The organism is Yoonia sp. D2-7 (assembly GCF_055809435.1).
Genome location: NZ_JBVVTX010000005.1, coordinates 1 through 99,271, shown reverse-complemented (window position 1 = coordinate 99,271; position 99,271 = coordinate 1). Strand labels below are relative to the sequence as shown.

General features: G+C 56.4%; 73 protein-coding genes. 30 read left to right on the top strand and 43 right to left on the bottom strand.

Going from position 1 to position 99,271, the window contains the following annotated elements:
* The first annotated feature begins 40 nt into the window (after positions 1-40).
* Positions 41-16,738 (top strand): DUF7507 domain-containing protein, encoded by a 16,698-nt coding sequence (locus AC0L7R_RS19310; RefSeq protein ID WP_473661007.1) that lies wholly within the window; start codon positions 41-43, stop codon positions 16,736-16,738.
* A gap of 1 nt (position 16,739) precedes the next feature.
* Positions 16,740-20,108: a hypothetical protein gene (locus tag AC0L7R_RS19305; RefSeq protein ID WP_473661005.1), complete on the top strand. Its 3,369-nt coding sequence runs from the start codon at positions 16,740-16,742 to the stop codon at positions 20,106-20,108.
* Positions 20,109-20,148: 40 nt separating this feature from the next.
* Here the strand turns inward: AC0L7R_RS19305 and AC0L7R_RS19300 are convergent, their stop codons facing one another.
* Positions 20,149-21,357, bottom strand: a complete 1,209-nt coding sequence (locus AC0L7R_RS19300; RefSeq protein ID WP_473661003.1) for an acyl-CoA dehydrogenase family protein — start codon at positions 21,355-21,357, stop codon at positions 20,149-20,151.
* 91 nt (positions 21,358-21,448) lie between these two features.
* On the opposite strand from AC0L7R_RS19300, the gene AC0L7R_RS19295 reads away from it, so the two are divergent.
* On the top strand, positions 21,449-22,357 hold the full coding sequence (locus AC0L7R_RS19295) for a LysR substrate-binding domain-containing protein (RefSeq protein WP_473661001.1): 909 nt from the start codon (positions 21,449-21,451) through the stop codon (positions 22,355-22,357).
* Here AC0L7R_RS19295 and AC0L7R_RS19290 read toward each other — a convergent pair.
* Positions 22,349-22,990, bottom strand: coding sequence for a response regulator (locus AC0L7R_RS19290; RefSeq protein ID WP_473660999.1), 642 nt, complete (start codon positions 22,988-22,990; stop codon positions 22,349-22,351). The two genes, AC0L7R_RS19295 and AC0L7R_RS19290, sit on opposite strands and share 9 nt — an antisense overlap.
* Positions 22,991-23,025: 35 nt before the next feature.
* The gene (locus AC0L7R_RS19285; protein ID WP_473660997.1) at positions 23,026-24,966 is read right to left on the bottom strand and encodes a cache domain-containing protein; all 1,941 of its coding nucleotides are present in this window, start codon (positions 24,964-24,966) and stop codon (positions 23,026-23,028) included.
* A gap of 343 nt (positions 24,967-25,309) precedes the next feature.
* On the opposite strand from AC0L7R_RS19285, the gene AC0L7R_RS19280 reads away from it, so the two are divergent.
* The 3 genes from AC0L7R_RS19280 (at position 25,310) to AC0L7R_RS19270 (ending at position 29,416) form a co-directional block, all read left to right on the top strand.
* Complete coding sequence (locus tag AC0L7R_RS19280) at positions 25,310-26,281, top strand: TAXI family TRAP transporter solute-binding subunit (RefSeq protein ID WP_348109500.1); 972 nt, start codon at positions 25,310-25,312, stop codon at positions 26,279-26,281.
* A 91-nt stretch (positions 26,282-26,372) separates the two neighbouring features.
* On the top strand, positions 26,373-28,988 hold the full coding sequence (locus AC0L7R_RS19275; RefSeq protein ID WP_473660995.1) for a TRAP transporter fused permease subunit: 2,616 nt from the start codon (positions 26,373-26,375) through the stop codon (positions 28,986-28,988).
* Entirely contained in the window at positions 28,985-29,416 is a 432-nt protein-coding gene (locus AC0L7R_RS19270; RefSeq protein WP_348109498.1) for a universal stress protein, read from the top strand. The genes AC0L7R_RS19275 and AC0L7R_RS19270 overlap by 4 nt, the downstream gene beginning before the upstream one ends.
* Before the next feature lie 80 nt (positions 29,417-29,496).
* Here AC0L7R_RS19270 and AC0L7R_RS19265 read toward each other — a convergent pair whose 3' ends face one another.
* The 7 genes from AC0L7R_RS19265 to AC0L7R_RS19235 all read right to left on the bottom strand — a co-directional run bounded on the left by AC0L7R_RS19265 (position 29,497) and on the right by AC0L7R_RS19235 (position 37,603).
* Positions 29,497-31,617, bottom strand: coding sequence for an esterase-like activity of phytase family protein (locus tag AC0L7R_RS19265; protein ID WP_473660993.1), 2,121 nt, complete (start codon positions 31,615-31,617; stop codon positions 29,497-29,499).
* Between the two features lie 158 nt (positions 31,618-31,775).
* Positions 31,776-32,528, bottom strand: coding sequence for a helix-turn-helix domain-containing protein (locus AC0L7R_RS19260; RefSeq protein WP_473660991.1), 753 nt, complete (start codon positions 32,526-32,528; stop codon positions 31,776-31,778).
* 3 nt (positions 32,529-32,531) lie between these two features.
* Positions 32,532-32,834 carry an antibiotic biosynthesis monooxygenase gene (locus tag AC0L7R_RS19255; RefSeq protein WP_473660989.1) on the bottom strand — a complete coding sequence of 101 codons (303 nt, stop codon included), beginning with the start codon at positions 32,832-32,834 and terminating at the stop codon, positions 32,532-32,534.
* Position 32,835: 1 nt separating this feature from the next.
* Positions 32,836-33,447 (bottom strand): methyltransferase domain-containing protein, encoded by a 612-nt coding sequence (locus AC0L7R_RS19250; protein WP_473660987.1) that lies wholly within the window; start codon positions 33,445-33,447, stop codon positions 32,836-32,838.
* A gap of 87 nt (positions 33,448-33,534) precedes the next feature.
* Positions 33,535-34,947 carry a mannose-1-phosphate guanylyltransferase/mannose-6-phosphate isomerase gene (locus AC0L7R_RS19245; protein ID WP_473660985.1) on the bottom strand — a complete coding sequence of 471 codons (1,413 nt, stop codon included), beginning with the start codon at positions 34,945-34,947 and terminating at the stop codon, positions 33,535-33,537.
* 110 nt (positions 34,948-35,057) lie between these two features.
* Positions 35,058-35,966: a type IV pili methyl-accepting chemotaxis transducer N-terminal domain-containing protein gene (locus AC0L7R_RS19240; protein WP_348109492.1), complete on the bottom strand. Its 909-nt coding sequence runs from the start codon at positions 35,964-35,966 to the stop codon at positions 35,058-35,060.
* 56 nt (positions 35,967-36,022) lie between these two features.
* Positions 36,023-37,603 carry a substrate-binding domain-containing protein gene (locus AC0L7R_RS19235; RefSeq protein WP_473660983.1) on the bottom strand — a complete coding sequence of 527 codons (1,581 nt, stop codon included), beginning with the start codon at positions 37,601-37,603 and terminating at the stop codon, positions 36,023-36,025.
* A 619-nt stretch (positions 37,604-38,222) separates the two neighbouring features.
* On the opposite strand from AC0L7R_RS19235, the gene AC0L7R_RS19230 reads away from it, so the two are divergent.
* From AC0L7R_RS19230 to AC0L7R_RS19210, 5 genes are read left to right on the top strand one after another with little or no spacing between them, the layout of a single operon-like run.
* On the top strand, positions 38,223-40,277 hold the full coding sequence (locus tag AC0L7R_RS19230) for a type VI secretion system tip protein TssI/VgrG (protein WP_473660981.1): 2,055 nt from the start codon (positions 38,223-38,225) through the stop codon (positions 40,275-40,277).
* On the top strand, positions 40,277-40,534 hold the full coding sequence (locus AC0L7R_RS19225; RefSeq protein WP_247129925.1) for a PAAR domain-containing protein: 258 nt from the start codon (positions 40,277-40,279) through the stop codon (positions 40,532-40,534). Before AC0L7R_RS19230 ends, AC0L7R_RS19225 begins: the two co-directional genes overlap by 1 nt.
* A 12-nt stretch (positions 40,535-40,546) precedes the next feature.
* Entirely contained in the window at positions 40,547-41,851 is a 1,305-nt protein-coding gene (locus AC0L7R_RS19220; RefSeq protein WP_473660979.1) for a DUF4123 domain-containing protein, read from the top strand.
* On the top strand, positions 41,844-43,106 hold the full coding sequence (locus AC0L7R_RS19215; RefSeq protein ID WP_473660978.1) for a hypothetical protein: 1,263 nt from the start codon (positions 41,844-41,846) through the stop codon (positions 43,104-43,106). Before AC0L7R_RS19220 ends, AC0L7R_RS19215 begins: the two co-directional genes overlap by 8 nt.
* A 12-nt stretch (positions 43,107-43,118) precedes the next feature.
* Positions 43,119-43,868, top strand: a complete 750-nt coding sequence (locus AC0L7R_RS19210; protein WP_473660976.1) for a hypothetical protein — start codon at positions 43,119-43,121, stop codon at positions 43,866-43,868.
* Between the two features lie 22 nt (positions 43,869-43,890).
* On the opposite strand, the gene AC0L7R_RS19205 is transcribed toward AC0L7R_RS19210, so the two are convergent.
* The 10 genes from AC0L7R_RS19205 to AC0L7R_RS19160 all read right to left on the bottom strand — a co-directional run bounded on the left by AC0L7R_RS19205 (position 43,891) and on the right by AC0L7R_RS19160 (position 54,017).
* A complete protein-coding gene (locus AC0L7R_RS19205; protein WP_473660975.1) occupies positions 43,891-44,805 on the bottom strand; it encodes an SUMF1/EgtB/PvdO family nonheme iron enzyme in 915 nt (304 codons plus the stop codon).
* Entirely contained in the window at positions 44,802-46,670 is a 1,869-nt protein-coding gene (locus tag AC0L7R_RS19200) for a hypothetical protein (protein ID WP_473660973.1), read from the bottom strand. Before AC0L7R_RS19200 ends, AC0L7R_RS19205 begins: the two co-directional genes overlap by 4 nt.
* Positions 46,667-47,635: a DUF4123 domain-containing protein gene (locus AC0L7R_RS19195; protein WP_473660971.1), complete on the bottom strand. Its 969-nt coding sequence runs from the start codon at positions 47,633-47,635 to the stop codon at positions 46,667-46,669. Before AC0L7R_RS19195 ends, AC0L7R_RS19200 begins: the two co-directional genes overlap by 4 nt.
* 27 nt (positions 47,636-47,662) lie before the next feature.
* On the bottom strand, positions 47,663-47,857 hold the full coding sequence (locus AC0L7R_RS19190) for a hypothetical protein (protein WP_247129932.1): 195 nt from the start codon (positions 47,855-47,857) through the stop codon (positions 47,663-47,665).
* A gap of 122 nt (positions 47,858-47,979) precedes the next feature.
* On the bottom strand, positions 47,980-49,212 hold the full coding sequence (locus tag AC0L7R_RS19185; RefSeq protein WP_473660969.1) for a TIGR02270 family protein: 1,233 nt from the start codon (positions 49,210-49,212) through the stop codon (positions 47,980-47,982).
* Position 49,213: 1 nt separating this feature from the next.
* A complete protein-coding gene (locus AC0L7R_RS19180) occupies positions 49,214-49,705 on the bottom strand; it encodes a DUF6484 domain-containing protein (RefSeq protein WP_473660967.1) in 492 nt (163 codons plus the stop codon).
* A 15-nt stretch (positions 49,706-49,720) separates the two neighbouring features.
* Positions 49,721-50,638, bottom strand: coding sequence for a WD40/YVTN/BNR-like repeat-containing protein (locus tag AC0L7R_RS19175; RefSeq protein ID WP_473660965.1), 918 nt, complete (start codon positions 50,636-50,638; stop codon positions 49,721-49,723).
* On the bottom strand, positions 50,635-51,900 hold the full coding sequence (locus AC0L7R_RS19170; RefSeq protein ID WP_473660963.1) for a PAAR-like domain-containing protein: 1,266 nt from the start codon (positions 51,898-51,900) through the stop codon (positions 50,635-50,637). Before AC0L7R_RS19170 ends, AC0L7R_RS19175 begins: the two co-directional genes overlap by 4 nt.
* Before the next feature lie 3 nt (positions 51,901-51,903).
* Complete coding sequence (locus AC0L7R_RS19165; protein ID WP_247129812.1) at positions 51,904-52,908, bottom strand: 3-oxoacyl-ACP synthase; 1,005 nt, start codon at positions 52,906-52,908, stop codon at positions 51,904-51,906.
* Positions 52,905-54,017: a DUF2169 domain-containing protein gene (locus AC0L7R_RS19160; protein WP_473660961.1), complete on the bottom strand. Its 1,113-nt coding sequence runs from the start codon at positions 54,015-54,017 to the stop codon at positions 52,905-52,907. The genes AC0L7R_RS19165 and AC0L7R_RS19160 overlap by 4 nt, the downstream gene beginning before the upstream one ends.
* A 224-nt stretch (positions 54,018-54,241) precedes the next feature.
* On the opposite strand from AC0L7R_RS19160, the gene gcvH reads away from it, so the two are divergent.
* Together gcvH and AC0L7R_RS19150 are read left to right on the top strand one after the other, a co-directional pair.
* The gene (gcvH, locus tag AC0L7R_RS19155) at positions 54,242-54,601 is read left to right on the top strand and encodes a glycine cleavage system protein GcvH (RefSeq protein ID WP_247129810.1); all 360 of its coding nucleotides are present in this window, start codon (positions 54,242-54,244) and stop codon (positions 54,599-54,601) included.
* Between the two features lie 170 nt (positions 54,602-54,771).
* Positions 54,772-56,997, top strand: a complete 2,226-nt coding sequence (locus AC0L7R_RS19150; protein ID WP_473660959.1) for a type VI secretion system tip protein TssI/VgrG — start codon at positions 54,772-54,774, stop codon at positions 56,995-56,997.
* Here the strand turns inward: AC0L7R_RS19150 and AC0L7R_RS19145 are convergent.
* Genes AC0L7R_RS19145 through uxaC form a run of 7 tightly spaced genes read right to left on the bottom strand, consistent with a single transcriptional unit; the run spans position 56,994 to position 63,467 of the window.
* Positions 56,994-57,293, bottom strand: coding sequence for a type II toxin-antitoxin system RelE/ParE family toxin (locus AC0L7R_RS19145; RefSeq protein WP_473660957.1), 300 nt, complete (start codon positions 57,291-57,293; stop codon positions 56,994-56,996). The two genes, AC0L7R_RS19150 and AC0L7R_RS19145, sit on opposite strands and share 4 nt — an antisense overlap.
* Positions 57,290-57,523: a type II toxin-antitoxin system ParD family antitoxin gene (locus AC0L7R_RS19140; protein ID WP_247129807.1), complete on the bottom strand. Its 234-nt coding sequence runs from the start codon at positions 57,521-57,523 to the stop codon at positions 57,290-57,292. The genes AC0L7R_RS19145 and AC0L7R_RS19140 overlap by 4 nt, the downstream gene beginning before the upstream one ends.
* Before the next feature lie 44 nt (positions 57,524-57,567).
* Entirely contained in the window at positions 57,568-59,088 is a 1,521-nt protein-coding gene (locus tag AC0L7R_RS19135; RefSeq protein WP_473660954.1) for a UxaA family hydrolase, read from the bottom strand.
* Positions 59,085-60,512, bottom strand: coding sequence for a mannitol dehydrogenase family protein (locus AC0L7R_RS19130; protein WP_473660953.1), 1,428 nt, complete (start codon positions 60,510-60,512; stop codon positions 59,085-59,087). Before AC0L7R_RS19130 ends, AC0L7R_RS19135 begins: the two co-directional genes overlap by 4 nt.
* A complete protein-coding gene (kduD, locus tag AC0L7R_RS19125; protein ID WP_473660951.1) occupies positions 60,490-61,227 on the bottom strand; it encodes a 2-dehydro-3-deoxy-D-gluconate 5-dehydrogenase KduD in 738 nt (245 codons plus the stop codon). The genes AC0L7R_RS19130 and kduD overlap by 23 nt, the downstream gene beginning before the upstream one ends.
* Positions 61,224-62,045: a 5-dehydro-4-deoxy-D-glucuronate isomerase gene (gene kduI, locus AC0L7R_RS19120; protein WP_473660949.1), complete on the bottom strand. Its 822-nt coding sequence runs from the start codon at positions 62,043-62,045 to the stop codon at positions 61,224-61,226. Before kduI ends, kduD begins: the two co-directional genes overlap by 4 nt.
* A gap of 15 nt (positions 62,046-62,060) precedes the next feature.
* Positions 62,061-63,467, bottom strand: a complete 1,407-nt coding sequence (gene uxaC, locus AC0L7R_RS19115; RefSeq protein ID WP_473660947.1) for a glucuronate isomerase — start codon at positions 63,465-63,467, stop codon at positions 62,061-62,063.
* 106 nt (positions 63,468-63,573) lie between these two features.
* Here uxaC and AC0L7R_RS19110 point away from each other — a divergent pair, with 106 nt between their 5' ends.
* The gene (locus AC0L7R_RS19110; protein WP_473660945.1) at positions 63,574-64,281 is read left to right on the top strand and encodes an FCD domain-containing protein; all 708 of its coding nucleotides are present in this window, start codon (positions 63,574-63,576) and stop codon (positions 64,279-64,281) included.
* Here AC0L7R_RS19110 and AC0L7R_RS19105 read toward each other — a convergent pair.
* The 9 genes from AC0L7R_RS19105 to AC0L7R_RS19065 all read right to left on the bottom strand — a co-directional run bounded on the left by AC0L7R_RS19105 (position 64,278) and on the right by AC0L7R_RS19065 (position 72,730).
* Positions 64,278-64,856 carry a DUF3726 domain-containing protein gene (locus AC0L7R_RS19105; protein ID WP_473660943.1) on the bottom strand — a complete coding sequence of 193 codons (579 nt, stop codon included), beginning with the start codon at positions 64,854-64,856 and terminating at the stop codon, positions 64,278-64,280. The two genes, AC0L7R_RS19110 and AC0L7R_RS19105, sit on opposite strands and share 4 nt — an antisense overlap.
* A complete protein-coding gene (locus tag AC0L7R_RS19100) occupies positions 64,856-66,535 on the bottom strand; it encodes a hypothetical protein (protein ID WP_473661008.1) in 1,680 nt (559 codons plus the stop codon). The genes AC0L7R_RS19105 and AC0L7R_RS19100 overlap by 1 nt, the downstream gene beginning before the upstream one ends.
* The gene (locus tag AC0L7R_RS19095) at positions 66,535-67,509 is read right to left on the bottom strand and encodes a membrane dipeptidase (RefSeq protein ID WP_473660941.1); all 975 of its coding nucleotides are present in this window, start codon (positions 67,507-67,509) and stop codon (positions 66,535-66,537) included. The genes AC0L7R_RS19100 and AC0L7R_RS19095 overlap by 1 nt, the downstream gene beginning before the upstream one ends.
* Positions 67,509-68,960, bottom strand: a complete 1,452-nt coding sequence (locus tag AC0L7R_RS19090; protein WP_473660939.1) for an aldehyde dehydrogenase family protein — start codon at positions 68,958-68,960, stop codon at positions 67,509-67,511. Before AC0L7R_RS19090 ends, AC0L7R_RS19095 begins: the two co-directional genes overlap by 1 nt.
* 111 nt (positions 68,961-69,071) lie before the next feature.
* Positions 69,072-69,164: a DUF2474 family protein gene (locus tag AC0L7R_RS19085; protein WP_247129797.1), complete on the bottom strand. Its 93-nt coding sequence runs from the start codon at positions 69,162-69,164 to the stop codon at positions 69,072-69,074.
* The gene (gene cydB / locus AC0L7R_RS19080) at positions 69,164-70,165 is read right to left on the bottom strand and encodes a cytochrome d ubiquinol oxidase subunit II (protein WP_473660937.1); all 1,002 of its coding nucleotides are present in this window, start codon (positions 70,163-70,165) and stop codon (positions 69,164-69,166) included. The genes AC0L7R_RS19085 and cydB overlap by 1 nt, the downstream gene beginning before the upstream one ends.
* The gene (locus tag AC0L7R_RS19075) at positions 70,165-71,574 is read right to left on the bottom strand and encodes a cytochrome ubiquinol oxidase subunit I (RefSeq protein ID WP_473660935.1); all 1,410 of its coding nucleotides are present in this window, start codon (positions 71,572-71,574) and stop codon (positions 70,165-70,167) included. Before AC0L7R_RS19075 ends, cydB begins: the two co-directional genes overlap by 1 nt.
* A 61-nt stretch (positions 71,575-71,635) precedes the next feature.
* Complete coding sequence (locus AC0L7R_RS19070) at positions 71,636-72,073, bottom strand: EF-hand domain-containing protein (protein WP_348106750.1); 438 nt, start codon at positions 72,071-72,073, stop codon at positions 71,636-71,638.
* 30 nt (positions 72,074-72,103) lie between these two features.
* Complete coding sequence (locus tag AC0L7R_RS19065) at positions 72,104-72,730, bottom strand: peroxiredoxin (RefSeq protein WP_473660933.1); 627 nt, start codon at positions 72,728-72,730, stop codon at positions 72,104-72,106.
* Positions 72,731-72,838: 108 nt separating this feature from the next.
* Here AC0L7R_RS19065 and AC0L7R_RS19060 point away from each other — a divergent pair, with 108 nt between their 5' ends.
* From AC0L7R_RS19060 to AC0L7R_RS19000, 13 genes are all read left to right on the top strand, one after another.
* Positions 72,839-73,300, top strand: coding sequence for an RrF2 family transcriptional regulator (locus AC0L7R_RS19060; protein WP_247129793.1), 462 nt, complete (start codon positions 72,839-72,841; stop codon positions 73,298-73,300).
* On the top strand, positions 73,297-73,971 hold the full coding sequence (locus tag AC0L7R_RS19055; protein ID WP_473660931.1) for a helix-turn-helix domain-containing protein: 675 nt from the start codon (positions 73,297-73,299) through the stop codon (positions 73,969-73,971). Before AC0L7R_RS19060 ends, AC0L7R_RS19055 begins: the two co-directional genes overlap by 4 nt.
* A 124-nt stretch (positions 73,972-74,095) precedes the next feature.
* A complete protein-coding gene (locus AC0L7R_RS19050) occupies positions 74,096-74,977 on the top strand; it encodes an MBL fold metallo-hydrolase (RefSeq protein WP_247129791.1) in 882 nt (293 codons plus the stop codon).
* Positions 74,978-74,991: 14 nt separating this feature from the next.
* A complete protein-coding gene (locus AC0L7R_RS19045) occupies positions 74,992-76,665 on the top strand; it encodes a TIGR01244 family sulfur transferase (protein ID WP_473660929.1) in 1,674 nt (557 codons plus the stop codon).
* Between the two features lie 61 nt (positions 76,666-76,726).
* A complete protein-coding gene (locus AC0L7R_RS19040) occupies positions 76,727-78,436 on the top strand; it encodes a sulfate permease (RefSeq protein ID WP_473660928.1) in 1,710 nt (569 codons plus the stop codon).
* Between the two features lie 490 nt (positions 78,437-78,926).
* Positions 78,927-79,850, top strand: coding sequence for a helix-turn-helix domain-containing protein (locus tag AC0L7R_RS19035; RefSeq protein WP_473660926.1), 924 nt, complete (start codon positions 78,927-78,929; stop codon positions 79,848-79,850).
* Positions 79,851-79,874: 24 nt separating this feature from the next.
* Positions 79,875-81,206 carry an AAA family ATPase gene (locus tag AC0L7R_RS19030; protein ID WP_473660924.1) on the top strand — a complete coding sequence of 444 codons (1,332 nt, stop codon included), beginning with the start codon at positions 79,875-79,877 and terminating at the stop codon, positions 81,204-81,206.
* Complete coding sequence (locus AC0L7R_RS19025; protein WP_473660922.1) at positions 81,206-82,156, top strand: ParB N-terminal domain-containing protein; 951 nt, start codon at positions 81,206-81,208, stop codon at positions 82,154-82,156. Before AC0L7R_RS19030 ends, AC0L7R_RS19025 begins: the two co-directional genes overlap by 1 nt.
* A gap of 96 nt (positions 82,157-82,252) precedes the next feature.
* The gene (locus tag AC0L7R_RS19020; protein ID WP_473660920.1) at positions 82,253-83,293 is read left to right on the top strand and encodes a TRAP transporter substrate-binding protein DctP; all 1,041 of its coding nucleotides are present in this window, start codon (positions 82,253-82,255) and stop codon (positions 83,291-83,293) included.
* A gap of 56 nt (positions 83,294-83,349) precedes the next feature.
* Entirely contained in the window at positions 83,350-83,877 is a 528-nt protein-coding gene (locus AC0L7R_RS19015; RefSeq protein WP_473660918.1) for a TRAP transporter small permease subunit, read from the top strand.
* Positions 83,874-85,361: a TRAP transporter large permease subunit gene (locus tag AC0L7R_RS19010; RefSeq protein ID WP_473660916.1), complete on the top strand. Its 1,488-nt coding sequence runs from the start codon at positions 83,874-83,876 to the stop codon at positions 85,359-85,361. The genes AC0L7R_RS19015 and AC0L7R_RS19010 overlap by 4 nt, the downstream gene beginning before the upstream one ends.
* A 12-nt stretch (positions 85,362-85,373) precedes the next feature.
* Positions 85,374-86,138 carry an SDR family NAD(P)-dependent oxidoreductase gene (locus AC0L7R_RS19005; protein ID WP_473660914.1) on the top strand — a complete coding sequence of 255 codons (765 nt, stop codon included), beginning with the start codon at positions 85,374-85,376 and terminating at the stop codon, positions 86,136-86,138.
* The gene (locus AC0L7R_RS19000) at positions 86,135-87,541 is read left to right on the top strand and encodes a pyridoxal-dependent decarboxylase (protein ID WP_473660912.1); all 1,407 of its coding nucleotides are present in this window, start codon (positions 86,135-86,137) and stop codon (positions 87,539-87,541) included. The genes AC0L7R_RS19005 and AC0L7R_RS19000 overlap by 4 nt, the downstream gene beginning before the upstream one ends.
* On the opposite strand, the gene AC0L7R_RS18995 is transcribed toward AC0L7R_RS19000, so the two are convergent.
* The 7 genes from AC0L7R_RS18995 to AC0L7R_RS18965 all read right to left on the bottom strand — a co-directional run bounded on the left by AC0L7R_RS18995 (position 87,538) and on the right by AC0L7R_RS18965 (position 95,492).
* Positions 87,538-88,098 carry a sarcosine oxidase subunit gamma gene (locus tag AC0L7R_RS18995; protein ID WP_473660910.1) on the bottom strand — a complete coding sequence of 187 codons (561 nt, stop codon included), beginning with the start codon at positions 88,096-88,098 and terminating at the stop codon, positions 87,538-87,540. The genes AC0L7R_RS19000 and AC0L7R_RS18995 overlap by 4 nt on opposite strands.
* The gene (locus AC0L7R_RS18990; protein ID WP_473660908.1) at positions 88,091-91,009 is read right to left on the bottom strand and encodes a sarcosine oxidase subunit alpha family protein; all 2,919 of its coding nucleotides are present in this window, start codon (positions 91,007-91,009) and stop codon (positions 88,091-88,093) included. Before AC0L7R_RS18990 ends, AC0L7R_RS18995 begins: the two co-directional genes overlap by 8 nt.
* Entirely contained in the window at positions 91,006-91,293 is a 288-nt protein-coding gene (locus AC0L7R_RS18985) for a sarcosine oxidase subunit delta (protein WP_247129778.1), read from the bottom strand. Before AC0L7R_RS18985 ends, AC0L7R_RS18990 begins: the two co-directional genes overlap by 4 nt.
* 61 nt (positions 91,294-91,354) lie before the next feature.
* Positions 91,355-92,605, bottom strand: coding sequence for a sarcosine oxidase subunit beta family protein (locus AC0L7R_RS18980; RefSeq protein ID WP_473660906.1), 1,251 nt, complete (start codon positions 92,603-92,605; stop codon positions 91,355-91,357).
* Between the two features lie 100 nt (positions 92,606-92,705).
* Positions 92,706-92,954 (bottom strand): hypothetical protein, encoded by a 249-nt coding sequence (locus tag AC0L7R_RS18975; protein WP_348107954.1) that lies wholly within the window; start codon positions 92,952-92,954, stop codon positions 92,706-92,708.
* A gap of 36 nt (positions 92,955-92,990) precedes the next feature.
* The gene (locus tag AC0L7R_RS18970) at positions 92,991-94,271 is read right to left on the bottom strand and encodes an OmpA family protein (RefSeq protein WP_473660903.1); all 1,281 of its coding nucleotides are present in this window, start codon (positions 94,269-94,271) and stop codon (positions 92,991-92,993) included.
* Between the two features lie 144 nt (positions 94,272-94,415).
* Positions 94,416-95,492 carry an OmpA family protein gene (locus AC0L7R_RS18965; RefSeq protein WP_348107956.1) on the bottom strand — a complete coding sequence of 359 codons (1,077 nt, stop codon included), beginning with the start codon at positions 95,490-95,492 and terminating at the stop codon, positions 94,416-94,418.
* 268 nt (positions 95,493-95,760) lie between these two features.
* On the opposite strand from AC0L7R_RS18965, the gene AC0L7R_RS18960 reads away from it, so the two are divergent.
* The 3 genes from AC0L7R_RS18960 to AC0L7R_RS18950 all read left to right on the top strand — a co-directional run.
* The gene (locus AC0L7R_RS18960; RefSeq protein ID WP_473660901.1) at positions 95,761-96,324 is read left to right on the top strand and encodes a hypothetical protein; all 564 of its coding nucleotides are present in this window, start codon (positions 95,761-95,763) and stop codon (positions 96,322-96,324) included.
* 170 nt (positions 96,325-96,494) lie between these two features.
* A complete protein-coding gene (locus AC0L7R_RS18955) occupies positions 96,495-96,938 on the top strand; it encodes a lysozyme family protein (protein ID WP_473660899.1) in 444 nt (147 codons plus the stop codon).
* Positions 96,939-97,189: 251 nt separating this feature from the next.
* The coding region (locus AC0L7R_RS18950; protein WP_473660898.1) for a DUF7507 domain-containing protein at positions 97,190-99,271 on the top strand (2,082 nt) is incomplete at its 3' end.

Genomic DNA, 99,271 nt, shown 5'->3' with positions numbered 1-99,271 from the left:
CGCGCCAGTTATTGATCCTGTTGATTTTGTTGAGGGTTTGTTGGTTGAATATACGTATGTTGTTGAGAACGTTGGTAATGTTACGATTGTTGATGATCTGACGGTTATTGATGACAAGTTTGTTGATCCGATTGCGTGTGGGACGGGTGCTCTGACGGTTGCGGCACCTGGGAATACGCGGACGTGTACGGCGACTTACGAGGTGACGGCTGCGGATGTTCTGAATGGTTTTGTGACGAACCAGGCCTATGCGACGGACGGGACGACTGATTCCAACGTGGCCTCTGCGACGGTTCCGCAGGCGGGTAACCCTGCGATTACGCTTGAGAAGGTGGCGGATACGACTGATTTTACGGCTGCTGCTGACCGGATTGATTATACGTTTACGGTGCGCAACACGGGCACTGTGAATATTGTGCGTGAAAACGGCGGCACAGCGGTGAGCCCGATCACGATCAATGATGACCAGATTGCTGCGGGTAATCTGACGTGTAACCAGCCTGTTGTTTTGTTCCCTGAAGGGTCCACGGACACGCCGACGTCTTATACATGTACGGGTTTTGTTGATCCTGTTGGTCAGGCGGCGGTTGATGCGGGTGAATATACGAACACGGCGACGGCGTCGTTCTCGTATAGCGATCCTGCGGATCCGGCTGATCCGGTGCGCACGGTTGAATCGGCTCCAGCGAGCGACACGGTGACCTCATCAGTTGTGCCTGACTTTAGCCTGAGCAAGGTGACGACGGATACGTATGGTCTTGTTGGCGATGAAATCAATTATACGCTGACGGTCACGAACCTGACGAACCAGACGCTGACAAGCGTGACGGTGACGGATCCGTTGGTGCCTGCATATAGTTGTACGCTGAGCAATGTGGGTCCGATGGCTGTGGTGGCCTGTCCGAACCCTGTTGTTTACGCGGTTGATCAGGATGATCTTGATCTGGGGCAGGTGGATAACACGGCTGAGGCTTTGGCGACGTCGCCTGACGGAACTGAAGTGACGCGCACGGATGACGAGACTGTGGTGTTCACGCCTGCGACGGATCCGACGATCCTGAGTTTTGAAAAAACGGCGTCTCCTGCCAGCTTTACGGCGGCGGGGATTGATATCGATTATACGCTTGCGGTGACCAACGATGGTTTGGTGACGCTGGAGAACATCGTGATTGATGACCCTGATTTGGGTCTGACCTGTACGATTGCGAGCCTCGCGCCGGGTCTGACGGACACAAGTTGTCAGGGCACGCGGGCCACGACGCAGGATGATGTTGATCAGGGGTCTTACACGAATACGGCGACGGCGGATGCGGATCTGGTTGATCCGGTCATGGATGGCGCGACGATCAGCGGGCCTGCGCGGGTTGCGGATTATGTGTTCACAAAAACGGCGAGCAATGATTACACGGCTGTTGGGGATCGTGTGACGTTTACGCTTTCTTTGGAAAACACAGGTAACGTGACGCTGAGCAATGTGAATTTGCTTGATGAATTCTTTGATCCTGATCTGACGTGTACGGTTGCCAGCATCGCACCGGGTGATACGGACACGAGTTGTTCGCGCGAATATGTGGTCACACAGGCCGACATTGATGCGGGCGAAATTGTGAACATGGGCAGCTTCACCAGTGATGGTGTAATTGGCGGTGCGTCTTTGTCGGATACGGCGACAGCCACATCCACGGGTCCAACGCGCGCGCCATCTCTTGCGGTGGACAAGGTTGAACGCGACGGGTCTGGGACGTTTGTACTGAATGTCGTGGAAAACTACGACTTCACGGTGACGAACACGGGTAACGTGACCCTGCGCAATGTTGTGTTGAATGACGCGCTGACGGGATATTCCTGTGCGATTGGTGAAATGGCACCGGGTGCTGTGCTGACGTCCTGTCCTGCGGGTGGATTGCTGGAAACCAGCGTTCTGCCGGATCAGGACGATGTGGATGCGGCGGCGATTGAAAACACGGTCACGGTGACGGGCGATCCGGATGGATTGCCGCAGGTCAGCGGCGACGACACGGTCACCCTTGCGGGTCCGGATCAGTTGCCGGCACTGACGACTGTGAAGACAGTGAACACGGGCGATAACTTTGCGGCTGTGGGCGATGTGATCACGTATTTTTACGACGTGACGAACAGCGGCAATATTACCCTGACCGCGCCGATTAGCGTGGCGGATGACAAGACGACGGTGAACTGTCCATCGCTGCCGCTGGGTGGTTTGGCTGTGGGTGCGACGCTGCGCTGTGAAGCGAGCTATGCGGTGACGCAAATTGATCTGGATGCGGACGAAGTGGTGAACACGGCCAGTGCGAGCATTGATCAGCCGGTTGTGCCGAATGCGACTTATCCGACGGGCACGGCCTCTGTGACATCGCCGGATGCGATGGCCACGGCGGATGCGGACCAGATGCCTGAGCTGAGCATTGTAAAACGGATCAAGCCGGGCACGCCGACGACATATCAGAACCCGAATGATCCGATTATCTTTGAATTTTTGGTGACAAACAGCGGCAACGTGACGATCACGGAAGACATCGTGGTGACGGATACGTTGATCTCGACGCCAGACCTTGAACTTGTGTGTTCCACAGCGGATGTGGCGCCGGGTGATACGGTGACCTGTGAGGCGACATGGCCTGCGGATCAGATCAACATTGACGATGGTGAATTTACGAACAGTGCGACGGCTGCGACAGAGTTTGATGATGGGACTGGTCTTGCGCCGGTTGTGACGGCTGTGCCGGGCGAGGCGACTGCGTTTGCCACGCAATTGCCAGCGCTGGAAACGGTGAAGGCGTTCACGAATATCCGTGACGGTGACACGGATGTGGTGAACGACGTCTTTGCGCCGAACAATATCGTGACCTACACGTTCACGGTGACCAACACAGGTAACACGACGATCGAGGACGATCTGTTCGTGAATGATAACCTGATCGGGCAGATTGCCTGTGGCACGGCTGATCTGGCCGTGGGGGCGAGCCGCGATTGTACCGGTGAATATACGATCACGCAGGCGGATTTTGATCTGGGTGTTGTGACGAATATTGCGTCCGCGACCGATGGGACGACAACGTCGCCGACGGTGACGGAATCCATTCCGGGTGGTGTTGATCCGGCGATTGATCTTGTGAAATCTGTGGTGACGGTGAACAGTGCTGCGGCCCCGAATATCGACAGCACAACGGATACAATTGTCTATCGGTATACGATCACGAACACGTCGCCTGCGACGGGGATCCGGCCTGCGTTGGGTCCTGTGTTTGAAGTGACGGATGACAAGTTCCCGGGTGGGACTTTGACGTGTAACAGCGGGACTGCGTTGCAGCCTGATGCGTCGTTCTCTTGTGAGCAGACCTATACGGTGACCCAGGACGATCTGGATGCGGTGTCGTCTGATCCGGCTGTGACGGGTGGTTTTGTGACCAACACGGCCAGCGCGCAGACAACGTTTGGCGGCCAGCCGGTGACGTCGAATGTGGATGATGTGACGGTATTTGCGGATGATAACGCGGCGCTGAGCGTTGCAAAAGTGGCGGAAAACCAAACGACACCGGGCGATCGTGCGGATATTGAAAACGGTGTGGGCGACACATTGTTGTTCACGATTACGGTCAGCAACACGGGCAACCAGACGATGTCGAACATCATGGTGGATGACCCGATGTTGACGGGTCTAAGCTGTACGGTGAACGGGGCCAGCCCTGCGAACCTGGTGATTGCACCGGGCGAAGATGCGATTTGTACGGGCACCTATGTTGTGACCCAGCAGGATATTGACGACGGGATCGTTGATAACGTGGCGGATGCCAGCGGTGCGAACCCGCAAGGTGTTCTGACCGAAGCCAGCGGGACGACGACGTATCCTGTTGTGGGGCCATTGCCGGAACTGAGTGTTGAGAAGGATCTGGAAGGTCTTGCGCCAAGCTTTACGGATGTGGGTCAGACGCTGGACTTCCGGATTACGGTTGAAAATACCGGTAACGTCACGATGGAGAACATCTTTGTGACGGATGATCTGGTGGCGGGGACCTGTACGATCGGGACGTTGGCACCGGGTGCTGTGGATGACAGCTGTTTGTTCACCTATGCGGTGACGCAGGACGATATTGACGCGGGCTTTGTGAACAACACGGCGACGGCGACGGGCACACCGGCCATTCCGGGCGGGACACCGCAAACGGCTGATGGCAGCGAAACGGTTGATGGTCCGCTGCGCGAGCCGTCGATTGCGGTGGCCAAAGTGGGTACGGGTCCATTGACGGGTGGGACGTTTGACACTGAAGGTCAGGTGGTCAGCTACATCTTTACGATTGCGAACACGGGCAATGTGACGTTGACCGAAGCGCCTGCGGTATCTGATGACAAGATTGGTGCGGTGACGGATTGTGATCCGATCAGTGATGCGCAGCCGTTGCTGCCGACCGAGACTGTGGAATGTCGTGCGACTTATACGGTGACGCAAGATGACGTTGATGCGGGTCTTGTGACCAACATCGTGAACGTGACGATGCCCAATGAATACGATTCCGATCCGAATGCGCCACCACTGGCTGCGACTGCGACGGAAATGGTCACCGGCGAACGCACCCCGTCGATGGTTGTCACGAAACTGGCCTCTGATGATGTGGACGTCGTTGAAGGTGCTGTAATTACATACACTTACACGGTCGAAAACACCGGCAATGTGCGCCTGCGTGATGTGACCTTGAACGACGAACACCGGTCTTCTGCGGGTCTGAGCGCGCTTGCGATCACCCCGAATAACGTGATTGCAGTGCTGGAACCGGGTGCATCTGAAACCCGCACGGCGACCTATACGGTCACACAGGCAGACGTGGATGCGGGCGATGATCTGACCAACACCGTGACCGTGGATGCCACGCCACCTGCAGGTCTTGATCCGCTGGAAGAAACGGCGGACGAAGTGGTCAGCCTTGACGTCAAAGATGCTGAGATGACGGTCCTGAAGACCGTGCCGAATGTGCCTGCGGTGCTGGAAGCGGGCGTTGATGTGACCTTCCAGATCACAGTTGAAAACACCGGTAACGTGACGCTGTCGCTGCCTGTTCTGGCCGATACGCTGAGCACGGTGAACGATCTGGGTGCGGCTGATCAGACGCTGTCACCTGTGTTCCAATCTGGCAATGATGACCTGCCGATGAGCTTTGATGTGGACGAAGTGTTTGTCTACGCAGTGACCTACACGCTGACGCAAGACGACGTGGATGCAGGCGGGATCAGCAACACTGTGACGGCGACGGCGACCGATCCGCAGGGGACATCCGTGTCGGATACCTCTGACAACGGGGCAGGCGACGGCGATGATCCGACCGTTGTGCCTGTGTCGCCAACGGGCAGCCTTGAGACCACAAAATCTGTGCGGACAGGTGCGCCTGATCCGGCCAAACCGACCGACGAAGTTGTGTTTGAAATCCGCGTGGCCAACACCGGCAACGTGACGCTGACAGCGCCTGCGCTGACCGAAAACCTGACCCGTGCGGATAATGTGGCGATCACACCTGCGCCAACCCCTGTGCTGGAAGCGGCCAACGGGACCGACGGCGATCTGGACGGCGACAGCGCGCTCAGCGTTGGCGAAACCTGGGTCTACACGGTGACGCATGCGCTGACGCAAGAAGACATCGACGCAGGCGGTTTGATCAACACGGTCACAGCTGACGCAAATGATCCAAACGGGACGCCCGTTACACCGGATACATCCGATCCGACACCCGCGCCCGTGAACCCTGATCCGTCCATCGCGGTGGTCAAAACGGTGACAAGCGCGCTGCCCGCAGTGCCACAGCCCAACGACAACATCAGCTTCCTGATCACGGTTGAAAACACCGGCAACGTCACGCTCGACGCGCCCGTGCTGACCGACACGCTGACACCGATCGGCGGCACAGCCGTGACACCCAACCCCGTGCCACAGCTCGTCCCCGCCAGCGACACAAACACCAACGGCAAAATCGACGTCGACGAAACATGGGAATACACACTCACATACACAATCACACAAACAGACATCGATGCAGGCGGGGTGGTGAACCTTGCTTCGGTCGTGACCCAAGATCCGTCTGGTGACGATGTTCTGGGCAGCGATGATGTGCAGGCTGACCTGACCCAAGATCCAGCGATGGGTATCACGAAATCCGCGCCAGTTATTGATCCTGTTGATTTTGTTGAGGGTTTGTTGGTTGAATATACGTATGTTGTTGAGAACGTTGGTAATGTTACGATTGTTGATGATCTGACGGTTATTGATGACAAGTTTGTTGATCCGATTGCGTGTGGGACGGGTGCTCTGACGGTTGCGGCACCTGGGAATACGCGGACGTGTACGGCGACTTACGAGGTGACGGCTGCGGATGTTCTGAATGGTTTTGTGACGAACCAGGCCTATGCGACGGACGGGACGACTGATTCCAACGTGGCCTCTGCGACGGTTCCGCAGGCGGGTAACCCTGCGATTACGCTTGAGAAGGTGGCGGATACGACTGATTTTACGGCTGCTGCTGACCGGATTGATTATACGTTTACGGTGCGCAACACGGGCACTGTGAATATTGTGCGTGAAAACGGCGGCACAGCGGTGAGCCCGATCACGATCAATGATGACCAGATTGCTGCGGGTAATCTGACGTGTAACCAGCCTGTTGTTTTGTTCCCTGAAGGGTCCACGGACACGCCGACGTCTTATACATGTACGGGTTTTGTTGATCCTGTTGGTCAGGCGGCGGTTGATGCGGGTGAATATACGAACACGGCGACGGCGTCGTTCTCGTATAGCGATCCTGCGGATCCGGCTGATCCGGTGCGCACGGTTGAATCGGCTCCAGCGAGCGACACGGTGACCTCATCAGTTGTGCCTGACTTTAGCCTGAGCAAGGTGACGACGGATACGTATGGTCTTGTTGGCGATGAAATCAATTATACGCTGACGGTCACGAACCTGACGAACCAGACGCTGACAAGCGTGACGGTGACGGATCCGTTGGTGCCTGCATATAGTTGTACGCTGAGCAATGTGGGTCCGATGGCTGTGGTGGCCTGTCCGAACCCTGTTGTTTACGCGGTTGATCAGGATGATCTTGATCTGGGGCAGGTGGATAACACGGCTGAGGCTTTGGCGACGTCGCCTGACGGAACTGAAGTGACGCGCACGGATGACGAGACTGTGGTGTTCACGCCTGCGACGGATCCGACGATCCTGAGTTTTGAAAAAACGGCGTCTCCTGCCAGCTTTACGGCGGCGGGGATTGATATCGATTATACGCTTGCGGTGACCAACGATGGTTTGGTGACGCTGGAGAACATCGTGATTGATGACCCTGATTTGGGTCTGACCTGTACGATTGCGAGCCTCGCGCCGGGTCTGACGGACACAAGTTGTCAGGGCACGCGGGCCACGACGCAGGATGATGTTGATCAGGGGTCTTACACGAATACGGCGACGGCGGATGCGGATCTGGTTGATCCGGTCATGGATGGCGCGACGATCAGCGGGCCTGCGCGGGTTGCGGATTATGTGTTCACAAAAACGGCGAGCAATGATTACACGGCTGTTGGGGATCGTGTGACGTTTACGCTTTCTTTGGAAAACACAGGTAACGTGACGCTGAGCAATGTGAATTTGCTTGATGAATTCTTTGATCCTGATCTGACGTGTACGGTTGCCAGCATCGCACCGGGTGATACGGACACGAGTTGTTCGCGCGAATATGTGGTCACACAGGCCGACATTGATGCGGGCGAAATTGTGAACATGGGCAGCTTCACCAGTGATGGTGTAATTGGCGGTGCGTCTTTGTCGGATACGGCGACAGCCACATCCACGGGTCCAACGCGCGCGCCATCTCTTGCGGTGGACAAGGTTGAACGCGACGGGTCTGGGACGTTTGTACTGAATGTCGTGGAAAACTACGACTTCACGGTGACGAACACGGGTAACGTGACCCTGCGCAATGTTGTGTTGAATGACGCGCTGACGGGATATTCCTGTGCGATTGGTGAAATGGCACCGGGTGCTGTGCTGACGTCCTGTCCTGCGGGTGGATTGCTGGAAACCAGCGTTCTGCCGGATCAGGACGATGTGGATGCGGCGGCGATTGAAAACACGGTCACGGTGACGGGCGATCCGGATGGATTGCCGCAGGTCAGCGGCGACGACACGGTCACCCTTGCGGGTCCGGATCAGTTGCCGGCACTGACGACTGTGAAGACAGTGAACACGGGCGATAACTTTGCGGCTGTGGGCGATGTGATCACGTATTTTTACGACGTGACGAACAGCGGCAATATTACCCTGACCGCGCCGATTAGCGTGGCGGATGACAAGACGACGGTGAACTGTCCATCGCTGCCGCTGGGTGGTTTGGCTGTGGGTGCGACGCTGCGCTGTGAAGCGAGCTATGCGGTGACGCAAATTGATCTGGATGCGGACGAAGTGGTGAACACGGCCAGTGCGAGCATTGATCAGCCGGTTGTGCCGAATGCGACTTATCCGACGGGCACGGCCTCTGTGACATCGCCGGATGCGATGGCCACGGCGGATGCGGACCAGATGCCTGAGCTGAGCATTGTAAAACGGATCAAGCCGGGCACGCCGACGACATATCAGAACCCGAATGATCCGATTATCTTTGAATTTTTGGTGACAAACAGCGGCAACGTGACGATCACGGAAGACATCGTGGTGACGGATACGTTGATCTCGACGCCAGACCTTGAACTTGTGTGTTCCACAGCGGATGTGGCGCCGGGTGATACGGTGACCTGTGAGGCGACATGGCCTGCGGATCAGATCAACATTGACGATGGTGAATTTACGAACAGTGCGACGGCTGCGACAGAGTTTGATGATGGGACTGGTCTTGCGCCGGTTGTGACGGCTGTGCCGGGCGAGGCGACTGCGTTTGCCACGCAATTGCCAGCGCTGGAAACGGTGAAGGCGTTCACGAATATCCGTGACGGTGACACGGATGTGGTGAACGACGTCTTTGCGCCGAACAATATCGTGACCTACACGTTCACGGTGACCAACACAGGTAACACGACGATCGAGGACGATCTGTTCGTGAATGATAACCTGATCGGGCAGATTGCCTGTGGCACGGCTGATCTGGCCGTGGGGGCGAGCCGCGATTGTACCGGTGAATATACGATCACGCAGGCGGATTTTGATCTGGGTGTTGTGACGAATATTGCGTCCGCGACCGATGGGACGACAACGTCGCCGACGGTGACGGAATCCATTCCGGGTGGTGTTGATCCGGCGATTGATCTTGTGAAATCTGTGGTGACGGTGAACAGTGCTGCGGCCCCGAATATCGACAGCACAACGGATACAATTGTCTATCGGTATACGATCACGAACACGTCGCCTGCGACGGGGATCCGGCCTGCGTTGGGTCCTGTGTTTGAAGTGACGGATGACAAGTTCCCGGGTGGGACTTTGACGTGTAACAGCGGGACTGCGTTGCAGCCTGATGCGTCGTTCTCTTGTGAGCAGACCTATACGGTGACCCAGGACGATCTGGATGCGGTGTCGTCTGATCCGGCTGTGACGGGTGGTTTTGTGACCAACACGGCCAGCGCGCAGACAACGTTTGGCGGCCAGCCGGTGACGTCGAATGTGGATGATGTGACGGTATTTGCGGATGATAACGCGGCGCTGAGCGTTGCAAAAGTGGCGGAAAACCAAACGACACCGGGCGATCGTGCGGATATTGAAAACGGTGTGGGCGACACATTGTTGTTCACGATTACGGTCAGCAACACGGGCAACCAGACGATGTCGAACATCATGGTGGATGACCCGATGTTGACGGGTCTAAGCTGTACGGTGAACGGGGCCAGCCCTGCGAACCTGGTGATTGCACCGGGCGAAGATGCGATTTGTACGGGCACCTATGTTGTGACCCAGCAGGATATTGACGACGGGATCGTTGATAACGTGGCGGATGCCAGCGGTGCGAACCCGCAAGGTGTTCTGACCGAAGCCAGCGGGACGACGACGTATCCTGTTGTGGGGCCATTGCCGGAACTGAGTGTTGAGAAGGATCTGGAAGGTCTTGCGCCAAGCTTTACGGATGTGGGTCAGACGCTGGACTTCCGGATTACGGTTGAAAATACCGGTAACGTCACGATGGAGAACATCTTTGTGACGGATGATCTGGTGGCGGGGACCTGTACGATCGGGACGTTGGCACCGGGTGCTGTGGATGACAGCTGTTTGTTCACCTATGCGGTGACGCAGGACGATATTGACGCGGGCTTTGTGAACAACACGGCGACGGCGACGGGCACACCGGCCATTCCGGGCGGGACACCGCAAACGGCTGATGGCAGCGAAACGGTTGATGGTCCGCTGCGCGAGCCGTCGATTGCGGTGGCCAAAGTGGGTACGGGTCCATTGACGGGTGGGACGTTTGACACTGAAGGTCAGGTGGTCAGCTACATCTTTACGATTGCGAACACGGGCAATGTGACGTTGACCGAAGCGCCTGCGGTATCTGATGACAAGATTGGTGCGGTGACGGATTGTGATCCGATCAGTGATGCGCAGCCGTTGCTGCCGACCGAGACTGTGGAATGTCGTGCGACTTATACGGTGACGCAAGATGACGTTGATGCGGGTCTTGTGACCAACATCGTGAACGTGACGATGCCCAATGAATACGATTCCGATCCGAATGCGCCACCACTGGCTGCGACTGCGACGGAAATGGTCACCGGCGAACGCACCCCGTCGATGGTTGTCACGAAACTGGCCTCTGATGATGTGGACGTCGTTGAAGGTGCTGTAATTACATACACTTACACGGTCGAAAACACCGGCAATGTGCGCCTGCGTGATGTGACCTTGAACGACGAACACCGGTCTTCTGCGGGTCTGAGCGCGCTTGCGATCACCCCGAATAACGTGATTGCAGTGCTGGAACCGGGTGCATCTGAAACCCGCACGGCGACCTATACGGTCACACAGGCAGACGTGGATGCGGGCGATGATCTGACCAACACCGTGACCGTGGATGCCACGCCACCTGCAGGTCTTGATCCGCTGGAAGAAACGGCGGACGAAGTGGTCAGCCTTGACGTCAAAGATGCTGAGATGACGGTCCTGAAGACCGTGCCGAATGTGCCTGCGGTGCTGGAAGCGGGCGTTGATGTGACCTTCCAGATCACAGTTGAAAACACCGGTAACGTGACGCTGTCGCTGCCTGTTCTGGCCGATACGCTGAGCACGGTGAACGATCTGGGTGCGGCTGATCAGACGCTGTCACCTGTGTTCCAATCTGGCAATGATGACCTGCCGATGAGCTTTGATGTGGACGAAGTGTTTGTCTACGCAGTGACCTACACGCTGACGCAAGACGACGTGGATGCAGGCGGGATCAGCAACACTGTGACGGCGACGGCGACCGATCCGCAGGGGACATCCGTGTCGGATACCTCTGACAACGGGGCAGGCGACGGCGATGATCCGACCGTTGTGCCTGTGTCGCCAACGGGCAGCCTTGAGACCACAAAATCTGTGCGGACAGGTGCGCCTGATCCGGCCAAACCGACCGACGAAGTTGTGTTTGAAATCCGCGTGGCCAACACCGGCAACGTGACGCTGACAGCGCCTGCGCTGACCGAAAACCTGACCCGTGCGGATAATGTGGCGATCACACCTGCGCCAACCCCTGTGCTGGAAGCGGCCAACGGGACCGACGGCGATCTGGACGGCGACAGCGCGCTCAGCGTTGGCGAAACCTGGGTCTACACGGTGACGCATGCGCTGACGCAAGAAGACATCGACGCAGGCGGTTTGATCAACACGGTCACAGCTGACGCAAATGATCCAAACGGGACGCCCGTTACACCGGATACATCCGATCCGACACCCGCGCCCGTGAACCCTGATCCGTCCATCGCGGTGGTCAAAACGGTGACAAGCGCGCTGCCCGCAGTGCCACAGCCCAACGACAACATCAGCTTCCTGATCACGGTTGAAAACACCGGCAACGTCACGCTCGACGCGCCCGTGCTGACCGACACGCTGACACCGATCGGCGGCACAGCCGTGACACCCAACCCCGTGCCACAGCTCGTCCCCGCCAGCGACACAAACACCAACGGCAAAATCGACGTCGACGAAACATGGGAATACACACTCACATACACAATCACACAAACAGACATCGATGCAGGTGGGGTGGAAAATTCGGTTGTTGTCACGACTGATGATCCGTTTGGCACCGAAGTTACGGATACGTCGAACAATGCCGACGCCCCGGGTGATACGCCAACAACTGCGCCGCTGAACCAAGTGCCGGGTCTGGAAACGACAAAGGTCATTTTGAATGATCCAGAGGTCGCGGATGATCTGGTTCTGTTCGAAATTACCGTTAAAAACACAGGCAACGTGACACTGTCGTCAGTTGATATTGCATCCGATACGCTGACCCGGCTGGGCACGCCGACGGTGCCGCTGACACTTGCATCCGGGCCTGATTTCCTTGCCGCTGATCTTGGGTCTGCAGAGGGTGCGCTGAAAGCCGGTGAAACCGCCACATACCGTGCCAGCTATGTCTTGCAGCAAGAAGATATTGACGCGGGCGGGATTGCGAATACTGCGACTGCCACAGGCACACCGCCGGGTGGTGGTCTGCCGATCACGGATGTGTCAGATAATGGTGCTGGTGACGGCGATGATCCGACGTTGTTGGAAATTACGCCTGCGCCAGCGTTGGAGATGACCAAGCGTTTGATTGCGGGTGGTCCGACCTATGACAGCACCGATGATATTCTGACCTTTGCGTTTGATGTGACCAACACAGGTAACGTGACTATTCCTGCGACTGTGACGATTGATGATCCGTTGCTGGCGTCGTTGGGGGGCACTGTGTCCTGTCCTGCGACGGATATCCTGCCTGACGGGATGATCACCTGCGAAGGCAGTTTCCAAGTGACCCAAGGTTTGATTGATGCGGGCAGCGTCACAAACACTGCGACCGCCGTGAGCGATCTTGCAACGTCGCCTTCGTCGTCTGTGACCGTTCTGGCGCAACAATTGCCCGCGATGGAAACAGATAAGGAAGCTGTGTCTGTTGAAGTCGAGGGTGTTGTTTATCCAGGCGTGCCGGATGCGCAATTCCGCGTGGGCGCGGTTGTGACCTATAACTACACCGTCACAAACACCGGTAATACGACGATCACAGCGCCGATCATGGTGACGGACAACTTGATTGATCCGGTTTCATGTCCGGCCTTGCCTGCGGGTGGTCTGATCCCTGATGCGGAACTTGTTTGCGAGGCCACATTCACCGTGACGCGCGACGATGTTTCAATCGGGTCTGTAACCAACTTGGCCAGCGCGTCTGACGGGATGACAACATCTGATACCGTCAGCGAAACTGTCCCTGCGGGTGGTGTACCAGCGTTGACCACAACGAAGGATTTGATCAGCGCGGCGACTGCTGATGACGTCGATATCCCGAGCCTTGAATACAGCGCCGTGGGTGACAAACTGACTTACCTCTACACTGTGACAAACACGGGTCAGGTGTCGTTTGTGGGTGATGTGGTTGTGAATGACGACCGGATTGATGATCCGATTGTTTGCTTCACATCGACGGCTGATGACCCTGACCTGTTCCAAAATGAAACGATCACTTGCGAAGCAGTCTATACCGTTGATCAAGACGATATCGACGCGGGCTTTGTGACGAACACAGCCACAGCCGAGACGATCTTTGGCGCGAGCAACCGCGAAGTTGTTTCTGCCCCTGTGATGGAAACCGCAACTGCGGTGGAAGAACCGGGTCTGGTGCTGACGAAAACGGCGGCGACCTTGCCTGTGACGGGTGTGGATCAGGTGCTGACCTATACGCTGACGGCAGAAAACACCGGTAACCAGACATTGCGTCAGGTGTCTGTGTCTGATCCGTTGCTACCGGGCTTCACCTGTGAAGCGGCCACATTGGCACCTGCTGCGACCCTGACCTGTACTGGCGACTATACCGTTGATCAGGACGACGTGGATCGTGGGTTCTTGTTGAACACCGCAAATGCGTCGGCTGTTGATCCGCGCGGCGGGGCCATCACGGATGCGACCCAATTGCGTCTGGATATGCCACCGTCCGCACCTGCGCTGTCCATCGTGAAATCAGCGAGTATCGAACCGTTTGGTCCGGCTGATAGCACAATCCAATACCGTTTCGCGGTGACCAATGACGGGAACACGACCCTGACGAATGTTGTTGTGACGGATGATATCGTCACGCCGCCGTTCACTTGCGAAATTGCGCGTCTTGATGTGGGTGAAACCAACGACACCTGTCTGCTGGGGTACACGGTCACGCAGGCTGATGTGGATCGTGGTGACATCACTAATACGGCTGGTGTGACGGCGGATGATCCGTTCGGCACGGCGATTGACGCAAGCGATACGATCAACACGGTTGGTCAAGTTGCTGCACCATCCCTGATTGCTACGAAAACGGCGTCGGTTGCGGGTGATGGTTCGGCTGGGTCTGTTGTGAACTTCACCGTCACTGTGATCAACAACGGTAACGTGACGCTGGCAGGGCTGGAGCTCGAGGATACGATGACCGCCCTTGATGGTCGCACGATTTTCCTTGATGCACCGTTTGCCTTTGTTGGTGGCGATGGGAATAACGACGACCGTTTGAACCTGTCCGAAACGTGGACCTATCAAGCGACCTATACGATGACCCAAGCGGATGTTGACGCGGGCGGTATTTCCAACGTGGTGATTGGCCGTGCCGATGATCCGACGGGTGCTGGCGTGCTGGATACGTCCGACAACGGGAACGACGGCGACGGTAATACGTCCGATGATCCAACGCAGGTCTTGGTTGCGTCTGAACCGTCCATGGTTGTCACCAAAGCGGTTGGCGTTTCCGGAACGGTTGCGGGTGATCAGGTTACGTTTGAAATCACTGTCCAGAACACGGGTAACACGACGCTAGATGATATCGTTCTGACCGACACAATGACCAACGCGGATGGCACAGATGTCAGCGCTGGCGTCCAAGGTCCGACACGGATTGCCGACACGGGTCCGATCCCGCCGCTGGGAATTGCGACCTATCAGGTCAGCTATCGTTTGACCCAAGCGGATGTGGATTCTGGTGGGTTGTCGAACAGCGTGCTGGGTACTGCGGTTGACCCTGAAGGCACCCAAATCAGTGACACATCCGATAGTGCCGATCCGGCTGATGGTGCTGGTGATGCCGATCCGACGGTGCTTGCCATTGCCCCTGATCCGTCCGCAACAGTGACCAAAGCGGCAGGTGCGCCTGTGCGGCTTGGTGCGGGTATCTTTGAAATCCCGTTCACAGTGACGGCGACAAATACGGGTAATGTCACGCTAAGTGATCTTTCGTTGCGCGATGATCTGGCCGCGTTCGCAGCCCCTGCTGAAGTGGTATCAGTCACGACGCCAGTGGTGTCGGGTCTGACAACGGGTGCCGCGAACGCCGGTTATAACGGGATCAGCGATACGGATCTGGTGGACGGTGATGCAACGCTTGCCCCGTCAGAGGTCGTGACGATCACCTTTACCGTCCGTCTGGACATCGCAAATGGTGCGCCGGAACAACCGAACACGGTCACGTTGAATTCGGATCGTTTGGAAGGTGAAGTCGCTGCCGTGGTTGCGATTGCGCCGCTGGTTGAACCTGATCTGGTGGTCACAAAATCCGTGACGCCGGGCCGTGCTTTGGTCGGTGCGACGGTGACCTACACGATTTTGGTCGAAAACGAAGGTGTGTTTGACGAAACCGGTCTGACGGTCGTCGATGAAATGCCGGCTGGTCTGCGCTTTGTGCCCGGATCGGCAGAGGTAAACGGCAGTGCGACGCCGGAACCTGTGGCATCGGGTCGTCGTCTCAGCTGGGCTGATGTGGATGTGGCGTCAGGTGAAAGCCTTGTCGTGACGTTGCAGGCGCGTGTGGTTGAAGGACCGGGTCGGTTCGAAAACATCGCATTCGTCCAAGGCCGCGATGGTGAAACGATTTCCAACATCGCAAGCGCCGTGCTTGAGGTGCCGCCAGAGGCCGTATTTGATTGTAGCGAAGTCATTGGCCGCGTGTTCGATGACCGCAACCTGAACGGCTACCAAGACGGTATTCCTGAAGTTGATCGCCGCCTGATCACAGATCAGACCTACGACGGCGGTAAATTCACGGCGCCACCGGTTGAACCGCCAAGTGCCGAAAAAGGTCTGCCGGGTGCGCGTCTTGCCACTGTTGATGGCACGATCATCACAACGGACGAATATGGGCGCTATAGCGTGCCATGTGCGGCCTTGCCTGCTGATATCGGATCGAACTTCACGCTGAAGCTTGACCCGACAAGCCTGCCGACTGGTTATGCCGTGACGTCTGAAAACCCACGCACGATGCGTCTGACACCGGGGACGGTGACGCGCATGAACTTTGGCGCGGGGCTGGCGGATGTGATTGATGTATCGCTGACAAATGCGGCGTTCCCGAACGGGCGACCATCTGCGGCACTGGCACAAGGTGTGCAGCAGTTGGTGACCCAGCTGAGCGGTGCGCCATCGGTGCTGAAACTGCGCTACTATACAAACGGTGAAAGCCGTGATGTGGCGCGGGCGCGATTGGATGCGGTCGAGGCGTTGTTGCGCGATGCGTGGCCGCGTGGTGGACGCTATGACCTTGTTATTGAACGTACGATTGCGGAGGTGCAGTAAGATGCAGATGTTAACTGGAAAGACCTTCGCGCGTTTGATGGGGGCGACAGCGATTGTGCTTTTGGCGCAAAATACGACTGCGCAAGACGGGTTTTCGATTGCGATTAACGGTAACCAGATTGCTGGTGATACCCGTGTGGTGCAACAAACCCGCGTCGTTGATCTGGCGATCCAGCAGGCCGATGTGCAGGTTAGTTTCGACGGGCTGGGGGCGACCCCGCGGCTTGATTTGGAAATCGGCACGGCGGCAAATGGGCAGGTGACGGTGCAATCTGCGCTGAACTATCCGGCCTATGTGACGCGCGGTGAACTGCGTTTGATCGACACAAGCGCCGTTGGCGGACCACGTACCGTTGCCGTTGTTCCGGTGACGCCGAACGGGGCTGCGACGATTGCGGTGCCTGACGGTGATATCGCTGTAATCCACCGTGTGTATGATGCCCAAGGTCGGTTTGACGAAACAAAACCGCAGCTGATCAGCGCACCCGAGGCGCGGACACGCGGCGTTGAAGATGGCATCGATAGCACCGCCCAACGCGGGATACCGGTTTACGGCGGCGCGATTACTGTGTCGGGCGAAAACGTAACGCGGGGGGCGGTTGTGACCGCGCTTGGTGAACGTGTGCCGACGGATCGTGCCGGTGGGTTTGTGCTGCAACGGATTTTGCCGGCTGGTGAGTACGGCGTCGATGTCCGTGTCCAAGGGGCAGGGCAGAACGTGGCGCTGGAACGTGATTTGACCGTGCCGGGGTCCGAGTTTTTCTATGTCGCGACCGTCGATCTGACCTATGGCATTAACGATAATGACGTCGATGGACGTGATACCTATGACAGCGGGCGCGTCGCGTTCTTTGTGGATGGGATCACCGATACAGGGATCAAAATCACCGCCTCTGCCGATAGTGGTGAAGGCGATGTGCGTGACATTTTCCGTCGGTTTGACGACAAAGACCCGCGCGAATTGCTGCTGCGGATCGACCCGCGTGATCTGTATCCGACGTATGGCGACGATTCCACGTTAGAGGATCGCACGCCAACATCCGGCAATGTGTTCCTGCGGATCGAACGGGATCGGAATTTCGCCCAATGGGGTGATTTTTCAGCGAATTTGGGCGGCAACAGCTATGTTCGCAATGACCGGACATTGTACGGTTTGTCCGCAGGGGCGGCGTCGCAAGGCGTGACACCACACGGTACGCCACGGTCGCAGGCCTATCTTTACGCAGCCCAGCCCGACCAATTGCCACAACGCGATGTGTTGCAGGGCACGGGCGGCTCTGTCTATTTCCTTGATCGCCAAGACATTGCGCGTGCGTCTGAAACCTTGTCGGTTCAGGTCCGTGATGGTGTGACAGGTCGCGTGATCTCGACTGAAACGCTCGTCTTCGGTGACGACTACGACATTAACTATATCCAAGGTGTTGTGACCCTGCGCCGTCCGCTGCAATCGGGTATCGACGAAAGCCTGATCGCGGGGTCTGCGGGGACCGACAACGACGTGCTGCTGGTCGCGCAATACGAATACACGCCGACGATTGGTGACGTGGACGGCTTTGCTTACGGCGGTCGTGCGGAAGGTTGGGTGACCGATCAGTTGCGTGTTGGTGCGTCGGGCATGATTGACCAGACGGGGATCGAAGATCAGACGCTTGTTGGTGCTGACGTGATGTTCCGCGTGTCTGAACGGACCTTTGTCCAGCTCGACTACGCTGAATCCGAAGGACCGGGTTTTGGGTCGCTGCTGTCGGTTGACGGTGGTTTGATCTTTGACAGCACAGACGTGGCCGACGGTACGGGTGATGCGCTAAAAGTCACAGGACAAGCAGCACTTGTTGATCTGGGGCTTGGTGGCGAAGGAACTGTTGCGGCCTATTATGAAGACCGCAGCGAAGGGTTTTCCAGCCTCGATAGCCAAGTCACGGCGACCACGGGCGACGAAACATTCTGGGGCCTTAGCGCTGATGTTGCCCCGCGTGACGGGCTGCGGATCAGCGGCCAATACGACGATTACGAAAACGCTGTTGGCAATTTCGAACGCGAAGCGCGGCTTGAGATCGAAGCAGATGTGACCCCGCAAATCGCCATCGCAGCGGGTCTTGAATACCTTGATCGCCAAAGTGCGACGGAAACCGGTACGCGTAGCACAGCGGCAGCTAAACTGACCTATAGCCTGTCCGACACGGCAAAGGTTTTCGCCTTTGGACGCACGACATTGGACGTCGACGGGTTGGATGACGACGATCGTTACGGCATCGGCGGGGCGGTGACGCTTGGCCAATGGGAACTGACGACAGAGGTATCCGACGGCAGCGAAGGCAAAGGTGCGCGCATTCTGGCAAGCTATAGCGACGGGCAGGGTGGCACGCGCTATGCGGGTTATCAGTTGGAACCGGGTCGGACGTTGTCTGGCATTGATGCGGACGGCGACGATGGTGGGCAATTCGTGGCTGGTGGTCGGTCGCGCGTGAATGACGCGATCACTGTGTTTGGCGAAAACACCTATGACATCTTTGGCAACGCCTACAGCCTGACGTCGGCCTATGGCTTGACCTACGCACCAACAGACGCGCTATCGACAACGGTCGCTTTCGAGGTGGGCCGCGTTGATGACGAAGACCAGAACAATTTCGAACGCAACGCGATTTCGGTAGGTCTGCAATACGCGGACGACAAAGTCGAAGCGCAAGGCCGGTTCGAATTCCGCACCGAAGACGGGTTGCGGTCCGGCGATGATTTGCGGTCAGACACGTTGCTGTTTGCCACTGATATTGCTTACAAAATTGACGAAGATCAGCGGTTTGTCGTCTCTGCCGATCTGGCGCAATCTGACACCGATGAAGCGGATTTGCTGAACGGGGATTACGCGGATGTGGTGCTGGGCTATGCGTACCGCCCAGCCGTTGATGACCGTCTGAATCTGTTGGCGCGCTACCGTTATCTGATGGATGAATTCGGGCAGCGGGTTGACGGGGTCGACGAACAAGGTCCGCGCCAGCGCAGCCACGTGACCAGCATCGACGCGACATACGCAGTAAGCCAGAACTGGACGTTGGGCGGCAAGCTTGGCTACCGGATGTCCGAGACGGCGTTGACGGCCAGTTCCGCATTTGAACAGAACGATGCATGGTTGGCCGTGGCGTCCGCGCGGTATCATTTGGTCAACGACTGGGATGCGCTTGTCGAATTCCGTAACTTTGGTTTGGTGCAAGCAGAAACCAATGATTTCAGCGTGTTGGCCGCAGGTTACAAGCAGATCAATCGCAACGTCAGCATCGGCGTTGGCTACAACTTTGGTCGTTTTTCAGATGATTTGACCGATCTGGTCGAAGACGATCAAGGCGCATTCATCAATCTGGTGGCAAGTTTCTAAGACGAAACCTGCCCCCGGATTGCATGTCTTGGGCTGTGATTTAGTAGAACGCCTGCAGCCCAGTGATCGCACGGCCAATGATCAACGCATGTATATCGTGAGTGCCTTCGTAGGTGTTCACGGTTTCTAGGTTCATCATATGGCGCATGATCTGGAATTCTTCGGAAATCCCGTTGCCGCCGTGCATGTCCCGCGACACGCGTGCGATATCAAGCGCCTTGCCGCAGTTGTTGCGTTTTATGACTGATATCATCTCTGGCGCTGCTTGTGCATCATCCATCAGACGTCCCACCCGCAGGCTGGCCTGCAAGCCAAGGCTGATCTCGGTCAGCATGTTTGCCAGCTTGACCTGTTGCAGTTGAGTTTGCGCAAGCGGCTTGCCAAATTGTTTGCGGTCCAACCCGTATTGACGCGCGGCGTTCATGCAGAACTCTGCGGCCCCCAAGACCCCCCAACTGATCCCGTAACGCGCACGGTTCAAACAGCCAAACGGGCCTTTCAGCCCTTCTACGTTCGGCAGCAAGGCGTCGTCGCCAACTTCCACGCCGTCCATCACGACTTCACCCGTGATGCTGGCCCGCAAAGATAGTTTGCCGCCCACTTTTGGTGCCGAAAGTCCGGGCATTCCTTTGTCCAATACAAACCCGCGGATTTTACCGCCGTGCGCGTCCGATTTTGCCCAAATGACAAAAACGTCGGCGATCGGGCTGTTCGAAATCCACATCTTCGATCCCGAGATGATATACCCGCTATCCGTCTTCTTCGCCGTTGTTTTCATGCCTGATGGGTCGCTGCCCGCGTCAGGTTCAGTCAAGCCAAAACAGCCGATCCATGCGCCCGAGGCGAGTTTTGGCAGGTATTTGCGGCGTTGGTCTTCGGACCCGTAGGCGTAGATCGGATACATCACGAGCGAGCTTTGCACTGACATCATCGACCGGTAGCCGCTGTCGACTCGTTCGACTTCACGCGCGACTAATCCGTAGGACACATATGACGCGCCTAATCCGCCGTATTCTTCGGGAATCGTGACGCCAAGCAGGCCCATGTCGCCCATTTCGCGAAAGATGCCTGCGTCGGTGTTTTCGTCGCGATAGGCGTCGATCACGCGTGGCTGCAATTTGTCTTGCGCATAGGCCTTTGCCGCGTCGCGCAACATGCGTTCGTCTTCGGTCAATTGGGTTTCGATGGAAAACGGGTCTTCCCAGTTAAAGCGGTTCAGATCGGGGGCGTCTTTGGCTTTCAGCGACATATCGGGTTCCTCTTGCTGGTCGTTTTCTACCAACTGGAACCTCGATTAGGTAATGATTGAAACTGCTCAGTTTATGAGTTCTATGAATGTTATGGTACATCGCCCAAACTACACACCCAGCGTTCAAGAACTGCGTGCATTGGTCAAATGCAGCGAATTCGGGTCTGTTTCGCTTGCCGCAGATGCCCTGAACCTGACGCAAAGTGCTGTTAGTCGGTCGATCCGGTCGTTGGAAGAACGGCTTGGCGTGCAGCTGTTTCACCGCGTGCGGAAACGTCTGGTTTTGTCGGACGCGGGGCGCGCGATGGTGCATGATGCGCGTGAGATCCTGATTGCGCTGGACCGATCCGCGAAGATGGCGATGGCATTCGGGAAGGGCGGTGATGTGTTGCGGTTGGCGGTGCTGCCGACATTTGCTGCAACGTGGCTGATCCCGCGCTTGCCCGCGTTTCTGGACCTGCATCCTGAAGTGTCCATCGATCTCGCGTCGGCGCTGTATCCCGTGGATTTTGACGACAGTCCGTTTGATGCGGCGATCCAACGGGCCAACATGGCGCGCAAAGACACGGATGTTGTGCATCTGCTGGAAGAACGGCTTATCCTTGTCGCGGCCCCCAGCCTGATTACACCTAAGAAGACGCTGACGACGGCTGATCTTGCGGATTATCCGCTGATCCAGTTGGCCACGCGGCCCGAGCTTTGGAATGACTGGTTCGACAACGCGGACGGCGTGCATACAGACCGGATGCAGGGGCCGCGCGTCCAGCATTTTGATATGGTGATTTCAGCAGCTCAAGCGGGGCTTGGGGTCGCTGTTCTGCCAGAGATTTTCGCGCAGCAGGCGATTGCGTCAGGTGCGTTGCAGCAGGTCCACCCCCGGACGCTGCACAGCACTACGTCCTATGCACTGATCCGGCCCAAAGCCCGCCCTGTCAGCGCAACGATTGATGCGTTTGAAACATGGCTGAAATCATATGCGGATCAGCCGATGTTAGGTTAGCCGATCCGCGTCGGGAATGGACAGGTCGATCAGTTCGGCGACTGATCCGATCGCCATTTTTTCCAGAATACGCGCGCGATGATGGTCCACGGTGCGCGGGCTGATGTCCAATTCCCTGCCGATTTCTTTACTGGCTGTGCTGGACGGGTTCGCGATCATGAAATTGGCGACTTCTTTCTCGCGCAGCGTCAGTTTGGCAAAGCGTTTCAGGGCAGAAATGCGGTCGACATCTGCGGCTCTGCGTTCTTGGTCCGCAAGAAAAGCGGCGGTGATGCAATCGACTAAGGCCTTTTGTCGAAACGGTTTTTCCAGAAAATCAATCGCGCCCGCCTTAATGGCTTGGACCGTTTCAGGAACGCCCCCGTGTCCGGATATAAAGATGATCGGGATGTTGATCTTCTTGTCCGCCAGCACCTTTTGCAGTTTCAGGCCGTCCATTTGGGGTAACCCGTAATCCAGCACCAGACACCCGCGTTGGGATGGGTCATATGCATCCAGAAACGCGCGCGCGCTTTCAAATGCCCGCACCGTAAAGCCGCGCTTGTTCAACGCCCGCGACAGACTGGTCCGCACGTCAGCGTCATCATCAATCAGAAAGACGGTGGATGTGTGAGGCGGCGGTGTTTCGACCATAGAAGGGCTATCCAGTTGCGATGCGTTGCCGGATATTAAAGCGTTTCGCATGGCACTGTAAAACGGAACTGCTGCGACGGGTCATCGTACCAAAGATCACCGCCGCCTGCTTCGACAATGGTGCGCGAAATCGAAAGGCCCAGTCCAAGACCGTCGGGTTTGCTGGTTTGGAATTCTTTGAACAGGGTCATGGCAGGATCAACGCCAGGGCCTGTGTCTGCAACCCTGACTTCGATTGCATCCGGCAATTGCACAGCGGTGACCGTGATTTTGCGGTCAGCAGCGTCAGCCATCAGGATCGCGTCAGCCGCGTTCCGCAATAGATTGATCAGAACTTGGGCAATCTGCACGCGGTTACCTAATGCGTTTCGTAACTGTGGGATTTGGGTATCCATCGTAATGTTCCCCGCCTCGAATTCCTGCCGCAACAGGCGTTGAGTTTGTTCGACTAGTTCTTGCAGATCAAATGGCCGGATGGTCCCTTTGTCTTTGCGGACAAAACTGCGCAAGGCGCGGATGATGTCGCCGCCTTGGTGTGCCTGTTCATCCAGTTCTGTCAGGATCGAAATCAGTTCTTCATTCGGCGCAGGATCCATTTTCGCGACCGATAGCGCGGTGTCCAGATTTTGCGTAATCGTCGTCAATGGTTGGCTAAGTTCGTGGGCAAGTCCCGTCGCCATCTGCCCCATCATGTTGACCCGCGTCACATGTGACAGTTCGCGGTTCAAGTCCTGCAGTTTGCCGTCCAGTTTGCGTCTTTGTGCGATTTCGTTGATCAGCGTTTCGTTGGCCGCACGTAGTTCGTTGTAGGTGCGGGGCAGGGGATCGCGGGTGGATACTTCGCCTTGGGACACAAGCGACGTACGCACAGCGAAGGCCCGCACAGGTTTCAGGATCAGTTCCGCGAGGATCAAACCGGCGATGGCCGTTACAATCGAAATGATCGCGGCAATCCAGATGTTGCGCGACAGGTTGTCCCGAATGCCTTGGATGAAATCGTTCTCTGGGGCGAAGACCGCGATGTTCCATGGCAGGTCGATGTCGGGAATTGGCAGCAATAGCGTCATGTATTGATCGCCAGAGAACGTGAATTCGGATTGGACGGATTGGTTCGCTGACAAATCGCTTTTGTCAAAATCCGCAAAGGCCGCCCGCACAATCGGATCGCTGAAATCATTGATACCGATGAACCCGAGTGTACCGTCTTCGTTGCGCGTGCTGATCCGCGCGGGATCAGGGTGCGCGATCACGCGGCCATCATCGCTAAGGATAAAGGCAGCCCCTGAATCGCCAATGGTGAGGTCGGACAGGAACAGGGAAATATCCGCGATATCCAGATCGATCCCCACGACACCGTGCAACTGGTCCTGATCCCCTTGGATCGGTGCGGCGACCGTGATCCCGGGCTGTTGTGATGAAAAGAAGATATACGGGTCGGTCCACACGCGTGACCCCAACTGACGTGCTTCCAGATACCACGGGCGTCCCCGCGCATCGAAGATATCGTTGTCGTCAAAGCTGCGGTCGACCACTTCAAATTCGTTATCGCGCCATATGTATTCCGTCGTCCGCTGTTCGCCGTCGGTTGAGATAAGTTTCGTACGGTAGGGGCCCGGCCCGTCGCTGTTCATGACGTAGACGAAATTGCCGCTTTCGTCCCCGTAGTAGATGCCTGATAGCTGGGTTTCGGCCCGCAACAGCTGGAAGAAATAGCGTTCCATTTCGGCGGGCGCTGTTGTCGACACCAGACCGTTGTCCAACATGCGGCGGGCCTGTTCAGTGATTTCTGTGGCCGGTTCGAGGAAACGCTTGGTATGTTCGGCGGCATTCGCGCCCGCTTCGTCCATCAGGCCACGTGCATGTTCCAGCATGGCACGTTCAGAGGACACGTAAGACGTGGATACAACGAAGATGATGGCGATGAATTGCAGCCCCGCAAGGCTAAGCGCCAGAACAAATCCTAATGAATACCTCATGTCGGAAGTGTGTGCGGTTCGTGTAAGCAGATCAAGTCATTGTCCCGGATCAGCGTCCCCCGATGGGCAACCCAACTGACACCCAATAGCTGCATTCTTAAGCTTGGCGCCAAATTTCAGTGCAGGACCGCTGTCCCAATTTCCGGCAAAGTCTCTCATGAGTTTGGAATGCTGGATATAGGTAATTACGCGCATAGACAGGTTTCGCCGCCACTGAGACAGTCACGGGACAAGCAGGAATCCCCTGCATTGCTGCATTGGGGCGGATCAACGAGACGGACAAAGGCACATCGCCTACGTCCGCATTTCCCGTCCCAAACTATTATTCCTTGGGAGAACAACAATGTTCGATAAAAAAATCTCAACCTTCGCCGCTGTTGCTGTGGCGGCTACTTTGTCAGCGCCTGCGGCTATGGCAGAAGAGTTTATCACAATCGGTACCGGTGGCGTCACCGGCGTTTATTACCCAACAGGCGGCGCGATCTGTCGTCTGGTGAACCAAGGTCGTCGTGACCACGGTGTGCGCTGCTCTGTGGAATCCACAGGCGGGTCTGTCTACAACATCAACACAATCCGCGAAGGCGAATTGGAATTTGGCGTTGCACAGTCCGACTGGCAGTACCACGCATACAACGGCACATCACGCTTTGAAGAAGACGGTGCATTTGAAGGCCTGCGCGCTGTATTCTCGGTACACCCTGAACCGTTCACAGTTGTAGCACGTGCCGACAGCGGCATCGCAACATTCGCTGACCTGCAAGGTAAGCGCGTGAACATCGGTAACCCGGGTTCTGGCCAACGCGGCACCATGGAAGTGCTGATGGAAGCATTGGGTTGGACAACTGACGATTTCGCACTGGCAACAGAGCTGAAAGCGTCTGAGCAGTCCGCAGCGCTTTGCGACAACCAGATCGATGCGATGGTTTACACTGTTGGTCACCCGTCCGGTTCTATCTCTGAAGCAACAACAGCATGTGATTCCGTGCTTGTTGAAGTGTCCGGCGATGTTGTGGCCCAGCTGATCGAAGACAATTCGTTCTACCGTTCCGCAACTATTCCGGGCGGCATGTACCGCGGCAACGACGAAGACGTGACAACATTTGGTGTTGGCGCAACATTCGTCAGCTCCGCTGATGTGTCCGAAGACGTGGTTTACACATTGGTGAAGTCTGTATTCGACAACATCGATGATTTCCGCGGCCTGCACCCAGCGTTTGCGAACCTCGAACCAGCAGACATGGCATCTGCCGGTCTGTCCGCTCCGCTGCACGACGGCGCTGCGAAATACTACACAGAAGCTGGTCTGATCGAATAACGATCCACTCACGTGAAAACCCCAAGGGCAGGTCAGCTTGCCCTTGGGACGCCAAAACACGATCAGCCGGAAACCGGCGACAGGGGGACATATGACGACCGGAGAAAATCGCGCGCTCAGTGAAGCGGAACTTCAGGAACTTGTCGCTGCCAGCGACAGTGGTGCCCGAAGCCCCACCGGCGCAATCGGCAAAATGATCGCAATCACCGCGTTGCTGTGGTCGACCTTTCAGGTCCTGCTGGCATCGCCCATCGGTCCTTACGTTCTTCCCGGTGATTTGATCAATAACTCGCGTCAAATTCACCTCGCCTTTGCTATTTTCCTGTCTGCGATGGCCTACCCGCTGTTCAAAAACAGCCCCCGCGACAGCATTCCTTGGTACGACTGGGTCTTGGGGCTAGGCGGGGCGTTTCTCGCGCTTTACGGCTATTTCTTCTACGACAAAATTGTCGGCAACGGCGGCCTTGCGGATCATTCGGATTCCTACTTCGCGCTTGCTGGTCTGATTTTCCTTTTCATCGCGGCCTACCGCACTCTTGGTCCCGTCATGGTTCTGTTGGCGGTTGTTTTCTTGGGCTACGTTTTCTTCGGATCGTCCGAAGTTGTGCCTGACCAAATCCGTTGGGCTGGCGCATCATTGCGTAAAGCGATGAGCCACATGTGGATCACATCCGAAGGGGTGTTCGGTATCGCCTTGGGCGTATCCACACGTTTCGTTTTCCTGTTCGTGCTGTTTGGTGCGTTGCTAGATAAAGCGGGCGCTGGGAACTATTTCATCAAGATGGCATTTGGTGCCTTGGGCCACCTGCGTGGCGGCCCTGCGAAAGCGGCTGTTGTTGGTTCTGCTGCAACCGGTCTGATTTCGGGGTCATCCATCGCGAACGTTGTGACGACCGGTACATTCACCATTCCATTGATGAAACGCGTTGGTTTCAGCGCTGAAAAAGCGGGTTCTGTCGAAGTTGCGTCATCCGTCAACGGGCAAATCATGCCGCCGGTTATGGGCGCTGCTGCGTTCTTGATGGTGGAATACGTTGGCATTTCCTATGTCGAAGTCATCACCCACGCGTTCTTGCCTGCGATCATCAGCTACATCGCGTTGGTCTACATCGTTCACCTTGAAGCGGTGAAAAACAACATGCCGACAATCGGCAACAAAGCCGTCAACATGGTCAACACCGTGCTGGGGATGTTCGGGTTTTTCGCGGGTTTTGCGCTGCTTTGCTATGCCACGCAGTATCCGGTCGCAGCGATTGTATCATTGTTCCCAGAAGGGTCCGGCCTGATTTTGACCGCATTGCTTGGCTTGGTTTACGTTGCGTTGATCTATCTTGCATCGCAAGTGGAAGACCTTGAACCGGATGATCCCAACGCCGAAGTTGTCGAACTTCCGGACCTCGCGAAGATCTACAAATCCGGCCTGTACTACCTGCTGCCGATCATCGTGTTGGTCTACTTCTTGATGATTGAACGCAAATCGCCGGGTCTGTCTGCTTTCTGGGCGACGTTCATGCTGTTCGGTATTTTGCTGACGCAAAAGACGCTGAAGGCGTTCTTCCGTGGCCAGCCGAACCCGATCAGCCGCCTGAAAGAGGGTCTGACGGATTTGATCGAAGGGATGATCGACGGAGCGCGGAACATGATCGGTATCGGTCTTGCGACTGCAACGGCTGGTATCATCGTGGGCACCGTATCTTTGACCGGCATCGGTCAGGTGATGGCGGATTTCGTCGAATTCCTGTCTGGTGGTAACCTGATCCTGATGCTGATCTTCGTGGCGATCTTGTCGCTGATCCTTGGCATGGGGCTGCCGACAACCGCGAACTACATCGTTGTGTCATCGCTGATGGTGGCTGTTGTGGTTGAATTGGGCGCGCAGTCCGGTTTGGTCGTGCCGCTGATCGCTGTGCACTTGTTTGTGTTCTACTTCGGGATCATGGCGGACGTGACGCCGCCCGTTGGTCTGGCCAGTTTCGCGGCTGCTGCCGTTTCTGGCGGCGATGCGATCCGGACCGGTTTCACCGCGTTCTTCTACAGCTTGCGGACAGTGGCCCTGCCATTTGTGTTCATCTTTAACACTGATCTTCTGTTGATTGATGTGACGGTGACACAAGGGATCATCGTTTTCATTACCGCCACCATCGGGATCTTGGTCTTTACGGCGGCGACAATGGGCTGGTTCATGACAAAGAACCGCATCTGGGAAACCGTCGCGATGTTGGTGATTGCATTCGCATTGTTCCGCCCAGGGTTCTTTATGAACCAGATCCAGCCACCGTTTGAGGAAATCGCACCCGCCGCATTCACGCAAGCCTTGGCAGATGCTGAACCGGGTAGCACGTTGCGCACCGTCATCACGGGACCGGATTTCGACACCTTCGATATGAAAGATATCACCGTGCCGCTGACCGTACCGGATGTGGAAGGGGCCGATGCGCGCCTTGACGCACTGGGCATTATCCTTGTGCCAGTTGGGGATGCGCAGAACATGGACGAACCGGGGTTCGGGACGGACTTGTCTGACGCGCTTTCATCGTTTGATTTCTACGGCGACGAACCAGTGGCTATCAGTTCTGTTCAAGTGGCCGCAAACCAGTTGCCAAAGGAACTGATCTGGATCCCTGCACTTCTGCTGCTTGCTTTGATTGCCTTCCTGCAGAACAATCGGGCGGCCCCACACACGCACCGTGAAGGAGAAACGGCATGAGTAAGACAGTACTTTGCGCGGTCGATATCAACCGGCCTTCTGATGAAGCCAATGTCGTCAAACAAGCCAAGAAATTGGCGGATATGGATGGCGCGCAGTTGGATGTCATCACCGTTGTTCCGGATTTCGGGGCTAACGTGGTCAGCGCATATTTCAAAGATCACGATGTGAAACCGGCGAAAGACGGGGCGGCGAAACTGCTGAACGAGATGATCGAAGGCATCGTTGGTGCCGAGGCGAATAAAGACATTCGTCACATCGTCGCAATCGGCACTGTTTACGAAGAGGTTTTGAAGGCCGCCAAGCTGTCGAAAACCGACCTCATCGTGATTGGTGCGCACCGGCTGGATTTCAAAGACTATCTGCTCGGGCCAAATGCGGCCCGCGTTGTGCGCCATTCCGATTGCTCGGTCTATGTCGTGAGATAACACAGCGCAGGTCTACGCGTACTTACCAATCCAAAACGCCGGGGACATGCCCCGGCGTTTTCGTGTTTAAAGGTCAGGTTTTAGAATTTGCCGGGTGACCAGAAGTATGTCTCACCGGAACTGTCATCCACACCATCGTTGTCGGTGCTGATCCACGCTGTGCCGTCTTCCATGATGGCCAGCCCTTCGACTTTGTCGACCACATAGCCGTTTAGGGACGTCAGATCAGGGATCAGGTCGCGTACCTCTTCTTTGCTGACGACAGGCAGGTCACCACCAAGGGGTGCGGCCACCATGTCAGCCGCAGCGATGCGGTAGATCTTCTTGGTCACGGCAGCCCCGCCGATCTGGTTGTCGCGTTCGATAACGTAGACGTAATCGCCATGTGCCACGATTTCTGACAAACCTACCCAACCGGTGTCAGGGTCGGCTTTCGGATAATGCACGGCCCCCCATTCTTCGGTCTCAAGGTTATAGGCCACCAATTTGACGTGGTTTTCCGGATCATCCGCCCATTCGCGCTGAACCGCCATCCAAAGCGTGTCGCCCACGCGTGTGATGCCTTCGAACCCGAAACGACGTTCAACAGCCAGCAATTCGGCAGGCAACGGGATTTCCGCGTCGATGTTGCCGTCCATGTCAACGTGGTAAAGCCCGTGCGGGATCATCCGGTCGGTGCGCCCTTCAGATGCGATCCAGAACCCTTCGCCGTCAAAATACACGCCTTCCATGTCCAGTTTCTGCGCCGGATGACCACCGCGTGTCACGACAGTTACATCCGTGATTGTGGCGGGCGTCGTCGCAGTGTCGATGGTGAAGATTGTCGGCTGATACCCGTAGAAACTGTCGTTTACCGCGTAAACTGTTGATCCTGCGCCTGCGGACATGCCGGAAATCGCACCCCAACCGATCAATTCATCCGCGCCTGCAGATGTCAGCTGTGGGTAAGATGCGGCCGCGTCAGTCAGTTCGTAGATCATCACATGGGACCGGACACCGCCGTCTTCGATCAGGTCGACTTCGTTTGCGGTGACAAACAGGTTCCGACCGGGGATCGCAACAGCACCTTCAGGACCGACACCGGATGGCAAAAGCTGCGCCAGTACAGGGGCTGAAGGGTCGGTCAGGTCGTAGACCCCAACGATGGACGACCGTTCGGCAAGGATAAAGGCCATTGGCGTGTCGTTGAAAACGCCGAATTCCATGCCTTCTGGTTCGACGCCTTTGCTGTCGGACCGCTTGTCGGGGTAATGACCTGCCGCAATGATCGCCTGTTCGAAACCGGTGCCGTTTTCGTAAACTTCGGTCCCGTCTTTGTTAAAGATCGTCCAACCCCGCGATCCGCCGTCCATGTCGCCTTCGTTGGCGATGGCAAAATGATTGTCGTCGATCCACTGAACCGCGTCAGGTTCACGCAGACGGTTCGGCTGGCTTTCGGTGAAAACCAACGCGCCGCGTTCGTCTGTCGCGTCGATGTTTTCAAGATCAACCTGACCTGCGGAGAAGTGGTTGATCACACCGTCTTTGGTGGCCACGACCATGTGGTTGTTTTCTTGCATCGTCAGGACGATTTCGCCAGCGGCGTTGATGTCGACGAATTCCGGCTCTGGATCCTCAGGCGAGATTTCAGCGATCCCTGTCACGTCGATCACGTTGACTGTGTCACAATCCAAAGACCCGTCAACCACATCGACAGTCACCAGAAAACCACCCGGCAACTGGCCTGTGCGGCCATCGCCAAGGTCTTCGTCGCGTTCGTTTTCAATCGCAACCGCGATGAACGACCCGTCGGGCGCTGCAGCTGTGGAATCCGGCTGACCACCCAGATCGCAGACGGCGGTTTCGGTCATCGTGGCCAGGTCAAACGCTTTGATCATGCCGGATGGCGCTGTGTAGCTTTCGGATGTGTTCACGCCGACAAAGGCGGTGTTGCCGATGATAGAAACGGCTGTCGGTTCACCGCCAACTGCGATGTTCCCTTTTGGTGTCGGATTTGCGGGGTCGGTGATGTCGATCAGGCCGATAACCTCGAGCGGGCTGTCAGAATAGACCAGCGTCATACCGTCGGCTGTGGCGCTGATAATCTCGGCAGAGCTTTCCGCGTTAGCTTCGGCGTTGTTCAGATGCGTCGGAAAGCTGGCGATCCGGTTAAATGCGTCGGCCTGTGCGGTGGCGGCGGTCAGTGCCAAGACAGAGGTCATGGCGGTCAATCTTAAATACACGTGCGTGTTCCCCATAGATTTCAATCGCTCACCGCATGCACGTGCCCCGTAAAAACTGTGTAACGCTTCGAATACAGATTTATGACAGTTGCACGGACCGCCCGACGCTACTGTTTTTTGACATGCTGCGGTCGCGATCAGGCGGTGAAGCTTGCCCGATATTCCGTCGGTGACATCTGCATCTGACGGCGAAATGCGGCGTTGAACCCTGACAAGGACCCGTACCCTACAGCAAACGCGATTTCGGTGATCTGTGCGTCTGTCGTAGCCAACGCCTCTACCGCCCGCATGATACGAATGTGGCGCAGCACCTCGCGCCACGTCATGCCCATTTCGTCGGCAAAGCGACGTGCCAAAGCCCGAGGTGACTGGTTGGACTGCGTCGCGATATCCTCAAATGTCGGATCTGCATGGGCCAGTTGTTCGGTCAATTGCACCGCATTTTTTAATTGGTCTGACTTGGGTGACGGCAAAACGCATTGGCTTGGCACCAATGATAACTGGTGCACGACATCGGCCAAGGTTTCGAAAATGCGTTTGGCGAACGGCGATAGCGGCCCGTTTTCGGGGCCCCAGTCCCGGCATGTGCGGACCAATTCACGCGCAAGAGGCGACATGTCGAACACCGTCAGCACGTGGTCCGGTGCTTTGGTAAATTCGGTGGCGAACAAGACCGATGCAGAGGTCAGTTTTGACAAAACAGTGATTGTGATCGGGTGTCCCGCGCTGATCAGTGCTGCGCGCGCAGGCGGTAATGTCCAGCGTTTCCCGTCGGCTTCCAGACGAATGGTGCCTTCCAACGCATAGAGCAAATAATGGCGATCCACCTCGAATTGAGATGGATCAGCTGGTTCAAAACTCCGGTGGACACAATAAGCTTCTGGCTGCATTCGTTAATTTACGTTTTCGATCAGTGTCGCGTCAAACCTTTTGCTGACAGGTGGGGACGTCATGATAGGCCGTAATACCTGCCCGACTGTCGCAAAGCTATCTGACGCGATGTAGGCGTCAAAATCGCCTACCGTTTCCCATTCATGGACCACCCCAACATCGGTGTCATTGGTCGGGTTCAGGTAGGGCACAAATGACATGCATCCGGTCATCGCGCGAACAGTTTCGACCTCTTGTTTTAAGGTGTCTAGGGCAAGGCTGCGGTGCGCGGATGCGACCGGAAACGATACATGAACAATCAACATTTTATGTCTCTTTCGGTTGGGTTTTCTGGAATATGTAGCCAAGGCTGGTACGGCTTGGCGGCCCGGTTCGAAACCTGCGCACGGCCACTTTGGTCAGTCCGGCGGCATGGGCCATTGCGGTAATATCTGTTCGTTTGAACCAGCGATGCCGGAACCGAAGCCAAATCACCCAATTGCACCAATGCGGTTTTGAAACAGCCAGATAGAGACGGCCATTGGGGGTCAACATCTGCGCAAAGTGATGCATTGCAACTGCGGGGTCGTCGAAATGTTCAAGGACATGCGCGGCCAAGACTGCTTCGAATTGGGTGTCTGGCCGAAAATCATCAAATGCGCAGTGTGCAACCGTCGGGCGCAGTCCGCGTGTCGCAAATTGTGCCTGCGCTTGTTCAAGCATCGCCATCGACGGGTCAAGAAGCGTCACGTCAGAACTGCCGCCCACGTCCACCCAAGCCTGTGCAAAAGCGCCCGTGCCAGTCCCGACGTCCAAAACATGACCTGATCGCAGGACGTCATTCGCGAAGAAATCAGAATACGCTTTGGTGTAGCCAAGGCGCGCAATCTTCGTGTTCCAAGTCAGGGCAGCGTTTTCATATCGCAGAGAAATATCCATGCGACCGACATACCGCCCGCAAAACCGCCGCGCTTACGTCAGATTGCCAAGATTGACCGTGAAGCTGCCAAGTTGCGTGTTTACGGATCAGGTCCTGTCGTAGGCGTCTTCGTAGCGTGTGATGTCATCTTCGCCCAGATAGCCGCCTGTTTGGACTTCGATCAGGTACATCGGCAGTTTGCCGGGGTTGGATAGCCGATGCACGGTGCCGAGCGGGATGTAGACGCCTTCGTTTTCCGTCACCAGTTTTGTGTCTTCGCCGATTGTCACCTCTGCCGTGCCTGCCACGACGATCCAGTGCTCGGACCGGTGGTGATGGCTTTGCAGGCTCAACACGCCGCCCGGTTTCACCATGATCCGTTTGACTTGGAACCGCACATCGAGGCAAAGCGTTTCATACCAACCCCATGGCCGATAGAAGCGCGGGTAATCGTCCGCCTGCGCGACTTTCTGGGTGCGCAACGCGCCGACGATGGCTTTGACGTCTTGTGACCGCGATTTGTCGGCCACGAGAACTGCGTCCCGCATCGCAACCGCCACGATGTTATCGAGCCCAAGACCGACAAGCTGCAATGTGTCTTCTTCGGATCGCAGGTAGCTGTTGGTGCAATCCAGCGCCGTCACCGCACCGATTGCGACCATGCCGTCCGCGTCTGGTGATTGCGTTTGCCACAGCGCGTCCCATGATCCCAGATCGGACCACGCGCAGGACAGGGGCACAGCCATGACGGTTTGCGCCTTTTCCATGATTGCGTAGTCGAACGAAATCGCCGCGGCCTGCGCATATTCATTTGCGCCGAGCCGGAAGAAGTCGAGGTCGTCGGACCCCGCATCAATCGCGGCTTGGCAAGGCGTGACCAGATCAGGTGCGTGCTGGTTGAAGGCCGCGATAATATCTTTGACGCGAAACAGGAATATCCCCGCGTTCCAAAGGTAATTGCCCGCTTCTAACATTTGTTGGGCGGTCGCCGCGTCCGGTTTTTCGCGGAAACTGTTCAGCTTGATCGCGGCACCGCTGTCAGGTGTCTGCGGCAGTTCAAGATAACCGTAACCGGTTTCCGGTCTGTCGGGCGTGATACCGAAGGTCACCAATGCACCGGTTTGCGCGGCTTCAGCGGCGGCTTTGATCGCGGTCAGAAACGCAGGAAGATCGCCGATGACATGGTCTGACGGGGCCACAAGCATCACCGCGTCGGGCGTATCGGCAAGCGATAGGGCAGCGGTCAGGATCGCGGGGGCGGTATCGCGGCCCATCGGTTCCACGATGACGCGGGCGTCGGATAGGCCAAGATCCTGGGCCTGCTCTGTCGCCATAAAGCGGAAGTCGTTGCCGGTCATGATCAAGGGAGCTGCAAAATCGGGGCCCGTAAGCCGCTGTAGCGCCATCTGATACAGGCTTTGTTCGCCGATCAGAGGCGCAAATTGCTTGGGGTAGGCCTTGCGCGATGCGGGCCAAAGCCGTGTGCCGGAACCGCCGCAAAGGATGACAGGATGGATCATAGCAGGGTTTTCCGGGAAATCATTACAAGGACTGTCATGATTTTGCGGGGTGGCGTGTCGTAATGCAAGAGGGTGCGGCCGCCCGGTTGGGACGAGCGACCGCGCAGGGCTTAGAGCCCCGATTTGCTTTCCGCGATATACAGCGGCACGATGGTGTCGAATTGGGCCAGCAGTGCGTCAAGGTCGTCGTAAACCTCTGACACGGTGTCCAAATCTGTTGTCCCGTCGATGCTGTTCAACTGATCGCGTAATGCGGACCAATCGGCGGTCATCGCTGCCAGACCATCGCGGATTTCGGGTGTGGCTGGCGCAGAAACACCGGCCCCTTCAAACCCGTTGACCAGCGCGTTGAGCGATGCGTCAAACCGGCGGGTCGATTTGGCAAGCCGCACTTCGCTGCCCATCACCGCGTTGCCTGTCACGATCCCGCAGGTTTCCTTGGCGATCTGTTGCGACAAGGTCCGCTGACGTGTCGCGATTTGCAACGTGAACGCGTCGTTCTGCAACAGGGCAGGGGGGATGGCGTAATGGCTGATCGTTTCGCTGATCAGGTTTTTGGACGCATGCATCAGGTTCAGATTCTGCCGCGATATGTAATCGGGACCTACTTCGGTCGCGCCAACATCAAAGCGTAGTGTCATCGCCTGTTTGAACGTGTCCCATTGCAAGGCAACACCGCGGATCGCGGACAGCATGCGCCGGTCGTCTTCGGCCAATGCAACGTTCAGCGCGGTATCACCGTCTTTCATGGCGTCCAGCAGGCCGTCGACTTCGGCAATTGCCTCCATAATCGCGGCTTGGTTTTCAGCCGCATTGATCCCTGCTTCGGCCATACAGGCCATTGCTGTGATCCGCTGGCTGTACATCCGGACACGGTCGCCGATTTCGATCCGTTCCGCACCAGCGCGGTAATGATCGTCAGCGGTTTGGGCCATAACAGCGGGTGCTGCTGTCAGCGTCGCGGCAAGACATGCGCCTTGTACGATGCGTTTCATAAAGCCTTTGTCGGTGTTTGACATTGAACAGGCCTCCTGTTGGGTGACGGGGCGGGTCGTTATGTGTGTGCTGCGCTGTTTCATGATTTGCTGATCCATGTTTCAACGCGGCGGTTGATCAACCGACCGGATTCGTTGGTGTTACATGCCGCCGGAGAGATTTCGCCAAAACCTTGGATGTTCAGCGTGATACCGTCCAAACGGTCACCTGCGATGTCCATCAAAGCGTCACGGACTTGTTCAGCGCGGCCTTCGGACAGCGTCAGGTTTGGTTCAAAGGCACCCACGTTGTCGGCAAAACCCACGAAAGTGACCTCTGTGCCTGCTGGCTGATCGGCGAGGTAATTCGCAAGGCGTTCAAGGTCCAGTTTGCCGCGTGGATCAAGGTTGGTTGACCCCGTACGGAAACGGAATGTGGACGACAGACGGTCGTGTGTGTCCAGCATTTCGACCATGTCGGTCGACAGGGCGACTTCGAATGAATCGGTGCCTGCGGATTGCACGCGCTGGCCACGATCGCTGTTGGCGGCTTGCACCACACGTTCGATCCCCAGATCGATAAAGCCGGACTGCAGGATCACGTTGGACGCGGCATCTGATGTCGCGAAATCCACGAAATCAGCGCTAAGCGCATTGTCGATGTCTGCACGGTTGTACATGTAAAGACGACGGAACAGGGCGTATTCCTCTGTCTTCACAGAGAACGCATCGGGTGTCGTGCCGATCCCGCATTCGCTAACCAAAGACAACGGTTTTTGACCGCGCTTGAACGCAAAACCCACGTAGGCAATCGCACCCGGATTGTCGTCGACATAAAGGGCTGCGTTGACGTTGTCGGTTGCTTCGTATGCACCGTTCAGTGCTGCATCTTCGGCCCCGAAGACGCCCGTGCTAAACACCGCGTTTGTGCCTGCGTCGGTTTGCACAACTGGTTCAATCGCCAGATCAGGACCACCCAATTCGGACCAGTTGGTGATGTCACCGGCGTAGATCCGCGCAAGGTTTTCCATCGACACGTCTTGGATCGGGTTCGACGGGTTCACGACCACAACAAGGCTATCAACAGCCACGATGTGTTCTTGGCTTGGGTCGATCATGTTGCCGGCACCTGCGGCTTTCAGCGCGCGGGCTTCATCTGGGCGGATACGGCGGGATGACATGCCAACCTGGATCGAATTATCGAGCAAGCTGGTGAACGCATCATCAGACGTGCCGGACCGTACAAGATACGTGCCGATCTGGTCGCCAAAGCCATCTTCGCCGACCAATGTGGTCGCGAATTCGCCTTGGGTCTGCGTTTTTTCGGTCTGCGCTTCAGCGCTTGTGTCGGTTGCAAAACCGGCCAACAACAGCGGCATCAGGCCTTCGGTGATGGCGTCGGACCCGCCAATAGACACGTCCGGCAAGATTTCCGCGAAGACCGGACAACCGGCACCGTCACAGCGGACGCGTTCGGCGGAAACGCGCAAATCGCCAAGGTCAGTTTGCAAGAAGTAATGTTCGCTATCGAAACTAATTAGATCGCCGACAAGATTAATCGTGCCATCGGTAGATCGCAGCGTAACTTCGTCAGCCGCAGCGGCGCCTGCCAATGCGGTTGCACCAAGCAAGGCACAGATACGGCCAAGTGATGCAGGGGTCTTTAGAAATTCATAGGTCAATAGTCTGCTCCATATGTTATGCCGACTTGGCACAACCCGTCGTGAGGAAACCGGGTCGCCAATCGTCGAACAATCAACTGCAAACTTGATGATTAGGAATGAGGGCGGGATAATGTTTCGGCGGGACCGTAACTTGGCGTAACTTTGCGTAACTGTCCGAAACTAAGGCGGCGGGCCTGATACAATTTCGACGCCCGACTGTATCAATCCCCTAGTTTTGCTGATAATTTGGGCACATCTAAAACTTTAGGACTTTGGCCACATTTAGGCAATTTCTTCACCGTAAGTTACGTAATCGTTTTCATTAAAGGGTAATTATGCCGGAAATTGGCAAAATCTAAACTTTAGATCGAACTCATCTAAAATGTTACGACGCAAACTTGCCTTGGTTGAGAGCATCAATTCGGGACCTGATACAAATTCTCTGTGTCACCCTCATCCGCTGGATCAGACAAGCACCATGGGCACTTGATTAACCCGCATTACGCAACAATCGGCGCATTTGCGCGATTTTGACGGTCCAGTCACCGCACATTTGACGCCAAGTGCCGTTTTCAACTTTGAATTGCGTTGTTGCGCTGGTAGCGTCTGGTGTGACGTTGAGAGTTAGGAAAAGTTGATGAACGCGCGATTTAAGCAAGATGAACGTATGGGGCAGCTTCATACGGCGTTGGGTGCGAATACGCTGGTGCTTCTTCGTATGACGACTGAAGAACACGTCAACGATTTGTTCACCATTCGCGTCGATGCTTTGGCTGAACGCAACGATCTGGACTTTGACGCGCTGATCGGCACCCATGCGACGGTTGAGCTGACGACGTATGACAACCCTGACGTCCCGTTTGACGGCATCATTTCCGAAGTGAACTTTGACGGCCTGCATGAAAACGGCTGGCGCTATACCCTGACGCTAAAGCCGTGGATGTGGCTGGCGGGTCTGCGCCGCAATCAACGGATTTATCACGAGAAAACTGTCGTCGAAATTCTCGACGAACTGCTCGCCCCCTATTCCGGCCTTGGCGAACCTGCGATGGAAAAGCGGCTGTCGGGCAGCTATCCGACGCTGGAATACACCGTGCAATACCGCGAAAGCGATCTGGATTTTGCGACCCGTTTGATGGAACGGTTCGGGATTTCCTACCATTTTACCCATGACCGCGGGTCGCACACTTTGGTGCTGACCGACGCGATGACCGCACATGAACCGCTGCACGGCAGTAGTCGCGCGTTCAAAATGGTGTCCGACGGGAACCGCACCACCGATGAGGAACATTTTACCGATATGCGCCCCGGCAGACGGTTAACGACCGGCGGGATCAGGTTAACGGACTACAACTTCAAGAAGCCAAGCGCGTCGATGGAAACCGACCGGATGGGCGACGCGGCCTACAGTCAGGGCCAGATCGAAAGCTACGATTATCCGGGCGATTATCTGGATCAGGGCACCGGCAAACTGGTCGCCCGCCTGCGCACGCTGCAAGAACGCGGGCAAGATCACCGCCATCAAGCCAGCGGTGATGTGGCGTCTTTGCGGGCAGGCCTCACCGTCAAGGTGAAGGGCGACAAGGTCACGGGCGTTGACGATCCGTGTCTGTGCCTGTCGGCCAGCCACAGCTTTGCGACTGCATCTTTTGCATCAGGTCAGGGCAATTCGGAGCCTGTTTACGACGGATCCTACGTGCTGCTACCGATCTCTGCGCCGCTGGCCCCGGAACGCAAAACCCGCATCCCCGTTGTGCACGGCCCCCAAACGGCAGTCGTGGTCGGCGAGGGCGAGATTGATTGCGACGAATACGGCCGCATTCTGGTGCATTTCCACTGGGACCTCGACAACCGGTTCTCGATGCGGTGCCGCGTGTCACAAAACTGGGCCGGTAAGGGCTGGGGTGGTATGGTGATCCCGCGGATCGGCATGGAAGTTGTGGTCGAATTTCTTGAAGGCAATCCTGACAAACCGCTGGTCACGGGCTGTGTGTACAACGGCAAGAACGACGTGCCCTATCCGCTGCCTGCGAACAAAACCAAGTCCACGTTCAAAACCGACACCCACAAGGGCGGCGGCTTTAACGAGCTCATGTTCGAAGACGAAAAAGACGAAGAACTGATCTATATGCATGGTCAAAAAGACCAGCAGATCGACATTCTGAATGACCGGACCAAGACAATTGGGCAGGACCAATCGGAAACGGTTGGGCGCGATAAAGCGATCTCTGTCGGGCAAGATCATACCGAAGTTGTAGGCCGCGATGAAACGATTAACATTGGCCGCGACGTGCAATATACCGTCGGCCAGAACCAGATCGAAAACTATGGCAAGGACCATGTGCACAACGTGGCCAACATCCACAAACAGGACATCTTTGCCGATCACCTGACCCAAGTTGGCCGCAACGCCGAACATACGGTTCTTGGGAAATCGACGCTGAACGTGAACCAGTCGATCACGAACAACACGAAGGTCCACACGCTGATGGCGTTCCAGAAGTTCGTGATCAAGGGTCCGGGCGGGAAAATCACGCTTGATAGTTCTGGCGTCACGATTGAAGGCGCACAGATCAAACTCAAGGGCAATGTGTCGATGGGCGGCTCTGGCAGTTCACAAGTCCCGACCCTGCAGGGGGCTGCGAACGCGGGCCTGCCACTGGTCGAGGAATGCCCGAAGGAGGGTGAATAATGATCCCGATTGCACGCCTTGGCGATAAACACGTCTGCCCGATCCACGGCCCCAACACGATTGTGTCTGGCGGCAAAGCGATGATCGACGGCAAGCCGGTCGCGCGCATGGGCGACAAAACCGCCTGCGGGGCCACCATCATCATGGGATCATCCATGTCCACCGACGACGGTAAACCCGTCGCCTACCTCGGCTGCGCAACATCCCACGGCGGCGCAATCGTCGCAGGTTCACCAAACCACAAGATCTTGCCGTAAAGACCGACGACAATGGCTCAAGCGCAATTGCACGTCGAACGTATCGTGCTGGCACCCGACTGGGTGGATGACACATCAATCGAATATCCTCGGGAATTATCTGCCCTGATAGAGGCGGATGAAGATCTGCAGATTTACGGTGTCTTCGACGGGACGCGCCGCGCGGCTGTCTTGGGGTTGAACGATCTGGATACGCTGACACCTGAAGTCAGGGCAGCCCCCTTATTTCAACATGACGCCGACGAAGGCGAAGCTGGCCCCTGGTTGTTATCATTCGGGCGCGGGACAGGTGCCCAAGCGGCCGTGCTGCGCGATCATTTTTGCAAATTCCACGGTCAGGGCGTCGGCATCTTGCTGCTGACCGATGCGGATGAACTCGAACTTCGGTCGCACCTGCGCGGTTTGGTCAAAGTTGCCCGCGCGCCCGACAGCACATCAATGGTTTTCCTACGTTACTGGGACCCCGTCGTCGCAAACGAATTCCTACCCAGTCTGGCAACACAACCCACAAGGTTCGAACGGTTTCATTTCACCCAACAAGGCACGCCTGTTCATGTCGTGGCAGAACACAACGCGGATGAATTGACCCTGATCCACGTTTCTGGCCATGCCAGCCGGACGGGCGTGCGGAAGTACTTCACGCTCGAAGCGCCGGATGGTCCCGTGATGGACCGCATTGCAAGAATTGGTCTCGAGAAAAACCTGACCCGCTGGTTAGTCCGCGATTATCCCGATGAATTGTTTGTGGGGGCGGCCCGCGACGCGCTTGGCCCGCATATTTTGCGCGAAGGCACACGGTTCGGTTTCACACGACAGGACGAATTTGCCTATCTCGGTCACCTGATGGTGCATTTTGGCGGCTGGTTTCATCAAAGCGGACAGGTCACGGTTTTGACCGACATTCTGCAAAGCGACAGACGCGCAAAGCAGGTCCCGCTGCGGGCTGCGTTTTCCGACGCATGGGCGGGGTCGTACCGCGCGGTGTTGCGCGATTTCAAAGCACCGTTGTTGTCGGATGCACGTCTGATCGTGGACGATACCCTGACCAAGGACCGAGAGGTGCTTGCGGCCTGCCTGCATGCACATGTTCCGGTTGATCGTCAGGACCCGTTCCGGCACCTTTGGAAAAAATCGCAAGGCCCGCTGGCATCGGCGGGTGCACCTGACACGCACTGGGCCTGCCTTGCGTTTCTTAGTCTGTTTTGGGGCTATAAATTTTATGAAGACCCATTTTTGGGGCGTGTTCATCCTCCGCAATCGGCGCAGGAATGGGACGATGTGTGTAACGATTTTTGGAAAGCATTGATTGATGGCTGATCCTTCACCCGATCCGAATGGAACCCCGCCGTCCGGCGGGCTATCGCCCGTGGCGACCTGTTGTCCGCAGGTCAGCACATTTGACGGATCGCGTAACGCGGCAAAGGTCAGAGGCTTTGACGCCCGCACGAACCTCGCGCAGACACGCGATGCGGATGAATACTGGATCCCGCCGGATGCGGCTAAATCTGTGCCATCAGACCGGATGACCCGAGACGGTGCTGCGTGGGTGTCCGTGATGGTGGGCGACGAAACTGAAGTCGAGGCCAGTTTCGAAGGCCATACCAGCGGGGCCTGCATCGCCAACAGCACGTTCGAAGTAACCCCAGCTGGCATCGCAGAGGTATCCCCCACACGCGGGTCAGCGTCCGGCATGCCGCTGACGCTGCGCGGGATCAGCGCAGGCGAAGCGACGGTACGTGTGTCCTGCGACGGCGAAGACATCGGGTGGTTTCATGTGGTGTGTTATCAACCGATTGTGTTGGAAACGACAATCGGATGCATCAATACCCCGCTTTCAAAGTCGGTCAGCTATTCAACAAACGCACTCTCTAACATGTTGAACGGGACGTTTAATGCGGCGGGTATTCGGATCATTCTGACTGACGTAGGCGACGTCGACCTGAAGGGCGTTCCAGGCATTGCGGCTGCTGAACTGGGCATGCGCGCCACTGTCGCAGAACCGTATTACAGTGAAGGTTTCGGAGAGCTACAGGGACAAAATGCGTTTTTGGGCGCACCAGCCGCCGACGACCAAAGTACACTGGACTGGTTCGGGAGAACCGCAAAATGGCAATCTGGCGCAGCAGCGAAGCGATACTTGTGGTTTTACGTCCCAGATGATGTCCCGTCCCGCTTTAACGGCGTAGTCCCCGAGATTCCGGCAGATCACGCTTTCGTCTTCAAAGATTTCGTAGGAGCGATCGGTGGTCAGACGCTCACTGATAGTTACGCGGTTCTCACCCATGAACTCGGTCATGCTTTGGGTCTGTATCACCCGGACGATGGCAGAATTGGAAACCAATTGCCCAGCCATCTGAAAATGTCTTTGGGACAACCGGTAGCCGCAGAAACCAGTACAAATACAGAGCCTGCGATCAACCCGACATCTCGGGCGCTCGATCCCAAAAACATTGGAAAAATTATGCAACGCGATCCTTTGAACCTGATGGGCTATTGGCCCAATTTTTCGGAACAATCGTTCTTGCGCAAAAACCAATGGGACGCGGTACGCGCTGTCGCCGCAGCATTGTAGTGAGGAAGAACCATGGATTATATTGACCTTTTAAGAGACCAGTGCCCACCTGCGATTGTGGAATACGTGACCGGCACAAATATGACCACGTTCGGAACGGAACCATGGCCCAACAAGGACTATGTCGGCAGCGCCATCTCTGATTCATGCCACATTGCTGCATTATTGTACCGCAGCAGTATTTTACCCAATAACGTCTACTTTAGTTTCGCTAATTATTTTGTGCGCGATACGGGTGTCTATTTTAATGAAATCGAAGACAAAGATCGTCCCGTCATCGTTGCCACGATGCGTCAAATGGCGGCACGTGACCCATTCCCTCAGAGCTTTTTCCCAACAATCACACGGCATCAAATTGACGTCAATGACGTCTTGGCGCAACGGTTTACGGGGCTACCAACCCCCGAGAACGCGACCCCAGAGGCCAATTTTGAGGCGTTCGCCTACTTGCGCTACAAGACCGCAATGGGTGACGCAGAAGCGCAATTTCGGTTGATCGAAGCGCTACGTTTAGAACCATCGCCGAGCTTCGTCTCGATGCACATTGGCCAGATAAACGATCTGAACCTACCGCAAAAAGACGCCATATTTCGGGCGTTTATCAACGATACACGGCAAAGCCTGTCACCGAACCGGATGCCTGGGATAGTTATCGCAAATACTGTCCGGCACTATCTAGGCCTGCCTCAGCATGAAGGGCCGTATCAGCCGCTTGAAAATACCGGCCAACCATATCAACCGCCCGAGAACACATTCAGATGAACCTTCTGACCGCTATTCGCGGTCAGTAACTAACCGCCTGCGCCCCAATAACTGGCACCATTGCTGGTGCTTCGAAATCGACCGTTCCCGACCCTTGACCCGCTTCGTCGGACGCGCAGCGGGCTGTCGCGTAGGCGGCGTGGTAGGGGTAGCCTTGTTGCGCGAGCCGGTCTGGTTCGCCAGGCCAGCTGCTGGTCACAGCATCCACAATCGTGCGGCCCGGGATCGTTTCAAATGCCGCATCTGATCGGCTGCTACCGCCCTTTGCGATCCGCGCGTCGGATGACGTATCGCTGACCCATTCTTTCGCGCCGGACGCAAAGTCATAGAACCCCATCGGTGACGGCGGCCATTGGTTCGCAGCGTCTTTGACGGCATCTGGGGCATCCGCGGGCGGGACATTTTCGCCCGGCATCCAGACGCCACCAGCCGTGCCCCACGGGACCAGCGCACCGCGACTGCGGGCCACGAATTCCCATTCGGCTTCGGTTGGCAGGCGCAAAGATAGACCAGCGATATCGCCCAGCCACGCACAATAAGCGGTCGCTTCTTGCCACGTCATATTCGCGGGGTGATCAGGAATACCGAGCCCGAATGCGGCGTTATGAACCTGCGACGGGCGGCCTGTTGCTTGGGTGAACAGATCGAAAGAGCTATTCAATGCCTCGCCCGCGAGCATACTGAAATCGTCCAAGGTTACGGTATAGGCGGGCAGGGCAGTCGTGGATACGAGCCGCACTTCGCGGTCGCCATTTTCCAACTGCACCGTGATCTCAAAATTGCCTGCGTCAAAAGTGCCGCCTTTGACGGCGATCAGGTTCGCGCGGGTGTCTGCGGCAAGCGCGTCGATTGCGCGTGATGTCTGCAGCGTAGTCAATGCAAACCAGCCGCCGATCCCGACGATTGCAACTACGATAAGGCCAAGGATAATCTTCATGCGTAGCTCGAGAATGTGACAGGGGCGCCTGCGAAACGAGTATCACCGGGGGCCACGTAATCATAGATGTCGTTCATCGCCAAAATCTCGGCGAGTCGTGTGTTGAATTGGGTCTGTGCCCCGAAATCGAGCACGGCGTTCAGGCGGGCAAGCCCTGCGGTCGCGCTGCTTTTCTGGCCGTTTGGCGTGATCCGTTCGACGATCTTTTCCCATTCGCGGCGCGACGAGATGCAATGCATGATCGCGATAATCGCCCCTTCTTGGTGTTCTTCGCGGCTGAACGTAAACCGTTCCGACAATCGATATAGCACAGCACCCTTGACCTCTGGCGGGCCGAAGAACAGCGCACGGGGCTGCTGTTTCACCTTGATTGCAAAGGCTTCGGCGGCGTCGGCATCTTCGAACGGTTGCATGACCCAACTGGCGAGTTGAGACACACCGTTGCCAAGCGCAATCATCGCGTCTTCGCCAAATTGCACAGCATAGATCAACATCTGGACCATCGCGTCGAAAGCCTCTTTGTGGATGAAAACCAGATAGCTAAAGCCGTTCGCGCGGAGCTGGTGGTAGGTGTACATCACAAATTCGATGATCGCCTCGAACCCAATACTGCCGGAAACACCGCCCTTTGCGCCAACGCCCCAAACGACCTGTGCTTTGGCGCGAAACATGAATTTACCGTTCTCAAACGTGATCATCAGATCAAATTCCGCGCCAACACCCGCATTCACGGCAGCCGTACCACCGATGCTGACCATCGTTTTCCATCCCGCATCGCGCAACCGCTGACCTTCGTCTTCGCGCCAACCGGGGTTCAACCATTGCACGCCGCCCGTCAGGCTCCCGCCTGCTTCGACACCGGCAAAAGCGCCTGCGGAAATCTGGCCTTTGGCGCCTGCGGCTGCGGGCTGGACTTGGGTCGATCCGTCCGGCTGCGGCACATATTCGATGCCAGCGGTACCCATAATACTGGCCCCCAACATCGCATGCAGTTTCAGTTCAATCGTGCCACGGAAATAGCCGAAATTCAGCGCTTCTTGCCGTCCTGCTTCGGACGCTGCGGCATCGGCGAATGGCGCACGCGCGAACCAACCGTCCGCATGGGGCACGTAGCCCGTGATTGTGGTTTTCCCTTCCGCCAGAACGGCGCGGGCTTCAGCGTTGCCTGTCAGGCCATAGCTGTTTTTCGACGGATTATACCCGATCGCCAGACCAAATCCGGCATAGCCCCGCAACAGCTGCGCACCTGCGGACAGATCGTGGTAGGGGCTTTCATTTGAATAGGCCATGCTTTCATTGACCGCATCGACCCACGTCAGAAAATCGGCATCCCAGATGTCAGTGATAGATCCCCCGACAGAGGCCTTATAGATCTGACCTTTCCAACTGATCCCACCGCCTAGATCGCTCGCGATCTTTTCACGTGCCGCGGTAAAGGCAGAGCGCAAACCACCCTTGTTCAGACCTTCGCTTGTCGCCTCAAGCAGGGATTTGTCGATGGCATAGCTGCGCATGTGATTGCGCATCTTATCGCTGCGAATAAACGTCCATTTGCGCCCGCGCAGGTTATAGGCCTGCACCATGTGTTTTTCGGGCAGGCTGACGTCAGGCTTGATGTAACCGTCCAGCATCTTAGCAAGGTGGTCTTGGGCCTGAACGGTCGCTTCCGCACCTTCGTTGCTATCTTCGGCTGCGTTTTGTGAGATCTCGTTAAAAGCGTCCTGAACGACGTCGATCTCTGCCTTCAACTCGTCGTGGTCTTCGCCGCCAAACATCAGGATGACGCTATCGCCAACAGCCGCGTCCCCGCATGACAAGACATAGTAAAGTTCGATATCGCCGCAGGTAATACAGGTCTCGGTCACTTCGCAAACGTCTCCGTTGGTATGTAGTGATCATGCATCTTGCGGTTGATAAACGCGAGGGAAATGTCCCCCTTATCAACCATTTCGCGCCAATAAGGCCGATCAGCAGGTGGGGCAACCGCGACCAGACGCAGGTGATGCAGCATAGCGCCGGCACTAGACTGGCTGGCGCCCAAAAGATGGGTCAAATCATCCACCAAAGCGCCACGATCATGTGGCGCGATATCGCTTTCGCGCAGGATCAGATGCGCACGACGCCGATTGATCACATCGGCAAACCCCCGCCGGACATGCGCATCAATGCGAGGACTGTGCCACTGGCCGGATGTGATGTCTGTCGCTGGACGCATGATATGCGCTTGCCATGTGTCATCAATCACGGTGTCTTCTGTCCAGATTACCGCACTGATGTCGTGCAAAATACCAGCGACGGTTTCGGATGGAACAGTCGCGCAAAGTGCACCCAACATACCCGGTTCATGAAACCGAAAGAACAGATCAGCGCCCGCTTCGTCAGGCAATTGCGACAACCGCATCAGACGTCGCAGAAGCGCGTCTTGGGGCAGGGACGTGCGCAGCAAAATGCCCGCGCGGTTCGGCATCATCTGCCAATTGTTATTAGGATCAGCCGAGAAAAAGTCGCGGATCAGGTCATCATCCGGTGGCACCTCGATCAACCAAGGGGACACTTCGGCCATCGGATCGGCACCGTCTTCGACCCCGCGCATGACAATGTTACTGCGGAAAATCATACGACCGTTCAGATCAGCCATGTCCAGCCGGTCTGACAGGAACGGCACACGACCCGCATCAAGAATGGCGAAAAGCCTGTCATCGCCATCGTTTAGCGCGGAAAGCACCGGTGCAGGCAATACGTTTTGCGCATCTTCGTCGGTCATATGTTGACCAACTTGAAAACCACCAAACGTCTGGCTTTCGAAGGTGCGAATGTCACGATACGTCATACAGCTTTCCTAACGCGGCCCCGTGTGTCATGCCAAATCTTCGAGGTCCGGCAAATGGCTGCACGCTTGAACCCTGCGTGCCTCGCGCTCAGACTTATCAAGCGCTGACAGGTCCGCAAGCGCCATACGAAACGCGCGGGTGTTTTCAAGCAAATTAGACGCACCAACAGCCCACCGTGCGACCCGCGGATCCAGTCGGATACGCATCAATACCGCGTGCATTTAGTGTCCGATTGTAATCGCAATCTACGAAGTTGTCCGGAGGGATGAGCAACCCTTTTCCACGGCCAAGCCGGTTAACATAACTACCATTATTGGAATTCGATGCCAAGAAACCGAAGGCTTCAGCGCTGCGTCCAAGTGTTGAAAACTGGCACTTTCCAATTGGCCATACCAGCAGACGGATCACCCGCGGCCAACCACGTCGCTGCCACACGTCGCTGACGTTGGTATCCAGTCACAAAACACGCCTGATAGCTGTCCGCATTGGCTGGGCGTCCCAAAATATGCGCGCCTGCGCCAAATCGGCCTTTGATCCCGTGCCAATGGCTCGCGATATGATCCGCAGACGCCCACGCCAGATTTTCGTCTGGATCAAGATCAACGTCATCATCCAACGGATCATCTGTTGGCCCATCCGGCGCGTCATCGGGTTGGTCGCGATCAAGGTCGTCTTCTTCCAGATCAGCACCCGTGATCAGCGCATAACTTTGGCCCGCAATCTGCGCCAGATCATCGTCGGCCATCTGTTCGATCAACCAAGGCACCGCGCCGACGTCACCTAAAATACCGTAGCCTTTAATCTTACGTGCAGTCGCGTCGATCGGTTGCGTCGTCAGCCAGCTACTACCCGCCGCAAATCCCATCGCAGGCAGCACAACATGCAACGCGTCATCCGCGCGGGCATGATCGCTGGTCGCGATCTGCGACAGACCATCAAGCGCCGCACCGCGGTCCCCCAGCAAAACCGCCGCCCACATCGCCCAGAACGCCGTTTCAGGGTCCGTATCAGTGCAAAGCTCCTGAACGCGTGGCAATAGATCCACCCGCCCGATTTCACCCGCAAGACGCAGCGCACGGCGACGCACACCGGGCGCATCGTCCAGAAAAGCGGCCATATGCTTGCCAGGATCAACGCGGTGAACAGCACAGGCGGTCACGCCAAGCGCGCGCGACACGGGGTTCGATGACCCCAGCAACGGGCTGACTTTGCCCGACAGTTGCGACCCGTGCAGCCACCCGATGCCCGACGCGGCAGGCCCGATCAATTCGCTTGGGTCAGTCTTGATCATCTCGATTGCGTCAGGGATCAACGATGTATCGTGATGCCCAAACGCAAGGTGCGCCGCGGTGAACATTTCACCGCCACCGCCGATACCTTCGAACGCAGCAACCGCTTCGTCCCAGCCCGCCGTGCCAGCGATGCGCAACCCGTCCAAATGCGCCTCAAGCTGCTCATCCAGCCGCCCTAGATACATCGTGTTGTAATGCGGCGCATCCACGGCACGACGACGACGTTCCCACAGGACAGCCGCATCTTCGATGTGTTGGGCAAGGATAATCGGGATGTGTTTCATATCAGTTAAGGTGGATCGAACCGCCCTTGATCCGGTTCGCCCCCGATGAACGGCTTGAAATATAAGCCCCGCGCAGCAGGATTTTCCCGGCCTTTGTCAGCGTGATGCTGGCACGCCCACAACGGATCACGACCTGTTCTTTTCCGGTTATATCGACGATATCTTCGGCCTCATCATCGACGCTGACCCGCATCGGGGCGGAGGCCATATCAAGCTCAGTGGTCCCGTCATCAGGGTCGTCCATCCCGTCACCCGGACGCAAAAGACGGCCCATAATGATCGGGGCACCGGGGTTGCCCTGCTCGAAGATAAGCGCCACTTCCGCGCCAATATCGCGGGTCGACAAAGGCACCGTTGCCCGCGCCGGGATCGCTTCTTCGCTGGGATTGCCGGGAAAGACGACCTGAATGCCGTCCTTTGTCACATCCATGACCATGCCAATCACAACACCGTCGAGCTTCACATCACCAATTTTTACGTCGTTGGGGTTCATTTCAAATCTCCTCGGTTAGGATTGACCAATCGTGTGCCAGTCATTGCCGTCAAAAAGCACAACATCGCTAGTTCCAATCGACCAAAGCCCGCTTGGTCCGACAGACAACCCATACGTCGTGCGCATGTCTTTGTCCGTTTCTCTAAACATCGAAAGCTGACCGTCCTTGAGACAGTAAATCCCGCTCACTGCAGTCATATAAAACGCACCATCAAAATAGCGGACAGCCCAGAACGATTCGTTTGTTTCGTCGTGCCTGATCACGTCCCAGGCGTCGCCACGGCCGAGTAGGACTGTCCCCGCCAAGCCGACCGCCACACATTGATCATCGCCACCGCAGATATCATTGAGAACAACATTGGTAGGACTTTCACGCTGCTGCCAATTCTCACTGTCAAAACTCCAGATTTCGCCATCCCACCCGACTGCGTACAATTCGCTGGGCGACAGCCCATCAATCGCCTGAAATGATGCGGGTTGCGCAGGATGCATAATCTCTGGCGGGGAAATCATGTTCCATTTGCCAAAATTGTGGCGCGCGTAAGCCTGACGTTCGACCCCAACCGCAAAAACGTGGTCACCAACACGACGTATCCCGTTAATCGGGGATGACGGTGGGTTCCCGTCACGATCCCGTAGCGTTTCTTTTTTCGTAGGGCCCCCGCCAATTTCATGCAAGAATCCGTCGGGGTCGATATGAAGCACGGCGCTTGCATCTTCGTTGGTGGTCGCATCGAGCGTCAAGGTGCCGCCCAGCCCAATCGCACACCACCCGGGGTCCTGTTCCCAGTAGCAAAAACCGGTGTGGGGCGCTGTTTCGATGTCCAGATTGGGATCTTGTGTCATGAGAACAAAGCGTTTGTTGGCAAGTTCGATACCACGAATGAAGGTCTGATTTTCCAGATCCATCGGGATGATTTGTGTTTCGGTCATACTGCACCTGCTGCTGCTAATCCGGTTGATGCGGGCGCTGGGACCGCCGCCGGTGCAAATTTCCGAGCGACCTCTGCTTCAGCCTGTGCCACGTCCGCGGGACCGGTTTTACCCGTTGCAATGCTACGGATCCGGTCCGAGTCGTCCATCCCCAGTTGGCCCTTATGGTATTCGTCCAACTGGGCGGCAATACAATCTTCGCTACATGCAGCGTCTGGAAAAGTCTTGGAAATTGCTTCGCAACCACTTGCCCGCGCTTCGCCGTAAGTCACCGTTGGGAAATCGGACCGCGTCCCACTTGTGAATTCCAAATCATGGCCCGTCGCTTGTTTACGTTTGTTTGCGGCACCTTGAAACGTATGCATGATCTTATGTGTGCCCTGCCCTTGATTGGGTCCATAGACACACACACACGGGGCTTTACCCGATCTGTACCGCTTTTTGTCCTTCTTTTTCTCGGCGCCAGGCCAAGCGATGTTGAGCTGCTTTTCGAAATCGTCAGAATCTCGACCGCCCTCTTCAAAAAACGCAGAGGCTTCGACAAGGTGATGGCCCGTTTGGCCAGGGCAACATTTACCTTGTTTCTTGAGCGGATCTTTGGGCAGCAACCGGCAAGCACGGGCTGTTAAGCAATCGCTCGCCGCGCGTTTGTTCGCGCGCGACATGTTTTCGACGCCGTCTTGGGATACCTTTGTGTCAACCAGACCAGCCGCAGTGCATGCGTCATCTCCGTCTTCTTTGTAAGGGGCAAAGTCCTCACACATCACTTTTTCCATTTCGACGTCATCGTCACAAACGGTTTCATCAATGCCTAATTTCGCAAAAGCCATCGTATCAATATGTGGCCACGGCAAAGTATTGCCGGGCGCACTGCCGTGATTGTGCGTTGTCAGGTCGAGGTGACGCACCGCGTTTTCGCCTTCGATCTTCACGTCCATCGACCATGCGTTGAAATAGACCTTGCCACCTGTTTTGCTGGTCACGACACCTTTCTTCGGGGCACAGCCCGCTTGATCGCCGACGCTTTTCTTGAACGCACTTTTATTCTTCAACATCACCTCTTTCTTGGTGATCTTCACATCGCGACTACCTTTGGATGTGTCGGACGACATGCCGGTGTTGGGGTACGGGATCGGCACGCCGGGGGGCGTTGCTGGGGTCTGCGGCGGCGTGAAACAGACGTCGGGAAAACAGCAGATCGATTTACCGCTGCCTGCCTTGCACGACAGTTCGCGCCCGTTGGCGAAGACATCATTCCCCATGATCTACCCTTCCATCCTGAAAATTGCAGTGCCGCGTCTGCCGTCATCATCTGACGTTTGCATGATCACCGTCGGCCCCGGCGCATAGCGTTTTTGCGCGGCGGTCAGACCTAGGCCAAGCATAAGCGGAATGCTTGCCGCACCAGTGTAGCCAAATTCGCTGGCGGGGTTCCAAAGGTCCATTTGTTCGACCCTGATCCGCAACACGCGCGTCAAAGCAAGCGCTGCTTCTTTGAAATAGTATTGCTCACCGTTCAGGTCGCTGACGCGGTAATCGACCTCGCTGAAATCAATGCCCGCTTCGCCCAAAGCACCGCGCATCGCTGTGACAAGTCCATCGGCGCGCGTCGGTTCACCCGACGTGATATGTGCGGCTTCGCGGCCAAAGCCGAGGCCTAACAGTTTGAACGCACCTTCGCGACCAAGCAGCACAGCCCCTGCCCCTTCAGCGGCAGGAAACCCGTTTGAATTCGTCTCGGTCAACACACGATCCTCGGCGTCGTAAAAGCCCATCGTCTGGGCCAGAAGATAGCTGTCCACGCCCGCGATAATGACCTTTTGCGCGCCCTTTTTCATCAACTCACGCGCATCACGCAGCGCCACGATCCCGCCAACGCGACCGTAGATGATCACGGCACTGTCTTCGTGCACCGGTTGGCCAATCGCCCGCAACGTATCGTGCAACAAGGATGCGTCCACACCAGCGAGCCTGCCGGGGCGGTCCGCCTCTGCCAAACACAACAGCACCGGTACATCCTTGGGGTCCACGTCGCCCAAAGCCGCGTAGCATTCGCGCAAAGGCCCTTCGAGCAATGCCTGCAGACGCGCACGGCCCCGTTTCGGCGGGTCCAATGGCACTTCGGCCCCGATCATCCATTTCCCGTCGTGGGATATGAAATGGGTTTCTTCGAAATTCGACAAACGCGCCCGCTGGGCCGCTGCGGCGGCCGCCGCTGTCAGGCCGATTGCGGTGGTCATGCCGCAGGCTTCAATCGCAAGGCCGCTCATAATTCGGGGACCTCTTTATCCATGCCAAGACCCGCAAGCCCCGGATTATATTTCTTGCCGAGCGCACGTGCCCGCCAAAATCCGCGCCCGCGCTTGCCGATAATCGCTTCGCGCATTTCCAGAATATCGCGCTGCAACGGCAGACTGGCCCGCGTCACAACATCAATGATCCGCAAATCGGGTTGAATGATAATCGTGTCAGTGACCGAAGTTCCCGGAATGTCAGGACCGCGACGCCGCGCAAACACAACCGGCAGATCAAGCTTTGGCAGTGCCATCTCGAACGGACCGTCATGCCCCTGCATCATGTTGTTCAGCTTGATCACTTCGCCCCCTTTCGGATGGCGAATTTGCTGGTCGGCGGGGGCGGATTGCGCGTAACGATCATCGTAATCGTCGGGCAAATGCGGAAAACGGTTGTCGATCCAGTCTTGATCATAGGTCCCCGCATACTGCGCACGATCAGGCGCACCGCGGGCCAGTGGGCCAAAGCTGACAGGGGCGACGTTGTCCCATGGGGACTTCAGCAAATTGTGCGGGTCTTCGCAGAATGGCATCGGGGCGCCATCCACGATGTCGCTGTTCTTGGACTGATGCCATCCCATGCCGACGGTGTTCAACGGATACATCGCAGGTTCTTTTTCCGCCGTGTTCAGACGATCCGCGCCACCAAAGGCGTAATCATACGAAATCATCTGGCGGGTGAATGGCGCGGCCTCTGACGGCGATGTGGTCAGCATGTATGATTGCCACGTGCGCGGCCCGAAGACGGCAATCGTTTTTGACACGGTGCCGCAGATCAAACCGGCGTAAACCATTTGGATCGGAACGCCGCCGGGCGCATACGCAGCCCCATGCACAAGCACATCGCAGTAAGGTTTGCGCAGCGCAAATTCGGATTCAAACGTGACCGCGCTCAACCCTTCTTCACCACTGAATTCATCTGCAGTGCACAAAGCAGGTACATCATCCGACCACGTGCAAACGCCGCCGGTTTCAGCCGGAAAGGAAAGCCGCCGCTTTGTCACCACAACAGCATGTTCGCGGCCAGTCGGGTCCATCCCGATACTGAACCCTGCTATTCCGGACCCTTTGAGGTCGATGTGCATAGTCGCCCCGCGCTAATAAAACTTCTAAAATCTATACAACCTTCCCACCGTTACCGGATTCTTGAAAGGCTTTTATGACAATCGCAATATCCTGCAGATTGGGCGGGGATGTGCCCCTGGGTCAAGTCAGGAAAACCCGCAACATTTCACGAAGCGCGAAAATGACTTGATCGGCGTGGCACCACGATGCAGCTTGCAGGCGACATCATCAAGGGGCCGACCACATGCGCTACACGACCGAACACCATTGGCTGCGGGCTGAACAGGGGTTTGTCGTGGTGGGAATCACGCCCTTCGCGGTCGAACAACTTGGCACACTGGTTCTGGTGGAATTGCCGCAAATGGGGGACAACGTGGCCAAAGGGGAAGAGGTCGCAATGGTCGAAAGCAGCAAGGCCGTATCAGACATCTCAGCCCCGATCAGCGGGGACATCGTGGCTGTGAACACCGCGCTTGCAGGCAATCCGGGCCTCGCGAACGAAGACCCGATGGGCAACGGGTGGTTGTTCAAAATGTCCGTGCCAAATCCGTCCGAAATAGACGGCATGATGGACGATGCAGGCTACAAAACATTCATGGGTTAACTGCCCGCACGTACGTCATGCCCTTGTGACAAACGAAAGGTAGCGGTTCCCTTACTTGTTTTTGAGACTGATTCTATGTGAAGCTATGCGCAGGTTGGGCGTATTATTTCTACGAAAGCAGACCTCTTTTTTACACAGCGACCGCGTTTTTAGCATGTTAGGACACTGAAATGGCATCGGATTTTCTACAAGACGGCCGGATGGGCATCCTGAAAACAGAGCTCGGCGAAAACGAATTGGTCCTGCTGCGTTTCAACGGCGAAGAACACGTTAACAACCTTTTCGAATTCCACGTCGAAGCCTTATCCACCAAGGCTGACATTGATTTTGACGCTTTGGTCGGCACGCCCGCCCACGTTTTGCTGAAAACATTCGAACACCCCGATCAGCCATTCCACGGGGTCGTCACTGCGGCCAAATTTGATGGTGTTGATGAAAACGGCTGGCGGTATGATTTGACGCTGCGCCCATGGTTCTGGCTGGCTGGACTGCGCCGGAATCAACGCATCTTTCACGAAATGTCAGTCGTCGAAATTCTAGACGAACTGCTGTCCCCTTACAGCCACCTCGGGTCGCCCGCCGTCAAAAAGAAACTGACCAAAAGCTTCGCGACGCTGGAATATACCGTGCAATATCGCGAAAGCGATCTGGCTTTTGCCACGCGTATGATGGAACGGTTCGGGATCAGCTATCACTTTGCCCACGACGATTCCGGCCACACGCTTGTCATGACCGACGAGATGACCGAACACGATCCCATCGACGGGGATAGCCGCAAATTCCAGCAGGTCGCAGATCGGCATCGCGGCAACGAAGAACATTTCTGGCACGTGGCCCCTGCCCGCCGGATCACCACGGGTGCGATCCGTCTGACCGACTACAACTTCAAAACGCCCAACGCGATGATGGAAGCCGATCACATCGGCGATGCCGGTTTCGGTGAAGGTCAGATCGAAAGCTTTGATTTCCCCGGCAACTACCTTGATCAAGGCGAAGGTAAAGCGCTGGCCAAACTGCGCACTTTGCAGGAACGCGGCCAAGATCACCGTCATTTTGCGACGGGCGATGCCACATCAATGCGGGCCGGTTTGACGGTCAAAATCATCGGTGATCCGATCAAAGGTGTCGATGATCCATGCCTGTGTCTGACCGCGCGCCATAGCTATTCCAGCAACACATATGCCAGCGGCAACGGCAGCGGCGAACCCAATTACGAGGGCACATATGTGATGCTGCCGACGTCGGCCCCACTCGCCCCAGAACGCAAAACGCATGTGCCAGCGGTGCAGGGCCCGCAAACGGCAACAGTCGTCGGCGAAGGCGAGATTGATTGCGACGAATATGGCCGCATCCTTGTGCATTTCGCTTGGGATCTGGCGGGTGCCAATTCGATGCGCTGCCGCGTGTCGCAAAACTGGGCCGGTAAAGGCTGGGGCGGCATGGTGATCCCCCGCATCGGGATGGAAGTCGTCGTCGAATTCCTTGAAGGAAACCCCGACATGCCGCTCGTTACGGGCTGTGTCTACAACGGCAAAAACGACGTGCCCTACCCGCTGCCTGCGAACAAAACACGGTCGACCTTCAAGACAGACACGCACCAAGGCACCGGTTTTAACGAACTGCGGTTCGAAGACGACAAGGAAAAGGAAGAGATCTTTATCCACGCCCAGAAAGACCGGAACGAAAAGACGCTGAACTGCCATTCGGAACGGATCGACGCCAACTGGGTACAATCGGTCGGCCAGAACAAATCCATCGAAGTGAACAACAACCATGTCGAAGCCATCGGCGGCAACATGAACCTGACCGTCGGCCCATCCGCGATCAGCAGCGTGGTCAGCGCGGCGGCGGCGGCAATGGCAGGCGGTGTTGGCAGCGTGGCAGCGGGACTTGGTAAACTTGGCGCCGCGATCCCTGGCGAAGGGCATTATGTCGAAACCATCGACCTGACCAAAACCTCCACCGTCGGCATTTCGGATTCCGCGACCATCGGCGTGTCAAAATCAGTCAGTGTCGGCAAATCCATCGACGTGAAATCCGGCGTGTCGATTGCCGTGGAAACGGGCACATCCTACGATCTGCAATCGGGTGAAACGATCGCGGTCCAATCGGGTAAAACCATGGACGTGCAGGTCGCAGAAGATGCGTCTGACACCGTTGGCAAAGACAAATCTATCGCGGTCGGCGAAAATTTCAGCATTAGCGCTGGCAAAAAGATGGATATCACCGTCGCCGATGAGCTCAGCATCACCGTCGGCAAAAGCAAGCTCGTGATGAAAAAGGACGGCACCGTCCAGATCAACGGCAAGGACATCGACCTGAAGGCCAGCGGTAAGGTCAACGTCAAAGCAACGTCCAAGATCATCGTCAAAGGGTCGAAAGTTCAGATGAACTAATCCGCCAGCAATGCGGCCCAGTTCGCTTTGCTATGCACCACGCGGATCACGTCCAGCGTAGTGTCATCCGCCGTGTAAATCACGAGATGGCGTTGGTACGGCATGATCCGAACAGCAGGCGTAAATTCATCGCGCAACCGGGCCATTTCCGGAAATTGTGCCAGCTTTTCAAACACCTGGCCAAGACCGCCCAAATAGGTGACCGCTTGGTCCTGCGACCACGTTGTCACCGTATAATCCCAGATCGCATCCAGATCGGCCCGCGCAGCAGGGCGTAGCGCCACCGTTAAAGTCACGCGCCGGATTTGTCCGCAATGAAAGATGCCATATCAAATGGGGTTGCAGGACCACTGTTCAAACCGTCGTCGACAACCGCCTGCAGCTCGGCAATCGCGGCGTGCTGTTCCTGATCTTTCCGGATCAAATCGCGCACATAATCGCTGACGTTGCTATAACGCCCGCCTTTTGTGCGGTGTTCGGCCCATGACTTCATGGGATCAGGAAGGGATACGTTCATTGTCGCCATGACGTAAACCTAGGCTAAATGACAAAGATTGTCAAGATTTCACCCTACATCACCGCCCCGATTTGCCATGGGACAAATTCATGATCGCCAAGCCCTAACGCTTCGCTTTTCGTCTGCTGACCAGATGCGGACGCCACGATCAGATCGAGGATATCCGCCCCCTTGTCCGCAATCGCCACGCCCTGCGACACGATATCCCCACAGTTCAAGTCCATGTCGTCCGGCATCTTCGCGTAAAGCGCGTCGTTCGTGGACAGCTTGATCGTCGGCGCAGGTTTCGATCCAAAGGCCGATCCGCGCCCTGTCGTGAACACCACAATCTGTGCACCACTGGCAATCTGGCCTGTCACAGACACCGGATCATAGCCCGGTGAGTCCATGAAAATTAGACCCTGTTGCTTGGGTTTTGCGGCATACCCAACGACTTCTACCAATGGCGTTGATCCGGCTTTTGCGACCGCGCCCAACGATTTTTCCAAAATTGTCGTCAGCCCTCCCGCCTTGTTACCGGGGCTCGGATTGTTGTCCATCGACCCGCCATTGATGCGCGTGTATTCTTCCCACCAGCGCAATTGCTTGGTCAGCGTATCGCCCACCGCATCGGACGGCACACGGTCCAGCAAAAGCTGTTCAGCGCCGTAAATTTCTGGCGTCTCGGCCAGCACAACGCTGCCGCCATGCCCGACCAAAAGATCGCTCGCGGCACCCAACGCGGGGTTCGCCGTGATCCCAGAATACCCGTCAGACCCGCCACATTGCAGCGCGACCGTCAGCGCAGACAACGGTTGCGGCGTGCGTTCGGTGGCATTCACGTCTGGCAAAATCGCTTTCACCTGTTCGACAATCCGCGCCGCCGTTGCCGTCGTCCCGCCCGTTTCCTGAATTGTCAGCCCATGAAACCGTTCCTGTCCGGTACTGCCGAACTTCGTCTTCATCCGCGCGACCTGCATCACTTCGCACCCAAGACCCACAAAAATCGCAGCCCCGATATTGGGATGCGTGGCATAGCCCCACAAAACCCGTTCAAGGTACTCCATCCCCAAACCGTCCGTCGCCATCCCGCAGCCGGTCCCGTGACCAAGGGCCACGACCCCGTCAACGTTCGGATAAGCGTCAAGCAGCCCAGACGTCGTGATCTGTTCCGCCGCCTTGCGGATCACCGTGGCAGAGCAATTCACCGTCGCGATCAGCGCGATCATGTTGCGCGTACCAACCTGCCCGTCATCGCGTAAATAACCGTCAAACGTGCGCGGCGAAACACGCGGCACAGCGGCTTTTGCGGTCTCTAACGCAGCCCCAAACGGCAAATCTGTGTCGTGATCACCAAAGGCGCAATTGTGACTATGCACATGTTCGCCCATCGCAATATCGTCGGTCGCATAGCCAATCAGATACCCGAATTTGAAGACCGCATCGCCCCTAGCAATGTCCGCCCGCGCCACTTTGTGACCCGCACTTACAGAGGCTGCTAAAGCCGCGCCATCAGGCACCACTTGCGTCCCCGCTTTGGTGCGTTCCGTCAGGATCACCACGTTATCGCGGTCGTTCAAAATCAGGGTCGTCATTGGGCGATATATTCCTTTACAGCCGCACGCGCCCCTTGCGATTGCAAGCGCGCATATGCTGCCGTCAAAGGTGCACGGAAAGCAGGGTTTTGCGCAAGCGTTTCACTGAAAATATCGCGAAACCCGAGCAGATCGAAAGCGCCATCTGCCGCCTTCAGCTGACCCGCCATCGGATCGCGGACATCAATCGGGTCACCCTTTTCATCTGTACCACCAACGTATCGCATCCAAGCCGCCACCGCGAGGATCAGACCGTTCGGCAAATGCCCCTGCGCCAGATTATCGGCGATTGTGCCCAGCAAACGTTGCGGCAGTTTCTGACTACCATCCATCGCAATTTGCCAGGTCTTATGCCGGATCGACGTATCCTTGAACCGATCCATCAGCGTCGCGCAATAGGCTGGCAGGTCTTCGCCATCGGGTTGCGGCAACGTCGGAATGATTTCTTCATGCCACAGTTTTTCGCACAATCCGGCAAAATCCGGGTCTGTGACAACATCGCCAATCGTCTCTAATCCAGCCAAATAACCTAGATAAGCCATCGTCGAATGGGTTCCGTTCAGGCACCGCAGTTTCATCAATTCGTGGGCATCAACATCCTTGACGAACTGCGCGCCAACACTGTCCCACGCGGGACGCCCATCGGCAAAATCATCCTCGATTACCCACTGCCTGAATGCTTCATGAAACACGCAAGCAGGGTCGTGATATCCCGCAATCTCTGCCAGCTTTTCCACATCTACGTCAGTTGTCGCGGGCGTAATCCGGTCCACCATCGTGGCCGGAAACGGCACGTTCTCCGCTATCCAATCCGCCAAAGCCGGATCATAGGCACGCGCGAAATCAAGCACCGTGCCCCGCGCCAACGCCCCATTCGACGGCAGGTTATCGCACGACAGAACGGTAAACGGTTTCCCGCCCGCCGCATGTCGTTTTGCCAAAGCGGCCACAATAAACCCAACAGCCGTGCGCGGCGCGGCGATGTTTGCCAGATCATGCACAACATCAGGGTGGGTCCGGTTCAGCGCACCCGTCGCAGGTTCGTGGCAGTATCCTTTTTCAGTGATCGTCAGCGATACGATCTTCACACCCGCATCCGCCATCGCATCAACGACAGCGTTCGGGTCTTCAGGGGCAACCAAAACGCGTGAAATAGACTCTATTACGCGGGGTTTTGGCCCATCTTCGGACAGTGTGACCGATGTGAACGCGCCGCCCTGCGGGCCAAGCTGATCACGCGCGGTGGGACTGCGCAGACTGACCGCGCAAATCCCCCAATCGCCACCCTCATTCGCCATCGCTTCATCGGTGTAAACCGCATTAAAGGCACGGAAAAACGCGCCCGGCCCAAGGTGAACGATCCCCACTTTCGGGGCTTCACACGACCGGTTCAATCTTGGTTTATCGGGCAAGCCACCCTCCATCGACGTTCAACACCGCACCCGTCACGTAATTCGCGGCACCACCACACAGGAACGTCACCGCCCCCGCAATATCGGCAGGATCACCCCACCGTCCGGCAGGAATTCGGCCCAAAATCTCGGCACTGCGCTGCGGATCTTCGCGCAATGCAGATGTGTTATTCGTGGCAATATAACCGGGTGCGACCGCGTTCACGTTGATCCCATGCGCGGACCATTCGTTCGCAAACAGCTTTGTTAGACCCGCAACGCCGTGTTTTGACGCAGTGTAGGCAGGGACGCGAATGCCGCCCTGAAACGACAAAAGCGAAGCAATGTTGACGATCCGACCGCCCGCCTCGCGGGCAATCGCGGCTTTCGCAAAAGCTTGGCACATCATGAACACAGCCTTCAGGTTCACGTCCATCACGTCGTCCCAATCAGCCTCGGTGTAATCGACACTGTCGGCACGGCGAATGATGCCCGCATTATTCACGAGGATATCGAAATCACCCGCACCTTCCATCGCAGCCACCGCCGCCGCAGGATCGGACAAATCAAGGCGCAGCTCTGTGCCCTTCTCCCCCATCATTGCGACCGTTTCAGCACATGACGACCGGCCCGCGGCGACCACGTCGGCCCCCGCCTGCGCAAGCCCCACGGCAATCGCCTGACCGATACCCGTATTCGCACCCGTCACAAGGGCGCGTTGCCCATCAAGTCGGAATGGATCGGTCATTTCAGGTCCCCGATTGCAATCATGTCCATATCGGTGAAATCAACGTTATCGCCGGCCATTGCCCAACAGAACGTGTACGACGACGTGCCAGCACCTGAATGGATCGACCATGGCGGTGAAATCACGGCTTCCTCATTGGCCATCACAATGTGACGGGTTTCCTGGGGCGTCCCCATAAAATGGAAAACACGCTGATCTTCCGGCACATCAAAGTAAAGGTAGGCTTCCATCCGGCGATCATGGGTATGCGCAGGCATCGTGTTCCAAACAGACCCCGGCGTGAACTGCGTGTAACCCATCAGCAGCTGACAGCTTTTGCAAACGTCAGGGTGCAGGATTTGAATAATCACCCGTTCATTTGCAGTCTCGCGCGCACCCATTTCGACACGGCGTGCGTCTTCAACTTTAATCAGCGTGGTTGGGTAGGTTTGGTGGGCGGGTGCGGACAACAGATAGAACCGACCACCCGACAACGTCACTGGACCATCACCCATACCGATATATAAAACCTCACCTTTTTCAAGGGTATACGTTTCGCCACCGACTGCGATCTCACCGGTATCACCAAGGTTTAGCGCGGCCATTTCACGACGTTCAAGGAATGTCGCCGTCCCCGTTTCCGGTACATGATCCAACGTCAGCGGGCCATTGGCAGGCACCGCAGAGCCAAGGATTAAACGGTCGTAATGCGAATACACCAACCGGACTTCATCATCGGCAAACAGGTCGCCCACATGAAAATGTTCACGCAGTTTTTCGGTGTCGAACCCTTTGGCCGTTTCGGGGTCAATGGCGTAGCGGGTTTGGGTCGTTGTCATAGCTCTACTTTCAGTTCAGAGGTTATAGGCAGTTTTGGCAAGGCCGTAGGAAAGGTCATGCGCGACTTCAAAAGCGTCTTGCTCGCGCAACCGTCCGGTCATCACAAGCGTGGACAAATACGCGCAGTCAGATCGACGTGACACATCGTGGCGGGCGGGGATCGAACAAAAGGCGCGGGTGTCGTCATTGAAACCGGCAGTGTTATAGAATCCGCAGGTTTCGGTGGTATTTTCGCGGAACCGCTTGATGCCTTCATAACTATCATGGAACCACCACGGCGGGCCCAGCTTTAGGGCAGGATAAGCACCGGCAAGCGGCGCAAGTTCGCGCGCATAAACAGTTTCGTCCAATGTAAACAGGATGATAGTCAGATCAGGGTCCATCCCAACGGCATCTAACATCGGTTTCAGGCCCGTGACGTAATCAGTACGGCCCGGAATATCGAACCCCTTATCGCGGCCAAATTCCGCAAAGACGCGCGCAGAATGGTTGCGCCGCGAACCCGCGTGAATTTGCATGGTCATGCCGTCATCCAACGACATCTTCGCCATCTCGGTCAGCATCTGGCCGCGAAATTCTTCGGCTTCGACCGCGTTGAAATAGCCACTGTTAATCTTGATGAACAACGCTTCTGCATCCGTGCTGCTCAAATTGGCCGTGTGCGCAGACGGATGCCCGTGATCCGTCGCAGTTGCACCGTTTTCGCGGAAAAATGCACGCCGCTTGCGGTGCGCCACAAGATAACCCGACCAACTGCGTGTATCCTCGCCCGTGATCTCGCCAAAATCACGCAAGTTCTGCGCAAAGCCTTCGAATTCGGGGTCAACAACAGCGTCGGGGCGATAGGTTGTGATCACGCGCCCCTGCCAACCGCTATCCGCAATCATTTTGTGCCACTTCAAGTCATCCAATGCACCTTCGGTCGTCGCAAGCAATTCGATGTTAAACCCATCGAAAAGAGCACGTGGGCGGAACGCATCAGTCGCAAGTTGCGCTTCGATTTGATCGTAAATCACGCCCGCAGTTTTAGGTGACAGCACCTCACCAACCCCGAAAACATGTTCGAACGCATGATCAAGCCAGATCGACGACGGCGTCCCGCGGAACAAATGATAATGTGCCGCAAACCGGTTCCAAATCTGGCGCGGGTCACGTTCAACGGCGCCACCATCGGCGCGTGGAATGCCCAAATCAGCCATCGGAACACCTTGCGACACCAACATGCGAAACACGTAATGATCTGGAATCACAAACAATTCAGCGGGGTTACCAAAACGCTCATCCTCTGCGAACCATTGCGGATCACAATGCCCATGGGGACTAATGATCGGCAGATCAGCCACGCTTTGATACAGCGCACGCGTCATATCCCGCTGGCGCGGATCAATCGGAAACAGACGATCAGGGTCGTTTAATGGCATGCCGAAATCCCCCCCATAACGGAACTGGTACACTAATATGCTAGTCGGTCAGTTGAGTCAAAGTTGAAATGAGGCTATCGTCCCACAAAAGCACACAGGGCACACCATGAATGCAATCGTATTTGATCCCATCGACGCGCCCACAGGGTCCGCAACGGACACGGTGTTTGATGCGCTTTATGATGCAATCGTGCACGCGAAACTGCCACCGGGTGCACGCGTTTCAGAACAAGATATTGCCAAACAGCTCGCCGTATCGCGTCAACCTGTCCGCGACGCATTTTTTCGATTATCCAACCTCGGGTTCCTCGCGATCAGGCCACAACGTGCGACTTTAATCACGCCGATTTCGGTTCAGGCGGTCAAAGACGCGATGTTCACCCGCACGGCGCTAGAGGTCGAAAGCCTTCGGGTGGCGATGACCAAAGACCTCGCAAAATTAATAGATGCGTTAACACACAACCTGTCAGAACAGCGCACATGCAAACCAAATGATGCTGCGGGCTTTCACATACTCGATGAAGCATTCCACGAAATCATCTGCGCCCATTCCGGACACACACACGTTTGGTCACTAATCCGCGCCCAAAAAGCGCACCTTGATCGCATCCGTTTTTTGACGCTTTCGCACGAACGCTACAAAGAAGTCATCCTCGAACACGACCGCATTCTAGACGCTATCGTGAACGCGGATGCGGCAAAAGCAGAGGCCGAATTGCGGCACCACATCAGCGCAGTCATGAACACGTTGCCCGACATTGTCGCTGCAAGACCCACGTATTTCGATCCAAACGCGAAAGATGCACTGCCTTAACCGGCCCCTTTCAAACGGCTTTCTTCGGTCGCCGGGGCATAGGTGCGGTGCGCAAACACCAATAGCGTTGCCCAAGCCGCAGGGTCAGGGTTCGCCCGATCCGATCGGTCTAGTCGGTGGGGCATCACCATCGGCGCAGCCACTGACATGCTGGACGCAAATCCGTCAATTCTTCCACTGATACAGACGCCGTCGCCGTCCGTGGTCACGGTCCCGGTCGCAGTTTCGATGGTCGCGCCACCCTGCCCCGCGATAAATGGCAACACCAATATCGGCACCGCAACTGGGCCTATACTATAGTCACGCCGCCCAAGATCCGACATCAAACACCCCGTCGACAATGGGCACAAAGGGCCAGCCGCCGCCCAATCGTCCTGCGTCATGACTGGTTTTGCAGCGTTAAAATCCACGCCATCCATCCGGCGCAACAAAGCTGCCAACGCCGCACATCCGTCCACCCCGCGTGCGGTTAACCAATGCGCAGCAAATCCGGCCTCGTCCGCGACGCCCCAAGAATATCCCGCACCCCGCGCTGCTTTTTTGGCAGTCGCTTCGACTTCGTTCAGCGAAAACATCACGCGTATCCCGTGGGATAGACCCACAAATCGGACGTCTCAGGCGATAAATCCTCGGGATACGGTGCGCCCTTGTACATGCAGATACGGACCCAGCGATCAGATCGCGGATCGAAATGGATTGCCCCAAAAAACGACAACTTCGCGCGCAGCATATCAATCGGCATAACCGCGGCGCTAATCGTATTGTCGCGGATTTCACCGTAAGGCGCGGCGCGCGTCAGCTGCGCCCGCTTCACCGCCTGCCGATGTTCGGGATGGTCCAGCAGAACCGTCGCAACCAGCGTTTCATCTGCAATACTAGCAAGATCGCGCATTAGCGAAACCGCATCACGCGCGGGGGCCAAGGGTTGTTCAAAGGCTGCTATCGGTTCTTCGAAACGCTCCCCAAGGCGCGGTTCCAGCTTTTCCGCCGACACGTACCACGCGCGCGCGCAGTGTTCCGCCGCGGCCCAATCGATATCCGCAGCCCAGCCGTAGACATCTGCCAGGATCACGCGCAGATGACCCACTGTCATCGTGCCATCAATGCGGAACGATTTTTCGAACGTATCCGCCATGCAATCCGCCAGCCCGTCGACCAAATCCGGATAGGATTCCAACATAAGCGAGGCGACGAGTTCTTGACCTTCTTCGCTCAGCGATTCAAACGCCCATAACCAGAGTCTATTCCACGGGAATTCGCCATCAAATGCCGTTTTCCGGTGGGCCTGTATCTGCTGCAAATCGTCATGCAAATCCGCCAGTTTGGCGACCTGTACCGGATGTTCAGACCGCCATTCGCCAACAGACTTCGCGACGCGGGCAAACAACGTGTCAAACATGCGCAGTTCATCGGCAGTTGCGACTTGCACACGCCGGACGCGGGCAATTGCCTCTTCTCGGGCAATGATCCAATTGTTGAATAAAACCGGATGGTTGATGATAAACGGGGCCATCCCCAGACCCGTCGAATTGCCGATCCCCAGACTTTGCGCGATTGCAGGGTTCAACGCGACCGCCTTGTCGCCCCCTTCCACACGCGCCATGTGTTGCACAAGGTCACGCACGAAGGTCCGGATCAGGTAAACCGTTAACATCTCGGCCTGAAATGGCACGGTCAGCTCAGGTCGATCCGCGATGGTTTCGCGATCCGCCGCCCCGAATTTACCGGACCCGTAAACAGCGGTTGTGCGCATCAGGTAGCCAACGGCATCGATCTGATCGACATCGGGTTGCCGCCCATCCGCAAGTGCTGTGACGACATGCGACCATAACCGAACCGACCGATTTGCCCGTGATAGGGTCAATTCTTTGGCCGAAACGCGACCTGCTTCCTGCAACGGCACGTTTTGCGCCAGCCTGTCGATATCAGCCTGCGTCGGCACGCCATCAAACAGGGTAAACGTCGCATCCCACGCATCTGCGATGACCCGATCCGACCGTTTGGCTGCGGGTAGATCATGGGCAAACGCGATTAACGAATATGAACGCGCGGGCCCACGCGCGGTGTAGACGGCATACCCCACACCAGTCTGATCAATGTCAAAAATCGGCCGTGTGAAGTCCCAGCTTTCGCCCGCCATACGCCGTGTCAGAACACGCATAAAGCTAAGCCTGCTTTGGTGGAACGACCCAAGTCTACTTAATCGCATCACAACATCAGGCGGCCGGCGCGTGATATCTGTGATGCGATCCATCATGTGGCTGGACCAAAATTCGCGGCGAAAAAGCGGTACCAATTGCCGCCCATGATCTTTCCAACCTCGTCGTCAGACATCCCGACCGCCCGCAATCCAGTCTCTATATTGGGGAAATCGCGGTTATCCTGGAACCAATCCGGCATGTCCGGAAACCCAGGTGCGGCAGCTGATCCTTCGCCGTAGTCGATGGTTTTTGTCCATCGCCCCGTCCGCATCCATTCGACGACACTATCGGGATGATCCTGACAAAGATCAGAGCCTATACCAAGGTGATCAACACCGAATTTATCCGCCGTCCGCGCAACCATTTCGCAAAAGCTGGTCAGCGTGCAGTCCGTCTTGTCCTTCAGATGATGCGGGTACAGCGAAAACCCGAGCATCCCGCCGTTTTGCGTGACCGCCCTGATCACGTCGTCTTTTTTGTTGCGCAGCGCAGGGCACCATTCGTGCGGGTTGGCATGTGTGATCGCAATCGGGCGGTCCGAGAAATCAGCTGCTTCAATCGTGGACCGATCCGCTGAATGGCTCATGTCCACAACAAGCCCCACGCGGTTCATTTCACGCACCACTTCGCGGCCCATGCGGGTCAAACCCATATCTTCGGCTTCATAACATCCCGTCGCAAGCAGTGATTGGTTGTTATAGGTCAGCTGCATGAACCGCGCGCCAAGCGTATGGTTAATCTCGACCAACCCAATGTCGTCTTCAATCGGGCTGGGGTTCTGAAACCCAAAGAATATCGCGGTGCGACCTGTCGCCTTTGCCCGATCAATATCAGCGGCAGTTAGACCTTTGATAATCAGGTCGTCGTATTGTTCGAACCAGCGGTTCCACTGTTCAAAGTTCAGGACCGTTTCGCGAAACATCTCGTGGTAGGCGATGGTGACGTGAACCGCGTCCACGCCCCCGATCCGCATTTGTCGAAAAATCTTTTCCGACCAATTCGCGTATTGCAGCCCATCGATCCGCATCAGTCTGGCGTGCCCGCGCTGATGTAGGCAGTTTTCACTGTGGTGTAGAATTCCGCCGCAGCCTTGCCCTGTTCACGTGGTCCGTAAGAACTGTCGCCGCGGCCGCCAAATGGCACGTGGTAATCGGTGCCCGCCGTCGGTAAATTGATCGTCACGACACCGGTCTGGGCATTGCGGCGGAAGTGGTTGGCGCGCGCCAGTGATTTCGTCACGATCCCCGACGTCAAACCGAATTTCGTGTCGTTCACGACGCTCAACGCTTCATCGTATGATCCCACTTTGATCACAGATGTCAGCGGCGCGAACATTTCTTCGCGGTTGATCCGCATGGCGTTGTTGGTGCCAAGGAACACACCCGGCGACATGTAAAACCCGTCATGCGGCATATCGAGCCGCACACCGCCGCAGGCCAGTTCCGCCCCTTCGGATTTCCCAAGATCAACGTATGCTAGGTTTTCAGACAACTGCTGTTCGCTCACAACCGGACCAATCTGTGTGCCTGTTTCTAAAGCGTGCCCGACCTTCATCGCTTGCGCACCCGCGACCAGCTTTTCGACAAATGCATCGTGCACCGCTTCATGCACCACCAGTCGCGACGATGCCGTGCATTTTTGTCCGGTCCCGCCAAATGCACCGCCCAAGGACAGCGTCACGGCAAGGTCCAAATCCGCGTCATCCATGATGGCAAAGGCGTTCTTGGACCCCATTTCCAACTGTACCTTGGTGAAATTCCCGATGGCCGTTGCGGCAATTCCGCGTCCAACAGGCACGGACCCCGTAAAGGACACCGCGTTCACGCCGCCGCTTTCGACAAGGCGTTGACCGATGGCACCGCCCGCCCCCATCACCAACGAAAACAACCCGTCGGGGATGTCTTGCTTTGCGATGATTTCTGTTAACGCGACGGCGGATGCGGGTGTCATATTGGCCGGTTTCCAGATCACGGCGTTCCCGTAGCAAAGCGCAGGCGCGATTTTCCAAGACGCGGTCGCCGTCGGGAAATTCCAAGGTGAAATGATCGCGACCACACCCACAGGTTCGCGGCGCACGTCGATCTCGATACCATCACGCACGGAATCCGCGTTTTCGCCAATCTGACGCAGACATTCGGCGGCATAATACGTGAAGAACTGACCGGCGCGGTACACCTCGCCTTTCCCTTCAGCCAATGGTTTGCCTTCTTCGCGGGACAACAAAGTACCGAGTTCTTCCGCCCGCGCCATCATTTCTGTCCCGATTGCATTCAGGACGGCCTGCTTACGTTCCAAACCATATGCCGCCCATTCGCGTTGTGCGGCGTGGGCTTTTCCAATCGCCAGATCAAGTTGATCCGCACGGGCCTGCGTGAACATCCCAACCAGATCCGTCACATCAGACGGATTGCGGTTTTCGATCTCACTTTCACCGGCAACCCATGCCCCAGCGATGTAATTCAGTTTGGTGTCGCTCACGTTCCGCGCCCCTGTTTGTATTTAGTTCAGAGCACGTTGTCGAAACGGATTGATTCCGTCAAATTTATTCGCACCGACGCAAAGGGCGCACAGATGATGCAGCGACCTAGATCACAACAACACAGTGCGGATCGCAAACGCGACGATGCCCAGCACCGCCACGCTTGCGATCCAAATCGCGATAAACCATGCGATCCGCTTCATCAGTGGTACCCTTCGTCGGGGTCGATTTTCCCGCGAAACACCCAATAGGCGTAGGCGGTATAAATCAGGATCATCGGGACCAGCACGACCGTGCCAACAAGCGCAAAGCGCAGGCTTTCGTCGGGGGCCGCTGCTTCGGCGATGGTCAGACTTGGCGGGACGATATTCGGGTAAAAGCTGATCCCGATCCCGATAAAACACAGCACAAAGATCGCCAAGGCCGCCAAGAACGGTTGCGCATCGCGGCCCGCGTTCAGCCCTGTGAACAACGCCCACGCCGACACAAGAACCGCCGCGGGCATTCCCACGCTCAGGAATACGCCCGGCATCGCAAACCAACGCTCAAAATAGACCGCATCCTGGAACGGCGTCAGGATGCTAACCAGGCCAATAAAGGCCAACGTGCCTGCCCCGAGATACCACGCATACCGCTGCATTTTGCGTTGCAATTCACCTTCGGTTTTCATGATGATCCATGTGGCGCCAAGCAATGCATAGCCCACAACAACCGCGACGCCGGTCAGCACGGAAAACACGCTTAACCAATCCCACCAGCCGCCAGCATAGGCCCGATCCGCAACCGTGATCCCCTGCACCAACGCGCCAAGCGCGATCCCTTGCATAAATGCCGCCACCACTGATCCGCCAAAAAATGCAACGTCCCAAACCGGTTTCCACCGTTCTGTCCGCCAGCGGTATTCAAACGCCACGCCGCGAAAGATCAACGCGAGCAGCATCAGAATGATCGGCATGTAAAGCGCAGGCATGATCACGGCATAGGCCAGCGGGAAAACGGCAAACAATCCGCCGCCGCCCAGCACCAGCCATGTTTCATTCCCGTCCCAGATGGGTGCTATGGAATTCATCATGGTCGCTTTTTCGCGTTCGCTTTCGGCTGTCGGGAACAAAATCCCGACACCCAGATCAAAACCATCAAGGATCACATAGGTCAGCACCGCGAAGGCGATGATACCTGCCCAGATAAAGGAAAGTTCAAACATCAGACGGCTCCTTTTTCGTGGACTTCGGTTTGCTGGATCGGCGTGATGCCAGCGGTCCGAATGGGGCCATCCGCGCGCAGTGGGTCGAGTGTGCCAACAGGTTTGCCCATCATCCGCAGCAGGTAAAACGTACCTGCGCCAAAGACGAAGAAATAAACGATGATGAAGGCCAGCAAAGATGCGGCAACCGCAGGTGCTGCAACAGGGGCCAAACTATCAGAGGTGCGCAGCAATCCGTAAACGGTGAACGGCTGACGCCCGACTTCGGTGGTGATCCATCCGGCCAACACCGCGACAAACCCCATCGGTCCCATCAAAACAGATGTCCGGTGCAGCCATTTGTCATCGTACAACTTGCCCCGCAAGCGCCGCCACAATGACCACGCACCCAGACCCAACATCGCAAAACCAAGACCGACCATCACGCGGAAGCTCCAGAACACGATCGCGACTGGCGGTTCATCCTCGTCCGGGATCGTATCAAGACCGTCCAGCGGCGCGTCCCAATGGTGTTTGAGGATCAAGCTCGACAGTTTCGGGATTTCAATCGCGTAATCGATCCGCTTTTCTTCCGCATTCGGAATACCAAACAGGATCAACGGCGCACCGTCGGGATGGCTGTCGTAATGGCCTTCCATCGCCATGATCTTGGCAGGCTGGTGTTCCAACGTATTCAAACCGTGGAAATCACCCGCAAGAATTTGCAATGGTGCCACTACGATGAGCATCCACATCGCCATCGAAAACATCCGGCGCGCGGCGGCATCTGCGCGATCACGCAGCAAATGCAGCGCCCCTGCCCCGCCAACAACCAGCGCAGTCGTCAGATAGGCGGCCAACACCATATGCACCAGCCGATATGGGAACGACGGGTTAAACACGATAGCCCACCAGTCTTCGGGTACAAACTGGCCCAATTCATTGATGGAATATCCCGCAGGCGTCTGCATCCACGAATTCACCGACAAAATCCAAGTGGCGGACATCAACGTGCCAAACGCCACCATTGCGGTCGCGAACATGTGCAGCTTGTCGCCCACACGGGCGCGGCCAAACAGCATGATGCCCAGAAAGCCCGCCTCTAGGAAAAAGGCCGACAATACTTCGTAGGCCATCAACGGCCCAAGGATCGGTCCGGTCTTATCCGAAAACACGGACCAGTTCGTGCCAAATTGGTAAGACATCACAATGCCCGACACGACGCCCATACCGAACGCCACGGCGAAAATCTTTTTCCAATAGTTGAACAACGCCAGATACGTCTGGTCGCGGGTCCATAGATATAGCCCGTTCAGGACCGCCAGAAAACTGGCCAATCCGATCGAGAACGCGGGAAAGATGATGTGAAACGACACCGTGAATGCAAATTGCATCCGTGCGAGCGTTTCAGCAGTCAGGCCGTCAAACATTGTCATGCCTCATTGTGTAAGGTCAGATGCACCATACGATATAGTGCATCTGATGCACTTGTCAGTTTCGTTTCGGGCCAAAGTCGGCGGCAGTGATCGCACCGTCCCCGTCGCGGTCCACATCTGCAATCCAGCGGGCGGTGTTGTCCACGAACTCTGCGCGGGTCACTTCGCCGTTTGCATCCGTATCGTTGAAATCCATCGTCAGTCCAACCTGCATCCGGTGGCCACCTTTTCCGTGACCGCCTGCATTGTTCTCCATATCCGCCGCGCGGGTTTCGTCGAAAAGAACATATTCGGCGGCATCCAAGACGTCGTTTTCATCTTGGTCAAACATGTAGAAGACGTCGCCGCGACGCGTTGTCGCCTCTGCGACTGTGACGCTGCCGTCTTCGTCCAGATCCCAGTTTAGCAGGAAATGTGCACCCGGAGTTTCTTCTGCGAAAGCGGCAAGCGGGCTGATCGCAAGGGCGGCAGCAATAAGAAGTGTTTTTGTCATGGTCGTCTCCGATTGAATTGGGCGCAAAGGTTAGATTTTGACCGTGCGCAGGTAAGGGCGCAGCGTTTCAAATCCTTGCGGGAATGCGGTCTTTGCATCCGCATCCGACACGGATGGCGGGATGATCACATCATCGCCCGGCGTCCAATCCGCAGGTGTTGCGATCTTGTATTTGTCGCCCGTCTGCAGGGCATCAATGACACGCAGAATTTCGTCAAAGTTCCGACCGACGCTCATGGGATAGGTCATGGTCAGGCGAATTTTCTTATCAGGATCAATGATGAACACAGACCGGACAGCGGCAGTTTCGCTCTCGCTGGGGTGGATCATGTCGTATGCTTTGGCGACGGTCAGGGTCGCGTCGGCCACAATCGGGAACACGAGGTTTGTGTTCTGCGTGTCGTTCACGTCGTCGATCCATTTCACATGTTCTGCGACAGTATCTGTCGACAGACCAATCGGTTTCACACCGCGGGATGCAAATTGATCGGCAAGCTGCGATGTGCGCCCCATTTCGGTTGTGCACACAGGGGTAAAGTCAGCGGGGTGGCTGAAAAAGAACGCCCAATCGTCACCGATCCAATCGTGAAAGTTAATCGGGCCAGTGGTTGTGTCAGCGTCAAAGTTCGGGGCGGTGTCACCGATGCGAAGGCTCATGTCGTTTATCCTATATTTGAAATAGTGGTTTAAACGGGATGTAGACCTACCCATTTACAAAAGCAATACTTTGAATGTATCTTTTAGGTGCGACAACAGGATGCACCCATGAAACTGACCAGCTATACCAACTACGCGATGCGATCTCTCCAGCTCGCCGCGCTGAAATCGCCAGACCTTGTGCGGGTCGATGATGTGGCGAAGATTCACAATCTGTCCCGCCCTCACATTATGAAGATCGTCCATGAACTCGGACGTGCAGGATATCTTGAAACGGTACGTGGGCGTGGCGGCGGGTTTCGGCTGGCGCGTGACGCCAAGGATATTATCGTGGGTGATGTGGTGCGCATTACCGAAGGACCGTTGGACGTCGTCGAATGCTTTAACCCCGAAAAAAACACCTGCCCCCTGATGGGCATCTGCATCCTGTCGCGCAAAATGCAAGAAGCCACCGCCGCCTTCATGGCCGTGTTGGATGACCTGACAATCGCGGATATTTCTGCGAACAAGGGGCAACTGCTCGACCGGATTGCACCGCTTGAACTTCCACGTGAAAAGGCCGCGCCATGACTGAAACAACCGACCTTTGGGTGGACCGCTTTCCCGGATTGTCGCGGCTCAAGGCCCCGATCAAAGACCTGTTAGTGTCACGCAGCACAATCATCGAAGTCCCGAAAAACACGATGATGTTCGGACCGGGAAAATCGCCTGAAAACATGCTGTTCCTGTTGGACGGTACGGTGCGGGTGCAACAAGTCTCGGAAACGGGCCACGAAATCGTGCTCTATCGGATCAACGCGGGGCAAAGTTGCGTGCTGACCACCGCCTGCCTTTTGGCCTACGACGATTACTCAGCGGAAGGGATCACAGAAACCATGGTGCAAGCCGCCGCCGTGCCGCGTATCGTATTCGATGACCTGGTGTCTCAATCCAAAGATTTCCGTGACTTCGTTTTTGCAGCGTTTTCCAAACGGATCACCGATCTGTTCTTGATGATCGACGAAGTCGCGTTTCAACGGCTTGATGTGCGGCTCGCGGACAAACTGATCGCCTTGTCGGAAGGGAAAGATGACATCGCCACGACGCATCAGAAACTGTCCGTCGAACTGGGCACCGCCCGCGAAGTCGTGTCACGCCAGTTGCAGGAATTCCAACGGCGTGGTTGGATCGAACAGGCCCGCGGCAAGGTCAGTTTGCGCAACAGGGTCGAACTCGAAAAGCTCGCAAATCATAATACGTAAAGGTTTTTGTGGCTTGGTGACAATATCACCAAAGATATCCGGCAAAAGGACTACATAAGATATAGCTTTTACAGGCAACGACAGAATCACCGCTGTCCGCGCCCAACCAAAACGAGGTATACTCATGAACTATCCTGTTGATATGTCCGTCAAACCCGATGTTTCGGCCCACTTTGACGAAGCCACAAACACGATCACCTACATCGTGAAAGATCCCAACAGCGACCACTGCGCGATCATCGATAGCGTCATGGATATCGACTATGCTGCCGGCCGGATCACCTATGAAGCCGCCGACAAACTGATCGCGGAAATCAAGGAACGCGGCCTGATTGTTGACTGGATTATTGAAACCCACGTTCACGCCGACCACCTCAGTGCGGCCCCCTACATCCAAGACAAACTGGGCGGCAAAATCGGTGTTGGCGAAAAGATTTTGGTCATTCAGGAAACGTTTGGCAAAATCTTCAACGAAGGCACCGAATTCGAACGCGACGGATCGCAGTTTGATGCGCTGTTTAAAGACGGCGACGGCTACATGATCGGCACAATGCCCGCATTTGCGATGTACACACCGGGTCACACTCCGGCCTGCATGGTGCATGTGGCTGGCGACGCGGCCTTCGCAGGCGACACATTGTTCATGCCCGACGGCGGATCAGCGCGGGCCGATTTCCCGGGCGGTGACGCAGGCGAATTGTACGACAGCATCCAAAAAGTACTGGCGCTGCCAGACGACATGCGCCTGTACATGTGCCACGACTATGGCCCGAATGGCCGTGCGATCGAATGGGAAACCACCGTCGGCGAACAAAAACGTGACAACATCCATGTTGGCGGCGGCAAGTCCCGTGAAGATTTCATCAAGTTCCGGACCGAACGCGATGCACAGCTCGCCGTACCAAAACTGATCATCCCGTCACTGCAAGTGAACATGCGCGCAGGTGAAGTGCCGACAGACAAAGACGGCAATCCAATGCTCAAAGTTCCCGTAAACGGCATCTAAGTCAGGTTAGAACAATGGAAATGAAGACACTTACCGCTGGCCTTTCGGTCAGCGCCCAAATCCTTGCGGCCGATATGCAGGCCATCAAAGACGCCGGCTTTCGCGGCATCATCTGTAACCGCCCCGATGGCGAAGGGGCGGATCAACCGACCTTTGACGAAATCGCAAAAGCCGCGAAAAAGCACGGCATCGAAGCTGTTTATCAGCCGATCACCCCTGGCAAAGTGTCCGATGACGACGCCGACGCCTTTGACACCGCGCTGACCGAATTGCCCGGTCCGGTGCTGGCCTATTGCCGGACAGGTACACGGTCCACCACGCTTTGGTCGCTCGGCCAAGCCGAAAAACGCACCCTTGCCGATATTCTCGCCGCGACCAAAGCGGCGGGTTACGACATGGGCGGCGTGGTTCGCCGGATCGTGAACGGTGGCAAAACGCCAACGGACACAGGCGACGCGCAATACGACATCGTCATCGTCGGGGCAGGTGCAGGCGGGATTGCCGCCGCCGCCAGCCTGAAATCACGCCGCGAAAACCTTGAGATCGCGATCATCGATCCGGCTGACATCCACTATTACCAACCCGGTTGGACGATGGTCGGCGGCGGTATTTTCGACGCCCAAGACACAGCCCGCACCATGGGATCACTGATCCCAAAAGGCGTGCATTGGATCAAATCCGCAGTCGCCGCGTTCGAACCTGCCAATAACGCCGTCATCCTCGATGGCTGTCGTGTGGTGAAATATGATCGCTTGATCGTGTGTCCGGGCATTAAGCTCGACTGGCATAAGATCGACGGCCTTGTCGACACACTCGGCCAGAACGGCGTCACCTCCAACTACCGCTACGATCTTGCCCCCTATACGTGGGAACTGGTCGAGAACATGAAATCGGGCCGCGCGATTTTTACGCAGCCCCCGATGCCGATCAAATGTGCGGGCGCGCCGCAAAAGGCGATGTATCTGTCCGGAGACGCATGGCACCGGCGCGGCGTTCTCAACAACATCGACATCCAGTTCAACAACGCAGGCGGCGTGTTGTTCGGGGTCAAGGATTACGTCCCCGCCCTAATGGACTACGTCAAGAAATACGACGCGACGCTCAACTTCTTCCATACACTTGTGGCGGTCGACGGGCCTGCGAAAAAAGCGTGGTTCGACGTGGCAAAACCAGACACACCGGTTGAACGGGTCGAAATGGATTTCGACATGATGCACGTCTGCCCGCCGCAAACGGCACCTGATTTCATCCGCGTGTCACCACTGGCCGATGCGGCAGGTTGGGTCGATGTGGACCAAAGCACCCTGCGCCACAAAACCTTCGACAACATCTGGTCGCTAGGCGATGTGATGAATGCACCCAACGCCAAAACCGCCGCCGCCGCGCGGATCCAGGCGCCGATCGTCGCCGAAAACATCATGGCCGACATCAACGGCGGATCACCTGTCGCGCAATACAACGGCTACGGATCTTGCCCGCTGACCGTGGAACGCGGCAAAATCGTGCTGGCCGAATTTGGGTATGGCGGGACAATGCTGCCGAGCTTTCCCAAAGCGTTGCTCGACGGCACAAAACCCACACGGGCGGCATGGTTCCTGAAGGAAAAGATGCTGCCCCCTGTTTACTGGAAAGGCATGCTGAAAGGGCGTGAATGGATGGCCAAGCCTGAAAAGATCACCGTTTCGTAATGCCTTCGGTCGTCCCTGTTGCGAACAGGCAGGGGCGGCCACTTAATCACCCGAGGTCACCATGACACTGTCCAACTATCTGCCAATTCTCACATGGGGGCGGGCCTATAACCGGTCCGCTTTTTCCAATGACCTCGTCGCGGCGTTGATCGTCACGATCATGCTGATCCCGCAATCACTGGCCTACGCATTGCTTGCGGGTCTGCCGCCGGAAGCAGGCCTTTACGCCTCTATCGCGCCCATCATTCTATACGCCATCTTCGGCACCAGCCGCGCGCTCGCTGTGGGGCCCGTCGCCGTTGTGTCGCTGATGACAGCCGCTGCTTTGTCCAACATCGTCGAACAAGGCACGATGGGATATGCGGTCGCGGCCCTATCACTGGCCGCACTTTCAGGTGTGATTTTGCTCGCAATGGGCCTGTTTAGGCTCGGATTCGTGGCTAATTTTCTGTCACACCCCGTCATCGCAGGTTTCATAACCGCATCCGGTATCATCATCGCAGCCAGCCAGCTGAAACATATCCTTGGCATCGATGCCCACGGACATAGTCTGTTGGAACTCGTCATTTCGATCATCCAGCACCTGCCAGAAACGAACTGGATCACCGCGATCATTGGTGTTGTCGCGACAGCATTCCTGTTTTGGGTGCGGAAGGGCCTAAAACCACTGTTACAGAGCCTTGGTTTCGGCGCTGGCCTAACTGGCGTTCTCGTCAAAACTGGCCCCGTTTTTGTGGTCGTCGCAACGACGCTCGCCGTTTGGCTGTTCAATTTGAACGACGCCGGCGTCAAAATCGTCGGTGACGTCCCACAAAGCCTGCCACCCCTCACGCTCCCGTCGTTCTCCCCTGCCCTGCTCAGCCAACTGCTGCTGCCTGCCTTCTTGATCTCGATCATCGGCTTCGTTGAATCGATATCCGTAGCGCAAACCTTGGCGGCCAAGAAGCGTCAGCGCATCGACCCTGACCAAGAACTGATCGGGCTTGGGGCAGCCAACATTGGCGCGTCGCTGACTGGCGGTTTCCCTGTTACGGGCGGATTTTCACGGTCCGTTGTGAACTTTGACGCGGGCGCAGAAACCCCTGCCGCTGGTGCATTCACCGCCGTGGGCCTCGCCATTGCCGCCCTCGCGTTGACCCCGCTGATCTATTTCCTGCCAAAGGCCACGCTCGCCGCGACCATCATCGTCGCAGTGCTCAGCCTTGTGGATTTCTCGATCCTGAAACGCAGCTGGGGCTATTCCAAAGCCGACTTTGCAGCGGTGCTCGCCACGATCCTCGCGACTCTTGCATTGGGGGTTGAGGTTGGCGTGTCCGCAGGCGTCGGGCTGTCGATCCTGCTACATCTCTACAAATCGTCCAAACCGCATATCGCCGAAGTCGGGCAGGTTCCCGGCACCGAACACTACCGCAACATCCTGCGCCATGACGTAAAAACAGACCCTAACGTTGTGACTTTGCGGGTGGACGAAAGCCTGTACTTCGCAAACGCCCGCTATTTGGAAGACAAAATCCAGACCCGTGTCGCAGGTGATAAAGCAATCCGGCACGTCATTTTGCAGTGCTCCGCGATCAACGAAATCGACCTCAGCGCACTTGAATCGCTCGAAGCAATCAACGAACGCCTGCGCGAGATGGACGTCAAATTGCACCTGTCAGAGGTCAAAGGCCCCGTGATGGACCGCCTGCAAGAACAGCACTTCTTGTCCGACCTCACAGGCAATGTGTATCTGTCGCAGTTCGAAGCGGCACGATCCGTCGCCGCCAGCTAAACAGAATCGCCCTCTGCCCTATCGCAAGATTCGCGCAGGGGGCCGATGCTTTTCGGCAATTTCACTATTCGAACATTTTCCTGAGATTTGCTGCTGCGCGACATTTTACCAAGGATTTCAGCAAGTTACCCACAGCCAGATGCGCCGCATGCGCAAAGCAAAGAAAATCTTGCCATTGTCATGGCTTTTCGGGCTATATAGAGACAAATACCAAGAATAAGCGGCCAAAGGCCGACCATCAGGCGGACACCTATATGCATAGGCACCAATCATTTCTCTTGCAACCGCGCGTAGCGCGGCCCGCACCCGTGTTGCTGATCTCCATCCACAGCGGAGCCATCAACATGCGCTAAAAACGTCAAAGCCGAGCGGCGGCAACCACTCGGCTTTGGTCAATAACAAACCCCACGGGCTTATCATCTGTTCTACCCTGACATTAGCGCCGTGGCATAAAATTCGCAAGCAATAGCTTTGCGGAAACGAGGAAATTATGTCCGAGCATCCCACTTTCGACCGCGCAAAAGGCTTTGTCGCCCTGCCCGTCGAAGTCCTAGAACTTGATCTCACCCCCGGTGCGTTCCGCCTTTTGGTCGAACTGTGTCGCATGGCCAACGCGGACGGCTTTTGCTGGCCATCGCTTGACCAACTCAGTGACCGGTTGGGGCGATCGAAGTCCGCCATTTCCGGTTACATCAAAGACCTACGCGCGGCTGATTTGGTCACGACGACAGAGCAGAAAACAGCGAACGGTTACAACTATCGCCTCAAATATCAGGTGACGTTTTGGAAGGATTGGCGCGCATCGCTAACCGGCAAAGTCGTTCAGAAAAATGAACGCGGTGTTCAGCAGGATGAACGCCTTAGAGAATCTAAAAAACAGAGTCATTTAAATCAACTTACGCCTGCGGCGGTTTGTGTTTTGGATAAGCTGCTCGATGATTGGGCTGCTTGTTTTCGCGGTGCCCCCTACCCTACCATTGCGCGGTTTCCCTCAGCAGATACCCTGTCCAACAGTGAATATGCTGTGAATGCTGCGGCCAGTGACTTGGCTATATCCGCGGATATAATTTCTGCGCTTCGGGCCACTTGGCGCAAACTTCGGGTCGCGACAGATGAACATGCATTGACCGATCAGGCCAAATATCTTGTCAAAGCCGGATATTCTCAAGCCAACCTTGATCAACTATTAACGCATATCGAAAAGACGTGGGAAGTCCATTGGCGGCGGCCACCGAGCGATGAACAATTCGCTAAACTGATGAAAGCAGCGAAGGTCGTGACTGATCAACAAAAAAGAATCCTGCTCAAATCGCACCTGAAGCGTTGGGAATTGGCACAAAAGACCTTGCAGAAATCGCTGCGCTCAGATTGTTTAGGCGCAACAAAACCATCCGCATCTTTTGCGGCTGGATAACAATATATCCGTGGATATAATTTGATGGCTTACGGGCAATTCGAACAATTCATTCGCAACATGAGCCGCGTTATGGGCGCGGTGAACACAAAGTTGCAGCGCGACCTAACTTTGCGTACGCGCGTCGCCCGTCGGTTTTCGATGGTCGAAGTCGCGGGGCTTTTGTCCGTCGACACGACTTACCTGACGCGCATATCAAACGAAGAATCAGCGTTTCCCGAGGGCGAAAAGCGGGGGCGCGAGCGGACATTTTCCCCGTCCGAGATCATGTTGATCCGCGCGATCATAGGGTCGAACCCTGCCGCCAAACGCCCCTACATGCATTGGCGGACGAAGGATCAGCCGGTGAAGGTTGTGACGTTTGGTGCGCAAAAAGGCGGGACCGGTAAATCGCTTAGCGCTGCGCATTTCGCCCAGTACGTGAACCTGCATTATGGTTTGCGGGTGGGCGTGATTGACGCCGATCCGCAGGCTACGGTTAGTCTGTATTTCGCCGACGAAAAGTTGCCGCTGTTTGAACCGGATACACCAACGCTTGCCGACTTTATGGGCGTAGATGAACCTGGTGCAGATAAATTAACAAACCGTGATGCGACCGCGCTGGATGCGATTTGGCAAGGCACGCCTTGGCCCGGTATCAAATTGATTCCCGGTGGCGCGAATATTCAGAACGGCGATATCAGCCTGTTCTTCATGTCGCAAAGCACCCAAGTGCCCGTGTACCGCGTCCTGAAAGATGCGATCAAAACGTGGGATGAGGGCAACGGGCCGAAGACGGCGCTGGATGATCTCCGTGGTGATAATGGCAAATTTGATATTGCAAAATATGAAGAAGCGTTGGGTGAAACGGTCGATGTGATCGTCATTGACCAGCAGCCGTCGTTGACGTTGATGCAGTTGAACGGATTGGTCGCAGCGGACAACGTTATTATCCCGCAGACGATGAAGGGCTTCGATCTAGCTACGCTTGCGACCTATGTGTCGAACATCGGTGAATACCTTGAATTCATCATGGGGTTCGAAGCGGATATTGAGATCGGGAAGGGCGAACATGCGGTTCTTCCGACCATCGTGCAGGAACAAAACAGTCAAGATACGGACCAGATTTTGGACCTGTATCGCAAGGCCCCACGCGAGGTCATGCAGGTCTGGTACACCCGATCTGATGCGATTGCGAACGCGGCTGAGGAATACAAAAGCATCTACGAATACCTGCCGCCCAAGACCCGTCGTGCGTCGGCAAAAGCGTTCATGGCAAATGCCAACGCGGTGAATGACGCACTGGTGCAAAAGGTCTGGCCGGATCTACCAACCAAAGGCTTTGCCAAAACATTCATAGAGGAGCGCTGGAGCTGATGGCCCGCAAACGCAAACTCGACGCGACGATCCCAGAAGAGACACTAACCCCGCCTGTAGAGCCTGAAAAAGACCGCAAGGGCAGTATGGGGGGCATGTGGGCCGGATCGGCGATGAACATGCTGAAGCAGCGGATCGAAGACGCCCATGGATCGCTTTATGCAGGTGTCATGGCGGGCACGGTTTCGCTTGAATTAGACCCTGCGCAGATCGTGGATCAGGTCGGCAGTGACCGGTTATCTCCGTGGCAAGAAGACGAAGATTTCGCGGCGCTGAAAGCCAACATCAAACGCCGTGGTCAGACGCAGCCAATTCGTGTTCGTCCTGTGGACGAAGATTGGACACCGGACCAAGCGAGCCCGCTGAAAACCAGCGATCAGTTTATGATCCAATCGGGCCGTCGCAGGCTGGAGGCATGTCGCGCTTTGGGTCTGCCTGTACTTGCGATTATCAGCACGACGCAGGGCGATCAGGGTCTTGCTGACCTTGAAGAACGGTTCCACGAAAACACGATGCGTCGGAACCTGAACGGGTTCGAAGAACTGATTTCTATTGGTTTGCTAGCGCGCAGTTTGGGTGAGCTGACGCAGGCCGAAATCGCAGCACGTCTTGGGGTCGGGCAGGGTGATGTTTCGCTGGGTCTGGCGTGTCTCGAATATCGTCAGCAGATCATGGATCAGGTTGATATCGCGACGGCTCCGAAACGCAGCTATCGTGCAATGATCCCGAAACTAAAACGCGGCGAACGGGTGACCCCACTGCTGCCGAAGGCACTGACGGGCGAATATACCCAGCCCTATGATGTTCGCGGTGTGCGGATGGCCGCCAAACTTGGCCCGCGCGGGTATGATATCAGCATGAAACAAACCCAGATCGCAGAGGCGGATTTAGAGCCTATGTTGGGTGAAATCGCCAAGATTGTTCAGAAGTACCAAGCAAAATCGCGATGATCCTATCGTCTGCCGGAGGGGGATTGGCCTGATCATTTGCGCGGGACAACGGGAAACAGATGTGCCAGACTTTGTGCATCAAGGGGAGGATAATTGATGTTCCACACGAAAACCGCTTTGGGTGCTGCGGCACTAGCATTGTCTGCGACCGGGGCCTTGGCCCAAGACGTCACGCTCAATCTGCACCAGTTTTTGCCTGCGCAAGCTGTTGTTCCGGCAAAGATTCTTGACGTCTGGGCGGACAAAGTCGAAGCCGCGTCTGACGGCCGTATCAAGGTCGAACGCTTTGCGTCAATGGCGCTTGGTGGTGCCCCGCCCGAACTGATGGATCAAGCAATTGATGGTGTTGCGGATATCGTTTGGACCGTGGTTGGCTATACGCCAGGTCGTTTCCCAACGACGGAAGTCTTTGAGCTGCCGTTCATGGTTGAAGACGCCAGTGCAGCGTCTTGCGCTTATTGGACGATGTATGAAGCCCACATGCAGGAAGAATTTGCCGATGTGCATGTTCTTGGCACATGGGTACATGGTCCGGGCATGTTCCACACGGCTGATCCTGTCGAAGTGCCAGCCGATCTGGAAGGCATGAAGATCCGCGGTGGGTCGCGTCTTGTGAACCAGTTGCTGGAACGCGGTGGTGCGACACCCGTCGGGATGCCTGTGCCTGCTGTGCCAGAAGCATTGTCCAAAGGCGTGATCGACGGGACCACGATCCCGTGGGAAGTCACGACCGCCTTGAAGATCCCTGAACTGGTTGAAAACCACACGGAATTTGAAGGTCCGGCGCTGTATAACCTGACCTTCGTTCTGGCGATGAATAATGATTCATACGCCGCGATGCCTGCTGATTTGCAGGCAATCATGGATGCGAATTCCGGTCTGGAATTTTCGGTCTTTGCCGGAACCACACAAGAAGCCGCCGACGCGCCCGCCCGTGCGATTGCGGATGAAGCTGGCAACAACATCATCACGATTGATGCTGAAACTGCCGCATCGGATTGGTCGCCTGTGGTCCAGCCTATTTACACGGATTGGATTGCCGAGATGTCAGAGCAGGGCCGCGATGGTCAGGCCTTGATTGACGAGGCGCGTGCGTTGATGTCCGGGTCGTGCGCTGGCGCGACGGCCGACTACTAAAATCACAAGATCAGGACGCTCCGATTGGGAATATCGGGGCGTCTGTTGAGGCCAGAATGTACGCATTTTTCTACTCTATCTCGCGCGTGATGGCCTATCTTGGCGGTGTCATGCTAACGCTTTTGATCGTGATGACGTGCCTGTCGATTGCAGGCCGCAGCATGAATGGCTTGTTTGGTGCAGGCCCAATCACCGGCGATTTCGAACTTGTCGAAGCGGGCGTCGCTTTCGCCATTTTCGCGTTTCTGCCGCTGTGTCAGATCACAGGCAGCCACGCGACGGTGGATGTCTTCACCCAACGTTTGTCACCCCGCGCGGATCGCGTTTTGCAGATGTGCATTGATCTGTTATTCGCCGCCGTGTTGGTCGTGATCGCGGTGCAATTGTTCGCGGGGATGCAAAGCAAACTGCGGTCGGGGCAGACGTCGTTCCTGATCGAATTTCCGGTGTGGTGGGGATATGCGGCCTGCATGATCGGCGCCGGGATATCCGCCGTGGTCAGTGTCTATATCGCAGGAATGCGCGTGTTTTCGGTGATTGCGGGCGAAGATAAGCTGCCCCAAATGCAAGGCGCTGACACGTGACGGATCTGTTTATTGGCGCCATGTCATTTCCGGTTCTACTGGGTCTTATTTTCCTGCGTGTTCCGATTGGTCTTGCGATGTTTAGCGTGGGGTTTGCGGGGCTTTGGATGGTCAACGGTAGTGGGTTGATCGCCTTTGCCCGTCTGAAATCCGAAACCTACACGACATTTTCCAGCTATTCGCTGTCGATCATTCCGATGTTCCTGTTGATGGGCCATTTCGCGACCTTGGGGGGGATGAGCCAAGCGTTGTTCAAAGCCGCCGAGAGTTGGCTAGGCCACAAGAAGGGCGGCGTTGCCATGGCCGCGATTGGGGCCTGTGCGGGCTTTGGCGCGATCTGTGGATCGTCATTGGCCACGGCTGCCACCATGAGCCGTGTGGCGCTGCCTGAAATGAAGCGTTACGGCTATTCCGGTGGCTTTGCATCTGCGACATTGGCAGCGGGCGGCACATTGGGCATTCTGATCCCGCCTTCTGTGGTGCTGGTGATCTACGCAATCCTGACCGAACAGAACATCGCAAAGCTGTTTCTGGCGGCCTTTGTTCCGGGGATTATTGCGGCGCTGGGGTATGTCTTGGCGATCTCGATTTATGTCCGCCTGAAGCCTGACAGCGCGGGCACGCGACCGCGCATTCCTTACGCGGATCGGTTCCGTGCCGTGTTTGCTGTTTGGCCCGTTTTAGCGGTGTTTAGTCTCGTTGTTGGCGGGATTTACGCGGGCTGGTTTACCCCAACAGAAGGCGCTGCAGTAGGCGCATTTGGCACCGGTGTCATCGCTTGGGTCGGGGGCGGTTTGACGTTCGCGACGCTTGGCGAAAGCTTTCGTGTGACGGCGAAATCGACCGCGATGATCTTTTTCATCGTGTTGGGGGCGGCGTTCTACAACGGGTTCCTCGCATTGACCCAAGTCCCGCAAGAAGTGGCCGCATGGGTGGTCGAACAGGGGCTAAGCCCGTGGGGCGTGCTGATCGTGATTTTGGTGTTCTATCTGCTGCTAGGCTGCTTGATGGATAGCCTGTCGATGATCCTGCTCACGATACCGATTTTCTGGCCGATTATGCAGGGGCTCGATTTTCAGTTTGTGACGATGGTTGAACTGCATTCCGCCAAGTTAGACACTGTTTTGGATGCGCCCCCTGCGTTGATCGCAGAGGCAAAAGCGCTGCTTGCTGCGGGCAATGAACTGCCGCGCGAGATGCTGCGCGAACTGGGTATTCGTGGTGCCAATAACGGTGCGCTGAACCGGATCAATACCGAACAGATTGCGATCTGGTTTGGCATTCTGGTTCTGATCGTGGTCGAGGTCGGTTTGATCACGCCACCCGTGGGGATGAACCTGTTCATCATTGGCGCGATGGACCGCGATACCCCCATGTTAGAGACTTATAAAGCGGTGCTGTTCTTCATTGCATCGGATCTATTTCGGGTCGTTCTGCTGGTCGCTTTTCCCGCGATCACGCTGTTTGCGATCCCGTGGTTTTAAGGGAGGAAGACAATGGATATTTCAGGACAAGTGGCAGTTGTCACTGGCGGTGCAAGCGGTTTGGGCGAAGCCACTGTGCGGCACTTTGCCGATCTTGGCGCGAAGGTTGCGATCTTTGATTTTGATGCAGATCGTGGGGCCGCAGTTGCCGCCGAGATCGGTGGCTTTGCGGTGAAGTGCGACGTTAGCGATGAAGCGATGGTCGCGGATTGCATCAAGGCCGTGACGGATCATTTTGGGCAGGGCCCACGCGTTGCGGTGAACTGCGCCGGGCTAGCACATGCTGCGCGTATTGTGGGCCGTGAAGGCAAGGCATCTGTTGATCTGTTCCGTCGTGTGATCGAGGTAAACTTGATTGGGTCTTACAACGTGATGACCTATGCCGTGCAAGCGATGCTTGAGATGGACCCGCTCGCGGATGGTGAACGCGGTGTGGTGATTAACACGTCTTCTGCCGCCTATGAGGACGGTCAGATCGGTCAGTCGGCCTATGCTGCATCAAAGGGCGCGATTGCGTCCATGTGCCTGCCTGCGGCCCGTGAATTGGCCAAACCGGGCGTGCGTGTCATGGCGATTGCCCCCGGTTTATTCAACACGCCGATGATGGAAAGCCTGCCGGATGAAACGACGGCTGCGATCACGAAGAATATCCCGCATCCGGCGCGCTTGGGTCATCCCGCTGAGTTTGCCCAATTGGCGGGTGATATCGTGCGCAATCCGTACCTGAACGGCACGGTAATCCGACTGGATGGGGCCACACGGCTGCCTGCGCGATGAACTGGGACGATTACACGCAGTGGGGCGAACATATTGCCCAATGGGGTGGTGCGTACCACAAATCGCTGCGTGAGCGTCCTGTGCGCGCCCAGACAAGGGCAGGGGACATCGCCGCGCAGTTGCCTATAGCCCCGCCTGAGGGGCCAGAGCCGATGGACGAGATCATGGATGATTTCGAATCCATCGTGATGCCCGGCATGACCCATTGGCAGCACCCGCGTTTCTTTGCCTATTTCCCTGCGAATGCGAGCCCGCCGTCGATGCTTGCTGAACAACTGGTCAACACGGTCGCCGCCCAGTGTATGTTGTGGCAAACGTCGCCTGCTGCAACCGAGGTCGAAGGCGTGATGATCGACTGGTTGCGCCAAGCGATGCAACTGCCCGATGGCTTCACCGGCGTGATCCAAGACAGCGCGTCGTCTGCGACCCTGTCTGCCGTGCTGACCATGCGCGAACGGGCCACCGGATACACCGGCAACCGTGATGGATTGGCGGGGAAGGGGGCCTTGCGGATCTACTGCTCCGATCAGGTCCATTCGTCGATTGATCGGGCCTGTTGGGTCGCGGGGATCGGGCAGGATAATCTGGTGAAAATCGGCACGCTGGGGCCGCGTTACGGTATTGATCCTGATGCGCTCGATGCCGCGATTAAGGCTGATATTGCCGCCGGCCATACGCCTGCGGGGATCATTGCGATTACGGGTGGGACAGGGATCGGGGCGTGCGATACGTTGGGGCCTGTTTTGGCGGTCGCGAAGGCCCATGATCTGTATACCCATCTGGATGCGGCTTGGGCCGGATCGGCGATGATCTGTCCGGAATTCAGGGCTGATTTCTGGGCAGACGTTGAAGGGTTCGACAGCATCGTTTTCAACCCGCACAAATGGTTGGGCGCGCAGTTTGATTGTTCTGTCCAGTTTTTGCGGGATGCGGCCCCGCAGTTGAATACGCTGAAAATCGAACCGGAATACCTAAAGACCACGGGCGAAGCGGTCACGAATTATTCCGAGTGGACGATTCCGCTGGGACGCAGGTTCAGGGCGCTGAAAATTTGGTTCCTGATCCGGTCATATGGATTGGACGGTCTGCGGACACGGATGCGGAACCATGTGCTGTGGGCAGGTGAATTATGCGCGGCGATCCGTGAACTTGACGGGTTCGAAATCACGACAGAACCGATGTTCAGCCTGTTTTCGTTCCGCTGCCCCGGCGACGATGCGATGCAGCAAACGCTTGTTGATGCGTTGAATGATGATGGGCGGATTTACGTGACCCAAGGCGCGTTTGATGGGCAAAAAATCATCCGGTTTCAGGTCGGCCAGTTCGATACGACCCGCGATGATGTAATGCTGGCGTTGGATGTCATCCAAGAGGTTTGGCAGGCGATCAGCGACGCGAGCTAAAGCGCCGCTGCCGCCGTGATCAATGCGTGATGCAGTGACCCTGCCGATGCGCGGGGGCCGAGGACTCGGATGTGGTCGGGGTCGATGCGTTTGATCACGAAGCAAGAGATTTGATGGATCATGGTGCGCTGTGCGTCGCCGGATTGCATGCGTCGGATAGGCACGGCACACAGGCGTTCGCATAGATCACGCATCTCGGGTCCGGTGACGTCGAATGCGACCCAACCGCCGGATTGATCGGTGATGGATGCGGTTCCGCCAAACCGGTTTTTCAACTGCACGGCAAGGTCTGCGTGTGTTTCGCGGGGGGCGCCTATGATCCATTGATCCGGCCCGACCCAGAAACCCGCTTCGGGATCGTGTAGAACGACCTTTCCGGGGGCGGGGACTGCGCCAAGAAGTGCTGCCAGATGCGCGTGACACGCGGTTTCTTGTCCCAGTCGCGCGGATACAGACGCGAGCGCCAAACCGTCATTTTCGGCGATGGTGACGTGGTCGAATGTGTCGATGCGCGGGGTAGTTCCGCCAAGCGCGGTGGTGGGTATCAGATCATGCACGAAGCCGGTCCCCCTGTGGATCGATGAAATGCGGGCTGACGATCTTGATTGCGATATCAACGTCTGTCACGGGCGACACAAGCCGCATGGTATCGCCGATCCGGTTGTCGCCGTTTTTGAGGAACCCGAGTGCGATATGATGCCCCAGATCGGGCGAATAACAGGCCGATGTGACGTGGCCCTGATCGTGGGCGGCATCTGCGGGATCGCCGGTGTTGACCAGATGCCCACCTGCGGGTGTTTTGTCTGACGAATCAACGGGTACGATGCCAACCAAACGCAAATCGTTGTTCGCATTCAGCCCTGCGCGGCGCGATAGGACCGTGCCGATACTGTCTTTGGTTTGGGACACCATCCGCCCCATGCCAAGGTTAGCTGCCGTTGCGTTCCCGTCGAGTTCATTGCCCGTCACGTGGCCTTTTTCGATGCGCAGTACGTTGAGCGTTTCGACGCCATAGGGCGTTATCCCGAGGGGTGCACCTACGTCCATAATCCTGCGGATCAGCGCGTCGCCGTAGGCGGTTGGCACGGCGATTTCAAACGCCAGCTCACCACTGAACGAAATACGGAAAAGACGCGCGGGCAAACCGCCGCAGACGGTGATGTCGGCGCAGGCCATAAAGGGGAACGCGTCGTTGCTGATGTCTTGGTCCACGATCTGCGCCAACACATCGCGGGATTTGGGTCCGGCGACCGCAAATTGCGCCCAGCTTTCGGTGATCGAGATCAGTTGCACGTCCATGTCAGGACACAGGCATTGGCGCACGAATTCCATGTGCCGATAGACGGATAGCGCGTTGGCGGTGGTGGTGGTGACAACGAAATGATCGTCGGCTATGCGTGCCGCTGTGCCGTCGTCCATGACGATCCCGTCTTCGCGCAACATCAACCCGTAGCGGGTGCGCCCGACAGGGATTTTACCCATGCCATTGCAGTAGATTTTGTTGAGAAAAGCCGCCGCATCAGTGCCCTGTACGTCAATTTTACCTAGCGTGGTGACATCGCAAACGCCGACGCCATTGCGGACGGCTAATGCTTCGCGATCGACGCTGTCGCGCCATGTTTCTTCGCCTTTTTGCGGGAACCATTGGGCGCGCATCCAGTTGCCGACTTCGACAAAAACCGCGCCTTGTTCCTTTGCCCATGCGTGGGACGGCGTCAGACGTGTCGGGTGGAAATGCTTGCCCACGTGACGGCCCGCGAAGGCCCCGATTGCCGTTGGCGTGTAGGGCGGGCGGAACATGGTAGTGCCGACTTCCGGGATGGTTTTTCCGGTCAGTTCGGCCATGATCGCCAGCCCGCCAAGATTGGCGGTTTTGCCCTGATCAGTGGCCATGCCAAGGGTCGTGTAGCGTTTCAGATGTTCGACCGCGCGGAACCCTTCTTGGTGGCTGAGCTTTACGTCTTTGACCGTCACGTCGTTCTGGAAATCGAGCCATGCGCGTTTGCAGCCCTGCACGTACCAGAAGGGTTTGATCTCGATTGGCGCATCTTCGGCCTGCGGCAGATCCGTAGGTTTGAGGTTCGTCGCGGCCGCGCCCGATTGCAGCGCTGCGTGGGTGGAAAATGCGCCGCTGGCGGCACCCGCAACGGTCATACCGGGGGGAAGTGTTGCACCCGGCACAAAGGCTGCGATGTCGGGGTTCCAAATGGGTCGCCCGCCTTGATGGCAGGTCAGATGCACGTTGGGGTTCCAGCCGCCGGACATGCCAAGCGCGCCGCATTCAAGCGTGCGCATGGACCCGTCGGCTAGCCGGACATCCGCGAACGTCAGGCCAAGACGGCCTTTGGTGTCGATGACCTCGCCTTGCAGGACTTCGTAGTTTTCGTTGCGCGATTGATTGGGGCGCACATCGACCACGGCGCTGATTTTGATACCTTTTGCGTGCAGATCAGCGGCGGTGCGGTGGCCATCATCGTTGTTGGTGAAAATCGCGATGCGTTTGTCAGGCGTGACGGCGTAGCGGTTGGCGTAGGTCCGGATCGCAGAGCCGAGCATGATGCCGGGGCGGTCGTTGTTATCAAAGGCGATAGGCCGTTCAATCGCGCCAGCGGCGAGGATGCTGCGCTGCGTGTAGATGCGCCACAGGATTTGGCGGGGCTTGCCCAGATCAGGCGTGTGCATGTGGTCGCTGACACGTTCCAGCGCGCCAAAAGTGCCATGATCAAAGGCCCCGATCACTGTGGTGCGGGTCATGAGCCGGACAGTGGGCAAGGTGGCGAGTTCGGCGATGGTGGTCGCTGCCCAATCCGCGCCTGACTGATCGCCAAGCTGGTAGGTTTCCGCGTTCAGCCGGCCGCCCATGCGGAAATCTTCGTCAGCGAGGATCACGTCTTGGCCCGCGCGCCCAGCGGTCAATGCCGCCGCAAGCCCCGCCGGACCCGCCCCGATGATCAGCAAATCGCAATGCAGGAACCCTTTGTCGTAAGTGTCCGGATCGTTTTTACCCGACAGCGCACCAAGGCCCGCGGCATGGCGGATGATCGGTTCGTACAGCTTTTCCCAAAAGGCTGCGGGCCACATGAAGGTCTTGTAGTAAAACCCGGCAGTCAGGAAATTGGACAGGCGGTCATTGATCGCAAGTGCGTCGAACTTCAGCGACCCGAGCCGGTTTTGGCTGTGGGCCAGCAGACCGTTGTAAAGTTCGGCAGTCGTGGCACGCGTGTTCGGTTCCGCCCGCGCACCACCGCGCAAGGACACCAGAGCATTGGGTTCTTCTGACCCCGCTGCAAGTGGTCCGCGGGGTCTGTGGTATTTGAACGAACGCCCCATGAGCCGAACACCATTGGCCAGCAGGGCAGAGGCGAGCGTGTCGCCTTGATGACCTTCGTAGAATTTGCCGTCGAACATGAATCGATGGGTCTGCGATTTGTCGATCAGGCCGCCGGGTAAACGGTTGATTTGTGTCATCTGTCTTGCCCCCGGCGGCGGGCCACGTCGCGTGCGAGTTGAACCTCTGCGATTTCGTGGGTCAGGGTGTTGCGCGTCACAACCAACCAGCTGCGATCGCCCGCTTCGTGGAACCATAATTCGTCGTGCCAGCCTGCGGGATTGTCGCGCAAGTAGGCGTAATCGTGGAAATCTGCGGCAGCGGTATCGCGGGCTGGGTCAGGCCGGTCGAGCAGGGACGCGCTGCCAAGATAGGTGAATTCCGACGCGTCGCGCGGGCCGAGAAGGGGATGATTGATGATCATGCGGCACCTTTAGGAAGGACGGCTGCGGCGAACGGAACGGATGAAAGGGGAAGGACGCGCATCAATGCAAATTGGGCTGATTGCCCACCCCTTTTTCGTCGATCATATGACCGGTTTCGAACCTGTTCATGCGGTAGGCTGCGGCTGTCGGGTGCGGTGTACCGCGCGTCAAAAGATGCGCAAAACAATAGCCCGAAGCGGGCGTTGCTTTGAAGCCGCCGTAGCACCAGCCGCCGTTGAAATAGAGCCCGTCGATATACGTCTTATCGATGATCGGGGATCCGTCCATCGACATGTCCATGATCCCGCCCCACATCCGCAGCACGCGGGCACGGCCCATCATCGGCAGGATCGCCATGCCGCCTTCGCAGACATCTTCGACCACAGGCAAATTGCCGCGTTGTGCGTAGGAATTGTACCCGTCGATGTCGCCGCCAAAGACCAAACCGCCTTTGTCCGACTGGCTGCAATAGAAATGCCCGCCGCCGAAGGTGATCACTCCCGGGAGGATCGGTTTGAGACCCTCGCTGACGAAGGCCTGCAAGACGTGGCTTTCGATGGGCAGGCGCATGTCCGCCTTTGCCAAAAGCCGCGACGATGATCCGGCCACGGCGCAGCCGATTTTCCCTGCACCAATGTCGCCCCGCGTCGTTTTCACGCCTGTGACCGTGCCGTTTTCGATCTTGAAACCCGTCACTTCGCAGTTCTGGATGATATCCACGCCAAGGCTGTCGGCCCCGCGTGCGTAACCCCATGCCACTGCGTCATGACGGACCGTGCCGCCCCGTTTTTGCAACAACCCGCCTTTAATAGGAAACCGCGCGTCGGTGGTGTTCAGCGACGGGTACATCTGTTTGATCTGGTCGACGTCCAGCATGTCCGCATCGGACCCGTGCATCCGCATCGCATTCCCACGCCGCAGGTAAGCGTCGTTTTGCGCGTCCGAATGGGTGAGGTTGAGCACGCCGCGTTGGCTGATCATGGCGTTGTAGTTGAAATCCTGTTCCAGCCCTTCCCACAGCTTCAGTGAAAATTCGTAGAACGGGATATTGCCGTCGTGCAGGTAATTGGACCGGATAATCGTGGTGTTCCGGCCCACGTTGCCGCCGCCGATCCAACCTTTTTCAAGCACTGCGATCCGCTTTTGACCAAATTCCTTGGCCAGATAATACGCAGTGGCAAGCCCGTGCCCGCCACCACCGATGATGATGATATCGTAATGGGGTTGCGGGTCAGGATCACGCCACGCAGGCGTCCACCCTTTGTGCCCTGTCAGGGCTTCCCACATCACTTTGAAACCAGAATAGCGCATCTTGACGACCTCTTTCGTCAAGCCTGCGCTAAGCTTTTTGCAATGTCACTAGTGATATGAACAGGTGAAGGTCCATTACCGACATTTTCTGGAAATGCCGTTATTTCGTCGGCTTTTTCAGTTTGTCCTTGAGGGTGTCCCGTTCTTTTTCGAGCGCCTCGATTTTGTTTTGTTCGCGGTCAAGTTCCAGCCTTGACTGATCCCAACGCTGTTTCCAGAACTGGACTTCGGTGTCCGTGGATTCACCTGCGGTTTCTGTTTTGAATTTCCACAGGATCCATCCCAACGCCAAGCCTAAGACAAAGGCTGCCGACAAGAAGGTAAGGATATGGATTGAAGGTGTTAACATGGCTCTTCAAGCTTTCTTCTAAAGGCGTGAGGGATCTTATTCCCAGTCAAAAACGATACGCTGGTTTTGGGCCGGATCGGCGTCAGCGATAGGATAGTTGCCCCCAAACCCGACAGAGCGGATGGCGTTTGCTGGCACACCTGCATTCGTCAGGTAGGTTTCGACAGCTTTGGCGCGTCCGTTGCTGAGCAGCAGATTTGTCGCTTCACCGCCTGACCCATCTGTGTGGCCTTCGATTTCAAGCGTCAGACCTTGTTCTGCGCAAGCTAGGGCGATGGCTGCGATGGCGTCCAGTGTCGTACCGGCTGCATCGTCAAGCACAGGGGTGCCGTTTGCGAAGCTGACTGCACCGTCTGCCAAAGCGGCGTCGGTTTGGTCTTGGCACGCTTGCGCGGGGGATGCCGCGCCAAGCCGCTCGATTTCAGTGTCACGTGTGGCCAATGCTGCCTGAAGTGTTGTGATTTCGGCTGCGAAAGCGGCTGCTTTTTCACCAAGGTCGGTTGCATTGGCGGTTGCGGCTTCGGCGGCTTCTGTTTTTTCTGCAACCAGTGCTTCCAATTCAGCGATCTGGGTGTCTGGCACGGCTGCCGCTGTAGTTGCTGATTGTTCCAGCGTTGCGACGGTTTCTGCCAGTTCGGATTTTTCAGTCTCAAGGGCGGCAATTGTGTCGGCGTCGCTTGCGCTGACGGATTCGAGGTTTGCGACCGTTTCCATCAAGGTATCGCGTTCGCTTTCGAGCGCTGCAATGGTTTCGGTTGCGGCGGCTGCATCGGCTTCAAGCGTTGCGATGGTGTCGTTCAGCGTTCCCTGTTCTGCTTGCATATCCGCCATTGCGGCCTGCAACGTTTCCAGTTCCTGCTGACCCGCTGCAATCTGATCGGTGAGTGCTGTCAATTCGGTTGACGCATCGCCCGACGTAGCGCTGAGCGTGTCCATGTTGGATTGCAGCGTCGCCATGTCAGCCGTCAATGCGTCTTTATCTGTTACAAGCGTTGCGTTTTCGTCGGTCAAAGCAGTCAATCTCTGCGTCGCTTCGTCCAGATCAGCCGTCAGTTGGTCGCGTTGGGCGATTGCGTCATCCAGCGCGTCTTGTTGGCCCTGACCAGCCCCTTCGATTTCGGCGATTTGCGCGTTCAACGCGGCGGTTTGTTCTGTCAGCGTTGTCCGCTCCGTGTCGAATTGGGTCTGCAAGGCCGCTAATTCCTGCGCTGCGTTTTCAGCGATAGAAGGGTCTTGCGCTGTCGGTGCGGATTGTACTGCGAAATAGAATACACCCGCGGTGGCTGCGACAGTGGAAAGAATAAGGGGGGTTTTCATTGTATCAAACCTGCAATTCTTGACTTGGATCGCACCCCGCAATGACTGGGATGAAACCGCATAATTTTTATAACGAAGCGCGGACGCTTAAAACAGAGCCTACGGGGAAGGGCGGCCCAAAGATAGGGGCCGCCCGTGACGTAATTATTCGACGATAGAGAATTCGATCCGTCGGTTACGCTGTTTGTTTTCAGGAGTTGTGTTAGCAACCACAGGGATGGTTTCGCCGTAGCCGATTGCGTCAACGCGTTGGCCATCTGCGCCTGCTTCAATCAGGAATGTGCGAACGGACTGTGCGCGGGCTTCGGACAGTACCTGGTTGTTTGCTTCGCTGCCGTCTGAATCTGTGTGGCCGCCAATGCGGATCGCCAGATCAGGACAACGGTCTACGATTTCCACAATGCTGTTCAGGATCGGTTCGGACGTTGTGTCCAAACGTGAACTGCCACGTGCAAAGTAGATGTTGTCGGTCAGGGACATCGTGTCAAAGCGGTTTTCGCAAGACGCCAAAGAGAAGTTACCTTCTTCTTCGATTGCGACGTTAAAGCCTGCTTCGGCGTTCATCGCGTTGGATGCCGTCACAAATTCCTGCGCGCTGTCTGCACGGTTGAACGTGAAGTCGAATGTCACTGTGCCAGACGGGATGATATCCACTTTGGCTGCTTCTTCGAGTTTCGCCAGACCACCTTCGAGGTTGAAGTCTGCAACAGGCAGGGAAATTGGTGTGGCGGATGTGACGGACACGGTGTCGTTGTCCAGTAAGGTCACGGCAATTTCTGCTTCGCGGTCGGATGTGACGCCGTGCAGATCGATGGTGTAGTTCACGTTCATCACTTTGCGACGCACCTCTTCGAGGTCCTCCAGCTGTGCCGGATCAAGCTGCATTGTGACGGTTGCTTCTGGGTATTGGAATGTTTCGAACATCAGGAAACGCATACGTACGTTCCGCAGGTCGACGTTTGTGTCGACGGAATCCATCAGGATGCGGATTGACGCCAGACCGTTTTCATCGATGCTGCCGGTGTATGTGCCGAATGTGCTGGATTCCACGACCGTTTCTTTTTTCACGGACTGGAAACGCAGGGATGCGGTTTCGGTGTTCATGGTCCAACCGGGTGCGAACACGCTTTGGGCCATTGCTGTTTGCGGTCCTAGTGCGACCAGACCTGCAAGTAGGATATTGCGTACGCTCTTAGATAACATCTTTTGTTTATTCGTCATGACTCTCGTCCTCCAAATGATCAAATCTCGGCGCTGCCCCCTGCATCATAAGAACTGCACTTAATATCGCAGGTCAGGACACTTCCTGTGGAGGAGCGGCATGATGGCCGTTGAACAGTTCAATTGTTGTGAAAGTGTGACGCAATTGTGCAGTTTTTGAAGTAATGTTGAAGCATTGGGGGCGTCATACGAAACATTTAGGGGCGGGGGGTTGCCACGCGAGCCTAGTATCTGGTTTTGTTTCGGATGAGGTTACGGAGATTTCATAATGAAAAAGTTAGTAGTGATTGGTGCCATGGTGTTGGCAAGTACTGCCAGCCTCAAGGCACAAACAGCCGAAGAAACAGCTGCGTGGGAAATTGCGCAGACGGCTACGACATCTGAAGAAGTGTTCGCATTTATTGAACAGTTCCCAGATGGGACCTACGCCAAAGACGCGAAGGCCCGCATGATCGATTTGTTGTGGTTGGAATTGGCAACCGCACAGCCAGCAGATGGCGCAGCCGCTGCTGAAGCCCCGACTGAAGGGGTTGAACCCGCGCCTGTTGCGTTCAGTGTTCCGCTTGTTGAAGGGTCGCCCGAAATTATCGGCAAATCCCTTGAAGAACTGATCGCTGCGTCACCGTTGTTTCCGCCCGTGGAAGGGTTGCCGGACGAATACTGGAAAGAACAGGAATGTTCGGATTGCCACGCGTGGGAGCAAGCCAATCTATGTGATCAGGCGAACACCTACCTGAACGATGCGGGTGCCGAAAACTTGGTAAAGCCCCATCCATATGGCGGTGCGTTCAAGCTGACATTGCGCAATTGGGCGATGGATGGCTGCAAATAATCGCAGCGTCTACCATTTTTACAGAACGGCCGGGCAGCAGATCAAGCTGTTCGGCCGTTTTGGTTTTGGGCGCTGACGGAGTGTATCGTTGACTTTTTCGGGTTTGTCGCGACAATGTACACGCGTCGGAGAGACACCGCGCCGTCAGGATTTGGAACGCGCTGTTGCCCATGGATGCCTATCAGATTGCCCAAGACTTTTTAGATCGCCAAGGTGACGCAACAGTTGCGGGCGACGTTGAAGCCACGATGGGCTTTTGCGATTTACCCTGCACGCTGGAAACGATGGATCGTGTGACGGTTGCCAAATCCGAAGCGGACATGCGCGCGATCTGCGAAGGGTTCATCCATCAACTGCGGTCGCAACAGGTGACGCATATGGTCCGGACCTGCCAAGAGGCCGTTTTGAAAAGTGATGATACGCTTTGGGCCACGTATACGACCCGCCTTGTTTGCAACGGCAAACTTTTGAACGAACCGTCTTATGGAGCTTTTGTGATCCTCAAGCTGCGAGACGGTGTTTGGAAGATCAGTACGATGCAGTTCGCCATAACGCGTGACAACTGCGTGAACCTGACCTTGCGAGACTTCGCCGCGAAATACGAAACCGTCTAAGGCGCGTCGCGTCGTCGTGGCGTTGATCCTCGGAATTTCCCCCTGCACATCGGGTCTATAGCCTAATATCTTTTGCCTTAGGTATGTCGGAGGTTGTGTTGCATTTGCGTCAATTTTCGGCAGGGCCAGTTTGGTAGCGTTTTTGGTGTTCCGTCTTTCAGCAAAGTGTCGCATACCTTAAGGTGGTAAAAATACCGTTAATAACGTCCAAAATAATAGGGCGAGGGCTAGTTAGTACGGGGGGCGCGATCATGAAAATGTGGCGCAACACGAAGGCAGTGTGTTTTGCAGTTTGCACGTCGGTTCTTGGAACCGGTGCTTTGGCGACACCTTTCACAACAATGGTGCCTGCAACGGGTGTCGAGCTGCCGGATGAATATCCCGAAGCTGGCGGTGTTGCGATTGTTCTGACTGGTATCAACGGCAACATCTATTATCAGTTCTCCGATCCCGATGGCGCGTTCCGCGGGTTCAATTCGAATGGTCAGCCCACCCAGTTCCGTGGGAACCCGTTTACGATCAACAATCCTATCTCGCTTGATTGTGGCTTCACGACCTGTACCGATTATTTTGGCGGGTCGATTGCCCGCATGGATATCCGTTTTTCTGCTTACGACGGTGACACCCAAGTCGGCGGTTTTGATGAAGACGACATTTCGCTGCGGATCAACAACTTTGATGTTGGCAGCTGGTCCGGCATTACGACCGAACGGACAGACAATACTGGTACGACTAGTTTTGGTTTCGAAGACGGTTTTGGGAATAACGTCTTTAACACCGGTTGGTTTGCTTCGACCAATCAGGCGCTGTTGGATAACATCCTGACGACGAACCAAACCGTCGCGCAGGTTTTCGACGACGATCCAAACGACAACTATTGGGATTTCCGTCGCGGACCGAGTTTGGGCGACGATGATCTGCGGACTGTCGCGCCGGGATACGAATTTGAAAAGACCCTGACTGCCGGACCAGAGCCGTTCTTGGTTGTCGGTGACACGCTGAGCTATTCCTATTTGGTCCGCAACATCGGGTCTGTCCGTATTAGTGACATTACTGTCGTCGACGATAAGATTACGAATGTGTCCTGTCCTGCGGCGCCAGGTAATGTGTTGGAACCTGTGCCGGCTGGTGCAGGTGCTGCGAATTTCCTGACCTGTACTGGCGACTATATTGTGACGCAGGCCGACGTCGATGCAGGCGAAGTCACAAACATTGCCCGCGCGAATGGTACACCTGAATATGGTGAACTGGGCGAAGTGACCGACCAAGTGTCGGTTTTTGGCCCGCCTCGTAATTCTGCTGTGACGCTGGACAAGCAAGGCAGCCCTGATCCATTCGGGGCCGCCGGCACGACAGTGACCTATGACTTTACGATCACCAACACTGGGAACACGACACTGACAAATGTTGTTGTGACCGATCCCAAGCTGCCAAGCCTATCTTGTACGATCCCAAGCCTTGCGCCGCTGTCCGTCGACAATACTGTAAACACGGCGACATGTTCTGCCGACTACACCGTGCTGCAAAGCGACGTTGATAATTTTGTGCTGAACGGCACGACGCTCGACAACACTGCAACCGTCAATGCGACAGGGCCGGAGCAATCGGTGACCGCGACCGCGACTGATACGTTGAACGGCCCAACTGCGGCGCCTGCGCTGACTTTGGATAAATCCGCACTGGTGGCTAATTACGACGCGATTGGCGACACGATTGATTACCGCTTTGTCATTCAGAACACGGGCAACGTCACATGGCCGTCCGCCCCGACCATCACCGATGTGACAACAGGTGGCGCGGTTTGTCCGGCTGGCACCGTCGCACCCGGTGCGTCGATTACATGTACGGCGAGCCTGACAATCCAGCAGGGTGAACTTGACGATGAACAGGTCGTCAACACGGCTACCGCCGAAATTACTGTCGGTGGTGTGACTGCATCTGACACGGATAGCGTCACTGTCCCTGCAATCACCAGCACTGGGCTGACCATCGAAAAGCGTCTGCAGGCCGGATCGCCAAACCCCTATGACACTGTCGGCCAAACGTTGGTCTATGAATATGTCGTGACGAACACCGGAACCGTGACGATCGAGAACCTTGTCGTGACGGATGATAAAGTTGCGGTCACCTGTACCCCCACGACTTTGGCGCCGACCGATCCGCCGCTTGTGTGTACATCTGCTGCTTACACGATCGGCCAGACCGATTTGGACGACGGGTCTGTGATGAACACGGCCAGCGTCGCAGGGGCGACCTTGCAGGGTACAACAGTGACGTCTGCCGAAGTTGACCTGACTGTGCCTGCGACCCAATCGCCCGAAATGCTGTTCACG

What these genes read in the sequence shown, in the direction of transcription:
- AC0L7R_RS19305 (WP_473661005.1), top strand. Translation starts at nt 16,740, where the DNA reads ATGCAGATGTTAACTGGAAAGACCTTCGCGCGTTTGATGGGGGCGACA.
- AC0L7R_RS19300 (WP_473661003.1), bottom strand. Translation starts at nt 21,357, where the DNA reads ATGTCGCTGAAAGCCAAAGACGCCCCCGATCTGAACCGCTTTAACTGG.
- AC0L7R_RS19295 (WP_473661001.1), top strand. Translation starts at nt 21,449, where the DNA reads ATGGTACATCGCCCAAACTACACACCCAGCGTTCAAGAACTGCGTGCA.
- AC0L7R_RS19290 (WP_473660999.1), bottom strand. Translation starts at nt 22,990, where the DNA reads ATGGTCGAAACACCGCCGCCTCACACATCCACCGTCTTTCTGATTGAT.
- AC0L7R_RS19285 (WP_473660997.1), bottom strand. Translation starts at nt 24,966, where the DNA reads ATGAGGTATTCATTAGGATTTGTTCTGGCGCTTAGCCTTGCGGGGCTG.
- AC0L7R_RS19280 (WP_348109500.1), top strand. Translation starts at nt 25,310, where the DNA reads ATGTTCGATAAAAAAATCTCAACCTTCGCCGCTGTTGCTGTGGCGGCT.
- AC0L7R_RS19275 (WP_473660995.1), top strand. Translation starts at nt 26,373, where the DNA reads ATGACGACCGGAGAAAATCGCGCGCTCAGTGAAGCGGAACTTCAGGAA.
- AC0L7R_RS19270 (WP_348109498.1), top strand. Translation starts at nt 28,985, where the DNA reads ATGAGTAAGACAGTACTTTGCGCGGTCGATATCAACCGGCCTTCTGAT.
- AC0L7R_RS19265 (WP_473660993.1), bottom strand. Translation starts at nt 31,617, where the DNA reads ATGACCTCTGTCTTGGCACTGACCGCCGCCACCGCACAGGCCGACGCA.
- AC0L7R_RS19260 (WP_473660991.1), bottom strand. Translation starts at nt 32,528, where the DNA reads ATGCAGCCAGAAGCTTATTGTGTCCACCGGAGTTTTGAACCAGCTGAT.
- AC0L7R_RS19255 (WP_473660989.1), bottom strand. Translation starts at nt 32,834, where the DNA reads ATGTTGATTGTTCATGTATCGTTTCCGGTCGCATCCGCGCACCGCAGC.
- AC0L7R_RS19250 (WP_473660987.1), bottom strand. Translation starts at nt 33,447, where the DNA reads ATGGATATTTCTCTGCGATATGAAAACGCTGCCCTGACTTGGAACACG.
- AC0L7R_RS19245 (WP_473660985.1), bottom strand. Translation starts at nt 34,947, where the DNA reads ATGATCCATCCTGTCATCCTTTGCGGCGGTTCCGGCACACGGCTTTGG.
- AC0L7R_RS19240 (WP_348109492.1), bottom strand. Translation starts at nt 35,966, where the DNA reads ATGTCAAACACCGACAAAGGCTTTATGAAACGCATCGTACAAGGCGCA.
- AC0L7R_RS19230 (WP_473660981.1), top strand. Translation starts at nt 38,223, where the DNA reads ATGAACGCGCGATTTAAGCAAGATGAACGTATGGGGCAGCTTCATACG.
- AC0L7R_RS19225 (WP_247129925.1), top strand. Translation starts at nt 40,277, where the DNA reads ATGATCCCGATTGCACGCCTTGGCGATAAACACGTCTGCCCGATCCAC.
- AC0L7R_RS19220 (WP_473660979.1), top strand. Translation starts at nt 40,547, where the DNA reads ATGGCTCAAGCGCAATTGCACGTCGAACGTATCGTGCTGGCACCCGAC.
- AC0L7R_RS19215 (WP_473660978.1), top strand. Translation starts at nt 41,844, where the DNA reads ATGGCTGATCCTTCACCCGATCCGAATGGAACCCCGCCGTCCGGCGGG.
- AC0L7R_RS19210 (WP_473660976.1), top strand. Translation starts at nt 43,119, where the DNA reads ATGGATTATATTGACCTTTTAAGAGACCAGTGCCCACCTGCGATTGTG.
- AC0L7R_RS19205 (WP_473660975.1), bottom strand. Translation starts at nt 44,805, where the DNA reads ATGAAGATTATCCTTGGCCTTATCGTAGTTGCAATCGTCGGGATCGGC.
- AC0L7R_RS19195 (WP_473660971.1), bottom strand. Translation starts at nt 47,635, where the DNA reads ATGACGTATCGTGACATTCGCACCTTCGAAAGCCAGACGTTTGGTGGT.
- AC0L7R_RS19190 (WP_247129932.1), bottom strand. Translation starts at nt 47,857, where the DNA reads ATGCACGCGGTATTGATGCGTATCCGACTGGATCCGCGGGTCGCACGG.
- AC0L7R_RS19185 (WP_473660969.1), bottom strand. Translation starts at nt 49,212, where the DNA reads ATGAAACACATCCCGATTATCCTTGCCCAACACATCGAAGATGCGGCT.
- AC0L7R_RS19180 (WP_473660967.1), bottom strand. Translation starts at nt 49,705, where the DNA reads ATGAACCCCAACGACGTAAAAATTGGTGATGTGAAGCTCGACGGTGTT.
- AC0L7R_RS19175 (WP_473660965.1), bottom strand. Translation starts at nt 50,638, where the DNA reads ATGACCGAAACACAAATCATCCCGATGGATCTGGAAAATCAGACCTTC.
- AC0L7R_RS19170 (WP_473660963.1), bottom strand. Translation starts at nt 51,900, where the DNA reads ATGGGGAATGATGTCTTCGCCAACGGGCGCGAACTGTCGTGCAAGGCA.
- AC0L7R_RS19165 (WP_247129812.1), bottom strand. Translation starts at nt 52,908, where the DNA reads ATGAGCGGCCTTGCGATTGAAGCCTGCGGCATGACCACCGCAATCGGC.
- AC0L7R_RS19160 (WP_473660961.1), bottom strand. Translation starts at nt 54,017, where the DNA reads ATGCACATCGACCTCAAAGGGTCCGGAATAGCAGGGTTCAGTATCGGG.
- gcvH (WP_247129810.1), top strand. Translation starts at nt 54,242, where the DNA reads ATGCGCTACACGACCGAACACCATTGGCTGCGGGCTGAACAGGGGTTT.
- AC0L7R_RS19150 (WP_473660959.1), top strand. Translation starts at nt 54,772, where the DNA reads ATGGCATCGGATTTTCTACAAGACGGCCGGATGGGCATCCTGAAAACA.
- AC0L7R_RS19140 (WP_247129807.1), bottom strand. Translation starts at nt 57,523, where the DNA reads ATGGCGACAATGAACGTATCCCTTCCTGATCCCATGAAGTCATGGGCC.
- AC0L7R_RS19135 (WP_473660954.1), bottom strand. Translation starts at nt 59,088, where the DNA reads ATGACGACCCTGATTTTGAACGACCGCGATAACGTGGTGATCCTGACG.
- AC0L7R_RS19130 (WP_473660953.1), bottom strand. Translation starts at nt 60,512, where the DNA reads ATGGAGGGTGGCTTGCCCGATAAACCAAGATTGAACCGGTCGTGTGAA.
- kduD (WP_473660951.1), bottom strand. Translation starts at nt 61,227, where the DNA reads ATGACCGATCCATTCCGACTTGATGGGCAACGCGCCCTTGTGACGGGT.
- kduI (WP_473660949.1), bottom strand. Translation starts at nt 62,045, where the DNA reads ATGACAACGACCCAAACCCGCTACGCCATTGACCCCGAAACGGCCAAA.
- uxaC (WP_473660947.1), bottom strand. Translation starts at nt 63,467, where the DNA reads ATGCCATTAAACGACCCTGATCGTCTGTTTCCGATTGATCCGCGCCAG.
- AC0L7R_RS19110 (WP_473660945.1), top strand. Translation starts at nt 63,574, where the DNA reads ATGAATGCAATCGTATTTGATCCCATCGACGCGCCCACAGGGTCCGCA.
- AC0L7R_RS19105 (WP_473660943.1), bottom strand. Translation starts at nt 64,856, where the DNA reads ATGTTTTCGCTGAACGAAGTCGAAGCGACTGCCAAAAAAGCAGCGCGG.
- AC0L7R_RS19100 (WP_473661008.1), bottom strand. Translation starts at nt 66,535, where the DNA reads ATGGATCGCATCACAGATATCACGCGCCGGCCGCCTGATGTTGTGATG.
- AC0L7R_RS19095 (WP_473660941.1), bottom strand. Translation starts at nt 67,509, where the DNA reads ATGCGGATCGATGGGCTGCAATACGCGAATTGGTCGGAAAAGATTTTT.
- AC0L7R_RS19085 (WP_247129797.1), bottom strand. Translation starts at nt 69,164, where the DNA reads ATGAAGCGGATCGCATGGTTTATCGCGATTTGGATCGCAAGCGTGGCG.
- cydB (WP_473660937.1), bottom strand. Translation starts at nt 70,165, where the DNA reads ATGTTTGAACTTTCCTTTATCTGGGCAGGTATCATCGCCTTCGCGGTG.
- AC0L7R_RS19075 (WP_473660935.1), bottom strand. Translation starts at nt 71,574, where the DNA reads ATGTTTGACGGCCTGACTGCTGAAACGCTCGCACGGATGCAATTTGCA.
- AC0L7R_RS19070 (WP_348106750.1), bottom strand. Translation starts at nt 72,073, where the DNA reads ATGACAAAAACACTTCTTATTGCTGCCGCCCTTGCGATCAGCCCGCTT.
- AC0L7R_RS19065 (WP_473660933.1), bottom strand. Translation starts at nt 72,730, where the DNA reads ATGAGCCTTCGCATCGGTGACACCGCCCCGAACTTTGACGCTGACACA.
- AC0L7R_RS19060 (WP_247129793.1), top strand. Translation starts at nt 72,839, where the DNA reads ATGAAACTGACCAGCTATACCAACTACGCGATGCGATCTCTCCAGCTC.
- AC0L7R_RS19055 (WP_473660931.1), top strand. Translation starts at nt 73,297, where the DNA reads ATGACTGAAACAACCGACCTTTGGGTGGACCGCTTTCCCGGATTGTCG.
- AC0L7R_RS19050 (WP_247129791.1), top strand. Translation starts at nt 74,096, where the DNA reads ATGAACTATCCTGTTGATATGTCCGTCAAACCCGATGTTTCGGCCCAC.
- AC0L7R_RS19045 (WP_473660929.1), top strand. Translation starts at nt 74,992, where the DNA reads ATGGAAATGAAGACACTTACCGCTGGCCTTTCGGTCAGCGCCCAAATC.
- AC0L7R_RS19040 (WP_473660928.1), top strand. Translation starts at nt 76,727, where the DNA reads ATGACACTGTCCAACTATCTGCCAATTCTCACATGGGGGCGGGCCTAT.
- AC0L7R_RS19035 (WP_473660926.1), top strand. Translation starts at nt 78,927, where the DNA reads ATGTCCGAGCATCCCACTTTCGACCGCGCAAAAGGCTTTGTCGCCCTG.
- AC0L7R_RS19030 (WP_473660924.1), top strand. Translation starts at nt 79,875, where the DNA reads ATGGCTTACGGGCAATTCGAACAATTCATTCGCAACATGAGCCGCGTT.
- AC0L7R_RS19025 (WP_473660922.1), top strand. Translation starts at nt 81,206, where the DNA reads ATGGCCCGCAAACGCAAACTCGACGCGACGATCCCAGAAGAGACACTA.
- AC0L7R_RS19020 (WP_473660920.1), top strand. Translation starts at nt 82,253, where the DNA reads ATGTTCCACACGAAAACCGCTTTGGGTGCTGCGGCACTAGCATTGTCT.
- AC0L7R_RS19015 (WP_473660918.1), top strand. Translation starts at nt 83,350, where the DNA reads ATGTACGCATTTTTCTACTCTATCTCGCGCGTGATGGCCTATCTTGGC.
- AC0L7R_RS19005 (WP_473660914.1), top strand. Translation starts at nt 85,374, where the DNA reads ATGGATATTTCAGGACAAGTGGCAGTTGTCACTGGCGGTGCAAGCGGT.
- AC0L7R_RS19000 (WP_473660912.1), top strand. Translation starts at nt 86,135, where the DNA reads ATGAACTGGGACGATTACACGCAGTGGGGCGAACATATTGCCCAATGG.
- AC0L7R_RS18990 (WP_473660908.1), bottom strand. Translation starts at nt 91,009, where the DNA reads ATGACACAAATCAACCGTTTACCCGGCGGCCTGATCGACAAATCGCAG.
- AC0L7R_RS18985 (WP_247129778.1), bottom strand. Translation starts at nt 91,293, where the DNA reads ATGATCATCAATCATCCCCTTCTCGGCCCGCGCGACGCGTCGGAATTC.
- AC0L7R_RS18980 (WP_473660906.1), bottom strand. Translation starts at nt 92,605, where the DNA reads ATGCGCTATTCTGGTTTCAAAGTGATGTGGGAAGCCCTGACAGGGCAC.
- AC0L7R_RS18975 (WP_348107954.1), bottom strand. Translation starts at nt 92,954, where the DNA reads ATGTTAACACCTTCAATCCATATCCTTACCTTCTTGTCGGCAGCCTTT.
- AC0L7R_RS18970 (WP_473660903.1), bottom strand. Translation starts at nt 94,271, where the DNA reads ATGAAAACCCCCCTTATTCTTTCCACTGTCGCAGCCACCGCGGGTGTA.
- AC0L7R_RS18965 (WP_348107956.1), bottom strand. Translation starts at nt 95,492, where the DNA reads ATGACGAATAAACAAAAGATGTTATCTAAGAGCGTACGCAATATCCTA.
- AC0L7R_RS18960 (WP_473660901.1), top strand. Translation starts at nt 95,761, where the DNA reads ATGAAAAAGTTAGTAGTGATTGGTGCCATGGTGTTGGCAAGTACTGCC.
- AC0L7R_RS18955 (WP_473660899.1), top strand. Translation starts at nt 96,495, where the DNA reads ATGGATGCCTATCAGATTGCCCAAGACTTTTTAGATCGCCAAGGTGAC.